Source organism: Candidatus Polarisedimenticolia bacterium (genome assembly GCA_036004685.1).
In the GTDB taxonomy this organism is placed as follows: Bacteria; Acidobacteriota; Polarisedimenticolia; order Gp22-AA2; family AA152; genus DASYRE01.
This window is the reverse complement of sequence record DASYRE010000032.1, coordinates 1-115,343: the sequence shown is the minus strand read 5'-3', so window position 1 is coordinate 115,343 and position 115,343 is coordinate 1. Positions and strand designations below refer to the sequence as shown.

At 65.2% G+C, this 115,343-nt stretch carries 102 protein-coding genes (1 of these 102 running past the window's edge); 44 read left to right on the top strand and 58 right to left on the bottom strand.

The window, feature by feature from the left end:
• On the top strand, positions 1-230 hold the final stretch of the coding sequence (gene dacB / locus VGR67_08685) for a D-alanyl-D-alanine carboxypeptidase/D-alanyl-D-alanine-endopeptidase (protein HEV8336476.1). The gene continues 1,276 nt to the left of window position 1, outside the view; 230 of the gene's 1,506 nt are visible here — the last part of the coding sequence; its start codon lies off the left edge, out of view; the stop codon is at positions 228-230.
• A gap of 3 nt (positions 231-233) precedes the next feature.
• Here the strand turns inward: dacB and mdh are convergent, their stop codons facing one another.
• The 4 genes from mdh to VGR67_08665 all read right to left on the bottom strand — a co-directional run bounded on the left by mdh (position 234) and on the right by VGR67_08665 (position 4,400).
• The gene (gene mdh / locus VGR67_08680) at positions 234-1,160 is read right to left on the bottom strand and encodes a malate dehydrogenase (GenBank protein ID HEV8336475.1); all 927 of its coding nucleotides are present in this window, start codon (positions 1,158-1,160) and stop codon (positions 234-236) included.
• Between the two features lie 29 nt (positions 1,161-1,189).
• Complete coding sequence (gene icd / locus VGR67_08675; GenBank protein HEV8336474.1) at positions 1,190-2,440, bottom strand: isocitrate dehydrogenase (NADP(+)); 1,251 nt, start codon at positions 2,438-2,440, stop codon at positions 1,190-1,192.
• Between the two features lie 167 nt (positions 2,441-2,607).
• Positions 2,608-3,417 carry an ABC transporter permease gene (locus VGR67_08670; GenBank protein ID HEV8336473.1) on the bottom strand — a complete coding sequence of 270 codons (810 nt, stop codon included), beginning with the start codon at positions 3,415-3,417 and terminating at the stop codon, positions 2,608-2,610.
• Positions 3,414-4,400 carry an ABC transporter ATP-binding protein gene (locus tag VGR67_08665; protein HEV8336472.1) on the bottom strand — a complete coding sequence of 329 codons (987 nt, stop codon included), beginning with the start codon at positions 4,398-4,400 and terminating at the stop codon, positions 3,414-3,416. Before VGR67_08665 ends, VGR67_08670 begins: the two co-directional genes overlap by 4 nt.
• Positions 4,401-4,604: 204 nt before the next feature.
• On the opposite strand from VGR67_08665, the gene kdsB reads away from it, so the two are divergent.
• Genes kdsB through VGR67_08635 form a run of 6 tightly spaced genes read left to right on the top strand, consistent with a single transcriptional unit; the run spans position 4,605 to position 9,676 of the window.
• Positions 4,605-5,339, top strand: a complete 735-nt coding sequence (kdsB, locus tag VGR67_08660) for a 3-deoxy-manno-octulosonate cytidylyltransferase (protein ID HEV8336471.1) — start codon at positions 4,605-4,607, stop codon at positions 5,337-5,339.
• A 22-nt stretch (positions 5,340-5,361) separates the two neighbouring features.
• On the top strand, positions 5,362-6,972 hold the full coding sequence (locus tag VGR67_08655; GenBank protein HEV8336470.1) for a CTP synthase: 1,611 nt from the start codon (positions 5,362-5,364) through the stop codon (positions 6,970-6,972).
• 17 nt (positions 6,973-6,989) lie between these two features.
• On the top strand, positions 6,990-7,817 hold the full coding sequence (kdsA, locus tag VGR67_08650) for a 3-deoxy-8-phosphooctulonate synthase (protein HEV8336469.1): 828 nt from the start codon (positions 6,990-6,992) through the stop codon (positions 7,815-7,817).
• Entirely contained in the window at positions 7,814-8,770 is a 957-nt protein-coding gene (locus tag VGR67_08645) for a KpsF/GutQ family sugar-phosphate isomerase (GenBank protein ID HEV8336468.1), read from the top strand. The genes kdsA and VGR67_08645 overlap by 4 nt, the downstream gene beginning before the upstream one ends.
• A 4-nt stretch (positions 8,771-8,774) precedes the next feature.
• A complete protein-coding gene (locus tag VGR67_08640) occupies positions 8,775-9,347 on the top strand; it encodes an HAD hydrolase family protein (GenBank protein HEV8336467.1) in 573 nt (190 codons plus the stop codon).
• Positions 9,344-9,676 carry a LapA family protein gene (locus VGR67_08635; GenBank protein ID HEV8336466.1) on the top strand — a complete coding sequence of 111 codons (333 nt, stop codon included), beginning with the start codon at positions 9,344-9,346 and terminating at the stop codon, positions 9,674-9,676. The genes VGR67_08640 and VGR67_08635 overlap by 4 nt, the downstream gene beginning before the upstream one ends.
• Positions 9,677-9,692: 16 nt before the next feature.
• On the opposite strand, the gene VGR67_08630 is transcribed toward VGR67_08635, so the two are convergent.
• The 4 genes from VGR67_08630 to VGR67_08615 all read right to left on the bottom strand — a co-directional run bounded on the left by VGR67_08630 (position 9,693) and on the right by VGR67_08615 (position 13,070).
• Positions 9,693-10,487 (bottom strand): hypothetical protein, encoded by a 795-nt coding sequence (locus VGR67_08630; protein ID HEV8336465.1) that lies wholly within the window; start codon positions 10,485-10,487, stop codon positions 9,693-9,695.
• Positions 10,462-11,655, bottom strand: a complete 1,194-nt coding sequence (locus VGR67_08625; GenBank protein ID HEV8336464.1) for a helix-turn-helix domain-containing protein — start codon at positions 11,653-11,655, stop codon at positions 10,462-10,464. The genes VGR67_08630 and VGR67_08625 overlap by 26 nt, the downstream gene beginning before the upstream one ends.
• A 240-nt stretch (positions 11,656-11,895) precedes the next feature.
• Positions 11,896-12,837: a D-glycero-beta-D-manno-heptose-7-phosphate kinase gene (rfaE1, locus tag VGR67_08620; GenBank protein HEV8336463.1), complete on the bottom strand. Its 942-nt coding sequence runs from the start codon at positions 12,835-12,837 to the stop codon at positions 11,896-11,898.
• Positions 12,838-12,881: 44 nt separating this feature from the next.
• Positions 12,882-13,070 (bottom strand): Trm112 family protein, encoded by a 189-nt coding sequence (locus tag VGR67_08615; protein ID HEV8336462.1) that lies wholly within the window; start codon positions 13,068-13,070, stop codon positions 12,882-12,884.
• 108 nt (positions 13,071-13,178) lie between these two features.
• Between VGR67_08615 and VGR67_08610 the strand changes: the two genes are divergently transcribed.
• Both VGR67_08610 and waaF read left to right on the top strand, forming a co-directional pair.
• Complete coding sequence (locus VGR67_08610; GenBank protein HEV8336461.1) at positions 13,179-14,270, top strand: glycosyltransferase family 9 protein; 1,092 nt, start codon at positions 13,179-13,181, stop codon at positions 14,268-14,270.
• Positions 14,267-15,379 carry a lipopolysaccharide heptosyltransferase II gene (waaF, locus tag VGR67_08605; GenBank protein ID HEV8336460.1) on the top strand — a complete coding sequence of 371 codons (1,113 nt, stop codon included), beginning with the start codon at positions 14,267-14,269 and terminating at the stop codon, positions 15,377-15,379. The genes VGR67_08610 and waaF overlap by 4 nt, the downstream gene beginning before the upstream one ends.
• Before the next feature lie 808 nt (positions 15,380-16,187).
• Here the strand turns inward: waaF and tatC are convergent.
• Positions 16,188-16,895, bottom strand: coding sequence for a twin-arginine translocase subunit TatC (gene tatC, locus VGR67_08600; GenBank protein ID HEV8336459.1), 708 nt, complete (start codon positions 16,893-16,895; stop codon positions 16,188-16,190).
• A gap of 10 nt (positions 16,896-16,905) precedes the next feature.
• Entirely contained in the window at positions 16,906-17,187 is a 282-nt protein-coding gene (locus VGR67_08595) for a twin-arginine translocase TatA/TatE family subunit (protein ID HEV8336458.1), read from the bottom strand.
• A gap of 238 nt (positions 17,188-17,425) precedes the next feature.
• Here VGR67_08595 and VGR67_08590 point away from each other — a divergent pair, with 238 nt between their 5' ends.
• Positions 17,426-19,012, top strand: a complete 1,587-nt coding sequence (locus VGR67_08590) for a S41 family peptidase (GenBank protein ID HEV8336457.1) — start codon at positions 17,426-17,428, stop codon at positions 19,010-19,012.
• Here the strand turns inward: VGR67_08590 and VGR67_08585 are convergent.
• Together VGR67_08585 and VGR67_08580 are read right to left on the bottom strand one after the other, a co-directional pair.
• On the bottom strand, positions 18,989-19,702 hold the full coding sequence (locus VGR67_08585; GenBank protein HEV8336456.1) for a hypothetical protein: 714 nt from the start codon (positions 19,700-19,702) through the stop codon (positions 18,989-18,991). The two genes, VGR67_08590 and VGR67_08585, sit on opposite strands and share 24 nt — an antisense overlap.
• Before the next feature lie 2 nt (positions 19,703-19,704).
• The gene (locus tag VGR67_08580; GenBank protein ID HEV8336455.1) at positions 19,705-21,537 is read right to left on the bottom strand and encodes an AAA family ATPase; all 1,833 of its coding nucleotides are present in this window, start codon (positions 21,535-21,537) and stop codon (positions 19,705-19,707) included.
• A 276-nt stretch (positions 21,538-21,813) separates the two neighbouring features.
• On the opposite strand from VGR67_08580, the gene VGR67_08575 reads away from it, so the two are divergent.
• Positions 21,814-22,101, top strand: coding sequence for a co-chaperone GroES (locus VGR67_08575; GenBank protein HEV8336454.1), 288 nt, complete (start codon positions 21,814-21,816; stop codon positions 22,099-22,101).
• Positions 22,102-22,180: 79 nt separating this feature from the next.
• Positions 22,181-23,812 (top strand): chaperonin GroEL, encoded by a 1,632-nt coding sequence (gene groL / locus VGR67_08570; protein HEV8336453.1) that lies wholly within the window; start codon positions 22,181-22,183, stop codon positions 23,810-23,812.
• Between the two features lie 115 nt (positions 23,813-23,927).
• Here the strand turns inward: groL and VGR67_08565 are convergent, their stop codons facing one another.
• Positions 23,928-24,623 carry an outer membrane lipoprotein carrier protein LolA gene (locus tag VGR67_08565; GenBank protein ID HEV8336452.1) on the bottom strand — a complete coding sequence of 232 codons (696 nt, stop codon included), beginning with the start codon at positions 24,621-24,623 and terminating at the stop codon, positions 23,928-23,930.
• Between the two features lie 317 nt (positions 24,624-24,940).
• Here VGR67_08565 and VGR67_08560 point away from each other — a divergent pair, with 317 nt between their 5' ends.
• Together VGR67_08560 and VGR67_08555 are read left to right on the top strand one after the other, a co-directional pair.
• Positions 24,941-25,867 (top strand): ABC transporter permease, encoded by a 927-nt coding sequence (locus tag VGR67_08560; GenBank protein ID HEV8336451.1) that lies wholly within the window; start codon positions 24,941-24,943, stop codon positions 25,865-25,867.
• Positions 25,854-26,741 (top strand): ABC transporter permease, encoded by an 888-nt coding sequence (locus tag VGR67_08555; GenBank protein HEV8336450.1) that lies wholly within the window; start codon positions 25,854-25,856, stop codon positions 26,739-26,741. Before VGR67_08560 ends, VGR67_08555 begins: the two co-directional genes overlap by 14 nt.
• Here the strand turns inward: VGR67_08555 and VGR67_08550 are convergent.
• The 3 genes from VGR67_08550 to glyA form a co-directional block, all read right to left on the bottom strand.
• The gene (locus VGR67_08550; GenBank protein HEV8336449.1) at positions 26,738-27,811 is read right to left on the bottom strand and encodes an HD domain-containing phosphohydrolase; all 1,074 of its coding nucleotides are present in this window, start codon (positions 27,809-27,811) and stop codon (positions 26,738-26,740) included. The two genes, VGR67_08555 and VGR67_08550, sit on opposite strands and share 4 nt — an antisense overlap.
• Before the next feature lie 188 nt (positions 27,812-27,999).
• The gene (gene polA, locus VGR67_08545; GenBank protein HEV8336448.1) at positions 28,000-30,705 is read right to left on the bottom strand and encodes a DNA polymerase I; all 2,706 of its coding nucleotides are present in this window, start codon (positions 30,703-30,705) and stop codon (positions 28,000-28,002) included.
• Positions 30,686-31,975, bottom strand: coding sequence for a serine hydroxymethyltransferase (glyA, locus tag VGR67_08540; GenBank protein HEV8336447.1), 1,290 nt, complete (start codon positions 31,973-31,975; stop codon positions 30,686-30,688). The genes polA and glyA overlap by 20 nt, the downstream gene beginning before the upstream one ends.
• A gap of 228 nt (positions 31,976-32,203) precedes the next feature.
• Between glyA and clpB the strand changes: the two genes are divergently transcribed.
• The 4 genes from clpB (at position 32,204) to VGR67_08520 (ending at position 36,900) form a co-directional block, all read left to right on the top strand.
• Positions 32,204-34,786, top strand: a complete 2,583-nt coding sequence (gene clpB / locus VGR67_08535) for an ATP-dependent chaperone ClpB (GenBank protein ID HEV8336446.1) — start codon at positions 32,204-32,206, stop codon at positions 34,784-34,786.
• A gap of 115 nt (positions 34,787-34,901) precedes the next feature.
• Entirely contained in the window at positions 34,902-35,345 is a 444-nt protein-coding gene (locus VGR67_08530; protein ID HEV8336445.1) for an Hsp20/alpha crystallin family protein, read from the top strand.
• Positions 35,346-35,381: 36 nt separating this feature from the next.
• Positions 35,382-36,233 (top strand): zinc metalloprotease HtpX, encoded by an 852-nt coding sequence (gene htpX, locus VGR67_08525; GenBank protein HEV8336444.1) that lies wholly within the window; start codon positions 35,382-35,384, stop codon positions 36,231-36,233.
• 10 nt (positions 36,234-36,243) lie between these two features.
• The gene (locus VGR67_08520) at positions 36,244-36,900 is read left to right on the top strand and encodes a nucleotide exchange factor GrpE (GenBank protein HEV8336443.1); all 657 of its coding nucleotides are present in this window, start codon (positions 36,244-36,246) and stop codon (positions 36,898-36,900) included.
• On the opposite strand, the gene VGR67_08515 is transcribed toward VGR67_08520, so the two are convergent.
• Genes VGR67_08515 through amrB form a run of 7 tightly spaced genes read right to left on the bottom strand, consistent with a single transcriptional unit; the run spans position 36,803 to position 45,767 of the window.
• Complete coding sequence (locus VGR67_08515; protein HEV8336442.1) at positions 36,803-38,137, bottom strand: ectonucleotide pyrophosphatase/phosphodiesterase; 1,335 nt, start codon at positions 38,135-38,137, stop codon at positions 36,803-36,805. The two genes, VGR67_08520 and VGR67_08515, sit on opposite strands and share 98 nt — an antisense overlap.
• A complete protein-coding gene (locus tag VGR67_08510) occupies positions 38,121-39,170 on the bottom strand; it encodes a UbiA family prenyltransferase (protein HEV8336441.1) in 1,050 nt (349 codons plus the stop codon). Before VGR67_08510 ends, VGR67_08515 begins: the two co-directional genes overlap by 17 nt.
• Complete coding sequence (locus tag VGR67_08505; GenBank protein ID HEV8336440.1) at positions 39,167-40,531, bottom strand: DUF92 domain-containing protein; 1,365 nt, start codon at positions 40,529-40,531, stop codon at positions 39,167-39,169. The genes VGR67_08510 and VGR67_08505 overlap by 4 nt, the downstream gene beginning before the upstream one ends.
• Entirely contained in the window at positions 40,528-41,517 is a 990-nt protein-coding gene (locus VGR67_08500) for an NAD-dependent epimerase/dehydratase family protein (GenBank protein ID HEV8336439.1), read from the bottom strand. Before VGR67_08500 ends, VGR67_08505 begins: the two co-directional genes overlap by 4 nt.
• Positions 41,518-42,375, bottom strand: a complete 858-nt coding sequence (locus VGR67_08495; GenBank protein HEV8336438.1) for an NAD(P)-dependent oxidoreductase — start codon at positions 42,373-42,375, stop codon at positions 41,518-41,520. It abuts the gene before it with no gap.
• 45 nt (positions 42,376-42,420) lie between these two features.
• Positions 42,421-44,967, bottom strand: a complete 2,547-nt coding sequence (gene lptD, locus VGR67_08490; protein HEV8336437.1) for an LPS assembly protein LptD — start codon at positions 44,965-44,967, stop codon at positions 42,421-42,423.
• Positions 44,964-45,767, bottom strand: coding sequence for an AmmeMemoRadiSam system protein B (gene amrB, locus VGR67_08485; protein HEV8336436.1), 804 nt, complete (start codon positions 45,765-45,767; stop codon positions 44,964-44,966). The genes lptD and amrB overlap by 4 nt, the downstream gene beginning before the upstream one ends.
• A gap of 171 nt (positions 45,768-45,938) precedes the next feature.
• Between amrB and VGR67_08480 the strand changes: the two genes are divergently transcribed.
• From VGR67_08480 to VGR67_08470, 3 genes are read left to right on the top strand one after another with little or no spacing between them, the layout of a single operon-like run.
• The gene (locus VGR67_08480) at positions 45,939-46,865 is read left to right on the top strand and encodes a nitrilase-related carbon-nitrogen hydrolase (GenBank protein ID HEV8336435.1); all 927 of its coding nucleotides are present in this window, start codon (positions 45,939-45,941) and stop codon (positions 46,863-46,865) included.
• Positions 46,862-48,676, top strand: coding sequence for a radical SAM protein (locus VGR67_08475; protein HEV8336434.1), 1,815 nt, complete (start codon positions 46,862-46,864; stop codon positions 48,674-48,676). The genes VGR67_08480 and VGR67_08475 overlap by 4 nt, the downstream gene beginning before the upstream one ends.
• Before the next feature lie 6 nt (positions 48,677-48,682).
• On the top strand, positions 48,683-49,669 hold the full coding sequence (locus VGR67_08470) for an RluA family pseudouridine synthase (GenBank protein ID HEV8336433.1): 987 nt from the start codon (positions 48,683-48,685) through the stop codon (positions 49,667-49,669).
• Here VGR67_08470 and VGR67_08465 read toward each other — a convergent pair.
• The 3 genes from VGR67_08465 to efp form a co-directional block, all read right to left on the bottom strand.
• Positions 49,643-50,410, bottom strand: a complete 768-nt coding sequence (locus tag VGR67_08465; GenBank protein HEV8336432.1) for a fumarylacetoacetate hydrolase family protein — start codon at positions 50,408-50,410, stop codon at positions 49,643-49,645. The two genes, VGR67_08470 and VGR67_08465, sit on opposite strands and share 27 nt — an antisense overlap.
• A gap of 69 nt (positions 50,411-50,479) precedes the next feature.
• Positions 50,480-51,745, bottom strand: coding sequence for a DUF4388 domain-containing protein (locus VGR67_08460; GenBank protein HEV8336431.1), 1,266 nt, complete (start codon positions 51,743-51,745; stop codon positions 50,480-50,482).
• Positions 51,746-52,031: 286 nt separating this feature from the next.
• Positions 52,032-52,592, bottom strand: coding sequence for an elongation factor P (gene efp / locus VGR67_08455; GenBank protein ID HEV8336430.1), 561 nt, complete (start codon positions 52,590-52,592; stop codon positions 52,032-52,034).
• Positions 52,593-52,711: 119 nt separating this feature from the next.
• Here efp and VGR67_08450 point away from each other — a divergent pair, with 119 nt between their 5' ends.
• Both VGR67_08450 and rsmI read left to right on the top strand, forming a co-directional pair.
• A complete protein-coding gene (locus tag VGR67_08450) occupies positions 52,712-53,560 on the top strand; it encodes an NAD+ synthase (protein ID HEV8336429.1) in 849 nt (282 codons plus the stop codon).
• 16 nt (positions 53,561-53,576) lie between these two features.
• A complete protein-coding gene (gene rsmI, locus VGR67_08445; protein HEV8336428.1) occupies positions 53,577-54,434 on the top strand; it encodes a 16S rRNA (cytidine(1402)-2'-O)-methyltransferase in 858 nt (285 codons plus the stop codon).
• A gap of 22 nt (positions 54,435-54,456) precedes the next feature.
• Here the strand turns inward: rsmI and ricT are convergent, their stop codons facing one another.
• A complete protein-coding gene (ricT, locus tag VGR67_08440; protein ID HEV8336427.1) occupies positions 54,457-55,167 on the bottom strand; it encodes a regulatory iron-sulfur-containing complex subunit RicT in 711 nt (236 codons plus the stop codon).
• Positions 55,168-55,367: 200 nt separating this feature from the next.
• Between ricT and smpB the strand changes: the two genes are divergently transcribed.
• Entirely contained in the window at positions 55,368-55,817 is a 450-nt protein-coding gene (gene smpB, locus VGR67_08435; protein HEV8336426.1) for an SsrA-binding protein SmpB, read from the top strand.
• Here smpB and VGR67_08430 read toward each other — a convergent pair.
• Both VGR67_08430 and VGR67_08425 read right to left on the bottom strand, forming a co-directional pair.
• Complete coding sequence (locus VGR67_08430; GenBank protein HEV8336425.1) at positions 55,777-57,867, bottom strand: ATP-binding protein; 2,091 nt, start codon at positions 57,865-57,867, stop codon at positions 55,777-55,779. The genes smpB and VGR67_08430 overlap by 41 nt on opposite strands.
• Before the next feature lie 38 nt (positions 57,868-57,905).
• Entirely contained in the window at positions 57,906-58,862 is a 957-nt protein-coding gene (locus VGR67_08425; protein HEV8336424.1) for an ABC transporter substrate-binding protein, read from the bottom strand.
• A gap of 257 nt (positions 58,863-59,119) precedes the next feature.
• Here VGR67_08425 and VGR67_08420 point away from each other — a divergent pair, with 257 nt between their 5' ends.
• Positions 59,120-61,780 carry a TonB-dependent receptor gene (locus VGR67_08420; protein HEV8336423.1) on the top strand — a complete coding sequence of 887 codons (2,661 nt, stop codon included), beginning with the start codon at positions 59,120-59,122 and terminating at the stop codon, positions 61,778-61,780.
• Positions 61,781-61,796: 16 nt separating this feature from the next.
• Here the strand turns inward: VGR67_08420 and VGR67_08415 are convergent, their stop codons facing one another.
• The 6 genes from VGR67_08415 to VGR67_08390 form a co-directional block, all read right to left on the bottom strand.
• Positions 61,797-62,603 carry a thiazole synthase gene (locus tag VGR67_08415; GenBank protein HEV8336422.1) on the bottom strand — a complete coding sequence of 269 codons (807 nt, stop codon included), beginning with the start codon at positions 62,601-62,603 and terminating at the stop codon, positions 61,797-61,799.
• Entirely contained in the window at positions 62,604-62,804 is a 201-nt protein-coding gene (gene thiS, locus VGR67_08410) for a sulfur carrier protein ThiS (GenBank protein ID HEV8336421.1), read from the bottom strand.
• Positions 62,801-63,457, bottom strand: coding sequence for a hypothetical protein (locus tag VGR67_08405; protein ID HEV8336420.1), 657 nt, complete (start codon positions 63,455-63,457; stop codon positions 62,801-62,803). Before VGR67_08405 ends, thiS begins: the two co-directional genes overlap by 4 nt.
• A 58-nt stretch (positions 63,458-63,515) precedes the next feature.
• On the bottom strand, positions 63,516-66,002 hold the full coding sequence (locus tag VGR67_08400) for a tetratricopeptide repeat protein (protein HEV8336419.1): 2,487 nt from the start codon (positions 66,000-66,002) through the stop codon (positions 63,516-63,518).
• Between the two features lies 1 nt (position 66,003).
• Entirely contained in the window at positions 66,004-66,885 is an 882-nt protein-coding gene (locus tag VGR67_08395; GenBank protein ID HEV8336418.1) for a hypothetical protein, read from the bottom strand.
• A gap of 144 nt (positions 66,886-67,029) precedes the next feature.
• The gene (locus VGR67_08390; protein HEV8336417.1) at positions 67,030-68,391 is read right to left on the bottom strand and encodes a sigma-54 dependent transcriptional regulator; all 1,362 of its coding nucleotides are present in this window, start codon (positions 68,389-68,391) and stop codon (positions 67,030-67,032) included.
• A 275-nt stretch (positions 68,392-68,666) separates the two neighbouring features.
• On the opposite strand from VGR67_08390, the gene VGR67_08385 reads away from it, so the two are divergent.
• Complete coding sequence (locus VGR67_08385; GenBank protein HEV8336416.1) at positions 68,667-68,855, top strand: hypothetical protein; 189 nt, start codon at positions 68,667-68,669, stop codon at positions 68,853-68,855.
• Between the two features lie 134 nt (positions 68,856-68,989).
• On the opposite strand, the gene VGR67_08380 is transcribed toward VGR67_08385, so the two are convergent.
• Entirely contained in the window at positions 68,990-70,351 is a 1,362-nt protein-coding gene (locus tag VGR67_08380; GenBank protein HEV8336415.1) for a sensor domain-containing diguanylate cyclase, read from the bottom strand.
• A gap of 299 nt (positions 70,352-70,650) precedes the next feature.
• Between VGR67_08380 and VGR67_08375 the strand changes: the two genes are divergently transcribed.
• The 3 genes from VGR67_08375 to VGR67_08365 all read left to right on the top strand — a co-directional run bounded on the left by VGR67_08375 (position 70,651) and on the right by VGR67_08365 (position 74,466).
• Positions 70,651-71,757 carry an aminotransferase class IV gene (locus tag VGR67_08375; protein HEV8336414.1) on the top strand — a complete coding sequence of 369 codons (1,107 nt, stop codon included), beginning with the start codon at positions 70,651-70,653 and terminating at the stop codon, positions 71,755-71,757.
• Between the two features lie 47 nt (positions 71,758-71,804).
• On the top strand, positions 71,805-72,695 hold the full coding sequence (locus VGR67_08370) for a helical backbone metal receptor (protein HEV8336413.1): 891 nt from the start codon (positions 71,805-71,807) through the stop codon (positions 72,693-72,695).
• A 304-nt stretch (positions 72,696-72,999) separates the two neighbouring features.
• Complete coding sequence (locus VGR67_08365) at positions 73,000-74,466, top strand: DEAD/DEAH box helicase (GenBank protein HEV8336412.1); 1,467 nt, start codon at positions 73,000-73,002, stop codon at positions 74,464-74,466.
• On the opposite strand, the gene VGR67_08360 is transcribed toward VGR67_08365, so the two are convergent.
• A complete protein-coding gene (locus VGR67_08360) occupies positions 74,463-75,086 on the bottom strand; it encodes a LysE family transporter (GenBank protein ID HEV8336411.1) in 624 nt (207 codons plus the stop codon). The two genes, VGR67_08365 and VGR67_08360, sit on opposite strands and share 4 nt — an antisense overlap.
• Positions 75,087-75,198: 112 nt before the next feature.
• Positions 75,199-75,645 (bottom strand): DUF2203 domain-containing protein, encoded by a 447-nt coding sequence (locus VGR67_08355; protein ID HEV8336410.1) that lies wholly within the window; start codon positions 75,643-75,645, stop codon positions 75,199-75,201.
• A gap of 154 nt (positions 75,646-75,799) precedes the next feature.
• Between VGR67_08355 and VGR67_08350 the strand changes: the two genes are divergently transcribed.
• Complete coding sequence (locus tag VGR67_08350; GenBank protein HEV8336409.1) at positions 75,800-76,774, top strand: CPBP family intramembrane glutamic endopeptidase; 975 nt, start codon at positions 75,800-75,802, stop codon at positions 76,772-76,774.
• Positions 76,775-76,858: 84 nt separating this feature from the next.
• Positions 76,859-77,686, top strand: a complete 828-nt coding sequence (locus VGR67_08345; protein HEV8336408.1) for a ChbG/HpnK family deacetylase — start codon at positions 76,859-76,861, stop codon at positions 77,684-77,686.
• Between the two features lie 16 nt (positions 77,687-77,702).
• Here VGR67_08345 and VGR67_08340 read toward each other — a convergent pair whose 3' ends face one another.
• The gene (locus VGR67_08340) at positions 77,703-80,072 is read right to left on the bottom strand and encodes a PBP1A family penicillin-binding protein (protein HEV8336407.1); all 2,370 of its coding nucleotides are present in this window, start codon (positions 80,070-80,072) and stop codon (positions 77,703-77,705) included.
• A gap of 193 nt (positions 80,073-80,265) precedes the next feature.
• Here VGR67_08340 and VGR67_08335 point away from each other — a divergent pair, with 193 nt between their 5' ends.
• Entirely contained in the window at positions 80,266-80,670 is a 405-nt protein-coding gene (locus tag VGR67_08335) for a cupredoxin domain-containing protein (GenBank protein ID HEV8336406.1), read from the top strand.
• 67 nt (positions 80,671-80,737) lie between these two features.
• Here VGR67_08335 and VGR67_08330 read toward each other — a convergent pair whose 3' ends face one another.
• Together VGR67_08330 and queF are read right to left on the bottom strand one after the other, a co-directional pair.
• Positions 80,738-82,237 carry an amidohydrolase family protein gene (locus VGR67_08330; GenBank protein ID HEV8336405.1) on the bottom strand — a complete coding sequence of 500 codons (1,500 nt, stop codon included), beginning with the start codon at positions 82,235-82,237 and terminating at the stop codon, positions 80,738-80,740.
• Positions 82,234-82,590, bottom strand: a complete 357-nt coding sequence (gene queF, locus VGR67_08325; protein ID HEV8336404.1) for a preQ(1) synthase — start codon at positions 82,588-82,590, stop codon at positions 82,234-82,236. The genes VGR67_08330 and queF overlap by 4 nt, the downstream gene beginning before the upstream one ends.
• Before the next feature lie 327 nt (positions 82,591-82,917).
• Here queF and VGR67_08320 point away from each other — a divergent pair, with 327 nt between their 5' ends.
• Complete coding sequence (locus VGR67_08320; protein HEV8336403.1) at positions 82,918-83,364, top strand: Hsp20/alpha crystallin family protein; 447 nt, start codon at positions 82,918-82,920, stop codon at positions 83,362-83,364.
• 74 nt (positions 83,365-83,438) lie between these two features.
• Here VGR67_08320 and VGR67_08315 read toward each other — a convergent pair whose 3' ends face one another.
• The 5 genes from VGR67_08315 to VGR67_08295 form a co-directional block, all read right to left on the bottom strand.
• Positions 83,439-84,623 carry an MFS transporter gene (locus VGR67_08315; GenBank protein ID HEV8336402.1) on the bottom strand — a complete coding sequence of 395 codons (1,185 nt, stop codon included), beginning with the start codon at positions 84,621-84,623 and terminating at the stop codon, positions 83,439-83,441.
• Positions 84,623-85,432, bottom strand: a complete 810-nt coding sequence (gene fdhD / locus VGR67_08310; GenBank protein ID HEV8336401.1) for a formate dehydrogenase accessory sulfurtransferase FdhD — start codon at positions 85,430-85,432, stop codon at positions 84,623-84,625. The genes VGR67_08315 and fdhD overlap by 1 nt, the downstream gene beginning before the upstream one ends.
• 109 nt (positions 85,433-85,541) lie before the next feature.
• Entirely contained in the window at positions 85,542-86,441 is a 900-nt protein-coding gene (locus tag VGR67_08305; GenBank protein HEV8336400.1) for a hypothetical protein, read from the bottom strand.
• A 19-nt stretch (positions 86,442-86,460) separates the two neighbouring features.
• The gene (locus VGR67_08300; GenBank protein ID HEV8336399.1) at positions 86,461-87,009 is read right to left on the bottom strand and encodes a class D sortase; all 549 of its coding nucleotides are present in this window, start codon (positions 87,007-87,009) and stop codon (positions 86,461-86,463) included.
• Positions 87,010-87,049: 40 nt separating this feature from the next.
• Complete coding sequence (locus VGR67_08295; protein ID HEV8336398.1) at positions 87,050-87,622, bottom strand: hypothetical protein; 573 nt, start codon at positions 87,620-87,622, stop codon at positions 87,050-87,052.
• A gap of 181 nt (positions 87,623-87,803) precedes the next feature.
• Between VGR67_08295 and VGR67_08290 the strand changes: the two genes are divergently transcribed.
• Positions 87,804-88,124, top strand: coding sequence for a hypothetical protein (locus VGR67_08290; GenBank protein ID HEV8336397.1), 321 nt, complete (start codon positions 87,804-87,806; stop codon positions 88,122-88,124).
• A gap of 58 nt (positions 88,125-88,182) precedes the next feature.
• Here the strand turns inward: VGR67_08290 and VGR67_08285 are convergent, their stop codons facing one another.
• The gene (locus VGR67_08285) at positions 88,183-88,494 is read right to left on the bottom strand and encodes a hypothetical protein (GenBank protein ID HEV8336396.1); all 312 of its coding nucleotides are present in this window, start codon (positions 88,492-88,494) and stop codon (positions 88,183-88,185) included.
• Between the two features lie 56 nt (positions 88,495-88,550).
• A complete protein-coding gene (gene tkt, locus VGR67_08280) occupies positions 88,551-90,578 on the bottom strand; it encodes a transketolase (GenBank protein ID HEV8336395.1) in 2,028 nt (675 codons plus the stop codon).
• A 151-nt stretch (positions 90,579-90,729) separates the two neighbouring features.
• Between tkt and VGR67_08275 the strand changes: the two genes are divergently transcribed.
• Together VGR67_08275 and corA are read left to right on the top strand one after the other, a co-directional pair.
• The gene (locus VGR67_08275) at positions 90,730-91,818 is read left to right on the top strand and encodes a DUF4097 family beta strand repeat-containing protein (protein ID HEV8336394.1); all 1,089 of its coding nucleotides are present in this window, start codon (positions 90,730-90,732) and stop codon (positions 91,816-91,818) included.
• A gap of 154 nt (positions 91,819-91,972) precedes the next feature.
• Positions 91,973-93,043, top strand: a complete 1,071-nt coding sequence (gene corA / locus VGR67_08270) for a magnesium/cobalt transporter CorA (protein ID HEV8336393.1) — start codon at positions 91,973-91,975, stop codon at positions 93,041-93,043.
• 2 nt (positions 93,044-93,045) lie between these two features.
• Here the strand turns inward: corA and VGR67_08265 are convergent, their stop codons facing one another.
• A complete protein-coding gene (locus VGR67_08265) occupies positions 93,046-94,266 on the bottom strand; it encodes a hypothetical protein (GenBank protein ID HEV8336392.1) in 1,221 nt (406 codons plus the stop codon).
• 184 nt (positions 94,267-94,450) lie between these two features.
• On the opposite strand from VGR67_08265, the gene VGR67_08260 reads away from it, so the two are divergent.
• The 3 genes from VGR67_08260 to VGR67_08250 all read left to right on the top strand — a co-directional run bounded on the left by VGR67_08260 (position 94,451) and on the right by VGR67_08250 (position 99,799).
• Positions 94,451-95,374 (top strand): class I fructose-bisphosphate aldolase, encoded by a 924-nt coding sequence (locus VGR67_08260; protein HEV8336391.1) that lies wholly within the window; start codon positions 94,451-94,453, stop codon positions 95,372-95,374.
• 82 nt (positions 95,375-95,456) lie between these two features.
• Entirely contained in the window at positions 95,457-98,246 is a 2,790-nt protein-coding gene (locus VGR67_08255) for an MMPL family transporter (protein ID HEV8336390.1), read from the top strand.
• Entirely contained in the window at positions 98,243-99,799 is a 1,557-nt protein-coding gene (locus tag VGR67_08250) for a radical SAM protein (protein ID HEV8336389.1), read from the top strand. The genes VGR67_08255 and VGR67_08250 overlap by 4 nt, the downstream gene beginning before the upstream one ends.
• A gap of 107 nt (positions 99,800-99,906) precedes the next feature.
• On the opposite strand, the gene VGR67_08245 is transcribed toward VGR67_08250, so the two are convergent.
• From VGR67_08245 to VGR67_08230, 4 genes are read right to left on the bottom strand one after another with little or no spacing between them, the layout of a single operon-like run.
• Positions 99,907-101,145 carry an ABC transporter permease gene (locus tag VGR67_08245; protein HEV8336388.1) on the bottom strand — a complete coding sequence of 413 codons (1,239 nt, stop codon included), beginning with the start codon at positions 101,143-101,145 and terminating at the stop codon, positions 99,907-99,909.
• Positions 101,142-102,374, bottom strand: coding sequence for an ABC transporter permease (locus VGR67_08240; protein HEV8336387.1), 1,233 nt, complete (start codon positions 102,372-102,374; stop codon positions 101,142-101,144). The genes VGR67_08245 and VGR67_08240 overlap by 4 nt, the downstream gene beginning before the upstream one ends.
• Positions 102,371-103,108 carry an ABC transporter ATP-binding protein gene (locus VGR67_08235; protein ID HEV8336386.1) on the bottom strand — a complete coding sequence of 246 codons (738 nt, stop codon included), beginning with the start codon at positions 103,106-103,108 and terminating at the stop codon, positions 102,371-102,373. Before VGR67_08235 ends, VGR67_08240 begins: the two co-directional genes overlap by 4 nt.
• Before the next feature lie 2 nt (positions 103,109-103,110).
• On the bottom strand, positions 103,111-104,355 hold the full coding sequence (locus VGR67_08230; protein HEV8336385.1) for an efflux RND transporter periplasmic adaptor subunit: 1,245 nt from the start codon (positions 104,353-104,355) through the stop codon (positions 103,111-103,113).
• Positions 104,356-104,642: 287 nt separating this feature from the next.
• On the opposite strand from VGR67_08230, the gene VGR67_08225 reads away from it, so the two are divergent.
• A complete protein-coding gene (locus VGR67_08225) occupies positions 104,643-106,031 on the top strand; it encodes a TIGR00366 family protein (protein HEV8336384.1) in 1,389 nt (462 codons plus the stop codon).
• A gap of 75 nt (positions 106,032-106,106) precedes the next feature.
• Here the strand turns inward: VGR67_08225 and VGR67_08220 are convergent, their stop codons facing one another.
• The 4 genes from VGR67_08220 to VGR67_08205 all read right to left on the bottom strand — a co-directional run bounded on the left by VGR67_08220 (position 106,107) and on the right by VGR67_08205 (position 110,567).
• Positions 106,107-106,751, bottom strand: a complete 645-nt coding sequence (locus tag VGR67_08220; GenBank protein HEV8336383.1) for a YceI family protein — start codon at positions 106,749-106,751, stop codon at positions 106,107-106,109.
• A gap of 76 nt (positions 106,752-106,827) precedes the next feature.
• A complete protein-coding gene (locus VGR67_08215) occupies positions 106,828-107,862 on the bottom strand; it encodes a thioredoxin domain-containing protein (protein HEV8336382.1) in 1,035 nt (344 codons plus the stop codon).
• Positions 107,863-108,004: 142 nt separating this feature from the next.
• Positions 108,005-109,174, bottom strand: a complete 1,170-nt coding sequence (locus tag VGR67_08210; protein HEV8336381.1) for a pyridoxal phosphate-dependent aminotransferase — start codon at positions 109,172-109,174, stop codon at positions 108,005-108,007.
• 28 nt (positions 109,175-109,202) lie between these two features.
• The gene (locus VGR67_08205) at positions 109,203-110,567 is read right to left on the bottom strand and encodes a cysteine synthase A (protein HEV8336380.1); all 1,365 of its coding nucleotides are present in this window, start codon (positions 110,565-110,567) and stop codon (positions 109,203-109,205) included.
• 178 nt (positions 110,568-110,745) lie between these two features.
• On the opposite strand from VGR67_08205, the gene VGR67_08200 reads away from it, so the two are divergent.
• Positions 110,746-111,033 carry a NifU family protein gene (locus tag VGR67_08200; protein ID HEV8336379.1) on the top strand — a complete coding sequence of 96 codons (288 nt, stop codon included), beginning with the start codon at positions 110,746-110,748 and terminating at the stop codon, positions 111,031-111,033.
• 28 nt (positions 111,034-111,061) lie between these two features.
• Positions 111,062-112,468 (top strand): CUAEP/CCAEP-tail radical SAM protein, encoded by a 1,407-nt coding sequence (locus tag VGR67_08195; protein ID HEV8336378.1) that lies wholly within the window; start codon positions 111,062-111,064, stop codon positions 112,466-112,468.
• Between the two features lie 114 nt (positions 112,469-112,582).
• On the opposite strand, the gene VGR67_08190 is transcribed toward VGR67_08195, so the two are convergent.
• Positions 112,583-113,824: an ATP-grasp domain-containing protein gene (locus tag VGR67_08190; GenBank protein ID HEV8336377.1), complete on the bottom strand. Its 1,242-nt coding sequence runs from the start codon at positions 113,822-113,824 to the stop codon at positions 112,583-112,585.
• Between the two features lie 20 nt (positions 113,825-113,844).
• Between VGR67_08190 and VGR67_08185 the strand changes: the two genes are divergently transcribed.
• Both VGR67_08185 and VGR67_08180 read left to right on the top strand, forming a co-directional pair.
• Positions 113,845-114,348, top strand: coding sequence for a MaoC family dehydratase (locus tag VGR67_08185; protein ID HEV8336376.1), 504 nt, complete (start codon positions 113,845-113,847; stop codon positions 114,346-114,348).
• Entirely contained in the window at positions 114,345-115,208 is an 864-nt protein-coding gene (locus VGR67_08180) for a CoA ester lyase (protein ID HEV8336375.1), read from the top strand. Before VGR67_08185 ends, VGR67_08180 begins: the two co-directional genes overlap by 4 nt.
• The last annotated feature ends 135 nt before the right edge of the window (positions 115,209-115,343 follow it).

The window sequence follows — 115,343 nt, the reverse complement described above, 5'->3', positions numbered from 1 at the left end:
GGAAGGTCCGCGCGAAGACCGGGAAGATCGCGGGCGTCGCCACGCTTTCCGGTTACGCGGTCAACGAGGCCGGCGAGACGTTCGCGTTCGCGATCCTGATCAACGACTATCGCTGCGGCACCGAGACCATCAAGCGCCTGATGGATCGCGTCTGCTCCACGCTCGTGGAGAGCTCCGTCCGCAGCGGCGGAATCGCGGAGTCGGGAGGCGCGGCCGGATCGGAACCCTGAGGATCAGATCTTCAGCTTCTCGACCAGCTCGCGCACGGAACGGGCCGATTCGTGGAGCGCCTTTCTTTCGGCGTCGGTGAGTGGAATCTCCAGAATCTGCTCCACTCCCTTCCTTCCCAGCTTGACCGGCACCCCGACGAAAAGCCCGCGAAGATCGTATTCCCCCTCGAGGTAGGCGGCGCAAGGAAGAACCTTCATCCGGTCCCGCAGGATGGAATCCACCATCTCCACGATAGCGGCGGAAGGGGCGTAATAGGCGCTGCCGGTCTTCAGGTGCGCGACGATCTCCGCCCCACCGTTGCGCGTTCGGTCGACCAGCCGCTCGATGACGGCGGGCGTCATCAGCTCGGTGATCGGAATTCCGGAGACCGTGGCGAACCGCGGGAGCGGAACCATCGTATCGCCGTGACCGCCGAGCACCATGGCGTGGACGTTCGTGACGGAGACGTTCAGCTCCTCCGCGATGAAGGAACGGAACCGCGCCGAGTCCAGGACTCCCGCCATGCCCACGACGCGCTGCTTCGGCAGCCGCGAGACCCGGAGCGCGGCCTGGGCCATGACGTCGAGCGGATTGGTCACGACGACGAGGATGGCGTCCGGAGAGTGGCGGATCACCTGCTCCGTCGTCCCCTTCACGATCTCGTAGTTCTTCATGAGCAGGTCGTCCCGGCTCATGCCGGGCTTGCGGGCGAGACCCGCCGTGATCACGACCAGGTCCGAGCCGGCGGTGTCGGCGTAGTCCTGGGTGCCCCGCAGGCGGCAGTCATAACCTTCCACGGGCGCCGACTCCCAGAGATCGAGAGCCTTTCCTTCGGGGATGCCCTCGACGACGTCGATGAGCACCACGTCGGCGAGGTGCTTCTCCACGATGCGCTGCGCGGCGGAGGCCCCGACGTTTCCGGCTCCCACCACCGTGACTTTGCTCCTCATGTCGTGTCCTCTCTTCGGAAAGCCTCGCCTCAGAGCGCCTGGATCTCCCGGGTGATGGATGCCGCGAACTCGGAGCACTTGACCTCCACGGCGCCCTCCATCTGGCGCGCCAGGTCGTAGGTCACGCGCTTGCGCTGGATGGCCCGCCGCACGCCCTCCACGATCAGGTCGGTCACCTCGAGCCATCCGAGGTATTCGAACATCATCGCGCCCGAAAGGACGAGAGACCCGGGATTGACCTTGTCCTGTCCGGCGTAGACGGGAGCGCTGCCGTGCGTCGCCTCGAACAGGGCGATCACGTCGCCGATGTTCGCCCCGGGCGCCATTCCCAGGCCTCCCGCCTGGGCCGCGGCCGCGTCCGAGAGGTAGTCGCCGTTCAGGTTCGGGGTCGCCAGGACGCTGTATTCGCGGGGGCGCGTGAGGAGCTGCTGGAACATCGAATCGGCGATCCGGTCCTTGATCACCACCTTGCTTCGGGGCTGCGCGGGCGCCCCGGATTTCTTGAGCTCGTCCTCGGTGACGGTGTAATCGGGGAATTCCTCCTTCGCCACCTGATATCCCCACTCCTTGAAGGCGCCCTCCGTGTACTTCATGATGTTGCCTTTGTGCACGAAGGTCACGCTCTCCTTCTGCTTTTCGATGGCGTAACGGATGGCCTTCCGGATCAGCCGCTTGCTGGCCCCGGCGCTCATGCTCTTGATGCCCAGGGCCGCGTCGTCGGGCAGCTCCGTGCCCATCTCACGATTGAGGAAAGACAGGACCTTCCGGCACTTCTCGGTGCCTTCGCGCCACTCGATTCCGGCGTAGACGTCCTCGGTGTTCTCCCGGAAGATCACGATGTCCAGATCCTGCGGGCGCTTCACGGGCGAAGGCACGCCTTCGAAGTAACGCACCGGCCGGATGCAGGCGTAGAGATTGAGCTGCTGCCTCAGGCTGACGTTCAGGCTGCGGTAGCCACCCCCCACCGGCGTGGTGAGAGGCCCTTTGATCGCCACCGTGTAGGCGCTGATCGCCTCCAGCGTGTCGCTGGGCATCCACTCGCCGTAACGATCGCGAGCTTTCTCGCCGGCGAAGATCTCGAACCAGGCGACCCGTCGCTTGCCGCTGTAAGCCTTCTCCACCGCCGCGTCGAAAACCGGCCGCGAGGCGCGCCAGATCTCCGGACCGGTCCCATCGCCTTCGATGAACGGGATGATCGGATTCGCCGGCACCTTCAGCCGGCCATCCTCGATCGCGATCTTGTGTCCTTCCGAGGGCAGATTGAGCTTTTGGAACTTCAAATTTGGCTTTCCTCCGGAGATTCGCCCAGGCCGGGACCCGGCCTTCCGCCTCGCTTCGATCAAGCCTGGGGTAGGATGTCGATTGGCGACGAAATCTAGCACACCGCCCTTTCCGGTTCAACCCAACGGACGGCGGCGCGCGAAGCGCGGGACGTTTCGGGACTCCCTCAGTACTGAGCGAGGGTCCCCTCCTCGCGGGCTCTCCGGACCGCCAGGGAAAATCCGGCGAGCCCCAGGGGAAGCAGGATGACGACGAACAGGAGCAGCGCTGCGATCTCGGGGAGAAGATCGCCCAACCGCGTCCCCACGAGCAGCGATTTCCGGATCCCGTCCAATGCATAGGTGATCGGCAGGAACTTCCCGAGCGCTCCGAGCCCGTATGGCATCGTCTGGGTGGGGAAAAAGACGCCGCCGAACAATCCGGAGACGCTCGAGATGAGGAAGTTGAGGGGATCGCCGCGCTTGAGGTAGAGGATGAAAGCGGCGGAGAGAATCCCGATCCCCGAAAACGCGAGGATCGTGAGGAAGAGAATCAGGAAGAACGCCAGGAGGCTGTCGTAACGCAGCTGGAGGCCGAAGAAGAGCCCCAGCCCGAGATAGACCATCACGCGCAGGGAAGTCATCAGGAAATCCCACAGGGCGGAGGAGAGGATGATGACGGGAATGGGCGTCGGCGTGATGAGCATCGCCTCGAGCGTTCCGGTGAGCTGCTCGTTGCGCAGCTTGGATGCGAAGCTGCCGAGCGCGGAGGCCAAGTAGTGATAGAAGGCGATGCCGATCAGGAGGTAGTCGAAATAGGCAACACCCGGAAGGCCGGGAAGGGCCGATTCGGCCGGACGAAGATAACGCGCGATCAGGAACCACAGGGTGACCGAAATGAAAATCCCGCCGAATTGCATCAGGAAGGCGGTGCGGTAGCTCGATTCTTCGAGAAGGTCTTTCCGCAGAAAGGCCGCGATCAGCCGCAAGAGCTTCACTCTCTTCCCTCCTCGATGCGGTCGAATACCTCCTGGAGGGTCGGCTCGACTCTCGTGCAGGACATCACGCGGCCCCCGACCTGGAGGACCTCACCGAGAAGCGAGGAAAGCGCCTTGCCATCGCGTGAAAAATCGCCCGCCACCCGGAGCAGCCCGTCGTGCAACGATGTGACCGAGAGTCCCGCGCAGGATTCCGGCAGCTTCGACATCCCTGACAGGACCAGGACGTAGGCGTCCTTGCCGAGCCCCCAAACCGTCAGCTCTTCGACCCGGCCCGCGCCGAGAATCCGTCCCCGCGAGAGCACCGCCACGTTCTGGCACAGCTGCTCCGCTTCCTGAAGATTGTGGGTCGCGAGGAGAAGCGTCTTGCCCTGCCTGCCGTTGAGCTCCTCGGAAAGGAACCGCCGGAGATGCTTTGCGGAAATCGGATCCAGGCTGCGCGTCGGCTCGTCCAGCAGGACGACGGGGGGATCGTGAAGGAGTCCGCGGGCGACGGCAAGCCGCTGTTTCATGCCGGAGGAGTATTCGCGGAACGGCTTGTCGGCCTGGTCCGAGAGATCGAGGTGCTCCAGGAGAAAATCGATCCGCCGGGCGAGCGCCCCGCCGTGCAGCTGATGGAGGTTTCCGAAGAACTGGAGATTTTCCCTTCCCGTCAGGCGCCAGTAGAAGCTGCGCTCGTCGGAAGTGACGAATCCCAGGGTGCGTTTCACCTCCATCTCCGACTTCCGGGTGTCGAACCCCCCCACCCGGACCTGCCCGGACGTCGGCAGAACAAGGCACGAGAGGATCTTGAGGAGCGTCGTCTTGCCGGCGCCGTTCGGGCCCAGCAGTCCGTAGATGGCGCGCTCGGGCACCTGCAGGGAGACGTCCTTCAACGCCCAGGTCTCCTGCGGCTTCGCCGCCGGACCGCCCAGGATCTGGCGGAGCGACTTCTTGCTCCGGAACACCTTGCTCAGGGAAGTGATTTCGATGGGTGAGAGCATGCTTGAGGCTGCCTGGATTCTCTCGCGGTGCCGGCACGTCCCCTCCAAGGCTATCGGCAAGGTCCGGAGGTGTCAAACGCCGGCGCGGCCGGGCGCTCGAAATTGCTTTGACACTGCTCGAATTCTTCGGATATCATGATATCCCGTCACAAAGTTTCGAGATTCCCCGCAAAAGGCCCGGTAGAAGACCTGAAAGAAGACCAGATGCTCGAGGCGATCGGCGTCATTCCCGCGCGCTACCGGTCGACCCGATTCCCCGGCAAGGCGCTCGCCGCCCTGTCGGGTAAGCCCTTGATCCAGCACGTTTACGACCGTAGCGCCGGGGCGCGCAGCCTGAGCCGCGTTCTGGTGGCGACCGACGACGAGCGGATCGCCGCAGCGGTACGGGCCTTCGGCGGCGAGGCGGTCCTCACTTCGGAGGAGCATCGTTCGGGGACGGATCGTCTGGCCGAGGTCGCGCGCCGCGTCGAGTCGCCGATCTACGTGAACATCCAAGGGGACGAACCGCTGGTCGATTCCCGCGACATCGACGCTTTGGTGGAGGATCTGCGGTCCAACCCGAGCGTCGACATGGCCACGCTCCGCAGTCCCGTCTCGCGGCGGGAAGATCGGGAGAATCCCAACGTGATCAAGGTCGTTTGCGGTGCCGACCGGAACGCCCTCTATTTCTCCCGCTCCCCCATTCCGCACCGGAGCGACGGGGAGGCGACGGGAACGTTCCGTCATCACGGGCTCTACGCCTATCGCCGCGAGTTCCTGCTCCGGATCAGCGCCGAGCCGCCGGGGACTCTGGAGACGATGGAACGGCTGGAGCAGCTCCGGGTCCTGGAGTCGGGGGGAAAGATCCGCGTCCTCGACGCCCTGGGGAATTCGATCGGCGTGGACACGCCGGAAGATCTCGAAAAGGTGCGCCGCCTTCTTGGGGAAGGGCCGAGCTGACCGTCTGACGCGAAGGAGGGACATGCCCACCAAATACATTTTCATCACGGGAGGAGTCGTTTCCTCCCTCGGCAAGGGACTCGCCGCCGCCTCCATCGGCCGGCTGATGGAGAGTCGTGGATTCACCGTCACCCTCCAGAAGTTCGACCCCTATCTGAATGTCGATCCGGGCACCATGAGCCCTTACCAGCACGGCGAGGTCTTCGTCACCGAGGACGGCACGGAGGCCGATCTGGATCTGGGACATTACGAGCGCTTCACGTCCACGGTCACGTCACGCGATCACAACTACACCACCGGCAAGATTTACGAGCAGATCATCAACAAGGAGCGGCGCGGAGACTATCTGGGTGCCACCGTGCAAGTGATTCCCCACGTCACCGACGAGATCAAGGCGGCCATCCTGAAGATTTCCAAGGGGGTGGACATCCAGATCGTGGAGATCGGCGGCACCGTGGGCGACATCGAATCGCTCCCGTTCCTGGAGGCCATCCGGCAGTTCCGCCTGGACGTGGGGAGAACCAACGCCATCTTCATCCACCTGACGCTCGTCCCTTACATCGGCGCGGTGGGAGAGCTCAAGACGAAACCGACCCAGCACTCGGTGAGGGAGCTTCGCGCCATCGGAATCCAGCCCGACGTCCTCCTTTGCCGGACCGACAGGATCCTGCCCAAGGAGATGAAGAAGAAAATCGCATTGTTCTGCAACGTCTCGGAGGAGGCGGTCGTCACGGCGAAGGACGTCGAGACCATTTACGAGGTCCCGTTGTTCCTGGCCCGCGAGGGGCTGGACGCCATCATCCTGAAGAATCTTGATCTTCCCTATCGCGACAAGGACATCTCCGATTGGACCCGGATGGTGGAGACGGTCAAGAAGCCGGCCGCGGAAGTGGACATCGCCCTGGTGGGGAAGTACGTGGAATATGAGGACTCCTACAAGAGCCTGAACGAGGCCTTGACTCACGGCGGCATCGCCAACGACACGCGGATGAACATCCACTGGATCGAGGCGGAGGGGATGGAGAACGGCGATCTGCGGCAGCAGCTCACCGCCATGGACGGCATCCTCGTGCCGGGCGGGTTCGGCATCCGCGGGGTGTCGGGGATGATCCACGCGATACGATTCGCGCGCGAGAAGAACGTCCCGTTCTTCGGCATCTGTCTCGGACTTCAATGCGCCATCATCGAGTTCGCCCGCGATGTCTGTGGAATGACGGATGCGGACAGCACCGAGTTCAACCCTCAATCCTCCCAGAAGGTCATCTACAAGCTGAAGGAGCTCGAGGGGGTCGATTCCATGGGGGCCAACATGCGCCTCGGCCGCTACCCCTGCCTGCTCGAGCCCCATTCCTTCGCGCACCAGGCCTACGGCGTCACCGAAATCTCTGAAAGGCACCGCCATCGTTACGAAGTGAACCGCCATCTGGCGGACGAGATGGCGAAGAAGGGCTTGAAGATCTCGGGGCAATCCCCGGACGGCCGGTTCGTCGAGATCATCGAGCTTTCCGACCATCCTTGGTTCCTGGCCTGCCAGTTCCACCCCGAGTTCAAGTCGAAGCCCTTGGCGCCGCACCCGCTGTTCCGGAGCTTCGTCGCCGCCTGTCTTCGCCGCCGGAAGGCGACGAAACGCTAGTCGGAAGAGGAGCTCCCTTGCCGGAGGTTGAAATCGGAGGGCAGGTGGTCATCGGCGGCAATCGCCGGATCGCCGTTATCGCCGGACCTTGCGTCATCGAGAGCGAGCGGCACTGCCTCGCCATGGCCGGGGCTTTGAAGGAGTCGTCGGAGAAGGCGGGACTTCCGCTCGTCTTCAAGGCTTCCTTCGACAAGGCGAACCGATCGTCCCTCCGGTCTTACCGGGGACCGGGGCTCGCGGAAGGACTTCGCATCCTGGGCCGGATCAAGACGGAGACGGGACTCGCCATCCTCTCCGACATCCATGAAGCCTCGCAGGCGGCGCCGGCTTCCCGCGTCCTCGACGTGCTGCAGATCCCGGCTCTCCTGTGCCGTCAGACCGATCTCCTGCTGGCGGCCGCCGCCACCGGACTTCCCGTCAACGTCAAGAAGGGGCAGTTCCTCTCCCCTTGGGAGACCGCGAACATCGTCGAGAAACTCCGGGCGTCGGGGAATGGAAAGATTCTTCTCACCGAGCGCGGCACGACTTTCGGCTATCAGAATCTCGTGGTCGATTTCCGATCCATCCCGATCATGAAATCGTTCGACTGTCCCGTCGTGTTCGATGCCACGCACTCGGTCCAGCGGCCCGGACTGAAGGGCGACTCCTCGGGTGGAGATCGAGCGTTCATCTCGACCCTGGCCCGGGCCGGGGTCGCCTCCGGGGCGGATGCCCTTTTCGTGGAGGTCCACGACCGGCCCGATCAGGCCCTCTCCGACGGATCGAACTCGCTGCCGCTCGGGGAGTTCGAGAGCCTTCTGGACGAGGTCCGGAGAATCGGAGAATCGCTTGGGAGGACTCGATGATTCGCGACGCCGGAAGGCGGGTCCTGGAGGCGGAGGCCCAGGCGATCCGGGATCTCATCCCCCGGCTGGGTCCCTCCTTCGATGCCGCCGTCGAAGCCATGGCGGCATGCACCGGCCGGATCGTCGTCAGCGGGATGGGCAAGTCGGGCCTCATCGGGGCCAAGATATCGGCGACGCTCGCGAGCACGGGCACGCCGTCGTTGTTCCTTCATCCCGCCGAGGCGATTCATGGCGACATCGGAATGGTCGTGGGCGGGGATCTGGTCCTGGGAATCTCGGCGAGCGGAGAAACCGAGGAAATGGTGCGTCTTCTCGAGATTCTCAAGAGAATCGGAGTCCCGCTGCTTTCCCTGACCGGAAGATTGGACTCCACGCTGGCCCGTCACAGCGTCGTCGCCCTGGATGTGAGCGTCTCCCGCGAAGCGGGGGCGATGGGATTGGTGCCCACCTGCAGCACCGCGGCGGCGCTGGCGATGGGGGACGCGCTCGCCGTGGCCCTGCTCGAGAAGAAAGGGTTCACCGCGCGTGATTTCGGGGCCTTCCATCCGGGAGGAAGTCTTGGCAAGGAGCTCCTTCTGGTCGGCCACCTGATGCACACCGGCCCGGCGGTTCCCGCGGTGGCCGCCGACGCTCCGATGTCCGAAGCCGTTCGGGAGATGTCCGGAAAGGGCCTGGGGATGACCTGCGTCGTGAGCGCCTCCTCGCTCCTGGCCGGAATCGTGACGGACGGAGACCTCCGTCGGCTCCTGCAAAAGGGGACCGACCTGCTCTCCTGGAAGGCCTCGGATTGCATGACGCCGAACCCGATGACGATCACCTCGAACGAGCCGGCGGCGAAGGCGCTCCAGGTGATGGAAAGCCGCAAGATCACCTCTCTGGTGGTCGTCGACTCCGAAAAGAAGGTGGAGGGGGTCATTCACATCCACGATCTCTGGCGCACCCAGCTTTTTTGACGCGATGCCTTCCTCGCGATCGGTTTTCCGCCGCGGAACACTTCCCGCCCGCCTCCGGACGAGGGCGGAGCGGATTCGTCTGGTCCTGATGGACGTGGACGGCGTCCTGACGGATGGCGGGATTCTGTTCGTCGACGGCGGAAGCGAAGGCCGGACGTTCGACGCCAAGGACGGCGTCGGCCTTCATCTGCTGCGCGAGGCCGGCCTCTCGACCGGCGTCATCTCCGGGCGGAGTTCTCCGGCGGTCCGGCGCCGGGCGAGGGAGCTTCGTATGAACGAAGTTCACCTTAAAGTCCGGGACAAGCTGGCCGCCTACGAAGACATCCTGAGGAGAAGAGGTCTCGAAGACGAGACGGTCTGCTACCTGGGGGACGACGTCGTGGATCTGCCTGTGATGCGCCGGGTCGGACTTTCGGCCGCGCCGGCCGACGCGCATCCGGCGGTCCTCCGCGAGGCCCAACTGATCACCCGCGCCCCCGGAGGCAAGGGCGCCGTGCGCGAGATCGCCGATCTCATCCTGGAGGTCCAGAGAGGAACCCGGAAGAGCCTTGGGCGGCCGGAGGGGAATCGGGCTTGAACCTCGTCATCGCCCTCCTTTGCATCCTGTTTTTCGGCGCCGTACTGCTCCTCGTCATCCTCAATCCGGGGACGGTCGACGTCAATCTCTTCTTCCGCGCCTATCCCCAGGTCCCGGTCGCCGTGGTCATGGTTTTCTCGCTGCTCACCGGGATTCTTTTCACGTCCCTCATCAGCATCATGGACGGCGTGCGGATTCGCATCCAGAATCGCCAGCTCCGGAGGCGCCTAGCCCGGCTCGAGGATGAGATGGAGGCCTTGCGTCACGCTCCGGAGCCGCCGGAGGCGGGGACAGAGGCCGCCCCTTCTTCCGACTCATCGTTTTCTTGAGTCCGGCGGCGGGTCTTCAGTACTGGGTACGGTTCAGGAACTTCGGCTCGGGAAGGGTCCCCGGGGTGGGCGGAGGGTTGTCCGATTGAGAATATTGGAAATCGGGCGGAGGAACCGGACCGTCGAGCGGTCCGCTGCCGTCGGGGCTCAACGTCAGGGCGGTCAGGCTCTGGAAAATGACCGATTGGCCCGCATGCGTGTAGAAGGAGATGACCGCCTGGCTGCCGGAAATGCGGAGGGACGGGAAACGGCTGGAAGTCGCCGGGTCGGAAACCGCCAGCGGTTTCGTCCAGGAGCCGTTCGTGAAAACGCTCAGATAGACCTGCGGGATCGGCTCGTTTCTCCACCAAACGGCCACCGGACGTCCGGCCGCATCGAAAGCGAGCTGCGGATCCCGATCGTCGAAGGAATTGTCGGCTCGATCGAGGAGCAGGGGCCCATGCCACCGACCGCGATACCAGGTGGCGAAGGCGATTTCCTGGTCGGCTCCGTCGCTGGCGGACCAGACGACCCAGGGCTGACCGCTTCCCCGCCTCTGCGCGACCACCGGAGCCGAGTCGCCCATTCTGTCGCCGTCGGGATTCAAGATTTTTGACGGGTCAGCATCCGGGCTGATCGGACTCCATACCATCCGACGGGGACCCTGCATTTCGCTGACGACCACCGTGCGCACGTACCTGCCGCGAGCATCGGTCACGACCGAGACCTCGGCAAAAAGGGCCGGCGCGGCGAGGGCCCCGAAGACAAAGGCCAGCGCGGCGCCGAGCGCCCGCGAGGAGAGGGAGCTAAGAACGGGCCGCATGCGGCTCATTGCGCCCTCCCTTGTCGATATAGGCGTCGAATTGCGCGACCTCGTCAAAGTGCCGCTCCAGCGAAGATCGCAGGTGCCTGAGGCGGCCGAAGTAGACTTTTTCCTGGACGGCATTGCCTTCCTGCTTGGCGATTTCCCAGAGATAGAAGGCGGCCTGGAAGAGAATGTCCGTGTAGGGGCTGTCGCCGCTGTGCGCCACCGTCTCGGCCTCTTCGAAATACTCGCGGGCGCGCCCGAGCTTCGCATCCTTGAAATAGACCTGACCGAGGATCCGCAGGCAGTACGCCGTCCCGCGGCGCAGCTCATTCTTCCGGCTCAGCGCCAGCGCCTCGCGAATCTCCTTGAGACCCTTTTCGTTGCGATTGAGCATCACGTGGCAGTAGCCGAGGTTGGCCTGGAGCAGGACGATTTCCTGGGAGCTCGCCGTTTCGCGCGCCATCTCGAGAGCCTGGGAATGGAATTCGGCGGCTCGCTCGTACTGGGCCTCCTCGAAGCAAGTTCGGCCAATGGCGTGAAGCGCATAGGCTTGGTCGGCCTTGTCACCCGAGAGCTTCGCGAGGTCGAGGCAACGCTCCGCTTCGAGCATCGAGATGTAACGGTCGCCGCGCTCGTCGTGCACGTTCGCCAGCATGAGAAGGGAAAGGAACCGGGTCCGCGGGGAGATCTTCTGATGATCACGCAGAATCAGGCGCAACTCGCTTTCGGCGAGGTTGATCTTCCCGAGCCGAAAGAGGGAAAACGCCATCTTATAGCGGGCCCGGGCGCGAAGGTCGTCGCGATCGGGTCCGAGAGTCGACTCGGCCTTCTGCAGCGCCGTCTCGAACGCGACGTAGGCACGCCCGAAATTGCCTGCCTCGAGCTCGGTGTTCCCTTTCGCCTGCAAGTCCTCATAGCTGATGCCGGAGGAGGGCTTGTAGGCATCGTACTTCTCCATCTCCAAAACGTCGGAGAAGTTCTGGACCGACACGTTGAAGATGTTCGCGAGGATGCAGAGCTTGTCAAAGGACGGGTAGCAGCGGCCTCTCTCGTAGCGGGAAAGTTGCGAATTGTCGATCTCGCCCCCTTCGGCCCGCGCGCGGATCTCGACGCGCCGCAGAGAGAAACCGTAGCCGGTTCGGAGTCGCTTCAGGTAGGTCCCGAGCCTGGCGCTGCCTCGTTGTTCTTCCATGCCCGACTCCTGCAGATGGAAGATTTCTTCGGATAAATCTCTCAAAAATCGAACGATAGAGAACAATTACTCTTTCTTGATAAGGAAGCTACCACTCTGGGACGAGGGCGTCAAGTTGAAAGTTTTTTTGGATGCTGCGTTCGTGCAGCACCTTCAACTATACCACATTTTGCTGTATTTAAATTGGTTAGCTTCACGGTGGCGAGTTGGAGCGGGGCGAAGTGTCTTCTGAAACTCGGTTCAGACTTGAAACGCTCGCAGGATTTCCTCGGGCTGAACGACTGCGGTACCCAGCTTCCCGACGGCGCAGCCGGCGGCGGCGTTCGCGAGAGCAGCAGCCTCTTCGAGAGAGGCTCCGGCGACCAGGGCCAGAGTCAGGGCGGAGATGACGGTGTCGCCGGCTCCGGTGACATCGAAAACCTCTCGAGCGCTTGCCGGAATCCTCAAAGGGAGGGCGCCCGCCTGAATCAGGGTCATCCCTGCTTCTCCGCGCGTGACCAGAACCGCTTTGCAGTCCAGATGCCTGCGTATCGCTTCTCCCGCCTTTTCGAGCCCCGCATCCTCCCGATCCCGGAGGGCCGCCATGACTCCCGCTTCTTGAGCGTTGGGGGTGATGACGGTCGCGGGCCGATAGTGCTCGTAGTTCGCCGGCTTGGGATCGATGGCCACGACGAGGCCGCCGCCGGTCGCCGCCGGCAGGATGCGCCCCAGAATCCGCGGAGTGACCGCGCCTTTGTCGTAATCGGAGATCAGCAGCGCCCGGGCGTCCGGAAGTCGATTCAGGACCAGCTCGGTCAAACGGTCCTCCACCTCCTCGGGAACGGCCGCCGTCGCTTCCCGGTCGATCCGGACCACCTGTTGATGGTGCGCGATGACTCGCGTCTTGACCGTGCTGGCGCGGTTCGGAACATCCACGATTGCCTTGTCCGAAAGCTCTTCGCGGCGCAAGCCATCGCGAAACTGAGCTCCTGCCGCGTCAGGGCCGAGAACGCCGATCAAGTCGACCCGGCCGCCGAGAGAGCGCAGGTTCCGGGCCACGTTACCCGCCCCCCCGAGACTGGCGCTCTCCGATTGAAGCCTCACGACCGGGACGGGCGCTTCGGGGGAGATTCTCGACACGCTGCCCCAGAGAAAGCGGTCCACCATTAAGTCCCCCACGACCACGACCCGGGAGTCGTGCATCCGGCGAAAAAGCTCTTGAAGGCGAGTTTGCGACAGTGGCGGGGTCAATCGGTTTTCCGGGATGATTCCTCGTTCCGCGCTTCTTCCACAAGCATCACGGGAATGTCGTCCACAACGGGGTACACTCGGCGGCACTGCTCACAGAGAAGCCCGGACCCGTCATTCACCGGCCGGACGGAGACGTGGCATATGGGACAGGCCAATATCTCCAGAAGCTTCGGATCCAAGGACATGCAGGGTTTTTAGCACAGCGATGATCCAGTGTCAACGAGAGCGTTCCGGGCTCCGGCCCGCCTGGCACGGTTGCTATAATGACTTCGGGTGCCGGGAGGAGGAACAGGATGAATTCAATCAACCTGCGCGAGGGAGACGGGATCCTCATGGTCCGTCTCGGGGCCGTGGGCGACGTCGTACGAACCCTCCCCTGCCTGGCTCGGTTGCGCGAGGCGGCTCCGCGGGCTCGCATCGCGTGGGTGGTCGAGCCCCCTTCCTCGCCTCTTCTGCCCGTGCGCCCCTGGCTCGATCAGGTCTTCGTATTTCCTCGGGATCGGCTCAAACCGGCCGACATCGTCCGAAACCCTGGGCGAGCCCTCACCGCACTTCAAGATTTCCGGGCCGGCCTGCGAGCCTTCCGCGCCCGTATTTCCGTCGACTTCCAAGGGACCGCCAAGAGCTCCGCCATCGCGCTCCTCGCGGGGGCTCCGGAGAGACTGGGCTTTGATCGAAGCGGCTCGCGGGAAGGGAGCTTTCTCCTCAGCAATTTGCGGGTGAAACCCTCCTCCCCCCGCCTCAACCGCGTCCACAAGAACCTCGAGCTCATCTCGCTTCTGGCCGCCGAGACGGCCGGTTTGAGGTTTCCCTATCGGGACGGCGGCCCTTCGGAGCGTGTCGAAAAGTTCCTTCGCCCGCTCTCGGGAAGAACCCTCGTCGCGGTCCATCCAGGAACCAGCCGACGGCAGAGACACAAGCAGTGGCCGGCGGAGCGCTATGGGCAGATCGCGGCCTCGCTCGCACACGAGGGGTGCCTCCCCATCCTGACTTGGGGCCCCGGGGAGGAGGATCTCATCGAGATCGTCCAGAGCCGGTCCCGGGCGTCGGCCGTTCCGACGCCTTCCCTGGACGTCGACGAGATGCGTCAGGTCATCGCCCGATGCCGGCTCTTCGTGGGAGGCGACACCGGCCCGATGCACCTGGCATGGAGCCAGGGAGTCCCGGTCGTGGCACTTTTCGGATCGACGGATCCCTCGATCAACGGGCCTCTGGGAGAGGGGCATCAGGTCCTCGCACCTGCCTGGGAGATTTCCTCCACGTCCTTTCCAAGCCGCGGAGACGCGTCGGCCGTGCAGCGCATCTCGGTTGACCGCGTTCGGTCGGCCATCGTCGAAGCTCTGTCCCGCCGCTTCGTTTCGTCCCACGAGATTCCGGGAAGATGACTCCGCCCCCCGTCGTGTCGATCCGCAAGATTCTGGTCCGGGTCAACAACTGGATCGGTGACGTCGTGATGATCACGCCCTCGATGCGCGCTCTCCGGAAGCGCTTTCCGGACGCCGAAATCACCCTGCTCGCCAAGCCCTGGGTCCTGGATGCCCTCAAGGGAAGTCCCTATTGCGACCGGCTGCTGGAATACTCCCGGCCGGGATCTCACGGCGGCCTGCGGGGACGCCTGCACCTGATCCGGGAGCTCAAACGGGAGCGGTTCGATTTGGCCGTCCTCTTCCAGAAGGCGTTCGAGGCCGCGCTGTTTGCCCGTGTCGCCGGCATTCCTCGCCGGATCGGGTTCCGGACGGACCGGCGTGGATGGCTCCTCACCGACCCGCTCGACGAGCCGGACGAAGGGCATCACGTCGAGCATTTTCTTCGCATCGCCGGCGCTTTGGGGTGCGACACGTCCGACCGGCGGCTGAGCTTCCACCTCGATCAGACCTCGCGGGACGCGGCAAGCCGGTTCCTGCGCGCCACCGGCAGCCACGGTCCAGTCCTGCGCGTTGCGTTTCATCCGGGCGCCTCGAAGCCTCCCCGAGCGTGGCATGCCGAGCGCTTCGCCGCCGTCGCCGCGAAAATGGCCCGACGTCACGGCGCGAAAGTGTTTCTTCTCGGAGGGGACGGAGATCGCCCCACGCTCGACTCGATGTCGAGAAGGGTCGGCTCCCATGCGATCCTTCCTCCCCAAGGCCAGACGATCAAGGAGATGGCCGCGGTCCTGGAACGCTGCCACCTTCTCGTCTGCAACGACAGCGGCCCGATGCACGTCGCGGTGGCGTTACGAATTCCTGTCGTCGCCGTGTTCGGTCCCGGGCATCCGTCGAGGACCGGCCCCTACACCGACGATCGGAGCTTCCGGGTGCTCTACGAGAACTATCCTTGCTCTCCTTGCCGCCAGAAGTTCTTCGAGGAGTGCATCCCGGCCTCGTCCGGCAAGCCTTTCTGCCTGGAGGACATTTCCGAGGAGACCGTCGAGCGGGCGTGCGAGGAGATGTTGGCGTGGGCCGGGGCGGAGGGTGTCAGATCCGACGCCTTCTTTTCCGAGAGAACTTCCTCCTGACCGATTCCACCCTCCAGCGTCGCCTAAGCCAGACGGAAAGCTCACTCAGGAGACGCCGGTCCCGCCCGGCGTAATGCCTGAGGAAGCGGACGCGCAGGCGGGAGGAGAGCGGCTCCGCCCGGCCCGACTCCTTGCAGAGGGACCGAAAAAGCCTCATCAGATTGGCCCCTCTTTCAGCGATTCTCAGCCGGGGCTTCAACCGGGCACCGTCCAAATCGATAATCCAAATCCCCGTGGGCGCGCTGAGCAGGTTGCCGAGGTTCAGGTCCCGGTGGCGGCAGCCGGCGCCATGGAGAGCGGAGAGCGCCCGGGCGACCCGATGGATCATGGGCCCCCAGCTCGCCGGGTTCCCTCCCTCTTCCCTCAGCCACTGTCGCAAGTTTTGACTCTCCGGGATCCTCCGAGTGAGAACGCACGATCGAAACAGGCCCGGAAGGACTCTCTTGGAATAAACCGCGACGATTTCGGGAGTCGGCAGCCCGGCCCGGCGGATGAATTCCGAGACCTGCAGCTCCCGGAGAGGCCTACCCATCCCGAAGAACAGTCCCCTGGAGACCCCCGCCAAGAACCCTCCGTGCCGGTAGACGCGCAGCACCACCTCTTCATTCGGCCCCAGTGATAGGACCCGTGCGGCGGACCGTCCGCCTTCCGTGGTGAGGACGGCGCCTCCCCGGCCGCTCAACCAGCTGTCCCACGGGTCGGCGTCCGGGCGGAGAGGAGCGCCCTCACGCAGAATCCACCGCCTTCCCGCCGGTCCCCGGGTGATTCGAAACCGTTCCAGTCCGGCGCTCAAGGACGGCTCCCGAGTCTAGGGCCCGGAACGCGGCCGCACCAGGTACGACGTGGCCAACCCGAGCAGGTAGAGACCGACCATGGGCAGCGCGAAGACGCACTGAGTGACCACGTCCGGGGTCGGCGTGACGATCGCCGCGATGACGAAAATCGCCAGGACCGCGTACTTGAAGTTGCGAAGCAGGAAGGTCGGAGTGACGACGCCCACCTTGGCCAGCAGGAAGATCACGACGGGCATCTCAAAAATAAGCCCCATCCAAAGGATCAGCCTGCTTTCGAACTGGAAAAGGCTGCGGATGGTCAGGGCTGGCTCGAAGTCCCCTGCCACGGAAAGAAGGAACCTGGCCGCATAAGGAAAGGCGACGTAATACCCGAAAAGGCCCCCGGCGATGAAGAACAGGGACGAGAAAATGATGAAGGGCGCGGCGTACCGGCGCTCGCTCGGATAGAGACCCGGGGCGATGAAAGCCCATACCTGATAAAGGACCATCGGCGAGGCGGCGAAAAGGCCCGCCACCAGGGCGACTTTCATATAGAGGATGAAGGGTTCGGTGATTTCGAGGAACACCGGTTTGCGTCCTTGAAGAAAAGGCAGGACCGGTTTCAGGAAGAAACCCAGAATCGGCCGCGAGTAATACCAACCGACGAGGAAGAAAAGCATGATCGACAGGAGCGCGCGGAAAATCCTGACCCGGAGCTCGCCGAGATGCTCCAGGAAAGACATCCGCCCCCCTTCAGGCGGAGCGGTCTGCGCCATCTTCTTGGGTGACGGTTGAAGGCGGGTCCGGGTCGGAGTGGGCGGTCGTATCGCACGGCCGCGCCGGTGGGGCCGGAGAGACGCCTTCCTCGGCGATCTCGCGTTCGAGGGTGGTTTTCAAGTCGGCGGTCGCTTTCCGGAACTCGCCGATCCCTCGCCCCAGCGCCCGTCCCAGCTCCGGTAACTTTCGCGGACCGAAGATGAGCAAGGCGATGACGAAGATCAGGATCAGCTCGGGAGCGCCGATGGAGCCGAACATCTCTTTACAAGTCCTCAGGCGGTGCGATCTTTCCGATGAAACCGGCGGCCCAACGACGCGTACATCTTCTTCGGAGATGCTAGTTTGTCGCGGCCTGCAAGTCAACGATGGCGCGCGGCCCCATGGAGGGCCGTGACGGGCGCCAAGAGAAGTCCAGGAATCGCCGCCGGGAAACCGGCACTTCCTTTACTTCGATGGATGCCGACACTATAATTGCCTGGAAAATTTTGGGGTTCTGATGCTGAAGCGGCGGCAATGGTTGATGGCGGCGGCGATTCTCCTGGCGGGCTCGCTGACGGGAGGTTTGCTCGCCCCGCGGCTGAACGCGGCCGCCGAAACCTCGAACGATCGTCTCAAGACTTTCAGTCAAATCCTCGGAATCGTCCAGGAGCGCTACATCGACGAGGTGGTCCCGGAAGTAGCCATCGAAGGCGCGATTCGCGGCATGCTCAAGACCCTCGATCCCCATACTAATTTCCTCAACTCCACCGACTATCAGGACATGATGGAGGAGCAGCACGGCAGCTTCAGCGGACTGGGGATCGTCATCTCCAAGCCCTCCGTCGATCGGCCTCTCACCGTCATCTCCCCCATCGAAGGCACCCCTGCGTTTCGCGCCGGCATCCGTCCGGGAGACGTCATCTCGCAGATCGAGGGCGTCGACACTCTCGACATGACGGTGGACCAGGCGCTGAAGCGCCTGAGAGGCGCCAAGGGAACCCAGGTCAACATCACCGTCGTCCGTCCCGGTGAAGAGGCGCCGCTCCATTTCACCATCACCCGCGACGACATCCCGACGCGCAGCGTCCAGTACGCTTTCATGATCCGGCCCGAGATCGGCTTCGTGCGGGTGACGAATTTCACCCAGACGACCGATCGGGAGCTCGAAGAGAAGCTCCGAATCCTTAAAAACGCCGGCATGAACCGTCTCATCCTGGATCTGCGCGGCAATCCAGGCGGGCTCCTCGAGCAGGCCGTCCGGGTGGCGGACAAGTTCCTGGCCAAGGGCCAGAAGATCGTCTTCACCCGGGGAAGGACCCGAGGCTCGGATCAGGAATACCTCGCCACGGGGATGGGCACTCACATCGACTTCCCGCTCATCATTCTCGTGAACAAATACAGCGCCAGCGCCTCGGAGATCGTGGCCGGCGCCATCCAGGACCACGACCGCGGTCTCATCGTGGGCAAGACGACGTGGGGAAAGGGACTGGTGCAGACGGTCTACCCGTTGAGCCACCGATCGGCGCTAGCCTTGACCACGGCGCACTACTACACGCCGAGCGGCCGCCTCATCCAGAGGGACTACGACTCCCTGGAGGATTACTACTACCTGTCGCGGGACGAGCAGGATGACGGACAGCCGGCCAAGGACCCGCGCAAGACCGACTCCGGCCGGGTCGTCTATGGCGGGGGCGGCATCGCTCCGGACATCCTGGTGGACAGCTACAAGCTGGAAAAGTTCCTCCGGACGCTCGAGAACGAACAGGTCTTCTTCGGTTTCGCGGTCCAGTACAACGTCTCGCACAAGGACATTCCGCGCGGCTTCGCCCTCGATGAGAGGGCCATGGACGACTTCAGGAAATACCTGGAGCAGCGGAAGATCGTCTTCACCGAGGCGGATCTTCGGGAGAACGGGGAGTACATCCGCACCGCTATCCGGAAGGAGATCGCCGCGGCCCGGTGGGGCGGCGAAGAGGGCTTCCGCGTCTTCGCAGAAATCGATCCGCAGATCCAGAAGGCGCTGGAAAGCTTTCCCCAGGCCCAGCAACTGGCGCGTCTGGCCAGCCAGAATTCCGCCTCTTCAGATTCCCAGCAAAAGCCCTAGCCTGCCTTGAGGCTCCGGCGACTCCAGACAGGCTCTCTGGAGTTCCCAGGGTTTTCTCGCCACGCGGCGGAGGGCGCGCAGCCTGTCGGAGCCGGGCATGAGTTCGAGGTGCGCGAGAAATCGGACCGCGAGCCGCGCGGCGGTGTGATAGCGCTGGCGAAATGGCGCCGGCAGTCCGTCGCCCGCCCCGTGGAACAGGTGGTGCATCACCCACAGGCGCTGCCCCCGGGTCAGGCGCGGGCGGCGGCTCAGTCGGGAGACCAGATGCGCGACGACCATGAACTTGGTGAGGTTCGCGTGGAACTCGAGCTCCATCAGACCGACGCGGCGACGATGCCGGGCGCACCATGCGAGCATCAGGAGATGATCCAGCTCCTCCACCAGCACCGACAGAGGGCCGACGTTCTCCTCATCCAGCCGCCGTAAGGGGTTCTTCCTTTCGAGCCCGGCGATCAAAGCATCCGGGTAATAGACGCTGAGGCGAATCCTCGGGCCCTGCCAGGTCATCAGGGTTCTCGGTCCGGGATCGCTTTCGGGCAGCTCCTCGAAGAATTCCTTTTCCTGAAACAGTCTCCGATATTGCGCGTCGCCCAGCACGAAAGGTCCTACGTCCTCGATTCCGGTGTTCCAGTCGTAGCTTCGCTCGATGAGCCGTTGGAGTCGCGCGAGGAGAGAGGTTCCAAGGGCCACGATCAATCCTCGCCGCGGTAACGGAATTCTCCCCCCGATTCGTCGATGATCAGCCGGCGGTAGGGAAGCCGGACTCTCGCCTGGCGGAGCACTTTCCTTTCCACCGCCTCCGACTCGAAGGCGCGATCGCCGCTGCGGACTTCGCGAAGGTATTGGATCGTCTCGTCGCGACCGGCGCTTCCGGGGATTTCGTCCTGCTTGATCTTGCGGCTCACCTCGATGTTGCAATAGCGGCGGACCGCCGCGGCCAGCTGCCTGGCCCCCTGGCTCTCGCTGAAGCCGATCTCGATCAGGTGCCGGCGCGCCGCCCGGGTGACCCGCAGCTGCAGGCCGTGCAGAGAACGAAAGCGCTCGAATATCTCCTCCAGCTCCAAGTCCAGGATCGACTCCATGGAAGCTCGGGAGAGAGGGGAAAAGCGGATGACGCGAAGGCGCGCGACGAACTCGGGAGAAAGATCCTTTCTCAAAGCCCGCTCTATCCGCTCGTCTCCGCGGCGGGTCCTGTCGGAGCCCCGTCCCCGGTAACCGATGGGTTCCAGGGAGTCTTGAGGCGAATGCCTGAGGTTCGAGGTGAAGGCGACGATGCACCCCTCGAAACTCAGCTCCTGGCCTCGATTGTCGTGGGTGGTTCCACGATCCATGATGGGAAGGAAGAACTTCTGAAGCTGGGAATGCGCCTTCTCCACCTCATCGACGATCAGGATCGAAAGCGGAGCACGGGAGGCCCGCTCGTGAAATTCCGTGAGCAATCCCGGCTCGTCGCTTCGAATGAAGCCCCGGGTCGCTCCCTTCAACTCATTGATGTCCGAGGGATAGGTGTATTGAGGCCCCTCGATGATCAGGAATGGGATCTCGACCCCCCACATCTCCTCGAGGACTTTGGCGAGCGACTCCATGAGGTAGTTCTTGCCGACGCCCGTCGGGCCCACCAGAAAGTAGGATTGGGGGATTCGGCGAAGCTGGGTCCCGGTCGCGTTGATGAGAAAATCGTCACAGAGGGCGTCGACAGCGGCCTCCTGGTCGATGACGCGCCGCTTGAGGTCGCGCCGCACCTCCTCGATGTTCGTCTGGGCAAAGAGCAGGATGCGCTCATACCGCGACAAGAGCCGTTCCCTTGGCTCGCGCAGTCCTTTCGGCGCCGCGTTCTGAAGAGAGGCGGCCCCGGGAAGATCCTCATCGAGCGGCGGGAGCTCCTTCCCGAAGTTGCCTTCCGGGTGCCGCAAGCCCGGAGGCTGGACGGAAACGAACGCCGAGCTGCCGACCGACTCCTCCCGGAGATTGCTGAGAAGATCGGCGTGCAGACCGAACCTCGCCGCACATTGCTTGAGAAACGCGATCTCCTCCTCGATCGGAAGGGTCCTCAGACGGTTTCTCTGGAACAGCTCGCGGAGATCCCTCTCGTCCGCGAGGAAAGAGAGGATCTCGGCGGCCATCCGGTAGGACCGGACCCCCAGGGTGGCGAGACTTAATCCACGATAGTCGCGGACGCCGGCCATGCCGATGTCATAGAGACAGCGGTCGCCGATTCCCTTGAGCTCCCCCGGCACGCGCGTCACCCGGCGCAGAGGCTTTCGGGAGCCCGGGGAAATGACTTTCTGGAGATCCTCGAGGCTCGTCGGCTTGAGGGCCTCCCCCCGGAGAATCTGCTCCAGATTCACCGTCCGATAAATATCCGAGATGGCCTTCGAGCAGTGCTCGATGACCTGAGCCAGATGCCACGTCTCGAGATCGTCGAACGTCTGATCCGAGAAGAGGCGCTTCGCAACCTCCCGGATACGGGCTTCAAGCCGCTCCTGGCTGACATCTTCGATGGTGGGACCCGTCGCTCCGGTCATCTCCACTCCTCAAGCCGGCCTCGAGGAAAATATAGAATCACTTCGGCAATCTTCAAGTTAGGGCTCATCGACATCCTTTCTTTTTCCCCCGGGTCGCCCGCCTCCTCCGAAAACATCCCCGGGTTAATGCATCCTTTATGCCTGGCGATTCCGGCCTGCCGCTGGAGGCTTGACATCGGAGGTGAGTCTCCGGTATATTGGCACTCTCTAGCCTTGAGCGCTAACAATATCAACCTGTTAACTATGGTAAATGAACGAGTTATTGGAGGAGATGCGATGAAGGTAAAGCCACTGTACGATCGAATCCTGGTTCGGCGGCTCAACCCCAAGGAGGAGGTCAAGGGAGGAATCATCATTCCCGACACTGCAAAAGAGAAGCCCATGGAGGGAAAAGTGGTGGCCGTGGGGGCCGGCAAGGTTGACAAGTCCGGCAAGAGGATTCCGCTCGAGGTGAAGGTCGGCGACAAGGTCCTCATCGGAAAGTACTCGGGCCAGGAAGTGAAGATCGAGGATGTCGAGCACGTGATCATCCGCGAAGACGAGGTGCTCGGAATCCTGGCCTGAGCGCCTTTTTCGACAAGACCTAAGAGACTCAAATCATCGAAGGGATCCTCGTCCGAGGGTTCCGATTCAGGAGGAAGAGATGGCAGCGAAGGAAATTGTCTATTCGGAGGATTGCCGGCACGCGATTCTGCGTGGCGTCAACAAGCTCGCGGACGCCGTGAAGGTCACTCTCGGCCCGAAGGGCCGCAACGTCGTCCTGGAGAAGAAGTTCGGATCCCCGACCAGCACCAAGGACGGAGTGACCGTCGCGAAGGAGATCGAACTCGAAGATCCGCGCGAGAACATGGGCGCCCAGATGGTCCGCGAGGTGGCGAGCAAGACGAGCGACGTGGCCGGCGACGGCACGACCACGGCCACCGTCCTGGCGCAATCGATTTATCGGGAGGGTTGCAAGGCGGTCACGGCCGGTGCGAATCCCATGGATTTGAAGCGCGGCATCGAGAAGGCGGTCGAGAAGGTCGTTGAAGAGATCAAGAAAATCTCCAAGGACGTCGCCGGCAAAGCCATCGCCCAGGTCGGCACCATCTCCGCGAACAACGACGAGGCCATCGGACAGACGATCGCCCAGGCCATGGAGAAGGTCGGCAAGGACGGCGTCATCACGGTCGAAGAAGCAAAGGGGATGGAAACCTCGCTGGAGATCGTAGAGGGGATGCAGTTCGACCGCGGGTATCTCTCGCCGTATTTCGTCACGGACCCCGAGAGGATGGAGTGCATCCTGGACAATCCTCTCATCCTCATTCACGAGAAGAAAATCTCGAGCATGAAGGACCTGCTGCCGCTGTTGGAGCAAGTGGCCAAGATGGGACGCCCTCTGCTCATCATCGCCGAGGAGGTCGAAGGGGAAGCCCTGGCGACTCTCGTGGTCAACAAGCTCCGCGGCACCCTTCAGGTGGCCGCCGTCAAGGCCCCCGGGTTCGGTGACCGCCGCAAGGCCATGCTCGAGGACATCGCCATCCTGACGGGCGGCAAGGTCATCACCGAGGATCTCGGAATCAAGCTCGAGAACGTCAAGATCGACGATCTCGGCGAGGCCAAGAAGGTCACTATCGACAAGGACAACACCACGATCGTCGAAGGGGCCGGCAAGTCCTCGGAAATCGAGGGCCGGGTCAAGCAGATTCGCACTCAGATCGAGGAAACGACCTCCGACTACGATCGCGAGACGCTGCAGGAGCGCCTCGCGAAGCTCGTCGGCGGAGTGGCCATCATCAAGGTCGGTGCCGCCACCGAGACGGAGATGAAGGAGAAGAAGGCCCGGGTCGAGGACGCGATGCACGCGACCAAGGCCGCCGTGGAAGAGGGGATCGTTCCCGGAGGCGGCATCGCCTTCCTCCGGGCCATTCCCGTTCTCGAGAAGATCAGGGAAAAGAACGAGGACGTCCAGCTCGGGATCAACATCGTGCGGCGCGCCCTTGAAGAGCCCCTGCGACAGATTGCGAACAATGCGGGCCATGAGGGCTCGATCATCGTGGCGGAAGGCAAGGAGAAGGAGAAGGCCGTCGGCTTCGACGCCTATTCGGGCAAGTGGGTCGACATGTTCGACGCCGGGATCATCGATCCGGCCAAGGTGACCCGCAACGCGCTCCAGAACGCGGCGAGCATCGCGGGACTCATGCTTACCACCGAGGCGCTGATCCACGAGATCCCCGAGAAGGAGAAGGCCCCCGCCATGCCTCACGGCGGCGGCGGTATGGGCGGAATGTACTGATTTCGAGGCAGGATTCAGGCCCCGCCGGACGCTCGCGAAAGGCGTCCGGCGGGGTTTTTTGTTTGAAAGGACACGGGGCGAGAGGGACGGGGGAACCGCAGAGGCCGGCCCGGGCTCAATGGCTCATCGAAGTGCCCGTAAAGCCCGAAAATGAATTGCTGATGCGGACGTCCTTGGGGATCTCCACGTTGAAGCGCGTTTCGGTGATGGCCGGATTGACCCGGATGTTGCTGAACGTCAGAATCGTCGAATCGCCGTCCGCTTCGACGTACTCAAGCTGCCGGGGCAGGTAGCTCTTCGAGTCCACCCAAAAACGAACGATCTGCAGCCGGTCTTTCACCCGGCGGCGCTTGGGGGTCAGCACGAGCAGGAAAGTCCCCTTCTCGGATCCCGGATCGCCGAGGGAGATGTCGAAGAACTTCTCGAGATCCTCGGCCGTTTGGCCGATCCCGAAGACCCTGAACACGCGACGGCCCGCCAGCTTGCTCAGCGGAACCTCTTCGGCCTTCTTTTGAGCCGGATAATAGGCCACGAAATGGTCTTCCGTGATCAGGAAGACGCGCGGCTCGGGATCGGAATACTCCCACTTGATACGGGTCGGTTTGGAGTACAGGAAGGTGCCGTTCGAGACGAGCGGCTTGGCCAGAAGCCCAAGGTTTTTCCGTTCGGTGAAGCTTGCGGTCAGGCTGCGGGTGTCGTCCTGGACCTGATTGAATCGAACCAGAACCTCCTTCAACGGGGTCGAGGAAGAAGCCCCCGGCCGCGCGGCCGCCGACGACGACTGGGAGTTCAGGAAGAGCAGAAAGAGCATGCCAAGGGCAGCAACTCTGTGGGATGAAATCTTCAATGATGGCCTCATGAGACGACCGGTTTCCCCGGTCTCCGATTTGCCGATTCGAAGGTCGTAAACCCCTGCCTGCCAGCAATATATAGAATTGCATCGGTCCAGTCAAGAAATCGATCCGTCGTCCTTCCGGCGGTCCACTTGTGTTATGATTCCGGCCCGTCGCGCGGCCTTGTCAAGCCTTGACCTGGGCTTCGTCCGGGGCTTTGACCGTCCGAAAAAACGGCCCTCCGCCGGGCCCCGCCCCGCGGGAATTGCCTCCCGAGCCGGGGGACAGATCCTCCTTGAGATCCTACCTCTTTCGCCGCTGCCTGCTGTTCCTCCCGGTGCTTCTTGGTGTCTGCACGCTCGTCTTCTCACTGATTCATTTCATCCCGGGCGATCCGGTCCAGGTCATGCTCGGAGAGGGAGCCCGGGCCGTCGACGTCACCGACTTGCGAGCGCGCCTCGGACTGGACAAGCCGCTCCTCGTCCAATACGCCGACTTCCTCCTGGGACTCATGCGCGGCAGCCTCGGTGATTCGATCCGCTACCGGGAGCCGGTCTCGCGGCTCGTGCTGGACCGTTATCCGGCGACGCTCGCGCTGGCGGGAGCGAGCATGCTCCTGGCGGTCCTGATCTCCTTCCCGGCGGGGATCATCGCGGCAACCCATCGCGGACGGCCGCTCGACCGGGCCGCGAGCCTCCTGGCGCTCGTCGGGCTGTCTTTGCCCAACTTCTGGGTCGGGCCCATGCTGATCTTCCTCTTCTCGGTGAGGCTGGACTGGTTCCCCGTATCGGGAATGGAGAGTCCGCTCTCCATCGTCTTGCCCGCCGTCACCATGGGCTCGGCCCTGGCGGCGATTCTCATGAGGATGATCCGATCCAGTCTCCTCGAGGAAATGGCCGAGCCCTACTCGTCGGCGGCGCGCGCGCGCGGACTCGGAGAATGGAAGATCGTGCTGCTTCATGCGTTTAAAAACGCCCTGAATCCTGTCCTCACGGTTTTTGGAATGCAGCTCGGGGTCCTGCTGACGGGAGCAATCATCACCGAGACGGTCTTCGGATGGCCCGGCCTCGGCAGGCTGACGATTCAGGCGATCGAGACGCGGGATTACCCGCTCGTGCAGGGCTGCATCCTGGCGATTTCGCTGACCTATGTGGCGGTCAATCTCCTGACCGACATCGCGTACGTCCTGCTTGATCCGAGGATCCGCTATGGCGAGGCGTGATAGCGGATTCCCCGGCGCCGCCTCCGCGGGCTCCTTCTGGGGCAATCTCCGGCGCGATCCGATGGCCCTCGCCGGCGCCGGCATTCTCGCGGTCTTGACGCTCGTCGCGCTGTCGGCGCCCTTTCTGGCGCCCTACTCCTCGGGGACGCAGGATCTCGCCCTTCGCTTCTCTCCCCCTACACCGCACCATCCTCTCGGTCTCGACGAGCTGGGCCGGGACACGCTCTCGAGGCTGGTGTTGGGGGCGCGAATCTCCCTGATATTGAGCCTGGCTGTGGTCCTGATCTCCGCCGGCTTCGGGACCCTGATCGGATCGTTGGCCGGTCTCTCCGGAGGATGGGTGGACGATCTGGTCATGCGCGTCATCGACATCCTCCTGTCGTTTCCTAGCATCCTTCTGGCCATATCGCTGGTGGCGGTCCTCGGGCCCGGCCTGGGGAACCTCGCCCTCGCGCTCTGCCTGATCGGGTGGGTCGGCTACGCCCGGCTGACCCGAGCCCAGGTCCTCAAGACGCGTGAGATGCAATTCGTCCTGGCGGCCCGGGCCTCGGGGGCCAGGAAGGGCAGGATTCTATGGCTTCATCTCCTGCCCAACATCGCCGGGCCGTTGATCATCCAAGCGACCGTGGGGATGGCCGGGGTCATCCTTTCCGAAGCGGGCCTCAGCTTTCTGGGCCTGGGCCTGCCTCCTCCCAGCCCCAGCTGGGGGAGCATGCTACGCAGCGGCAGCCAGCATCTGCTCGACGCGCCCCACCTTGTCCTCTATCCGGGGCTCGCCATCATGCTCGTCGTGCTGAGCTTCAATTTCGTCGGAGACTTCCTGAGGGACTGGCTCGATCCCCGGACCCGGCTGGGGATCCGGGGAAGACTCTAGGACACCGCGGCCGGACGAAGGAGGCTGGCGGAAATCCGGCGGTGGATGGCTTTCCATTCCTCCGGGGAGATCGTCAGGAACACCTCGACGACCCGCGGATCGAATTGAATGCCCGAATTCCGGACGATTTCCGCGCGCGCGACCTCGTAGGATAGCGCTTTCCGGTAGGGCCGATCCGAGGTCATCGCGTCGAGCGTATCCACGACCGCGAAGATCCGCGCCCCCAGGGGAATCGCCTCCTCCCGGAGTCCGTGCGGGTACCCCGAGCCGTCGAACCTCTCCTGATGCGAGATGACGAGAGGGAGCGACTTCTCGAGGAAATTGATTCCCGAAAGAATCCGGTGTCCGATTTCGGGATGTTTCTTCATCTCGGCCCATTCTTCGACGGTCAGCTTCCCTGGCTTGCGGAGGACGGCGTCCGGAATCCCGATCTTCCCGACGTCGTGCAGCAAGGCGCCGCGCCGGATGTCCGTCAGCTCGGGCTCCTTGACTCCCATTCGACCGGCGATGACGACCGTGTACTCGCTGACCCGGACGGAATGCCCCTGGGTCTCCGTGTCCCGCGTGTCGAGGGCGGCCGCGAGCGCTTCCAGCGTCGTCTCGTAGGACGTCTGCAGCTTCTCGAAGAGGCCCTGGATCTCACGGTGCTTGAGCACCAGCTGGGCCGTCCTTTCCGCGACCTTCTCCTCCAGGTTTCGCTGATATTGCCGGTTCTCGAGAATCAGGCGCCTCTTCTCCAGCGCCTTTTCGATGGTGAATCGCACTTCCTCGAGGTTGAAGGGCTTGGTGAGATAGTCGTTCGCTCCCAGACGAATGGCGCGCAACGCCATCTCGACGTCGACGACGCCCGTGATCATCACGACTTCGATGTCCGGATTCCGATCCTTCACCGCCTGGAGAAGCTGGACGCCGTCCATCTTGGGCATGTCGATATCGCTGAGAACGAGGGAGTACTCGAAGTCCTTCAGCCGCTCCAATGCCTCGTGTCCGTTGGAGGCGAGAGTGCAGACGTACCCGGAATCCGTCAGTCCTTCACGGAGGATATCGCGAATCGCGGGCTCGTCATCCACGACGAGGATCCCAGGGGGGGTATTCCAAGGCCCCGGAACAACACGAGGCGAGGAATGACCCTTTTTGTCAGTGGCCTGGGGCAAACCGACTCTCCTATGCGCCGTCCGAGCAGATCCTGCTCATAATCTAGATCTCGGTGTCGGAGAGTCAATCGCCGGCGGCGAATCGCCGGGCGGAAGGCGGAAACTCAACGCGTCTCGAGCCAGTTTGGCCCGCTTCGAATCTCCGCCAGGAGGGGAACGTCCAGCGGGTGGACACTTTCCATGGCGTTCTTCACCAGAAGGCTGACTTCCTTCAGCTCTTCCTCGGGCACTTCCAGGAGCAGCTCGTCATGCACCTGGATCAGCAACCGGCTTCGGAGATTCCCTTGCTTGAGATCGGAATGGAGGTGGATCATCGCCATCTTCATGAGATCCGCCGCCGTCCCCTGGACCGTGGTGTTGACGGCCACGCGAATTCCCTGCCTGCGCAAGTTGGCGTTACGGCTTCGTATCTCCGGGACCGGCCTCATGCGGCCCAGAAGCGTAAACACCTTCCCTTCCCTCTCGGCCCTCTCCACGACGCCGTCGACGTACTTCCTGACCCCTGCGAACCGCAGAAAGTAATCGTCGATGAAGCGCTGAGCCACGGCGTTGGAGACGACCAGCTCCTTCGCCAGACGAAACGCCCCCATCCCATAAATGATCCCAAAATTGATCGCCTTCGCTTGACGCCGCAGATCGCCCGTCACGAGCTCCGAGGCCACTCCAAAAACCCCCGCGGCGGTCCGGGCATGAATGTCCTCGCCTTCCCGGAAGGCGCGGACGAGCTCCGGATCGCCCGAAAGGTGCGCGAGCACTCGCAGCTCGATTTGCGAATAGTCGGCCGCGAGGATCCGCCATCCCGGCTCGGCGACGAACGCTTTCCGGATCTGGCGCCCCCGGTCGCTTCGAATCGGAATGTTCTGGAGATTCGGATTGCTGCTCGACAGGCGGCCAGTGGCCGCCATGGCCTGATTGAAGGAGGCATGCACGCGTCCGGTTTCAAGATTCACCATCCGGGGCAACGCCTCGACGTAAGTGGACAATAGCTTGGAGAGGCTGCGATAGTCGAGGATGGCGGCGGGAAGCGGATGGGTTCCCGCCAGGTCCTCCAACACGTCCATTCCCGTGGAGTGGAGCTTGCCTTTCTCGGTCTTTCGGCCGGGAGTCAGCCCAAGCTTCTGAAAAAGGACTTCCCTGAGCTGCTGGGGAGAATTGATGTTGAAACGATCCCCCGCGAGGCCGTAGACCTTTTCCTCGATCGTCTCCAGATCCCGCATCCATTGCCGCGCGATGCGATGCAGAAGATCGGCGTCGATCAGAACCCCCGCGTGCTCCATCGCCGCGAGCACCGAGACGAGAGGCATTTCCACGTCCCGGTACAGATTCAAGAGCCGCTCTTCCTCCAGGCGGCGGCAAAGCCGTCCCTCGAGCTCCAGAAGCGTGGATCCCGAGCGGGCCGCCTCACGGGCCGGGTCCGCAGGCTGCCTGTCCCGCGAGCCGGCGGTCGCCTCTTGCCCCCCTAGATAAGCGCTCTCCAGCACCGCCAGGGAGTAGTCCCGGCGCTCCGGATCGAGCAGGTATCCCGCCAGCGTCGTATCGAGGAACTCCCCGACGATGGGGATTCCTTGTCGCGCGAGATAGACCTGCAGCTGCTTGATGTCCTGCGAGACGATCCTCACATTAGGGTCGGCCAGGAAGGGGGCCAGACGGTTCAGAACCTCAGCCTCGGCCGGGCGTCCCGAGGCGGCGAGGTCGTCCGGCCGAAAGGAGACAAAGAACGCCTGTTCCGGAGAGGCCGAAAACCCGAGGCCTGCGAGCTCGGCCCGCATCGGCTCGGCGGTCGAGAAGAAGGGAGTCAGTGCCAGGCGCCCGCACCCGGCCAGCGACGCGATTGCCCTGCGGACGTCCTCCTCGCTTTGCAGCTCCTCCAGGGCGACCTCGGGCCGCGGGACGGCCGCCGCAGTCTCGGGAGCGTCGATCTCCGCCGGAGCGGACGCCGCGAGCTCCTCGAGCAGCCTCGTGAATCCCAGCTCCGCGAACAGCCGGCGCGCCTCCACCCGAGACGTGCCGCCGAGACGAAAGGAATCGGCGCTCCAGTCCACCGGGACGTCGAAGCTGATGCGGACCAGATCCCGGCTGATCCGGGCTTGCTCCTGGTTCTCGAGGAGACTCTCCCGGTAGCTCTTCCGGGGGATTTCGGAGGCGTGCTCCAGGCATCCCTCCAGGCTGCCGTAGCGGGCGATCAGCTCCCGCGCGCCCTTCTCGCCGATGCCGGGAACGCCCGGCACGTTGTCACTGGAATCCCCGAGCAGCGCGAGCACTTCCACGACCTGCGCCGGCATCACGCCGAAGCTCCTCATCACCCCCGCCGCGTCCAGAAGCTCGCCGCGCACCGGATGCAGGATCGAGGTCGTCTCGTCGACGAGCTGGAGCATGTCCTTGTCGCTCGAGACGATGACCACCTGAAACCCCTCGCCCGAGGCCTTTCGCGCCAGCGTTCCGATGAGATCGTCCGCCTCGAACCCGGCCAGCTCCACGATCGGGATTCCCAGCGCGCGACAGACGCGCTTGACGTCGGGAATCTGGCTGACCAGATCTTCCGGCGGAACGAGGCGGTTGGCCTTGTACTTGGGGAAAATCTCGTGGCGGTGGGTCGGCTCCGGCCGATCGAATACGATGGCGAGGTGCTCCGGCTTCTGGTCCTGCAGGAGCTTTCGCACCATCTGGGTGAATCCGTACGTCGCGTTCGTCGGTTGCCGCGCGGGGCCCGTCAGCCGGCGGATGGCGTAGAAGGCGCGATAGATGTGGGAAGTACCGTCCAGGAGGTAGAGCTTCTTGGAGGAGGCGCTTTCAGCCACGAGCCCCGGCACCGGAGGATTTCCCCGCGTAGCGGCCCGAGAGCCCCTCATAGAACGGAAATCTCGCGCAGAGCGCCTGGACCTTGGCGCGCGCTCCGGCCAGGACCTCGGCTCTGGAACCGCCCTCCAGAACGTCGGCCACCAGGGCTCCAATCTCCTTCATCTCGGCCTCGCGCATGCCGCGCGTGGACACCGAAGGGGTTCCAATCCGCAGGCCGCTGGCCTTCATGGGCGGGTTGGTGTCGAAAGGGATGGCGTTTTTGTTGACGGCGACGCCGACCTCACCCAGGACATTCTCGGCCTGCTGCCCGGTCATCCCTTTTTGGAAGACGTCCATCATGAAGAGATGGCAGTCGGTTCCGCCGGAGATGACCCGGTACCCGCGGCCCGCCAGAGCCTCCGCGAGGACGCGGGCATTGCGGCGCGTCGCGGCCTGATCCTCCTTGAAGCCCTTCGAGAAGGCCTCCTGAAAGGCGACCGCCTTGGCGGCGATCATGTGGACGAGCGGCCCTCCCTGTATGCCCGGAAAGAGCGCTCGGTCGACTTCTTTCGCGAAGCGCTGCCGGCAAAGGATGAGACCCCCGCGCGGGCCTCGCAACGTCTTGTGAGTCGTGAGGGTCACGAACTCCGAGAAGGGCACCGGGTTCGGGTATTCGCCGGCGGCGATGAGACCCGCGTAGTGAGCCACATCGGCCATCACCATCGCGCCACAGGCGTCGGCAATGGCCCGAATCCGCGGAAAGTCGATGATCCGCGAATAGGCGCTGGCCCCGACGACGATCAGCTTGGGGCGGTGCTCAAGGGCGAGTTTCTGGATCGCGTCGTAGTCCAACAACTCCGTGGCCCGGTCCACTCCGTAAGGAACTACCTTGAAATAGGCGCCGGAGAAATTCAGCGGATGGCCGTGGGTCAGGTGCCCTCCGTGAGGAAGGCTCATCCCCAGGATGACGTCGCCCGGCTTGAGCACCGCGAAGTAGACGGCCATGTTGGCCTGGGCTCCCGAGTGGGGCTGGACGTTGGCGTGCTCGGCGCCGAAGAGCCTCTTGGCTCTCTCGATCGCCAGGGACTCCACCGTGTCGGTGTGCTGACATCCGCCGTAGTAGCGCTTTCCCGGGTATCCCTCGGCATATTTGTTGGTGAAGACGGATCCCATGGCCTCGAGAACCGCCTCACTGACAAGGTTCTCCGAAGCGATGAGATTGATGTTCCCCGCCTGACGGGCCACTTCCGACTCGATGGCGCTGGCCACCTCCGGATCGGTCTCGAAAAGTCGGGAACTCACGGTTCTCCTTTCCCCCGCCGGGGGACAGCGAGCGCAGTCATGCTGAATGCGGAAAGTTGACCCAAGATCGTAACCCAACCCCGGCGGATCGATCAATGTGAATCCACGGAGCCGGTATCCAAGACTCCTTTGCGATAAAATACGGCGTCGAACCATAATATTGACAATGATTGACTAAATTAATATTATACTATTGCACTAAATACTAACTCCAGGGTGTGACGCTTGATACGCTTTGACAAGTTCACGACGAAAGCTCAAGAGGCGGTCCAATCGGCTCAGGAGATGGCGTCTTCAAGGGGGAACCCGACCCTCGTTGCCGCCCATCTTTTGCAAGCCCTCGTCTCCCAACCGGAAGGAGTGGTTCCGGCTCTCCTCTCCCAAATGGAGGTCGACCGGACGGCCTTGCAGTCGCAGATCGAGCTGGAGCTGCAGAAATCGTCCCGGGTCTCCGGCGGCGAAGGAGAGACCCGACCGTCCCCGGAATTCCAGAAGATTCTCGAGTCCGCGGTGCGCCTGGCGGCCCAGTTCCAAGACGAATACGTGAGCGCGGAACACCTCTTCCTGGCCATCGTCCAGTCTCCCGGGAGCCTCGCCTCGACTCTGCGCGGCTCCGGCATCGATTCCCCCCGCGTCCTCGCGGCCCTCAAGGCGGTCCGAGGATCACAGCGCGTTTCGGATCCCGATCCCGAGGGGAAGTACCAGGCCCTCGCCCGCTACGGCAGGGACCTGACGCTCGCGGCCCGCCAGAGGAAGCTCGATCCGGTCATCGGCCGCGACGACGAAATCCGCCGCGTCATCCAGGTCCTTTCCCGCCGGACCAAGAACAATCCCGTGCTGATCGGCGAGCCCGGCGTGGGGAAGACCGCCATCGTCGAGGGACTCGCCCAAAGGATTGTGGATGGAGACGTCCCCGACTCGCTGAAGGAGAAAAAGCTCATCGCCCTCGACCTGGGCGCCCTCATCGCGGGAGCCAAGTACCGCGGCGAGTTCGAGGACCGGCTCAAGGCGGTCCTGAAGGAGATCCAGGAGGCCGAGGGAGCGGTCGTCCTGTTTATCGACGAGCTTCACACCTTGGTGGGCGCAGGTTCGGCCGAAGGGGCCATCGACGCCTCCAACATGCTCAAGCCCGCGCTGGCGCGCGGCGAGCTGCGATGCGTGGGCGCCACGACCCTGGACGAATATCGCAAACACATCGAGAAAGACGCCGCGCTGGAGCGGAGATTCCAGCCCGTCATGGTCCTCGAGCCCTCGGTGGAGGACACGATCGCCATCCTGCGCGGTCTCAAGGAGCGCTACGAGGTCCACCATGGCGTCCGCATCCAGGATTCCGCGCTCATCGCCGCCGCCACCCTCTCCCATCGGTACATCGCCGAGCGCTTCCTGCCGGACAAGGCGATCGATCTCATCGACGAGGCTTCGTCCCGTCTGAGGATCGAAATCGATTCCGTCCCGACGGAAATCGACGAGATCCAAAGGCGGATCGTCCAGATGGAGATCGAGCGGGAAGCCCTGAAGAAGGAGAAGGACCCGGCCTCCCGGGAAAGGCTCGAGAGGATCTCCCGGGACCTGGCCCAGCTTTCCGAAGAGCGGGACCGCATGCGGGCTCATTGGGAAGCGGAGAAGCGGATCATCAAGGAGATCCGGGCGCTCAAGGAAGAGATGGAGTCGACCCGCATCGCTTCGGAGAAGGCGGAGCGCGAAGGGGACCTGGGGAAGGCGGCGGAGCTGCGTTACGGAGCCCTCCAGGCGCTGCAGAAGCGGACGGAGGAAGCCAACGCGCGTCTCGCCGAGCTCCAGAAGGACCGTAAGATGCTGAAGGAGGAGGTGGACGAGGAGGACGTCGCGGAAATCGTCGCGAAGTGGACCGGAATCCCGGTTTCCCGCCTGTTGGGAGGGGAAGCGCAGCGCCTTCTCGCGCTCGAGGAACGGCTGGCGCAGCGGGTGGTCGGACAGAAAGAGGCGATCGCGGCGGTCTCCAACGCGGTGCGCCGCGCCCGGGCGGGGATCCAGGATCCCAACCGGCCCATCGGGTCCTTCATCTTCATGGGGCCCACCGGGGTCGGGAAGACCGAGCTCGCCAAGGCGCTCGCCGAGACCCTGTTCGACGACGAGCGCGCGATGGTGCGCATCGACATGTCCGAATACTCTGAAAGACACGCGGTGGCGCGTCTGCTCGGCGCCCCCCCAGGGTACGTCGGCTATGAGGAAGGCGGCCAGCTCACCGAGGCGGTGCGCCGGCGGCCCTATTCGGTTCTGCTTTTCGACGAGATCGAAAAGGCGCACCCGGAGGTGTTCAACGTCTTCCTCCAGGTCCTCGACGACGGCCGCCTGACGGATGGACAGGGACGCGTCGTGGACTTCAAGAACACGCTGATCATCATGACGACGAACCTGCCGGTTCCCCGGGAGGTTTCCGGAGGCAAGGACGCGTGGCATCGCGCGGTGCTCTCCGAGCTCCGCAAGTTCTTCCGCCCGGAGTTCCTGAATCGGATCGACGAGATCGTGCGCTTCGATCCCCTCTCCCGCGAGGATCTCGACAAGATTGTGGACATCCAGATCGCCCGCGTCGAGAGGACGCTCACCGATCGGAAGATCACGATCGCCGTCAGCCCCGAGGCGAAGCAGTACCTGGCCCGCGTCGGTTACGACGAGGATTTCGGGGCAAGGCCGCTGAAACGCGCCATCCAGCGCCACATCCTCGATCCGCTGGCGGAGGAAGTCCTCAAAGGATCGCTCAAGCCGGGGGATCGAGTCCAGGTCAACATCGACCCCAAGGGGACGGGAATCGTCTTCGGAAAGGCCGCTTGACCGGCCGGGAGGAAGGTTTGACCCTTCGTAAGCCGGGCTTCTATAATGTCGGCCACAACCATCGGACGGCCTGCTCCGTCGAAGCGCGGGGGCGTCGCACCGGGAGGACCTTTTCGTGAGCGTCACGCGCGGCTCGATCCACGATCTCATGAATCTCCAGGAGCGGATGAACCGCCTCTTCGAGCAAGCTCTCCACCCGGGAGGGTCGGCCCAGGAGGATCCGGGCGCCGGCTGGGCTCCGGCGGTGGACATCGAAGAAACTCCGGAGCGGATCGTGCTGCGCGCCGATCTGCCAGGCGTTTCGCTGGAGAAAATCGAGCTGAAGGTCGCGGACGACCATCTCACCCTGAAAGGAGACCGCCCTTTCCCCGCGGGATCCCGCCGGGAAGACTATCACCGTATCGAGCGGTCCTTTGGGTCGTTCTACCGCTCCTTCATGCTGCCGCGAAACGTCAATCAGACGGCAATCCAGGCCGAGTTGAAGAATGGCATCCTGGAAGTGACGCTGCCGAAGAAGACCGAGAGCAAGCCGAAACAGATTCAAGTCCCGATCCGCTAGCGTCGCGGCGCCGCGCCCGCTGATGATGGAGAAGCAATGACCAACGCCCTCAAGACCGCACTCCTCCTGGGAATCCTGACCGCCCTGATCGTCGGCATCGGCGGATATTTCGGCGGCCGCGGAGGCGCCGTGGTCGCCCTGGTCCTGGCCGCGGTGATGAACTTCTTTTCCTATTGGTTCTCCGACCGGATCGTCCTCGCGGCCACGCGCGCCCGCCCCGTGTCGCGCCAGGAATCGCCCCGTCTGTATTCCATCGTGGAGCGCCTCTGCGGGAAATCGGGCCTTCCGTTTCCCCGCCTCTACCTCCTTCCCGAGGCGGCTCCCAACGCTTTCGCGACCGGACGGAATCCGCAACATGCCGCCGTGGCGGTGACCCAGGGAATCCTCGAGCTCCTGGACGACGAGGAGCTGGAGGGCGTACTCGCCCACGAGCTGGCCCACGTGAAGAACCGGGACATCTTGATCAGTTCCGTCGCGGCCACGCTGGCCGGCGCCGTGATGTTCCTCGCCCATATGGCGCGCTGGGCCGCCTTCTTCGGAGGATACGGGGACCGCCGGGACAGCGAACGCGGAGGCGGAGTGCTTGGCCTTCTGGTGGCCGCCATCGTCGCTCCCCTCGCGGCGATGCTCATCCAGATGGCCGTTTCCCGGGCCCGCGAATACCAGGCGGACGCCTCGGGCGCGCATCTTGCCGGCCATCCCTACGGCCTGGCGCGGGCGCTCGAGAAACTCGAGCAATACTCGAAGCGCATCCCCATGGCGGCCGCCGGCGGTCCCGCCACCAGCCATCTCTTCATCGTCAAGCCCTTTTCCGGCGGGGCACTGACCAGCTTGTTCAGCACTCATCCGCCGATTCCCGAGCGGATCCGGCGGCTGTTGGGCCGTTAGGAAGGGCGCCATGCGAGACCCGGAAAGAGAGCAGGAAAACCGGGCGCCGACAGCCGTTCCCATTCAAGTCCACGATCGCAGGCCACGCTTCGACGCGGAACCCGGCGATGACTCCGCCTCGAAGACCTCGTCCCCTTCCCCTCGCTACCCCACCGTGGTGGCCGGGCTGGAAGAGCGCGCCCGCGCCGCGGAAGGGAAGCTCTCCGAGGCGCTCGATCTGCTGCGGCGGAAGGAAACGGAGGCGGACGAATTCCGCGCACGCCTGCGGCGCGAGATGGAGAAGAGAGCCCAGGTAGAGGTGGAGAAGTACCTGCGGGAGATCCTCGAGGTCGTGGACAGCCTCGACCGAGGCGTCGCTTCCGCAGAGACGGACAGTAATCCTGCCTCGCTGCGCCTGGGGCTCGTCCAGGTCCGTGACCAGTTCCTGTCGGTCCTCGCAAGGCAGGGGATCGCGCCGATGAGCCTGGTGGGTACCGCCTACGATCCGCATCTCGCGGAGGCGGTGGCGGTCGCCTCCGTGGACGATGAAAGCCAGGATGGAATCGTTCTCGACGAGATTCGCCGGGGCTTCACCCTGCGCGGCCAGACCCTCCGGCCGGCTCACGTCCGCATCGCCCGCAAGTCCCCGTCTGATCCCCGCGAGCCCGAGGCTTCCCGGGCGTCCTGAGGATTCCCGGCGGCACTCCGCCTTGTTCGGAGCCCGAAGGGGCGATCCCCAGGATCCGGCACGCCAGGGAATAGACGTCGACGGCGCGAATCCCCTCCACGCGATTCCCCGGCCCGAACGCCGGACCCCAACCGAAGAACACGGCTCCCATCGACGGCTCCGTGCCGCGATATCCGTGGATCCCGCCGAGCTTCTCGGGAAAGGAATCACTCCCCAGCTCCGCCCCGACCGGCGCGATCAGGACGAGATCTCCGGTCCGGCCGGGGAAATCGTAGTGCAGATCTCCGGGAATCGCGCCGCTCCGATACACTTCCAACCCGGGCAGTCCCGCCAGGACTCGCGCCGCGCGGGGGAGATCCTCCTTTCTGCGAAGGTAGACGTTCGCGGATCCGCCGGAGCTCCACGTGCGTCCGGGAATCCCCGCCCGGGCAAGGGCCGTCCCGGGATCGAGCGCCGAATTCCTGACCGCCATCCCATGATCGCTGACGACGATCAGATTCACTCCCGCGCCGCCGGGCAGCGATCCGATGCGAGCGATGAAGGATGCGAGGAGCCGATCTTCTACAACCACCCTTTGTCGGGCGCGCGCCGAATCCGGACCGTCGCGGTGCGCCGTGTGATCCACGCCTTCGAGATAGGCCAGAATCAACCGCGGCCGGAGCGGCGCGGGCAGCCCGAGCCATCGGACCACCCCCTCGATCGTCACCCGATCGGTGCGGGGTGTGAAAGCGGGATCGTGATAGCTTGCCGCCCGTCCGCGCCAGCGTCCGAACGAGCCGACCCAATTGAGGACCCCGGCTCTCACCCCCTGCTTCTCCGCCGTCACCCAGAGAGGCTCGCACGCGATCCACTCGGGATCGTTCGATCGATCGAATTCGCCGCGCCGGGCGTCGCGAAAGCGGCTGTTGAGGATTCCATGACGCTCCGGATAACATCCCGTCGCGAGCGTCGCGTGAGCGGGAAACGTGGAGGCCGGAAAGGGCGGCTCCATCCGCACCGCGCTGGCTCCCTCCCGAGCCAGCCTCGAGAACGCCCCTCCGGCGACGCGCTGGGGGTCATCGTGGCGCAGTCCATCCAGAGAAAGGATGACCAGGCTCGGAGGCGGCGCCTCGCCCGGCCGGGCCGTCGCGGCGACGAGCCCGATCGCGAGGATCCCGATCGCCGCCCCGAGGCGCCGCCACGCGGGCGAAAGGCCGCGGCGGGCAAGGAAGGATTTTGCTTCACACGAGGTAGGCAACTGCGAATCCGACTTGCGCGAACATCATCATCATGTACATGTGGGTCCATGACGGGTGGTTCTCGGTCGTCGCCAGATCCTCGGGATCCTTGGTGATCAGGTACGAGGTCCAGAGCCCCCAGAGGGTCAGCGCCGCTCCGACCCCCGTCAAGATCGCGGCGTTGCCCGATAGGAGGCGACGGGTAGGGTTCCACGGATCCGCCACGTGAGCGCCCAGCGGCATCAGCAGCCATGGAAAAACGAAGAAGGGCGCGATCATCCGGGCCGCCGTCCGCACTCCATAGCGAATCGGCAGCGTCGAGCACCCATGAGCGCGGTCCCCTTCCATGTCGGAAAAGTCCTTGGTCGAGCTGGCGCCGAGCAGGAACAGAAAGAAGATCAGGCCGATGAACCAGGGCTCGGGATGCATGACGCTCGCGACCATCGACCAGCCGGCCACCTTGAGAAGCCCGCCGCGCGGGACGGCGATCGTGAGATTCGCCCAGAATCCACTGCGCTTCGTCCGGCCGAACGCCGGGACGGAATACACGACGGTGAGGACCATCCCCGCGAGATAGATGAAGAAACACTCGTGACGCGCCAGGGGGGCCGCGAGCTTCTCAGCCGCCGAGTTGTAGGGATAGACGACCACCAGCCAGGTGGGAAGGAGCGCCAGCACGTACAGAACCGCCGAGAACCACCATCCCTCCGCGAGAGACAGGGCGCCCGTCACCAGCGGTCTTCCCGGCTTGTTCCGGCGATCGATCTCGAGATCGTAGATCTGGTTGATTCCGTTGGAGGCGGCGTTGAGCATCGCCGCACAAAGCGAGCCGAGCGCGATGGTCGCGATCACGCTGGCGGTCAGCCGGCGCTGAGGGTCGGGGTTGTGCGCCGATCCGAAGGCCGTGATCGCTCCCGACACGACTCCCAGGAGAGGCGGCAGCAGGGTGAAAGGCCGGGCGAATGCCAGGAAGACGCGCCATTTCGACAGCGAGCGGGCGAGCTTCGCCAGGGAATGATGCGGAAGACCCCCGAGGAGGTCGGACGGCCTCACGGGGTACCCCCTCCCGCCCACCGCATCAAGGCCAGGGCCGCGAGACCGCCGGCCGCCGTGTTCACGAAATTGATCGTTTCGCTGTCGACCAGGCCCATCGGCTCGAGCGTCGCTCCCAGCACCGACTCCAGCAGGGCGCCCAAGAGCGCGGCCGCGACGACGACTCCGATCGTCCAGGCCGGGATCGTCCCCAGGGCGGCGGCGAGCATCCCGATCAGCAGCGCGCCGGCCGCGCCTGCCCCCGTCCCCAGCAGCGAGACGGCCCCCGGAGTGCCGGCGGGAACTCTTCTCATCCGGGTGATGAGCAGCGGCTCCCCCTTGCCGAGGGGTCCAGCTTCCGAGCCGAGCGTGTCGCAGGCGGCGGTGGCCACCGAAGCCACGAAGGCGACTCGAAGCATCGCCGCCAGCTCCGGCGAGGTTGACGCGCCGAGAAAGGCGAGATAGGCGGGAACGGAGCCGTTCGCCAGCGCGTGCACCCAGCCGCGGGCGCCGCGGTCCTCCTGGGCGATGCCCCGGCGGGCCTTCCGCGCGTATCCGAGCCGCGTCGCCACCGATCCCAGGATGAAGAAAAGCGCCAGGACGGCGAAGCCGGAAGGGCCCGCGAACGTCGCGATGACCGTTCCCACCAGCATTCCACCCGCCACTCCGGACCAGGAGACCGAGCCCGTGCCCCGCGCCGCCAGAGCGAAGAGGCCGGTGAGGGCCAGACCCAGGAAGAAGTCGTGGCGGAGCAACGCCGCGGAATCGGTCCAGACCCGCGGATCCAGTAGCTGGAGCGAGCGCAGCAAGGCTCCGCAGAACAGCGGCACCGAGAGATTGTCGTCGAGCGCCAGGGGAAGACTCTCCACGATCGCCCCCGCCAGGGCCGCGACGCTCGCCAGGACCCAGATCGGAAGCCCCTGAGCCGGCGCGTCGTAGCGCGCGCCGACCCAGGACATCAGCGCCGCCCCTCCCACCGACCCGAAGAGCAGGAAGGCCGCCGATCCGATCCAGCTCTTCTTCGGGTTCCACGGAAGCCTCGGCCCCGCCAAGGTGCCGCCCAGCAGGGTGGACGCTCCGTCTCCGAAGGCCAGAATTCCCCAAGCCCCTGCCGCGATCTCCAGCCGATGCCGGAAGATCAGAATCAGCACGAGCACGGCGACGGCGTAGAGCACCACTCCCGATCGCAGCACCCGTTCTCGCTCTCCCGGCCGGATCAGTCGGTCTCCGAGGCGGGGGATCAAGGCGATGTTGAAGACGATAGCCGCCGCGGCGAGCCCCGCCGCCGCCTGCCAGGGAATCCATCGGAGGAGAAGAGCGAATCCCGCCATGGAGACGTGGACGAGCTTCCGAAGGGTTTCCGAGTGCGCCCCCGGGCTCAAGCCGCTCCCTCCCGGATCGATCGCACCGTCGCCTCCAGCCCGACCTTGAGGGGGGTAATTCGGTAGCCGAGTCTCGCCGCGGCCCGGCGGCTCGTGTAGGCCCATTCCTGCCTGTAGATCTCTACGACCTCGTCGGTGATTTCGGGCTCGATCCCCGTGAGAGACGCCCTCCATCGCAGAAAGCGCCCGGCGATCTTCGCCGCGGAATGAGGGATGTGCCGCCGCGGAGCGGGAACGCCGGTGATCCTCTCCAGCTCTTCGAAAAGCTCCCGGAGTGTCCGGTTCTCCCCTCCGAGGATGAAGCGCTCGCCGGCCACGTCGGCGCGCAGGGCCGCGAGGTGTCCCTCGACGACGTCGGCCACGTAGGCGTAGCAGATGCGGCGATCCCCCGCCCCGAGAATCCCTGGAATCCGGCGCGCCATGAAATCGGTGATGGTCTTCCCGACCAGGTTGCCCGGCGTGACGCGTCCCGGGCCGTAGAGGACTCCCGGGTAGAGGATGACGAGAGGAAGCCCGCGCCGCGCCTCGCGCCGGGCCGCCTGATCGGCGAGGGCCTTGGTCTTCTCGTAGAGATTGTGATAACGGCGGCCGGGCGGGTCCCAGTCTTCGTCGGCGGTCCCTCCTCCGGAGGGACCGAGCGCCATGAACGAGCTGGTGAACACGATCCGGCTCAGCGCCGCCTCCTCGGCGGCGCGCAGCACGTTCATGAGCCCGCCGACGTTGATCCTCTCGAACCGACCCGGATCCCGATCCCACACGCGGACGTGGGCCGCAGCATGGATCGCCTGCGTGCAGCCCTGCATCGCGCGGCGGATCGATTCGGGGTCGGTGACATCGCCCCTCACCCGACGCGCGCGCCGATCGAGATGCGCCGCCGCGCCGGGATCCCGCACCATGGCCACGACTTCCTCCCCCGCGTCGGCCAGAGCGCTCACGAGGCTGCCTCCGAAATAACCGGTTCCCCCCGTAACGCAGATCGCTCCCACTCAATCCTCCGCCGGACGGTCCAGAGAGGCCGCGAGCGCCGCGCGCCAGTCCCGCAATCTTCTCCCGCTCAAGACGGCGAAGCGCCCCGCGTCGAGGACGGCGTTGGCCCCCCCACCCTCCCGAAAGGAGGCTGGGCCCGGTCCGCCGCACAGCTCCGGAGGGGCAAGGACGTTCAAATGCCGCGCCGTCTCGGCGGCCATTTCCGAGAGAAAGCAGGAACCGCCGTTGGCGAGATGCAGGACGCCTCGCCAGTCGCTCTTGATCAGGGTCGCCGCCGCCGAGGCCAAATCCTCGGCGAAGATGGGGGAGACTCGTCGGTCCTCCCAGGCGAGAGGAACGTCCTCGCGCAGCGCCACCGCGACCGCTCGCAGAGGATCTCCGTCCTCGGCGTCTCCACAGACGAGCGAGAGCCGCACGATCAGGTGATCGGGGTTCCCCTCCGCGACGCCCAGCTCGCCGAGGGTGCGGATGCGGCCGTATTGGCTGGCGGCATCGGGAACGTCCGTTTCGACGTAAGGGGCGAGCTTGCGGCCGTCGAACACGTCGACCGTGGAGAAGTGAATCAGACGGCACGGAATTTCCCGGCAGGCCCGGGCCAGCCCGGCCACGCCCTCCCGGTTGACCGCAAGGACCTCCTCGGGCGAGGAGTCGGCGAGATACGGATCGGTCACCGCGGCGCAATTGACGACGACCGTCGGGGGAGGGTCGAAGCGCTCCAGCTCGAGGACGACCCGGGCCGGGTCGGTGAGGTCCATCTCTTCCCGCGTGGCGGCCACTACTCGATCCGGGAATTTCGCCTGAAGGCGGCGCTCCAGGATCCGGCCGACCCGCCCTCCGGCCCCCGTGATGAGGATCAACAAAGCGATTTCCTCCCCTCCCCCGCGGCCCGACGCCGCGGTTCCCTAGAAGTTGAGCGGAACCGTCGGGATGGCCGCCGTGCCGCTGTTCACGTCCAGCACGTTCCCGATTCCTTTCAGGTTCACCACCAGACGGAACTCCTGCTGGCTCACCCCCAGATAACTCCGATCCAGCAGCTCGATCGTGAAGCCGCAGCACTGGGTGTTGTAGCCGATCTTGTAGCGCTGGTCCTGGAGGCTCTTGCCGATGATGTCGTAGTTGCCTTGGAAGCCCAGAATAAGCTTCCGGTTCATGAGATTCGTCTCGCCCAGAAGGCCGATCTGGCTGCTGTCGCTGCTGAAGGGATCCAGCCCGGCGTTGTAAAACCAGGTCACATCCACGAAGCCGCGGCGGGCGCTGCGAAAATTCGCGCTGAGGCTGGCGCGCCGGAAGGCGTTGTAAAGGATGTCGTATTGCGCTTTGAGATCCAGGCTCGCATTGAGAGTGGGATTGATGCGAAGCTGGGCGTCGACTCCGGAAAGATGACTGGTGCGCGTTTGCGAGCAGACGGGGACGCCCAGGACGTCGGTGCAGTCCATGCGCCGGCTCAGCGGACCGAGCAGGGAATAGATCTGGGAGACCTGGAAGGACGCAATCTCCACCGGACTGAGCGAGGCCGGCTCGGGCGTCTTGGCCTCGGCGGGCGCCGTGAGGTTCTGGCCCTCCTCGGGAGGGGGCGTGTGCCTCTGCGGGAACGTCAATCCGTCGGCGACCTGCGCGACGCGCGGGCTGACGCCCGGACGCTTGGCGAAAAGGCGCGTCACGAGAGCGTACTGGACGGCGTTCTGGCTTCCCGCGACGGCGTCCTTCTCGTCGAACTGGATGACCTGCGCGGGATCCTCCACCTTCGATTGATAGAGATAGGTGACTCGCGGCTCGATCGTGTTCTTGTAGAGTGCGGAGAAATCGCTCTTCGGCCTCTCGAAGATCCGGGAGAACTTCGGTCCGATGATCTCGAGGGAGCCCGTCAGCACCTTCCGCACGAAATCGTCGTCCAGGACCTCCACCTGACGGTCGAGGACTCCGTTTCCCTCGCCGAAGTCCCCTGTCCCCGCGGCGCCGTCCAGGCCGATGTCCTCCCCGGGATCGGGCACTCCGTTGGCGTTGAAATCCTCGGAAAAGGTTCCTCCCAGGCGCTTCGTGTAGTAGGTCGCGCGGATCGAGGCCGAGGGGTTGACGTCGAGCCAGGGAACCAGCCGCAGCGGCGCGGAGAAGGTCGGGAAAAGGTCGAACCGCTGGTAAGTGGTCGAAAAGAGGGTGGTCTCCTTCTCGAAGCTGTCCAGCGAGGTTTGAAACGAGAAGTAGAGGGGAGAAAGACCCAGCCGCTGCTTGTTTCCACGAAACTCGATCCGCGGGACGATCAGATTGGTGAGCTCCTCCTCTTCGGTGGCCGAGGTCGCTACGCCGGTGCCCACGGGAAAGAACTGCCGGGTCACGCTGAAGATCTGCCGTCGGCGCTCCGCCCGAAAGTTGAAGCTGTACGAAGACCAGTTTCGAGTCAGGTAAACGTCGGAGAGAACGACCGGGTTCGTGGAGAGCCGGAGGTCTCTTTGGAAGTCGAGGAAATAGTTGAAGTCGCTCACCTGATTGAGGCTCGCCACCAGCCGAAAATCGCCCGGAAGATCCTGGCGATGGTTGAGGTTGTAGAAGTAGCGGTCCCGGTCCGTCACCTGATCCCGGATGAAAGCGCCGAGGAACTCTCCTTTGCCCTGCGCCGACGGGACGTAACGATACTCGAGCCCCTCTCCGAAGCCCGCCAGGGCGTAATAGTCGACGAAGAATGTCGCGTCCATGTTGCGGCGGATGACCCAGTAGAGGGCGTTCGACAGGACGAATCCGCGGCTCCGGGAGAAGCCGAACTCAGGGAACAGCAGACCGGTCGCCCGGTCCTCCTTGATGGGCCAGACGAGATACGGGGAGTAGAAGGCGGGCACCTTTTCCACGCGGAATGACACGTGGTGCAGATACGCGTAGTTGTCGAGGTGGATGGTCCCGCGGGCGACCTTGAAAGACCAATAAGGGATCGGCTGCGTGCAGGTCGTGAACGTCGCGTCCACGATCACGTAGCGATCAGATTCGGTCTTCTGGACCTGGACCGCCTCGAAATAGAACGACGGCTCGGCGTAGCCCCGGGCGTCGTAGAACGTCCCCTTTTCCGACTCCAGGTTGTACTCCACCCGCCGCGCCGTGATGCGGGTCGGCCCGTTGTCGAGGATCACGTTACCTTCGGCGAAGCAATCCTTGGTGGCAGGGACATAGCGGACGGAATCGGCCTGGAGCCGCAGCTCTCCGTAGCGGATGTCGACGTAGTCCTTGAGGAGCAGCTCGTCCTTGCCGAAGACCGATCCCGCCCCGGCCGTCAGCTCCAGCGTCTTGCTCCCTTCGCCTCCGGGAAGGCTGAAGGCTTTCCGCTCCCCGCTTCCGGCGCCCGCCGCCGCGTCCTCGGCCGAAGCGGCCGCGGTCCCGGCCAGCAGGATTCCCAGGAGGAGCGAGCATCGGAGCCACGCCCGGATCGCCCGGGACCGGGATCGGAATGCGCGGCTCGAAATCACGAAAAGACCATGCCGGCATACCCGACGACCGAATGAAGATCTCCGGTCACGTCCCCCGAATGAGAGTAACGGGCGACCTTCCCCGAGCGCGCGCCGAGATCCCGGGCGGCCACCAGGCCCGCGACCGCCGGCGCGAAACCGCACATGCTGATACGCTCCTCCCGCACTCGGCGGTGCAGGTTCTCGGCATCGAGGCGCTCCATCGCCTCCAGGGCCCTTCGATCCTTGCGAGCGGCGGCGTCCGCCGTCTCGTAGTGGGTCATGTCGCTGCTGATGACGATCAGGATCGGATCCGGCGACCCGGAGACGGCGGCGGCCAATCCGCGGCCCAGCTCGCGCAAATCCTCCAGGGCGGACGTCCCCACGACGATGGCCGCAATCCGGACTCCCGGCCGGCGGGCCCAGAGGAAGGGGAGCTGAACCTCCAGGCAATGCTCGCGCCGATGCGCCTGGCGATCGGAGACGAGACGCGCGCAATGCCGCTTCAAGGAAGCGCACAGATCGGGATCCACCGCCACGCCCCCCCAGGGCATCGCCCAATCCTCGGCATCCCACAGGGAGAGCGGCGGGCCGAGACCGGTGTGATTCGGACCCATCAGGACCACCCGGGCCGGAACCTCGACACGGCGATACGTGTCGCCGGCGACCATCCCCGAGTAGATGAAGCCGGCATGAGGCGCCATCAAGGCGACCGCCGGACGGACCTCCGGCGCGGGCGGAGCCAGGAACCGCTCCACCATGTCCTGCAATTCACCCGGATTTTCGGGATAGAAGCGGCCTGAAACCGCGGGAGTGCGCATTCGGTCGACCTCGGCGCGCGCCAGTTGCATTCTCGACGCGCCGGAATTATAGCGCATTCGATCGCCGCATTCAGGACGGCCGGTACCGGCTATCCTATGGTAGTATGAGGACTTCTCACACATCGGCCGGTCTTTTCCCGGTCCACCTATCCAGTCCCGAGGCACCGTTTCATGCGAATCGCCCTGGCCCAGATCGCCCCCACCCTCGGCAACGTGGAAGCGAACCTCGGTCTGCACCACAAGGCGGCGGCGAAAGCCCGCGCCGGGGGCGCCGAGCTGGTCGTCTTCCCGGAGTTGAGTCTGACCGGTTACGTCCTCAAGGATCTCGTCCCCGAAGTCGCCCTCTCGTTGAAGCACTCGCCGGAGGTGCAAGAGCTTTGCCGGATGAGCCGGAAGATCGCCGTCTCGTTCGGAATGGTGGAGGAGGCGGAAGATCACCGTTTCTACAATTCGGCGGTCTTCGCGGCGGGAGGAAAGATCCTTCATTGCCATCGGAAGGTCTATCTTCCGACCTACGGAATGTTCGAGGAGGGGCGCGACTTCGCGGCCGGGGACAGCTTCGCCGCGTTCGACACTCCCCTGGGCCGGTTCGGGATCCTCATTTGCGAGGATGCCTGGCACCCTTCGGCCTCCTATCTGCTCACGCGGGACGGCGCCGACTATCTGCTGGTGCTCTCGAGCGGGCCGAGTCGGGGAGTCGGATCCGGGAAGGAGCTCGCGAGCATCACGAGCTGGGTAGACCTCTGCCGGGTCACGGCGAAGTTCCAAACCGTTTTCGTCCTCTACGTGAATCGCGTCGGGGTCGAGGACGGCTTGCATTTCAGCGGCGGCTCCTTCGTCGTCGATCCGTTCGGCGAGCTGATCGGGCGCGCTCCGGCCCTGCGGGAGAAGATCGGCTGCTTCACGCTCCCGCGCGGGACACTCCGCCGCGCCCGAACGCTCTATCCCCTTCTCCGTGACGAAAAGCCCGAAGTGGCCCTGCGGGGCCTGCACCGCCTTCTGGCCGCCGACGACCCGTCCGAGACTCCGGAGAGGGACCGGCGCCCCTCCATGCAAGCCGCGTCCTCCCCGGCAGGCCCGCGCCGGAGGCTGGGATGAGCGGCCGCCGCCGGGGCTTCAAAATCCTGCTCGCCTACCGGTGCCAGTACGGCGGGCGCCAGGACTTCTACACGCGGCAGATGCCGGTAGGCCTGGGCACCATCAACGCGCTGCTGCGCTCCCGGGGCTTCGACTCGAGGCTGGCCAACTTCAGCCGTTTCCGCTGGCAGGAAGTCCGCGATTCAATCCGCTCGTTCCGGCCCCGCGTCCTGGGAATCTCGATGTTCACTTTCAACCGGGGAGCCGCGGTCCGGCTTGCCCGGGAGGCGCGGCGAATCGATCCGGCGCTGTTCATCGTGGCGGGCGGACCTCATGCCACCCACCTCGCTGAACGCGTGCTTCTCCGGAACGCATGGATCGACGCGGTGGCGGTCGGGGAGGGGGAGGAAACGATGCTGGAGCTGGCCCGCGCCCTCGCGTCGGGGAAGGACCCCGCCGCCGTGCGCGGCCTCGTCCTCCGCGGCGGACGCGGGATTCTCCGGACTCCTTCCCGTCTGCCGGTGCCGGACCTGGACACCCTTCCCCATCCGGCCGGCGCTTACGAGAGCATCGGCGTGGACCGGTACGCGCAGCTGGAGTTCCTGATCACCTCGCGCGGCTGCCCGGCCCGCTGCACCTTCTGCTCGACTCCGGAGTTCTGGGGAACGCGCTTGAGGTTCCGGAGCGTGGAACACGTGCTGGACGAGCTGCGCACTCTGCAGAACCGCTTCGGCCACGTCACCGTCTCCTTCCGCGACGACACCTTCACGGTGGACAAGGCGCGGACCCTGGAGCTCTGCCGGAGGCTGATCGATTCGGGGTTGAACCTGCTCTGGGACTGCCAGTCCCGCGTCAACGCCGTCGACGAGGAGCGGCTGCTCTGGATGCGGCGCGCCGGCTGCCAGCATATCCAGTACGGAGTCGAGTCGGGCTCGGAAGCCGTCCTCCGGAAGCTGAACAAGGGAATCCAGCTCGATCAGGTCGTCAAGGCCTGCGAGCTGACGCGACGCGTTGGAATGGAACTTTCGATCTACCTCATCACCGGCGTCGCCGGGGAAACGCGCGAGGATTGCGCGGCCACGCTGCGCCTCATCCGCCGGGTCCGGCCTCACGATGGAATCGTCTCCCCTCTGGTCGTCTATCCGGGAACCGCCCTTTACGAGGAGGCCAAACGCCTCAAGGGATACGATGATTCGATCTGGGAGCGCTCGCGCATGGAGGGCCTGCTGGTGCGCGACGATCCGGAGAGCCTCCTCGCCTACCGGCAGGCGGAGGCGACGCTGAGGGAAGTGGCGGCCCTCAGCGCCTACCGTCTCGAGGAGCTGCGGGAGCACAAGAAGGCGGTGGGAGCGTATCCCGCTCCGCTGCTTTCCCTGGGCGAAGCGCTCGAGGAAAACGGAGACCGAGAGGCCGCCGCGGAAGAGTATTGCGAGATTCTCGCCGGCAACCCGCGCAGCCTGTGGGGGCATCTGCGTCTCGGAAACCTCCTGGAGGCCGCCGGCAAGCTCGACGCCGCCGCCGCGCATTACCGGAGCGCGGCGCGAGCCGTCCCCCGGTACCATCTGCCGCATTCCCTGCTGGGCTCCTCGCTCCGGAAGATGGGCCGGCCGGGCGAGGCGCGCTCGGAATACGCGAGGGCCCTGGAGCTTTATCCGCACGACCGCCTCGCCCGCCGGGGCCTGGGCCTGATTCGACGGGGCGGGCCCTCCTCTTCGATCCGGACCTACCGGAGAAAACCCAGCACCGGCCTCACCGCAAGCCCTCACTGGCCGGCGTTCCTGCAGCACCCCATTCCCGATGGCCAACCCCTCCGCCGCGCGAGCGAGCCTTGAGGCTCCATGCACCGCGCCCGTCCCATCGTCCTGCTTGCGGGTCCGGAAGACGAAGGTCGGCGGCTCGATCGCTTCATCCGCGAGCGCAGCCGCGTTTTTTCCAGGATCCGGGCGCGCGACCTCCTGGCGGCGGGGGGCGTGACGCTCAACGGGAAACGGGTGAAGGTTGCTTCGCGGCCGGTCCGGGCGGGCGATCGAGTGGAGGTCTTCCCTCTTCCTGAGGAGCGCCGCTCGGGCGCGCCGGAGGGCATGGCCCCCTTCCGCGTGGTTCACGAGGATCCGGCCGTCATCGTGGTCGACAAAGCTCCAGGAATCCTCGTCCAACCCACCTCTCAGGGAGACCGGGGAACGCTCCTCGATCTGCTCGCCCGGCATCTCAAAAAGCGGAATCCTGACCGGTCTCCGTATCTCGGGCTGCTCCACCGGATCGACCGCGAGACGTCGGGACTTCTTCTCTTTTCCCGCCGCGGATCCGCGAACCGGATCCTCGCGGAGCAGTTCCGAACTCACACGATTGCGCGCGAGTACCTCGCGCTGGTGCGCGGGACGCCGGCGGCCGCGACAGGGACGATTTCGGATCGATTGTCACGATCGGCCGCCGGCTCTCGCCGCGGCGCGGCCGGCGCGGGGGAAGGCGGGAAGGCGGCGGTGACGCACTACGCGACCGTCGAGCCCTTCGCGCGCGCCACGCTTCTTTCCATCACGCTCGAGACCGGACGAACCCATCAGATCCGCATCCATCTGTCCCACCGGGGGCACCCCGTGGTCGGGGACAAAGTCTACGGATCGGCCCACCGCCTCCCGCGCGAGCCTCTGCTGGACAGCTTCCCGCGCCAGGCGCTCCATGCGAGCCGGCTGGGATTCACCCATCCGCTCACCGGCGCATGGCTGCATTTTCACGCGCCCCTGCCCGAAGATTTCGATCGGCTGCTGCGGGCTCTCCGAAAAGAGAGCGGCGGGGTCGAATCAACCCCCGGAAGCGGCGACGACTGAGTTCGAAAGGGTGCCGATTCCCTGGATCGTCACTTCGACGATGTCGCCCGGAAGGAGGGGACCGATTCCCGAGGGCGTTCCGGTGGCGATGAGGTCGCCGGGGAAGAGGGTCATCACCCGGGAGATGAACGCCACCAGGTGCGCCGGGGGGAAGACCATCTCCCGGGTCCTGGACGATTGTCGCACCTGGCCGTTCACGCTGGCGGTGATCGCCAGGTCGAGCGGATCGAGGTCGGTTTCAATCCATGGGCCGAAGGGCGCGAACGTATCGAATCCCTTTGCGCGGGCGAACTGGACGTCACGGTCCTGCAGCTCACGGGCCGTCACGTCGTTGAAGCAAGTGTACCCGAGGATGAAAAGCCCGGACTCGCCTTCGGCGAGATGGCGGGCGGTCCGCCCGATCACCACGGCCATCTCGGCTTCATGATCGACGCGTCCCACCCCGGAGGGGAGGACGATCCGGCCTCGCGGGGCCAGCGCCGCGGAGGGGGGCTTGAGGAAGATGAGAGGCTCCGCCGGAAGCGCTTTGCCGCGTTCCCGCGCGTGCTCCCGATAGTTCACACCGACCGCCACGATCTTTCCGGGCCGGCAGGGCGGCAGCATCTCGGTCCCGATCACCGGGACCGGGGGTGACAACTCGCGACGATCTTCCAGCGCGTCGGCCGGGAAGGGATGCAGCCAGTCCCCCTCAAGCCTGCCGCAGACCGGTTTGCCCTCGACCATGAACCGGGCGATTCGCACTCCCGACCTCCGCCGTCGGACGGATTGTAACCCAGCGGGGAGCGGTTCCCGCCGGCACGGGATGGGAAATCAGTCGCGTTCGAAGATGAAAAACGAGGGGGGCGTGGAATTGAACAGGCCGGAACCCCTGCCCTGGACGACGCCGGCCAGAGAGTATCCCTTGCGGCTCCAGGTCCCGAGAACCTCCTCGATTTGTTGAACTCCTTTTCCGTCGAGCCTGTCCCCCTCCACGCGGACGACCCGGTACTCCCGCTTTCGGGAAGTCGGCGCGGCGGAGGGGCTCTTCTCGGGCGGCGTTGCAGCCGGAGTCTTTTCGAAGGACCCTTGAATCGGCGTCCCTTCGAGAGCAGGCGGAGCCGCTGTCGTTTCCGGCGCGGCTTGCGTCGGACTCTTGTCGGGGGCGAGCGCCGCGGCCGGGATGAGGGGCATTTTCAGGACGACCGTGTTCGCGCCGGGATCGGCATCGGAGCGGGGACCCGGCGCGACGCGCGACCTGAAGTCGGCTCCGGCAACCGAATCCTTGGGGGGATCCGTCGCCGACAAGGCCTCCCGCGTGGTGGCGTTCGAAATGAGGGAGGAGGTCTTCGGTGGCGGCGGTTCTTGCCCCTTGGCCGGGGCCTGGCCCGGCAGGACGACGCCCAGAACTCGAAAAGCGAAGAACAGCTGATAGACGAGCAGCGTCGTGAGGTTGGACTGCCGTGCCGCCTCCTCCATCGTCCGCTCCCCCGAGGCGAGGAGCTCGAGCAGCGACTCCTCTTCCTTGCCCAGATGAGCCTCTTTGAGGAGCTCGCGGAAGTTCGAAGAGAGACGGTAGGGGATCTGCGTCTCTCCCGCGCCTTTCTTGACGACCGACCATTTCTGGACTCGCCGGAGTCCAGAAAGGAAGATCTCGGCGGTCGAAATCCGCAGGGCGATGACCTCGCCGGAAGGGAAAGGGCCTGCCTCGAAACGGTACTTTCCGTCCCCCCAGGAGAAGAGGGAGTAGATGATCTCCTTGACTTGCTCGAGCACCCAGCGGGGAAGCTCCGCGGCGGGCAGGAACCCGAGCTCCACCAGGATCGTCCCGAGTCTCTTTCCGGGACGGACTTTGGCCGAAGCCTCATCCAGCTGCTCCCGCGTCACGGCTCCGCGGGTGAGGAGAAGCTCTCCCAGGCGATCGTCCGGATCCTTCGAGGCGGCGAAGACGATCCTCCCCTTCTCGAGATATACCGATTTCTCTCCGCCCGGCCCCTGGGCGGTCAGAACTCCCGTCTGCGCGCCGCCGCAAAGAGACGCCAGAACCTCACAACAGTTTGTATCTACAAGACTTCCTTGAGGCTGGAGAGGTGTCGTCATGGGTCTCCGGCTCGCGCGGGCGGCCGCCGTCGGATCGACGGGGCCAATATAGGCCCCGCCGAGGGGTTGTCAACGAGGGGCGCGGGCGATCGGCGGAGCGGCGGGGCTGGTGCACGGCGGTTGCCGGCCTCCGGGCGCAGGACGAAGTGGCATGGACTCGATGGGGCGGGCGAAAACAGCGGGAGCGCTGGAGGAGGACAAGGTCTTCCGAAGGCTTCGAGATTTCACGGCGGGTGCAGGAGCTGACGCCGCAGTGGGAACCGAGGCGCCGACTCTTTATTATTAATTACTTGGCTCGTTCGAGATACTTCCCCTCGGTGGTGTCCACCCGGATGACTTCTCCTTCGGCGATGAACTGGGGCACCTGAACGACGAGGCCCGTCTCAAGCGTCGCCGGCTTGCCCGAATTCGTTGCGGTGGCGCTCTTCAGGCCGGGCTCGGTCGTGACGACGCGCAGGTCGACCGTGAGGGGCATCTCGGTCCCGACGGGATTCCCGTCGTAGAACTCCATCTTCAGCTTGATGTTTGGAATCAGGTAATAGACGTTGTCGCCCAAGGCCTCGTCACTGAGCGTGAACTGCTCGTACGATTCGGTATTCATGAAATGGTAGTCACGTCCCTCCTTGTAGAGGAACTCGACCTCGTGCTGCTCGAGACTCGCTCTTTCCACCCGATCCTCAGAGCGGAAGCGATACTCGAGACTGTTCCCGGTCTTGAGGTTTCGGAGCTTGACCTGCACCATCCCCCGCCAGTTCCCCGGGGTGATGTGCTGCACCTTCATGACCCGGCAGAGGTTCCCCTCGTGCATGATGGCCATGCCGGTGCGCAGCTGTGTTGCGGGGATCATCCGGTCCCACCTCCCATGTTCGGTGAACGTTTGAGGAGCCGCAATTATAGCAATGACGGGTTTTCCGGCGCAATGGGTTTGTTGACAGTGCGCCGGGCCGACGCCTAGACTCTTCACCCGTGAGCCGCCCGTCGATCCTCAGAAAACCGCTCCGTCTTTCGATCAACCCGGAGCTCACGGAGGCGCTCCTCGTGGACTTCATCCGCCGCGAGACGCTTCGGACGGGGCTCCGCCGCGCCGTAGTGGGCGCCTCCGGCGGGATCGATTCCGCCGTCGTGCTCGCCCTGGCGGTGAGGGCTCTCGGCCCGCGATCGGTCCTGGCGGCTCTTCTCCCTTATCGGACCAGCTCTCCGTCCAGCCTGAGGGACGCTCGCGCCTTCATCCGCCGGCTCCGCTGCCCCTCGGTGGAATCGGCGATCACGCCGCTGGTCGACGCCTACTTCGATTCCCGCCCGGACGCCGGCCGTCTCCGCCGAGGGAACATGATGGCCCGCCAGCGAATGGCCGTCCTATACGATCTTTCGGCCGATCGGCGCGCCCTGGTCCTGGGAACCAGCAACAAGACGGAGCTTCTTCTCGGATACGGCACCATCCATGGCGACCTCGCCAGCGCCCTCAACCCGGTGGGCGACCTCTACAAGACACAGCTGCGCCAGCTGGCCCGGCACCTGCGAATCCCTTCCCGCATCCTGTCCAAGCACCCCAGCGCCGACCTGTACCCAGGCCAGACCGACGAAAAGGAGCTCGGGTTCACCTACGCGCGCCTGGACCGGCTCCTCTATCTCCTCGTCGACCTCCGAGGCGGCCGTGAGGAAGCCGTGCGATGCGGTTTTCCTCGCCCGATGGTGGACGACGTCCTGCGCCGAATCCGGACTTCGCAATACAAGCGGGTCATGCCGTTGATCGCCAAGGTCTCGGATCGCACCGTCGGAGTCGATTTCCGCTATCCCAGAGACTGGGGAATCTGAGCCTTGGAGGATCCCGGTGCCTTTAGGAACGCTCTACCTCGTCGCCACCCCGATCGGGAATCTCGAGGACATCACGCTGCGCGCCCTGAGAATCCTCCGGGACGTGCCCCTGATCGCCTGCGAGGACACGCGCCAGACGCGGAAGCTGCTGAACCATCATTCCCTCCGCACCCGCACCGTCCCCTTCCATCGGTTCAACGAGGCCCGGACGGTTCCCGCGTTGCTCCAGAAACTGCGATCGGGACAGGACGTGGCCCTGGTCACCGACGGCGGCACCCCGTCGGTGTCGGATCCCGGCGTCAGCCTGGCGCGCGCCGCCCGTGAAGCCGGGATACGTGTCGTTCCGGTTCCGGGTCCTTCGGCCCCCCTCGCCGCTCTCGTGGCGTCGGGGCTGCCGGCGGAGCGCTTTTCCTTCTTCGGATTCCTGCCGCATCGAAGCGGCGAGCGACGGCGCCTGCTGGAGTCTCTCCGGGGTCGCCAAGAGACCCTGATCTTCTTCGATTCGCCGCGCCGGGTGGGGTCGAGCTTGAAGGAGATGACCGAGATCTTCGGAGATCGCCCGGCGTCGATCGGCCGGGAGATGACCAAGATCCACGAGGAGTTCCTCGCGGGGAGCCTGGGCGATCTGGCGGAGCGGCTAAGGCAATCCGCCGTCCGCGGGGAAGTCACCGTCGTGGTTGGAGGCGCTCCCTCCCCGCGGCCGCGTCACGCGCCGGTCGAGGTCCTCCGCGGCGAGGTCTCCCGGGAAATGAAGAAGGAAGGCTCCAGCCGGCGTGATGCGATCCGAGCGGTGGCCCTGCGGCTCGGCGTTCCCCGGCGCGAGGTCTACCGGGCGTTTCGGGAAGGGGCCTGTCAGGACGACGAATCGGAGTAGGGGGGCGAAGGATAGGGGAAATCTATCCCGCGGCTTCCTTCGCGGTGTGCTCGTACCGGAGGCAGCACATCAGTCGCCCGCACATCCCCGAGATCTTCGAAGGATTCAGGCTCAGGTTCTGATCCTTGGCCATCCGGATCGAGACGGGCGCGAACTCCTTGAGAAAGCTCGAGCAGCACAGGTTCCGCCCGCAGGGACCGTAGCCGCCCTTCACTCCGGCTTCGTCGCGCACGCCGATCTGCCGCATCTCGATGCGCGTGTGGAAGCGCTGCGCGAGATCCTTCACGAGCTCTCGGAAATCGACGCGTCCCTCGGCGGTGAAATGGAAAGTGACCTTGCGCCCGTCGAGGCTCTGATCCGCGACCACCAGCTTCATGGCGAGGCTCCGTTCCGCCACGCGCTCCCGGCAATAAGCCAGCGCTTCTTTTTCGCGCAGCGAGTTCCTCCGGAACAAGTCGGCATCCTGCGTGGTCGCCCGGCGGCGCACGCGCTTCATGCATCCCACCCCGCAGCCGCCGCGGATTCGGCTCGTGGCCTCCGCCACCGTGCCGTATTTCTCGCCGTCGTCGCTCTCGACCACCACGGCCTCGTCGAGCTCCAGCTCGAATCCGTCGGAATTGAAATGCTCGACCTTGCCAAGATTATGGAATTTCACGCCGGCGACGCTGACTTCGCGCGCCTGGCCGACCGTGCATCCGCCGCACCCACCGGCCGTCTCGTGATCATTTTGCATCGCCGCTGCCTCCTGGTGGACCGGGGATTGCGCCCCCGCGGCCGTCTCCGCCCGTTCGGTGGCCCGCCCGACGGCTTTCATTCTTGTCCACCGCACCGGGGGTGTCAAGGCAGGCGTGGCGGGCGGAATCCTTTTGGGCTAGGCTAGATTCCCCGACACGGCGCTTCCGCGAGCGACGCAGACGGGCCGGAAAGGACGTCATGGCCGACAAGGAAGACGTGAAGGTTCTGTCCACCAACCGCCAAGCCTTCCACGAATATTTCATCGAGGACAAAGTGGAGGCCGGGATCGTTCTGGTCGGAACGGAGGTCAAGTCGCTTCGCCAGGGACGCGCCAACCTCAAGGAAAGCTACGCGCTGGTTCGTCACAACGAGATCTGGCTCCTGAACTGCCACATCTCCCCCTACAGCCACGGGAACCTGAACAATCACGACCCGCTTCGGGAGCGCAAGCTGCTTCTGCACCGGGAAGAGATCCGGAGGCTGGACCGCCGGCGAAAGCACGCCACGCTGACGCTCGTGCCGCTTCGCCTTTACCTCAGGAAAGGAAAGGTCAAGGTGGAGCTGGCCCTGGCGCGCGGCAAGAAGCTCTACGACAAGCGCGAGGCGATCAAGCGGAGGGATCTGGATCGCGAGAGTCGACGGGAGTGAGGGACGGAAGGTCGGGCCGGCTCCCGCGGATCGAGACCAGCATCTCCTGCACGAGCCGGCGGACCTCGTTGAGATCGAAAGGCTTCTGGAGGTAGGGGCTGCCGGATTTCTCCAGGAAGCCCTGCGTGTCCTGGCTCGCTACGTCTCCCGTCGTGAAGATGATGCGGCTCAGGAGCGCCGAATTCATCTCTTTCATCTGCTCGAACAGCTCCTGTCCGCTCATTCCCGGCATCCTCAAGTCCGAGATGATCACGTCGAACGGCTGTTGCTGGAGCTTTCTCAACGCCAACCGGCCGTTCAGGGCGGTTTCGATCTGGTGACCGTCGAGCCGGAGCACGTCATAGAGGATATCGACGATGGACGCCTCGTCGTCCACGACCAGGATCCGGGCCGTCGCGCCGGAACTCGTCGCCGCGTTTCCGGGGGGGGCCGGGGCCGACGGCTCGAGAGGCCGGATCGGGGCTCCGTCGCCTTGCACGGGGAGCACGATGTGGAAGATCGTTCCGGATCCCGTGCGGCTCTCCGCCCAGATCCGGCCCCGGTGCTCCTGGATGACCCCGTAGCAGATCGAAAGACCCAGCCCGGTCCCCTGCCCGACCTCCTTCGTGGTGAAGAAGGGATCGAAGATCCGGTTGAGATGATGGGGGGGGATGCCCAGGCCGGTGTCCGCGATCTCCAGATGGATGGAGGCGGGATCCGCCCAGGTCCGGACCGTGAGGACGGCTTCGCGCTCGGTCTCGTTCATGGCTTGCTGGGCGTTGTGAACGATGTTCATGATCACCTGCTGAAGCTGGCCCGAGTCGGCCATCGTCATGGGGAGCCGGGCGTTCAGCTCTCTCACGACGCGGACGTTGTCGACGCGGAACTGGTAGTCCTTGAGCTCCAGGACGCTCTCGACGATCCCGTTGAGATCGATGAGCCGCTTCTGCGGCTTGTTCTTCCGGGCGAAGATGAGGAGGTTCTGGACGATGCGCTTGCAGCGATCCGCTTCGGACTCGATCTTCTCGAGACCCCTCTTCACGTCGTCCGGGACCTCCATGCGAAGAAGCAGCTGGGAATAGCCGAGGACCCCGGCGAGCGGGTTGTTGAGCTCGTGGGCGACGCCCGAGACCAGCTGCCCCACCACCGACATCTTCTCGGCCTGCACCAGCTGGCCCTGCGCCTCCTCCAGCTCCTGAGTCCTCTCTCTTACCTTTTCCTCGAGCATCTGGTTCGTCCGCTCGAGTTCCTGGCGTGAGTTCTGGAGCTTCAACGTCATCTGGTTGAAGCTCCTCGCCAGCTCCCCGATCTCGTCGTGGGAGTTCACATGAAGCATCGTGTCGAGGTCTCCCTGAGCGATGCGACGCGTCGCCGCGACCAGCTGCTTCACCGGCTCCACGATGATCCTCACGAGCAGGACGGTGAGGGTGATCCCGATGGCGATGACCACCAGCGTGGCGAGGCCCAGAGCCTTCTCCAGCTTGCCGATCTCATAGCTTCTCAGCCGCGTGCTCAGGCCGACGAGCACCCGTCCGATCTTCTCGCGGCGTTTCCCGGGGCCGGAGGCCGTTTCGGGCAGGAATCCGATCTCCTCCCCGACGGAGCCGCCCTTGCGGGTCAGCACGGGGAACGAAGCAAGGTACACCTCTTCGTCGTCGTGCAGTGGGTCACGGAAGCGGTGGACTTCCAGGGTCGCCTCTTTCGGGGTCGCCGGAGCCTCGGAGGGCATTTCCTCCAGCAGGCTCGGAAGATCGGGAGCCCGAAAACCTTCCGCCGCGTCCGCATACAGAGGCTTGTCCGACTCGTCCAGGATCACCACGAACGCCACGTCGCTCTCCTGAAGCACCGCCGCGGCGAGGTTCGCGAGAGTCTCGTGATTCCGGGTGTAGACGCCGAGCTCCACGTTGGCCGCCAGATTGCGCGCCAGGATGATTCCCTTCTGAGAGAGCTTCTCCTGGCTGTCCCGCACCTCGCGGACGAGGAAGATCCAACCGAGCGCCATCGAGGTGGTGATCAGGAGGGCCGAGACGAGGAAGATGAACTTTCCCTTCAATCCCCGGTTGAACTTCATCAGATTCTCGAGCGCCGGCATCGACAAGGCTCGACCCCTTACTCCGTGAACGTGACTTCGGATTCCGAGCGGACTTGCGAAGAGATGTCCAGATGGATGGCGCGTGCCGTGTTGAGGTTCAGGTACAGCGATACGTGGCGCGGATACACCACCGGAATCTCGGCCGGAGATTTTCCTTTCAGGACCTCGATCGCGACCTCTCCCGACTGCGTCCCCACGTCGGTGTAATCGCAGGAAAATGAGATCAGCGCCCCCGCCTTCACGAAGGAAGGCGAGAGCCCGACGAACGGAATCCCGTCCCGGATGGTGAGCAGCAGGATGGCGTCGACGCTGCGGGGGGTGAAGACCGTGCTGTCGGCCACCGACCAGAGCGCGTCGACCCGTCCTTTGAGCCCCTCGACTTCCCTCACGACCTGGGCCTCGGAAGTGACCGGGATCTCGACGAGGGTCAACCCTCCCGCGGACGCCGCGCTCCTGGCGGCCTGGATCGTTGCGCCGGTGACCCTCGGGTTGTAAATCACGCCGACCCGTCTCAGCTCCGGGATGACCTGCTTCATCCTCGCGAATTGCGTTCCGATCGGAACGTCCATGGCGGCTCCGGTGACGTTCGACGGACGCTGCCGGAACAGGATCTCGGAGTCGCCGGTCATCAAAACGAGGGAGAAGACGACGGGAATGTTCGCGATCCGCCGGCTGACCGACCGGGTCGCCTGGGTTCCGATCGTCACGATGAGGTCGGGCGGAGATTTCTGGAGCGCCTGGAGGAAGGCCGTCTCGCCCGGCTCATCCTGCGGGAAATCGATTTCCTGGAGGCTGATGCTTGGATTCCAGGCGAGGAGAGCTTTCCGGAGTCCCGACAGGGCTTGGTTGTACGGAGCGAGATCCCGGCTCTTGATGATCGCGACGCGATATGTCTGGCCGACCGCCATCGGGGGCTGGAGCAGGGGGGCGAGCAGAAGCGTCGCCAGCAGGCCTGTCAAGACTCTTCGATGCAAGCTGCCATTCATATTTTACCTATACAAATTCCCAGACTAAATATATGCATGATTTTGGCTTGTTCAACCTAGGATCTGCCGTCTTATTCGGCCCCCCGCCAGCCTTGGAGAAATGACCAAGCTTGGACGAATCGAATTATTAAATATTCATATTTGTCTTGACGCTACTTTATTCAGGACTATGTATATATGCGTATTGTTGCGGGAGCGGCAAAGAGGTTGCCGAGCAGAACAGTTTCTTAGGGGTGGAAGAAGCGATGATTCCAAACGGCCGAACAGCGCGAATCCTCCTGATCGCCTTTCTCCTTGGGGGACTCTGGTCGGGCGAATCCCTGCTCAGATCCCAGGCCAACGTCACGGCCTCGATCGGGGGCTACGTTCTCGACGATTCGGGGAACTTCATCCCGGGGGCAAGCATCATCCTCCTGAGTCCCGCCCTGAACACGCGCCGGGAGATGATCAGCAGCAGCGAGGGACGCTTCCTGTTTGCCGCGCTTCCGGTGGGGACCTACACGCTCCGGGTCCACATCATCGGCTACCCCCCGTACGAGATGCAGGAGATCAAGCTGAACCCGGCGGAGAATCGCGTCTTCGACGTGACCCTGCAGCACGGTCTCCAGGAGAAGGTGATCGTGGTCGCGGAGAAGAGCCTCCTCGACACCGCCGTGACTTCGGACAAGAACGTGCTGGACGCCGGCTACATCAACAATCTTCCGCTCATCGCGCGGCGATACCAACAGATCCTGACGCTCTTTCCGGGCGTGGGGAACGACGAGGGCTTCACCCTCGCCCAGTATCACATCCGCGGCAGCCGCGTCACCCAGAACGGCTTCCGGCTGGACGGCGCCAGCATCAACGATCAGGTCACCGGAACGTTCGGCCTCAACGTCAACCAGAATTCGATCGAGCGCTTCGAGCTGGATCGAGGCGGCTTCCAGGCGGAGTATGGCGAACAGACCGGGGGCATCGCCAACATCATCACGAAGTCGGGCACCAACGACTTCCAGTTCTTCTATTCGGGCTTCGTTCGGATGGACGACTTCGGGAGCGACATTCCCAACTACGACCAGGTGGTGGCCGCCGGGGATTCGGACGGCATCACGTCCAACAACAACAATCCGCGGCCCGAGACCCAGCAATGGCAGGAGTTTTCAGCGGGGGGGCCGATCGTCAAGGACAAGGCCTGGTACTTCACTTCGTTCCAGTACTGGCAGGAGGACATCGGATCGATCTTCAACGACAGCGTCCGTCAGGGGGATCGGTTCAATTTCCAATTCAAGACGACCTGGCAGATCAATCCCGACAACACGCTGATCTTCAACCTGGCCACCGATCCCGCGCGGTTCAAGAACTCGATCACCGATGCGCGGTATGCGGACGGCACGAACTACAATCAGACCCAGGGGGGATTTTTCTTCCAGGCGCGCGACACCCACATCTTCAGCGCCAAGGCCTTCCTCGAGAGCCAGCTTTACTTCCATCACCAGTACCTAACGGCCCGCCCCGTCGATCCTTCCCTGGGGGCGTTCGTCATCGGTCTGTCGGACGGCGACGCTTCCGACGGCATCGGCGGGACGAGCACGGCTCAGTCTTTCTCCGGGGCCTATCCCAACGACCAGGACCGGAGCACGCTGCGCAGCCGTGTGAGCGAGGCGGTGACCTTCAAGGCGGCGAAGAGCCACACGATCAAGACGGGCCTCGACTACAGCTTCCTGGATTTCACGGGAATCAACCGCAGCCGTCCGACCTACCTGGACATCACCGATTACGACCCGAACTTCGAGACGGGCGGCCCGTACTACGGGTACCGGGAATTCATCAAATACGACTACCTGGCGCCGGAAAAGACCAACCGGAAGGATCGTGAGGCCGCCGTCTTCGCCCAGGACACCTGGACACCCGACGGCCGCTGGACGGTGGACACGGGCCTGCGCATGGACTACCAGTCCTTCGTGGGAGACAAGAACCTGGCGCCCCGAGTCGGCGTTTCCTGGGATCCGAAGGGCAAGGGGCGGACCAAGATCTACGGCAACTGGGGCAGGTTCTACGATAACGTCTTCACCGATTTCGTGGACTTCGCCCGCTCGGATGGCTACCAGACGACGTACGTGATCGCCGACGACGTCAACAATCCCGGCTACTACTACCAGTCGGCGCCGGTTTACGTCTACGACTACGTCATCGACGGCCCCCTGAAGTCCCCGCACCGCGACTCCTACACCCTGGGAGTGGAACAGGCCTTGCCGTGGGATCTTTCGATCGGGCTGTCCCACACGCGCTGGCGCGGCAAGGATCAGCTGCGCACGACGCTCACGACCGACCTCACCGGCCTGAACGTCGACCCCGCCGCGACCGGGGCCGTGGTGTTCGACAGCAAAGGGTCCTCGCGTTACCGGGGGACCGAGCTGGTCGTCCGGAAAGCCTTCAGTCACAACTTCGAGATGCTCGCTTCCTACACCCGCTCGCGGGTGGAGGGGGACACCGCCGAAGACTTCGGGTTCGAGAAGCGCCAGGACGCCCGCTCGCTGGACTTCACCCGGCTGCGCTACGATCGCCCCGACATCTTGAATCTCTCCGCCTTCTGGCGGCTTCCCGCCAGCCTCGATCTGACGGTCATCAACCGCTATCAATCCGGGGCTCTCTTCAGCCCCACGGTCTTCGTTTCCGGCACCGGCATCGTCATCGATTCCGCGCAGGGCAAGAACTCCCGCCGGCAGCCTCCGCTGAGAAGCCTCGACCTCTCGTTGAGCCGGAGCTTCACGGCCGGTCGCGGCCAAATCCGGATCACCGGCCAGGTCTTCAACCTCCTGAACAACCTCAACGTCACCACCGTGGACACTTTCGGCTCGTCGGCGGGCCGGCCCGTGGACGTCGATTTTGGGAGGATCTTCCAGGCTGGAGTGGAAGTCCGCTTCTAGCGCGGACCTTCAAAAGCTACTCGATGGCGAACTCGGCAGGGCTGCTGGCCGAGGCGTGGAGCTTGCGGGGGATCCGCCCGGCCTCGAACGCGAGACGGCCCGCCTCCACCGCCCGGCGCATCGCGGCGGCCATCTTGACCGGATCCCGGGCTCCCGCAATCCCCGTGTTCATCAGCACTCCGTCGCATCCGAGCTCCATCGCCACGGCCGCGTCCGATGCGGTGCCGACGCCCGCGTCCACGATCACCGGGATGTCGCGAATCTCCTCCCGCAGAAGGCGCAAGTTGTTCGGGTTTTGAATCCCGAGGCCCGAGCCGATGGGAGCGCCGAGCGGCATGATGGCCGAGGCGCCCGCGTCGCGCAGCTTCCGCGCCGTCACCAGATCGTCCGTGGTGTAGGGAAGAACGGTGAATCCCTCGTTCACCAGGGTTCGCGTGGCGTCGAGAAGCTCTTCGAGGTCCGGAAACAGCGTCTTCGGGTCTCCGATGACCTCCAGCTTCACGAGGGACGACATCCCCGCCTCCCGGGCGAGTCGCGCCGTCCGCACCGCCTCCAGGGCGGTCCGGCAACCCGCGGTGTTGGGGAGCAGCGTGTGGCGGTCGGGATCGATGAAATCCAGGAGCGAGCCTTTCCCGCGCCCCTGGAGGTCGACGCGCCGGACGGCCACGGTGACGATTTGGGCGCCGGAGGCTTCCAGCGCGTCACGCATCACCGCGGGGCTCGCGTACTTGCCCGTCCCGATGATCAGCCGCGATCGGTAGGAAACTCCCGCGATGGTCAGCGGACCGGGCCGATGAGGGTCCGCCCCCTCGGGTGCCGTCATTCAACCTCCGCCCACGAAACGCACGATCTCCACCCGGTCCCCCTCCTCGAGCTTGACCTGCGGGTAGCGATGGCGAGGCACAACTTCCCGGTTGCGCTCGACGGCAACCCGTAACGGGGGCAGCTCGAGGCTGCCCAGAAGCGCCGCGATCGTCGCCCCTTCGGACACCGCGGTCTCGCGGCCGTTCAGGACGATCTTCATCGCGAATCGGAACCCGGCTTGCGCACGAGGAACTTCAACTCCACCAGCTCGCCGTCGCGCAAAGCCTGAAGCACCAGCGCCGCGTTTCCCTCCTCCATCCTCGGGACGGTCACGTCCATGCGCAGAATTCCCTTCTCGTCCGTCGCCCCTTCCGCCAGGACGGAGGGCTTGTCCAGGGTGGTGATCATCCGGAGGACCACCCGCGTCCCCTTCACGGGCATCGACGAGAGCTCGCCCCGCGCCCTCACCACCACTTCGTGCGCCTTCCCCTCGGTGAAATCGGCGGGAGATTCCAGGACTACCTGCAAGGCTTCGGTGGCCAGCTCCGAGCCCAGATACTCCAGGACCACCTCCTCGAATCCTCGATCCGAGATGATGCCGGCGCCGAACGGCTTCACACCTTCGGGATCCAGCCTCCCCTGCCGCACGTTCATGATCATCCGGTGATGCTGGGACTCGAGTTTCTCCGCGATGCGGCTCGCGTCCGTTCCGTCCCGCAGGAGGTCCGAATAAGGAGTCCTGTGCGAGGCGAGGATTTCACCCCCCACATAGATCAAGGATTCGATGACGGGATTCGACGCACCCTTGTCCTCGGTCTGGATGTGGTAGATCCGGCCGTTGTATTCGACGTCGGTGTTGAAGCCGGTAATCATGGCGCGAGCTTCCCGGGGCGCGATAGAATATCACACCGCTCCGCCCCCCTCCAAGGCCTCAGGGCCGTCCCGGCGCGTCCGCCAGCGCCAACCCCTTCTTCGCGGCGGCGGTCACGCGTCCTCCTAGTCTCATCCGCCGGGCCGCCTCGAAATAGGCCTTCGCCGTGCTCCTTCGTCCTTCGAGAAGCTCGATGAACCCTAGATAGACGTAGCTCCAGCCCGCGAACCGCGGGTCATAGGCATCCTGCCCGAGGGATCGGCCGATCTCCTGCCGGGCCCGCGGGAGGTCTCCCGCGAGGAAGTAGGTGCGGCCGAGGAAGAAGCGGGAATGCCGCTCCTCCGGCGAATCGGAGCGCGCCTTCAGCGAGGGATCGTATAGGTCGAGATCGTCCAGCGGACCGCCTCGGCCCCTTTCCCCGGGCGGCCGCTCTCCTCCCGGACGGAACATCCCCGGCGTCGACAGCACGACCCCTTTCTCGAGCTCGCGCTCCGCGCGATCGGCGAGCGTCTTGTAGAGCGCGGGATCGAGCGGCGTCGTCGCGGGATGGAGCTCGTTGGACAGGTTGGCCCTTTCGACCCAGTAATCGTGGTGCTTGAGATAGACGTCCGACAGGGCGAAATGGGCCGCGGCGTCGTCCGGATTGGCCGCCAGGACGGCCTTCAGCTTCTTCTCGGCCGCATCCCAGTCGAAATTCTGGAGATCGGCCTTCGCTTCGAAGCGCAGCTGTTCCTCCACCGCCTTCCGGTTCGGAGAGAGACTGAGATTCTCGAGCCAGAGATCGGCCACCAGCCTCGGTGCCTCCGGCCCGCCCGCGACCGCGGGATCGCGCAGCTCGAGAGCCGCCGCCGAGCGCCGGCCGCGCAGCGCTTCGGCGCGGCCCAAGGTCACGTGGGCCCATGCGAGGATTTCCGGATCCCGGCTGGACTCGAGCGCGGCCTTCGCCTCCCGGATGGCGGTCTCGGTATCGCCCGCGCGGAACGCGATGCGCGCCAGGAGGAGCCGCGCCGCGCTCAGATGGGGAGCGATGCGCAGGGCGCTCTCGAGCTCGGCCTGCGCCTCGCGGTCCCGCCGGTCCCGGAACAGCACCGTGCCGAGTTCCAGGAGCTTTCCCGCCTCCGAGGGAAATTCCCCGGGCGATCGCGGCGACCTTGCGACGCCGCTCCCCGGCGCCGGCTCCCCCGGCGAGGCGTTCCACGAACGCGCCCACCTCCTCTGCGCTTTTTCAAGGGACTCGCCGAGAAGAGAATGAAACTGGCCCACCGGGTCCCGGGCGGAGGAATTGAGATAGAGCTGTTTGAGATCTCCGATTCTTCCTTCCGAAATCAGGAAATGCAGGAAGGATGCCGCCGGAAGAGTCTGCTGAGAATCAGGGTCGAGTGAGTTCCCGTCCATCGCCGCGAGCCGGTCCAAATCGGGGAATCGTCCGGTCGAGGCGAGCCGCGCGCCGTATTCCTCGAGCGGTCGACCCTCGAATTCCGGAGACGCCGCCAGGGCGAGCGCCAGCCGCAACCCCGGGGAGCCCCGGCCGCCGAGGTCCTGCCGGAGCTTGAGGGTCACGATTTGATAGGGGGCGGTCTCTTCCTTCACGAACACCCGATGGACCGACCCCGTCTCCTCATTGAGATGCACGGGGCTTCCGAGCCCCGTTTCCCGCGCCTTGTCGTCGGCGGACGCGTAGAGATAGATCTCGATTCTGCGGGTGCCGCGAGGCAGGCGAAGGGTCCGGCTCATTTCTTCCACTTGACGGCTCTCCCGCAATGCGAGAGCCTCGACTTCCGATCGTGGCGTTCGCGACGGATCGTAGCGATACCTCAGCGTGCCGATCTCAAAATCCTCCCAGCCGCGATACTCGGCGGTCACGGTGGGCCGCCGCCCCGGAGCCCAGGAATCACATCGGGGCTTTTCGAAAAAGCCGCTCTCCAGCGGCTTGCGACCTCGGAAGAGCGCGTAATCCGACTCGCCGAAGGGCAGATGGGTAACCCGCCGAAGAGACTCCTCGCTGAACCCCAGCACGCACAGAACGTATTTCCCGGGGAAGTAGGGGCTGGGAAGGATCGCGATCAGCAGGAGATCGGATCCGGTGTACAGGCGATCGCCGATTCCGACCGATTCGGGCTCGACCCTGATCTTGACCCGGCGAAGGACTTCCCCGATGAGGGGATTCGAGGAAGGAGTTCCGACCAGGATCAGGTTCTGCTTGAGGGCGAGGCGGCCCCCGACCGCCCCCGCGAGACGGGAGTAGGGCCTTTTCCAGATTTCGGATCGCACCCAATTCCATTCCTGAACCCCCGCCCACCGGCGGATGAACTTCTCGAAGTCGGCGGAACCCTGCTGGGCATCGCCGTAGATCAGGGAGACCCAGGCGGGAGTCTGGCTCGGACCGGCGTTCAGACTCGGAAGGCGGCGCGACCAATCCCGGACCACCTTCGGCCAGAAATCGCCCGCCGGCCCGGTCAGATCGCAAGCGGCCGGCTCGCCCCCTCGCGCGCGAGCCGCCGCCGGGGCGGCGGCCAGAAGAGCGAGCACGACGACGGTGATTCTCACGTCACCGCTCCAGGAGAATGACCAGCCCCCGGCCATCCTCGACCTTGAGAACCCCGCCATTGGAGCTCACCCAGAGCCGGAGTCCGAGATCCGGGATCGAGCAGCGGAAGGAGGAGATGGGAACGGAGAACACCTCAATCGTCTCCCGGGCCTCGACCGTCAGGCTGGCGGCGACCCGCCGTGGGACGGGTGGGGACGGCCGGAACGGTTCCAGGTGATAGTCGAAGCGGGGGGAGCCGGCCGGGAGCAGAACGTCGATGCTTCGCGTATCGCCTACTCTCCAGGTGTTGCCCACGAACAGCCGCTCCCAATGGACCATGGAGAGCGGATCGACCAGCATCACCCCCGCCGTCGGCGGCAGGGGGATTTCCCGGCTCTCCCCGCCGGCATCCCAGGTCATGCGCCGTCGCGTTCCCGCGAGCTCGAGATTCAAGACCGTCCTTCGCGCCGGATCCGCAGTCCGCGAATAGGTCGAATAGCCGGCCCGGTCCTGGAGCACCCCCTCGACTCGATAGCTTTCCGGAACGTTCCCCTTGGCATACCGAATGGTCGAGAAAAAAGTGAGGAAGCCTCGCTGCCCCAGCGCTCGCAGGTCCAGAGCGAGGGTCTGGCTGAACTTCAGCCTCCGGCCGGCTCGATCCCCCTGCAGCTCCAGTAGGCGGATGGTCTCCCGCCCGAAAGGGACGCGGTCGAAGAGAAGCGTGTAGGAGCGGACCTCTCCGATTCTCCAAGACTGCTCCTCGACGAAGATGAAGTCGCTTCCTTCGAGCCGCTCCTGAGCCCGGGGGACGGAGCCGGCCGGAGGAAGAAGGAGGATCAGCGCGAAAAAGAGGGTGCGGCGGTGGGCTCGCCGGGCGCCGGGGAACGGTGGGAAGATGCCCATATGCCTGTCCGGTCGAAGTGACGGGCGAACGCCTGAACCTGAGAGGATGCTAGCACGGGGCCGGAGACGATCGAGCGGGATTCGCAGAAGGCTGCTGATTTCGAGCCGCGCCGAGGGGGAGGCCGGCCCGGGCGGAGGGAAGCGTCAGCTCAGACCATACTCCTTGATCTTGCGCTGCAGGGTCCGAACTCCGATCTGCAGCGTTCTCGCCGTCCGGGTGCGGTTGCCGTCCATTCGTCCGAGCGTCTTCCGGATCAGCTCCTTCTCCATTTGCCGCAAGGTCACCCCCGCCTCGATCCGGGGAACCGTTTCCTCCGCTCCCCGATCGGTCCGGAAGGCCGAGGACAGATCCTCCGCGTCGATGCGGGATCCGGGCACCGTGACGACGAGGCTCTCCAGAAAGTTCTTGAGCTCACGCACGTTTCCCGGCCAGGAATGATCCTGCAAGGCGAGGATCACCTCCGGAGAAAGCGCCTTGGTGGCGACGTCGTTGGATCGGCAGAGCGATTCCATGAACATCCGCGCCAAGTCCGGTATGTCCATGCGCCGATCCCTCAAGGGCGGCACGCTCAGCGTGATGACCTTCAGCCGGAAATAAAGATCCTCGCGGAACAATCCCCTCTCCAGCTTCTCTTGAAGATCGGCGTTCGTCGCGGCCAGCACCCGGACATCGACCCGGATGTTGCGTCCCCCGCCCAACCGCATGAACTCGCGCTCTTCCAGAATGCGGAGAAGCTTGACCTGGGTCTTGAGGTTCATTTCGCCGATCTCGTCCAGGAGAATGGTCCCGCCGTCCGCGATCTCGAATTTCCCCTTCGCCCGGCCGACGGCGCCGGTGAAGGCGCCCCGCTCGTGTCCGAACAGCTCGCTTTCGATCAGCTCCTCCGGAATGGCGGCGCAGTTGATGGCCAGGAAAGGGCGCGAGCGTCTCGGGCTGTTGAAGTGGATCGCCTTGGCCACCAGCTCCTTGCCGACTCCGCTCTCGCCCAGGATCAGGACGTTGCTCGCGGCGGGAGCGACCTGCGCGATTCTCTGCACCAGCGCCTTCATGGCCGGCGACTCGGCGACGAAGCTTTGGAGTCCGTATCTCTGAGTCAGCGCCTTTTGGAGTTGGGCCAGTCGATCGTCCAGCTCCCGACGCTCCAGGATCCGCCCGACGCGACTCCGGAGCTCGTAGGGATCGAGGGGCTTCGTCAAATAGTCTTCCGCCCCGTCTTTGAGAGCTTTGACCGCGGAGTCGACTTGAGAGAGGGGCGCCAGGACGAGGACGGCGGCCGTGGGATTGGCGGCGCGCATCCGAACGAGGCTGTCCTTCGCTGCGCGGCCGGCGGTTCCCAGCGCGGCGATGACCATGTCGAAGTCTCGCCGGGCCATCAAAGCGAGAGCTCGCCCGAGCGTCAGCACCGCCGTGACTTGATACCCCGCTTTCCCGAGGCTGCGCGAAATCGAAGCGCCGGATTCTTCATCCGGATCCATCACGAGGATGCGCAGATTCTCGGTGTTCATGCGGACTCGATTATAGCTTTCCGGACCTTTCCGGCGCAATCCGACTCGGCTATTTTGGCCGACTCGCCCGACAGGCAAGTCGGCCATTCTGACCGAGTGACGCTTTTTCCAAGGTGAGGCTTCCGGGGGGCATCTCCGCCCGGCTGAACGTTTATTCTCTTTTGAAACAATCGCTTACAACCATAAAACGGACGCTCTTCGCGGGCCGGATGACGCCGGCCGCGGGGTGGCAGGTGAATTGCTGCAAGATATCTTAATGACCGCAGGGAGGTGCGATGAAAAAGAGAGGCTCGAAGCGCAGCGCGGGAACGCCGTCCGTCGTTGAATTCGCGTACGACAACACCGATTATCAGATCGACACGCTGAGGCGGAAGGTCTATCGGCGCTGGGTCGAGGTCGAAAGCGCGAGGACTTACCTAATCATGAGCGCTTGGTCGTCGCAAAACGCGAAGAAGGCGATCTAACAGAACCGGTTCCGCTTGCCTGTCAGCCTCCGGGCTGTTCCCCGAGCGGCCATCTCCGTCGCGGCCGGAACCGGTCGGCGTCGAGATGCCTACGTTCGAGCGAGGCGGCGCTTCTTCCTGTGAAGCGATCCGCTTCACGCCACGGCGCCTCCTCCGATCTCCGGCTCGTCGCTGTGATCAGATAGGAACTTTGGCTCCGAGCGGACCACCCGGTTCCGGCCCATCTCCTTGGCCCGGTAAAGCGCTTCATCGGCCGCCCCCACCAGCTCCATCTGCTGCCGGCCATCTTCCGGAAAGGTGGCGATTCCCCCGCTCAGAGTGACCTTCCGGATCGGGTTTCCTTCGTCATCCTGAAAGACCTGGCTCTCGAGAGCTTCGCGCACTTTCTCGGCGGCTTTCAGCGCGCCATCCTTCGGCGTGTCGGGGAGGATGACGAGAAACTCCTCTCCACCCCACCGGGCGGCGAAATCGGTGTCCCGGACGGTCTTGCGGAGTACGTCGGCGGTCCCTTGGAGGACCCGATCGCCGGTCAGATGACCGTAGTTGTCGTTGAGCTTCTTGAAGTGATCGAGATCGAAGATGAAGAGCGACACGGGACGATGCTGCGTCTCCGCCTTGTGAATCTCCCCGCCGAGGAGCTCCTTGAGATAGCGCTTGTTGATCAACCCCGTGAGCCCGTCGGAATTGGCCTTTTTCTTCTGATCCTCCATCAGGGCATGGTTCAGGAGCGCGATGCCGCCGAGATCGCCGATCGTGACCAGGAGGCGTTTCTCGAATTTAGGATGGCGCGTGATCCCGCCGACCGAGATCACTCCCTGGACCGCCCCGTTGTAGGCCAGCATCGGCGCGCAGAGATCCACCTTGAACCGGAAATGGGCCGGGGCGTCCAGGACGGCCCCTCCTCCCGTCCTCATCTCCCGGACGAAGTCCTCCTGATCCATCACCATGCGTTGCTGGGCGACCCAGCCGACCTTTCCCTCGCCGACGCGAATCTCCCTCGATTGATTCGGGCTCTTCGTGATGCCCTTCGTCTCCTTGAGGATCAGGCTGCCCGGGTTCTTGCGATCGGTGAGAAAGATCAGGATCTGGTTCGGCAGGAAAATCTTGTCGACAATCTCCAGAAGCCGGCGCGGCAGCAGGGAACGGTCGAGGCGCCCGTCCATCTCCTTGGTGAAATCGGTCAGGATCTGGAAGAACTCCGAGAAGACCTGATTCTCCTGCTCCAGTCTCGCGTTCGTCTTTTGCGATTCCCGATAGACGTCAAGATCCACGAAAGTGCCGGCTTCCGTGGTGATCGACCGCCGGTTCGCCGGACTCGTCTTGCCGATCCTTCCGACGAGGAGTCCGAGAAAAAAGGCGACGCCGCCCAGCAGCGCGAGCGGCCACACGGAGACTTCCTGCAAGATGGAGAGCACGTCCGACATCGTCCCCGCCTGAATGGTGTTCCGGCCGGGCGCGGGCCCGACGCCGGCAGCGTCCAGGACTCCGACACCCATCGAGCAAGAACCGGGCCACGACACCGGGTCGAGCCCTCGACCTCTCGCGGCGCTTTCCCTCGACGAGAGTGAATCGCTATTCCCCCCCAACTGAATGACTTCGCAGAGACTTCGCTTGCTGGAGAGACGAGGGCCGCCCTTGCCGCTCGCCGAATCTCCCCACGGGAGGAGCTCCCCGGCCATTTTTTGACACCGGCCGGCTGACCATTTTTGACGCGCCCCCTCTTCTTGACCCTTCCGTCTCGAATCGTCTATAAAGGCGGTGAAACTCCATTCCATGCATGCCCGCGGAGGCTCCGATGCCGGTCGACGATATCGAGAGAGCTCTGGCCGCTCTTTTGGAGGTCGGCCGCAAAGCGCGGGCCTTTGTCTCGATGCCCGTCGTCAAGGGGATAACGCCGAGAGTCCTTCTCGATCCGGCGCGCTCCCACCCGAAGGAGACTCGAGGCGCATGGGAGCGCCGGCACGGTATCTTCAGCCTGGACGAGATTGGCCTGCCGCTGCTGGATCACGCGGTGCTGTATGGAGACGCGTGCTTCGAGGGAATCCTGATCAGGAACCGGCAGGTATTCCTTCTGCGGGAGCATTTTGACCGCTTCTGGCGCTCCGCCGGAGAGCTCGGCATTCACGTCCCCTACGATCGGACCGAGCTCGCGACGCATCTCCTGCAGACGGCTCGCGAAGTCGCCTTTCAGCCGACCGACAACTCCTACATTCGGCTGGTCGTCACGCGCGGACTGGGTGATCTCGGAATCAACCCGAGAAAATGCGTCGCGCCGACGCTTTTCGCCCTGGTCAGCACGATTCGCCTTTATCCGCGAGACGCTTACGAAAAAGGCATCTCCCTCGGCATCTCCCGCGTCATCCGCAGACCGGACTCGACGATTCTGGATCCGCGAATCAAGAGCAACAACTACCTGAACAACGTGCTGGCCTTGCGCGAAGGCTGCGCGGCAAGCGGCGATCCCGAATGCATCATGCTGACTCAGGATGGATTCGTGGCCGAAGCGACCGTGGACAACCTCTTCCTTGTCGTTAAGAGCGAGGGCTGGAAGTCGGATCCCTCCCGCGTGAACGTGCTGACGCCGAAGAGCGATTTCTGCTTGAACGGGATCACGCGGCTGGTCACCCTGGAAATCGCGCGGGCGAAGGGATACACGGTTGAGGAATCGGGCACGATCCTGCCACTGGATCTGATCGGCGAGGATCGGGAAGTCTTCATGACCGGCACCGGCGCGTTCGTGATGCCCATCATCAGCGTGGCCGGACACCGCGTCGGCGACGGCAAGCCCGGCGAGATCACCCGGGTTCTTCTCGGCGGAATCGAAGCGGCGATGGCCGACCCGATTCGCGGGCTTCCGCTCGACGCCGAGCTCCCCGATATCCGGCGCTACCTCCGTTGTTGAGGGTCCTTCCACCGCGCTGCGCCCGGCCCCATCCGCGCTCCGCCCGGTTGCCGCTTTTCGCCCTCTCCCTGATGCTCTTTCTGGCCCCCGCTTCCGGCCAGGCCGGCGATCTTCCGGCCCCACGCCCGGAGAAGCTGGTGCGCGACGGAATCGGCCGCCCGGTCAGGATTCCCTCTCCCGTATCTCGGATCGTCTCGATGGCTCCCAGCGTGACCGAGACTTTGTTCGCGCTGGGCCGCGGCGATCGGGTCGTCGGCGTCACCGACTTCTGCAATCAGCCTCCCGCGGCCCTCCGTAAGGCCCGCATCGGGGGGATGGTAAACCCGAGCTGGGAGACGATCATGAGCCTCGATCCCGATCTCCTAATCGCCACCACGTCGGGAAACGACGCCTCGACGATTGCCCGGGCCGACTCTCTTCACCTTCCGGTCTATTTCCTGGACACGCCGGACCTCGACAGCATGCTCGCCTCGCTGATTCCCCTGGGGTGGATCCTCGATGCGCCCGACCGGGCGCGAACCCTGCACGCCGAGCTCGTTCGCCGCCTCGCCCGCCTTGAGGCGCGCGCCCGCCAAAGGCCGAGAACCAGAGTGCTCTTCTTGGTTTGGAACGATCCCATCGTCGTGCCCGGTCACGGGACCTTTCTCGACGACGCTCTGCGACGGTGCGGATGCGATTCGATCACTTCCGACGCTCCGACGGAATGGCCCACCTTCGATCTCGAGACGCTGATGATTCGCAATCCCCGCTGGATTCTCGCCTCTTCGCAAAACGCAGCGTTCCTTCAAAGCTTGAGGGAAAAACCGGGCTGGCGCGAGATGGAGGCGGTCCGCTACGGAAGAGTCGCGACGGTGAGCGAGGCCATGGAGCGCCCCGCTCCGCGTGTCGTGGAGGCGATGGAGGAATTGACGGACTTGCTCGAAAAAGGGGCCCAATAAGCGACCGCGCGGGAAATCCCGCGCGGCCTTAGGGGGGGATCGCCCGCCTCCCCTCCCATCCGTCTTTTAGGGGGGGCGGTGGAGAGGGATTTCCTTCCCCCCTCCTGTGTCAAGTATTCGACGCATACGCCGTCGGGTCAACAAGGCAAAATCTTTGCTGCTTCTTGAATGCAGCAGCCGCATGCGAGCCTGATGGCTTCGCCTCCGCTACGTCAACTCTCTATTTTGCTATCATATATCCTTGGCTTGCTGGTTCCGGCCCCGCCCTGCCGGAAAAGCGTGAACGCAGTTCATGGAAGGATCGATGGATAGCACGCCCACCCGATCACCCGCCCAGGAAGTCGGTCCCTCCTCCGGCTTCAAGAATTTCGGTCTGCGTCCCGAGGTGCTCGCCGCGCTGGCGGAGATAGGCTACACGGAGCCCACGGAGGTCCAGTCCTTGACGATCCCTCGCGCCATGGCGGGAAAGGACCTCATCGTTCAGTCCAGGACGGGAACCGGCAAGACCGCCGCCTTCGGAATCCGCATCGCCGAGGTGGTGGACCCCACGGACGTCTCGGTTCAAGCGCTGATTTTGACGCCGGCCCGGGAGCTCACGCTCCAGGTTGCCGATGAAGTAGGACGCATTGGCGCCGGGCGGGGGATTCGCTGCGTCCGAATCTACGGCGGCAAGCCGATCGAGCAGCAACTCGAGGAGATGCGGCGGGGCGTGCACGCCGTGGTCGGCACCCCGGGACGCATTCTCGATCATCTCCGGCGGGGAACGCTGAACTTCGATCGCCTGAGAGTTCTGGTGCTCGACGAGGCCGATCTCATGCTCGACATGGGGTTCGAGAAGGAGATGAGGCAGATCTTGGATCACCTTCCGCCGAAACGCCAGACCCTCCTGTTTTCAGCGACCATTCCCCGCAGCATCGAAGTGATTGCCTACCGCTATCTCGTCGAACCGGAGAAGGTGCTTCTGAGCGAGGACTATGTCTACGTGCGCGAGGTCTCGCACGAGTACTACATCACCAACCGGATGAACAAGGAGCGGAACCTCTACAAGCTGATCGAATACGAGGACCCCGCCTCTTCCATGATTTTCTGCAATACGCGGGAGGAAACTCGGGTCGTGGCGAATTTCCTGGGCCACAAGGGACTGCCCGTCGCGATGCTCTCCAGCGACCTTTCCCAGAGCCGCCGGGAGAAGGTGATGGCCGGCTTCCGGCGCGGCGAGCTTCGCCACCTCGTGGCGACGGATGTCGCCGCGCGAGGCATCGACATCGAGAATCTCTCCCACGTCTTCATCTTTTCGTCCCCCAGCTCGCCCGACCAGTACGTGCATCGGGCCGGGCGGACGGGACGGATCGGGAAATCGGGCAAGGCCATCTCCCTCGTTTCGGCCCACGATCTCGTCAACTTCAACAAGCTCGTGAAGGTGAACGACCTCGATGCCATCGAGCGCGATTTTCCGTCCGACGCGGAGGTCACCATGAAGAAGGTTGAGCACCTGCTCGCGCGGCTGAAGGAGGAATCTTCCCGAGTCCCCCCCGAGGAGCTGCTGGAATACGAGCCAGTCGCCGCCCAGATTCTCAATCGCGAAGACGCCCGCACCATGATGGCGGTTCTTCTCCAGGCGCACCTGGACCGCCCGCCGGTCGACTTGGACTCTCTTCCCGAAGGTCCGGGAGCTGCAAAGCATCGGGAAACGCCTTCCGAAGCCCCGGCCGGGCCCGGGCGCGAACGCCAGCCCCGGCGCCGCCGGCATCGGAGCCGAGCCCGCCGTTAAGCGGCGCGGCCAGCTCCGCTCAGAAGAGCGCGGATCTCGAGGAGTCCGTCGAACAGGAAATGCGCCGCGAAGTAGACGAGCGCCAGCGTCGAGACAACGCCCACGGCCCTGACGGCTCGCGGACTGAGCCTTCCCTTCCCCCATCCCAGCGCGATCGCGAGGAAAGCGGACCAGAGCACGCACCCCGTCATCACGAAGATCACGTACAAGAAATGGACGCTGCGCGGGGCCTCGTGGAGCCTCGCCACCGCTCCCCCGAAAAGCGAGAAATAGAAGACGATAGTCATCGGATTGGAAAGAGTGATCAAGAAACCCGATGCCAGGGCTCCGCGGCGCGCCGAGACCGGCGGCGCGCCACCGCCCGACAGGCCGGAGGCCGGCCGGCGCGCTTCCTGCAGGCCGCCCCACGCCAGCATCCCGAGCACGACGGCGGCGGCGCCGTCCAGCGGAATCCGGAAGAGAGGGTGCTGGATGAGAGGGGCCACGCCCACGTAGACGAGGAGCACGTAGAAGAGATCGGCGGCGGTCGATCCGAGGCCGACCAGGAAGGCCGGCAACGACCCGCCGCGAAGGCCCCTCCGGATGATCTCCAGATTGACCGGTCCTATCGGAGCGGCGATGGCGAGTCCGAGCCCAATCCCGTCGCCGGCGAGACCGGAAATGTCGATGGGTTCCTCCAGGTTCGGCCTGAGAGCTCAACGATCCGTGGCGGGCGCGAAGGCTACGGGCGGCTCAGTGAACCGGGGCGTTGCCGTCCGGACGGGTCTCGTCGTCCAGCAAGGACCGGCGTCCCGCGAAACCGTCCGGAATGCGATGCCAGTGGGCGATCCTCGGCTCTCCATATTTCCAGCAGAGGAAGACGATCTCGCTTCCCATCAGGCACGGGAAATCGATCAGGCCGGCCTCGGGGCCGTTGACCACGCAGCCGTGGGCCTGGATGTCCTGAATCATCCGGTTGATCTCCTTGAGGAGGCGCGGAGCAATTCCCCGAATCTCCAGGTGGCGGGCCAGCTCCGGATCGCCGGGCTTGAGTCCGACCGAGCGGGAGGCCGTCTCGATCTCCTCGCGGATCTCGGCGAAGGCGCGGAGCATCCTCCCCACCAGCGGGCGGACTTCGTCGAGGGCATGCTGCGCCTCCTGGACCGTGAAGAGCTTGGGTTCGGCCGTTTCAGGACTCATGAAGAATCTCCCGAGAAAAAGTCTAACCGATGCGTCCCGCTCCGTTCAAGCCGCGCAAGACCCTGACGAAAACATTATCCTCCGGGTGCCGGCGTTGACCCGCCGATCCGTCTCGCGTATGAAAGCTCCGCCTTTTACGCTCGGGAGACCCGCCATGAAAAGTCTCGCCGCCGTCCTTGTGCCGTCGCTCCTGATCCTCCTCGCGACGGCCTATGCCGGTCACCTCCGGAGCCTGGGCGCTCGGGAGATGGCCCTGGGACTTCCCGCAATCTTCCTCCTTCTCGGCGCCTACTTCGCGTTCGCGCGCGCCGATTTCGTCCGCCTGGTTTCGGGCTTCGTCGCCGACTCCCGCACACGCCTGCTCCTGACCGCGCAAGCCTTCCTGCTCCCCTACCTTGTCTATGCCTTTCCGCTGGGTTGCTTCTCGCTCGCCGGCTTCCTGAAGCTGGCCCTCTACGTCAACCTTCCCCTTCTCGTCCTGATCGGAGCCGGGGCGCGGGGTCAGGTCTCCTGGCGGGAGGGAGCGGCGCTGCTGCTGATCTGGCTTCCCCTCGAGCTCCGGTGGCTCGGCCCCCTATGGCCGTGGCCTCCGGGACAGCCCGGCTACTTCCTGTTCGGGATCCTGGGCGTTTCCCTGGCGGTGTTCCTGTTCGTCGTCCAGCGCGGCATGGGGGACGTCGGATACACGTTCGTCGTCCGGCGCCGGGACGCGGCGCTGGCGACCCTCGCCTTCCTGATCTTCGCGCCGATCGCCCTCGCGTTCGGCCTCGCGACGGGATTTCTGCATCCGATCCACCGGCTTCCCGCCGCCCTCCCTTGCGCGGGGAAAGTGCTCGCGATATTCCTGGCCACGGGGGTTCCCGAGGAGCTTCTGTTCCGGGGCCTTCTGCAGAACCTCCTGGGGCGATGGACCGGAAGGCCCTGGCTCTCCGTCGGGCTCGCGGCGATCCTCTTCGGCGGAGCCCATCTGAATAACGGCGGCTCTCCGGACTGGCGCTATCTGCTGCTGGCCACGGCGGCGGGGACCGTCTATGGCACGGTCTACCGCCTCGGAGGAACCCTGATGGCTCCCGCCCTCGCGCACACCCTGGTGGATTCCACCTGGGCTCTCTTCTTTCGGGGGCGCTAGCGCGCCCGGGCGCTTGCGAGGGATGGGCGTGCGGGTATAATCCGGCAAGAAATCGACCGATTCGCGACGGAGAACCGCGAGCGGATGAAACGACGGGTCATCATCAACGCTGATGCGATGGGCATCGACGAGCCGCGGAGCCGCGGGATTCTCGAGGCCCACCGCAAGGGGATCGTCACCAGCACGTCGGTTCTCGCCAACAGTCTGCTGCTCGAGACGATCGCCGCCTGGGCGCGGGAGTCGCCGCGCCTCGGGATGGGCGTCCACCTGAATCTCACCGAAGGCTCCGCCATCCTCTCGCACCCCAGGACGCTGTCTGCCCGCCACGGACAATTCTTCGGTAAGGAGGAAGCCCGCCGCCGCCTGATGGAGGGGAGAATCGATCCGGAGGAGATCCAGACCGAGTTCGACCTGCAAATCCGCCGGGTGCGCGACGCCGGAATCGAGCCCACCCATCTCGACTCGCACGATCATGTCCATCTCTATCCTCGCGTCATGGCCGCGCTTTGCTGGGCGGGGCGCCGTCACGGCCTCACCCGGGTCAGGCTCCCGCGGGAGCCGGTCCCCGCCCCCGGGGTGCTCTCTTCCCAGGTCTACTGGGAGATGGTCCGATGTCAGGGCCTGGTGCCTCGGGCCGCCGAGATCCTCGCGGCCGAAGGGTATTCCACGACGGAGCACTTCCGGGGAACTTCCCTGACGGGGGGGATCCACTTCGATCGGTTCGCGGACATGCTGGCGAAACTGCCCGAGGGCGCCACGGAGGTCATGGTGCAGCCGGGGCTGCGGGGGGCCGGCAGCAAGGGGTTCGCCGGCGAGGACCGCCAGCGGGAGCTCAATCTTCTCACCGATCCCGAAACCCGGAAAGCCGTCGAAAGCTACGGCATCGAGCTGATCACCTTCCGCGATCTCTGAAACTGCGCCGGATCCCTTACTCGCCGTCGTCCGGTTTCTCAGGCTCCGAGCTCCACCACCATCGCCAATGGCTGTGCGTCTCGCACCGCGTGGTCGGCTCCGTTCCCGCGATGAACAATTCCTCGATCTTTTCCGGACACCGCCAGGTGGCCAGCTGGCCGGTGGTCGGATCGACCTTCTCGCGGATCATCCCTTCGGGCTCCGGAAACTCCTGGGTGGCGACGCGTCCGGTTCCCATCATGAAATCGACCCAGATCGGGAGCGCCGCCTGGGCTCCCGTGAGCCCAAGCGCCCGATTGTCGTCGTACCCCACCCACACCAGCACGAGCAGATCGTCGCTGAAACCGACGAACCACGCGTCGCGAAGATCGTCGGTGGTGCCGGTCTTGCCGGCGGCGACTCCCGACAGCCCCAGGTCCGCGGCGGAGGCGGCGGTTCCGCGCAGCACGACTCCCCGGAGAATGTCCGTCAGCAGGTACGCGGCTTGAGGCGACAGGATCCGCGTCGCCGGAGGGGTCTCGGGCTCGACCGCTCGGCCCCGGCGATCGGTGACGCTGCGGATGGCGCGCACGGAATTCCGTATCCCTCCGGAGGCGATGGTGGCATAAGCGGCGGCAATCTCGAGAGGAGTGACTTCGGCGGCCCCCAGCGCCAGGGAAGGGACCTTGGGAAGGGGGCTTTCGATCCCGCAGCGGCGCGCGACCGTGATCACGTGCTCCAGGCCGACGAAGGTCGCCGCGCGAATCGTGGCCACGTTGAGCGAGTTCTCGAGAGCCTGCCGGACGGTGACCACGCCCCGAAATTCGCGGTCGTAATTCTGCGGCGAGTACGGCTTTCCGCCCGAGACGAGGGTAAGCGGAGTGTCTTCGAGCGGCGTCGCGGCGGTGAAGCTGAACCCCGGATCGTATTGCGCGCGGTCGAAGCCAGCGAGATACACGAACGGCTTGAACAGCGATCCCGGCTGCCGCCGGGCCTGATAGGTTCGATTGAACTGACTCTTCCGGTAGTCGCGTCCTCCGACCAGGGCGAGAATCGAGCCGTCCGAAGGACGAAGGGCGACGAGTGAGCCTTGCAAGGTCCCCTTGGGGTTCTTTTGCAGGACGGGGTAGCCGCGCTCCAGACGGTCCAGCCCCGCGCCCAGCGTCTCCTCCGCCCGCTCCTGGAGGTCGGGATCGACGGTCGAGAAGATCCGCAGGCCGGCCCCGGAAGGCGGGGAATCGGGAAATCCCTTCCGAGCTTCCTCTTCGAGGAAATCGACGAGATAAGGCGCGCGATAGTTCCCCGGCCGCTGGCGCGTCACGCCAAGATCCGTCGTCTTGACGACGGCGGCGACCTTCCGGGAGAGGTCCCCCGTCTCCACCATGGAATTGAGAACCCGGTTTCTCCGGGAAAGCGCCGCCTGAGGATGGCGATACGGATTGTAAAGACCGGGACTGCTGATGATCCCGGCGAGCAGGGCCGACTCATGCAGGACGAGCTCCGACGGCCTCTTCCGGAAATAGAACCGGGAGGCCTCCCCCATCCCGCTGATTGCGACCGGCCCTCGCTGTCCCATGTAGACCTCGTTCAAATAGGCTTCCAGGATCTGATTCTTCGTGTAGCGCGCCTCCAGCATCACCGCGGCCACGCTCTCCAGCAGCTTGCGCGTCAGATCCCGCTTCCGGTTCGCGTACAGGTTCTTCGCGAGCTGCTGCGTGACGGTGCTCCCCCCTTGCACGGCGGCGCGGCGCCCGAGGTCGATCCACAGCGCGCGCGCCGTCCCCCGCGGATCGATGCCGGGATGGTGGTAGAAGTTCCGGTCTTCGACCGACAGGACGGCTCGCCGCAGCTCGTCCGGAAACTGATTCAAGGAGTACCAGGTCCTCTCCTCCTGAACGTCGCTGTAGAAGGTGGCGATCAGCTCCGGCTCGATGCGGGCCGTGTCCAGGCGCCGCCCGGTGTTGAGACTGGTGACTCTCCGGATCCGGTTCCCGCGAAATTGAATCCGCACCCGATCGCCCGCGAATCTACCCTCCGGATACTCGAACTCCCGCAGGAAGATGCGCAGCTCCTTGTCGGCCCAGAGGAATTCGCCGGGTTTCGACGGCTGGCCGGCCACTTTTCTGTATCCGAGACGGGTCAGGCGGGAGAGCAGCGAGTACGCGGGCACCTCCGAGTCGACCGTCAGCTTGAGACTGTCCGAATAGAGGCGGGAGGGGAACTGGGCCTGTCGCGCCTCGAATCGTCGCGTCACGTCCAGGAAGATCAGCGCCAGGGTAACGCCGGCGGTCCCGAGCATCACGAAGAGAAGCCTCAGCAGAAGCCTCTTCCCCGCCCCCCGCCGTGGTCTGGGCGAAGGAGCCCCCTTCCCGTTCGATCGCTGCGCCGATTTGGAAGCCGCGGTCATATCGCTCCGCGAGGACGCGTCAAGGCAACGTGGGATTATACTCGCCGGACGTCCAGCCCGCGGACGGGCGAACCGGCCCGCCCGGGGCGTTCCTCCCTCCGGAATATCGATTTCGTAAACTCCTTGCATACCCGGGTCCCGGCCTCATATTCGCCCGAGACTGCCCGGCGCAAGTCCGCCGGAAGGAGACCGCATGAAGCCCACTCTTCGTTCCGTGCTCGCCCTCCTTTGCGTCAGCTTCGGCCTCGGCGGGGCCGCGGCAACTCCCAGCCCCGGCAGGAGTCCCCAGGCGAAGCCCGCCTCCGTGACGCGCCCCGCGAGCAAGGTCAAGAACATCACCATCGTGGCCATCGAGGGGAAGCTCTCGCCCGACGTCATCCGCGTCCGGCGCGGCGATCTCGTCCGCCTGACGTTCAAGGTGAAGGACGGGACGTACGGGGTGAAAATCCCGGCGCTCAACGTGAAAGGGAAAGCCACCCCGGAGCGTCCCGTCTACGTGGAATTCGCCGCCACCAGCGAAGGGGAGTACGAGATCCGGTGCACCAAGTTCTGGGGGATCAAGCACTGGTCGGAGAACGGCAAGATCGTGGTGGAGTAAGCCGCGATCGGCCGCTTCCGCGCCGGCCCGAGTCATCCGCCGATCCGCGAGGACCGGGCGCGACGGCTCAAGGCGGTGACGGCGCTGCCCGCTTTTTCTTTCGCTCATTCCTGACCGCGCCCTTCAAAAGGCCGCGGACGTCCACGATCCGGCCGGCGATGATCACCTTCTCGACGCGGCGCAGCGCGGCGAGATCCCGGAGCGGATCACCGCGGACGAGCAGAAGGTCGGCGCGCTTGCCGGGCTCCACCGTTCCCTGAAGTCTCGACACGCGGAGCAGGTCGGCGTTGCCCCGGGTCGCCGCCTGGATCGCCTCCAGCGGCGTCAGCCCCCCCTCATGCAAGTACTGAATCTCCGTGAAAAGGTTCCCGTGGAAGGTCATTCCGCTCCCGGCGTCCGAGCCCGCCCCCAGCCGGACGCCGGCTTGGTGCAACCGGCGGACCTCCTCGAGGTAGAGGGCCATCCTCTGCTTGCCGGCGGAGGCGATCGCCTGGCGATCGGGACTCCGCGCGAAATCGCCGCGATTCTCCCGCAGGATCTCGCGCTGGTCCGGACTCAGCTTCAGGAGCAGCGCCGGATCGTCCAGCAAATCGGGAAGTGTCGGGCCGAAGTCCTCCCCGGCCACCACGGACAGGGTGGGCACGATGGTGATCCCCTTTCGAAGGATGTCCGGCAGGAGGCCTGAGGTGCTATAGAAAAGATCGGGCGGGTCGAGCGGGCCGGACTCGCCGGGCATGTGCTCGAGGCTGTCCACTCCGGCTTCCACTGCTTCGCGAAGGTCGGCGGCCGTGGCTCCGGCGACGTGGGCCGCCACCGGAAGGCCCCTCCGGTGCGCTTCGTCGACGATCGCCTGAAGGATGTCGGCATCGATCGGAACGAACGAAACCCCCACCCTTCCCAACCCCCGGCTGGTCACCGCCACCTTGATGACCCCCGCCCCCTCGCGCGCCAGCTGCTCGACCCATTGACGTCCTTCCTCGGCGCTGGCGATCGGGGCATCGAAGCTGGTTCGATACCCTCCCGGGACCGTCAGGACAGGCCCGGCGTAGATGAACCTCGCTCCAGACGCTGGATCCTCACGGAGCGCGTCCTCCAGCCGATGGGCGATCGACACGCTCATGTGAAGGTCCCGGACCAGCGTGACCCCGCCCAGAAGCTCGGCTCTCAGGTTGCGGAGGAAGACTTCATGGCCGCGGGGCTGGGGTCGGAGGAAGGTGTACCCGACGATCCCGCTCGCGACCAGGTGGACGTGGGCGTCGATCAAGCCCGGGAGCAGGGTGCATCCAGGAGCTCGAAGCACGGCAACTTGAGAGGGAACGGGGAAGCTTCCCGGCTTGCCGACGGACACGATCGAGCCGCCTTGAATCAGCACCCAGGCGTTTCGCAGGGGAGGCCGATCCGTCCCATCGATCACGGCCCCCGCCTTGACGAGGAGAGGCTCTTCCGTCGGGGACGCCGGCATCGCCGGCGCGGCGCAGGGAAGGCAGAGGAGGAGACCCAGAGCGAGGCGCCTCCATCGATCGCCGGGCCGGCGCGCGTGACGGATCGGCGGTGGCGTGGAGCTCACCGATCGGGATAGGAAGCGGCGACGATGGTGTGGATCCCGCCCCTCACGAGGAAGTCGCCGACCACCTTCATTCGGCGCGGGCGGCACGCCGCGACCAGATCGTCGAGGATGCGGTTCACGACGTCCTCGTGGAAAGCGCCCTCGCCGCGGTAGGACCAAAGGTAGAGCTTGAGGGACTTGAGCTCGATGCAATGCATTTCAGGAACGTAGAGGATGCGGATGGTGGCGAAATCGGGCTGGCCCGTCCGAGGACACAGACAGGTGAACTCCGGGCAGTCAAAGCTGATCTCGTACTCCCTTCCGGCCCGGGGATTCGGGAAGATCTCGATCGATCGATTTGCGGGAACGGACACGGCATTTCCTTTCTGGGGCGCTGTTCAGCCCTGATTATACGGCCTTCGACCCCTCGAGCAGCCCAAGGCTTCCGCTCCTTCTTCCCTGGTTCACCCCGGACTGTATGAGACTCCTGGTCGATTTAAAGGCGCAGAAACGGCCATCCAAACCCATTCGATGCGGCTAAAAACTCGCTCTGTACGATTCCGATCTATGGCCTAACGAATGTAAAATAAGCAAGTTATATATATTTAATAAAATCATGCATAATACTTGACAATAGTACGCTCATATACTATATTAGGCGACGAAATTGGGGTATCAACAGACAACTTAGGAGGCCGACGATGACTCTTGTGAGGTTCCAGCCCTTCGCCGACGATTTTCAAGCGCTCCAGGAAAGAATCAACCGAATCTTCACCGACACCACCCACTCTCGCTTCGGAGGCGAGGAGACGATGCAAGCATGGGCTCCCCTGTGCGACATCTACGAGGAGGGGGACAACATCGTGGTGAAGGCGGAGCTGCCGGGCATCGATCGCAACGACATCGACATCCAGGTCGAGAACAATGTTCTCAGCCTGCGAGGGGAGAGAAAGCGCGAGAAGGAGATGAAGTCGGACAATTCCTACCGCTCCGAGCGCTACTACGGCACGTTCTCGAGGTCCTTCACCCTCCCCATGTCGGTGGACACCGGGCGCATCAAGGCGGAGTACCTTGACGGCGTGCTCCAGATCACGCTACCCAAAGTCGAGGAGGCGAAACCGCGGAAGATCAAGGTGCTGACGAGCTAATTCCTCCGGCCGGCTCCGGCTCTTGTGACGCGAAGCCCCTTCCCCGCTCCGGCGGTTGAAGGGGCTTCGCCGTTTCAGCCGAGTCTGGCGTCCGTCAAGGCTCCGGTCGGGCAGCTCGGCCGCTCCTCCGGCCGGTTGCGCCGCAAGACCAGAGGAAGACCCAGGAGCGCCACACCCGCGCAAATCAGGAAAAGGACCCTGCCTCCCCACGCATCGTAGAGATGTCCCGCCGCCAGCAAGCCGACGGCTCCTCCGACTCCGTAGGTCAGGCCGATGTAAAGGCTCTGGGCGCTGGCTTGAAGATGAGCCGGAAAGAAGCCGCGGGCCGCGTGCACGGCCGTCACGTGAAAGAAGCCATACGTCAGGGCGTGCAAAGTCTGGGAGAGCGCGATCGGAACCCAGGCGGTGGTCAGGGCGAGCACGCTCCACCGGATGACCGCCGCGCCGAAGGCCAAGCTCATCATCCAGCGGCTGCCCCACCGCCGCATCCACCCGTCGGCCACCATCATGGCCGCGATCTCGCAGAAGACGGGAAGCGCCACCAGGGGGCCGATGGCGCTCTTGCTGTAGCCGTTCTCCGAGAGGTGAATCGAAAAAAAGCCGTTGTACCCGCTGTGGCTGACTTCCATCAGGGTGCACGCGACAAGGAATGCCACGACATCCTTTCGCCGCAGCTGCTCCAGAATCCCGCGCGCCGTCCGCTGCGCCCGGGGCGCCGCAGCCGCCGGGAGACCCAGCGCCGCGCCGAGCTGGAGCAAGCTGACCGCCACGAAGGCCGTCACGAAGGTCTCGAGGGAAGTGAGATCGAGCACCTTGCCGAGTATCAGAGCCGCCAGGAGGTACCCCAGCGAGCCCCAGACCCGAATCCGCCCGTACAGGAAGCCGCTTCGAGCCGACTCCTCGAGGACCAGCGTTTCGCTCAACGCGAGGATGGGGGCATGGAAGAAAGCGTAGGCCAGGAAGGCCAGGGAGACGGCCGCGAACCCGTGGGCGACGAAGAGGAGCGAGAACGCCGCCACCGACAGCGCGGTGGTCAGCAGGATCAAGCTTTTCCGGCTACCCGTGCGGTCGGCGATCGCTCCCCAGACCGGAGGAAAGAGGATCTTGCTGAGCGGAGTCAGCGCGGCGATGAATCCGATCTGCAGCGAAGCGAATCCCAGCCCGCGAGTGTACAGTCCCAGGTAAGGAACGTAGATCCCCGCTGCGGCGAAGAACGAAAAGTAATAAAGGCCGAGCAACGCCGCGCTCCGGTTCGCCATCAAGACTCCCGAATCCGATCTCCCCCCGCGTAGACCTGCATGGACCGGCCGCGCAGAAAACCGATCAAGGCCATCCCGGAATCGGCAGCCAGCTCGGCGGCCAGGCTCGAGACCCCCGAAACCGCCGCGACCGCGGGGATGCGCGCCATGAGCGCTTTCTGGACGATTTCAAACGAGGCCCGGCCGCTCACGAAGAGGATCTGTCCTCGCAGCGGAAGCTTTCCCGCGAGGAACAGTGAGCCGATCACCTTGTCCACGGCGTTGTGCCTGCCGATGTCTTCCCGCAGGAGCACCGGCGACCCGTCGGGCGAGCACAGCGCCGCGGCGTGCAGCGCCCCGGTCTCCGCGAACAAGGTCTGGTCCGCCCGGAGCCGCTCGGGGAGATCCTGGATCGCTTCGGCGAGAAACGTGGCGGGATCGTCCAGTGGGCCGGCGACGCGTCGCACCGCCTCGATGCTCGACTTTCCGCAGAGCCCGCAGGAGGAGGTCGCGGGGAAGGATCGTTGCCATCCCTGCTCCGGCAGCTTCGCTCCCTCGGCCGGAAGGACGTCGACGATGTTCCGCTCCGGCTGGCGGCGGTCCGAGCAATAGGCGATCGAGCCGATCTGCTCCGGTCCGGAGAGGATGCCTTCCGTGAAGAGGAACCCGGCCGCCAGCTCGAAGTCGTGGCCCGGGGTGCGCATCGTCACCGCCACCGGCGATCCGCCGAGGCGGACTTCCATCGGCTCCTCCACCACGATGGTGTCCGGAGCGCTCCGGCGGGCGGAGCCTTGCCATCGATCGGCGGGGATTCTACGGATCGCATCCATGAGGCATTGACGATTGAATCAACCGCGGGCCTCCTGCCGGTGGAGGAAACGCGGGAATCTTAGCACGGACCCCGGCCGGGGCTGCGGAAACCCCGTCGCCGGAGAGAGGTCAACCCGGGGGCAGCACGCTCCAGAAATCTCCCTGAAGCGTGAAGTGAAGGTACGCGAGGGGGTGGGAAGCCTGGAACGCGCCGAGCCGGTCGAGGATCTCCGGGCGGGTGGCGAGATGATCGACGACGAACGGGCAACTCGCCAGGAGAATCGCCAGCGCTTCCCTTGCCGGGCACTCATCGACCCGCTCGCGCTCCGCCTTGAGAATACGGTAGACGCCCGCGATGGGAAAGAGTCCCTTGACCGGCAAGCCGCCCGCGTAGGTGCCGCGGAACGGCGTGCCGGCGACCCGATAACCCTCCGGCATCTTCCTTACCAAAGTCAGATCGTCGCTGACCACCCGGCCTTCCCTGGCGATCGACGCCAGGGTCGACTTGCCGCTGCCCGAAGCGCCCAAAAACAGAAATGCGAGGTCCCGGCGGATCAGGGAAGCCGCGTGAAAGAGCATCCCGCCTTCCTCGAGCGCGCGCCACGCGAGGCCGGCGCGAAGGAAATTCTCGACGCACCAGACGGGCTTCTCGAACCCGCCCCGGGCCAGGGCGATCTGGCCCCGGCCCTCACCCGGCGAAATCCATCCGGTGAAGCCGTAGGACCTCAGCAGCAAGTCCGGGCCCTCCCAGAACAGGCTCAGGGGGTGTGCGGTGCGCGCGGCGGACTCCGGGACCGGAATGAACTGCTCGGCTTTTCCGTCGAGCACGTCCACCTCGAACGCTTCGGGCTGGTCCGGAGCCAGGAACGCCTCGTACCGGGTTTCGAGATCCCGGCGCAAGATCGCGTCCATCCCGCGAAACCGATAGCTCCAGCCGCCGAGATCCAGGATCAACGGGGCGGCGTCGCCGCGCTCGGCCAGGCTTCGATGGGAATCACGAGAAGGGGGGGGAAAGCGGTTCAGGCTCACCGGGGCGACCCTGAGGAAATCAGAGCGCCGCCACCGGAGCGTCGGTCCTCACGGCGCGGACGACGTACCGCCGGGGAGCGGAGCCGACGTAGCGGAATGGGTAGCAGGTGATCAAGGTCAGGATCGGCTCCTTCGTGGCGGCCAGGACGCTGGTGTCGCCGGATCGAACGACACGCACCGTCTGGACGCGGTACTTCACCTTCTTGTTCCCCGCCTCCAGCTCGATGAGATCTCCGACCACGACGCGTCCCAGCCGCCGAAAATGGATGTCCCGGTGGCCGGCGATGATGCAATTGTCGGGATCGCCGGGGGCGGCCGAACCGACCAGATGCCCAGGGGCGCGGAGCAGGTCCCTTTTCCGCGTTCCCTCGATCACCGTCACGTTCAGGCCGATGCGCGGGATGGACAGCCGGGCGAAAGCGTCGCCCGCATGGGGCGCGGCCCGGCCCGCCGCTTCGGACGGCAGGAGGGGATCCTGCGAGTCCTGGGAAAGCTGCCAGGCTCTTTCGGTTCCATAGCCCGCGAGTGCCGCCGCGAAAGCGGCGGCACCCGCAAGCACCAGGATCACGCCCGTCCAACGGCGGGCATCGTGTCGAGCCGTCACGCCATCACGCGCTGCGGCGGCGAAGGATCAGGAGACCGCTTCCGACGAGCCCCGCGCCTCCCAGGAGCAGCAACGGGAGAGGGCTTGCCGTGGCCGGCATCGTCCGATCCGCATCGTACGAGGGCTCGGGTTCCGCGGGGGCCTCCCGCTCTTCGGCGGTCGAGGGAGTCGGCTCGGGCTCCGGCGGGGCCTTGGCGTATTGAACCGGCGGCTCGGGCTCCGGCTGGTAGGCGGTCTCCGCCGGCTCCAGAGGCACCGCGACGGTATCCGGATTCAATTCCTCTTCGTGGGCGAGCAGCGTCTGGAAGGTCTCGTCGTCGAGGGTCCTCGTCATGTTCAAGGCATGCTCGCTCTGGTAGTTGGAAAGGGCTTGACGGGTCTCGTCGTCAAGCTCCCCGACGGTGTAGCTGTCGGGCGCCAGAAGACCCTCGGTCACGAGGATCCGCTGCGCCCGGCTGATGTCCCGGGAGTTCTTGAACACGCCGGTGTCTTCGGCGCTCGCGGGAATCGCGGCGAACGTCACGGCCATCGCGATCGCGACGCCGAGGGCCAGGGAAACGGACTTCCAGGATCTCATGATTCCTCCTCTGTGAGAGATGACCGACCTCTTCGAAAGACTCCTTCGCGCCGCGGCCATGCTTCGGCTCGAAAGAGCGCCTGCACCATTTTCGCCTCACTCTAACATGACCCCGTGAGGCGGCCAACCCGGAGTCGTGGATTCCGGGCCCATGCTATGATGCCCGCACGGCGAGGGATGGATGTCACACTCCGGATTGGATGATCCCGAATCGAACGAACCGGCTTTGGAAGGAAAGGCTTGGTGCCTGCGGTGCGGCGACGAGCGGGGCTACGTCCTGAGCAAGATCGAATTCCTCGGCAATCCCGTCAGGGCCTCTTTCTTCTGCACCGAGTGCGGCGCGCGGGTGAGCCCGGACGCCTCGGACAGGTCGGCGGCTCTGAAAATGCGCTCGGAAGGGAGGTGGCTCCGGTTCGGGGCGGTGGGATCCTTGCTCGGGATCCTTCTCCTTCCCCCGCTGTTCGTCGTCCTGGCGCTTTATCTTCTTTGGAAGATGCTCTGAAACGGCCCCGGGGCGCCCCGGGCGCGCGCGGAATCGAAGCGCCGGGAGCGCAAGGAGCTCAACGCGCCGGATGAAGAGGCGCCCGCGACGGCCTGAGAAGCAGGTAGATCCCGATTCCGAGCAGAAGCAAGGGAACCAAGGGGATCAGTCCGATGGCGACGAGGATCGCCAGGAGGATCCCGGCGATCAGAAAGCATCCCTTCACGAGAGCGCCGGCCAGCCCCAGGCCCGCCTTCACTCCCAGACCGAGGATCTTGAACGGCAGCAGCAGGAGATGCACCGCCAGGACAATCGCCGCCGTGGCGAGAAGCAGCGGGAAGGCCAAAAGCGCCAGGAGCCCCAGGATCAGCAATCCAATCAAAACCGTCATTTCAGTCGCCCCCCTTTCCCTTCAAGAACGGAGGTTGGGCGCCAAAGGTTCCGGATTCATCCCCTTTCGGGCGCCTTCTTGAAGACGATCTCCCGGGCGCGCCGCGCGACGTTTTCCGGCGTGAACCCGAACTGTTTCATCAGCTCCTCCGCCGGCGCCGAGGCTCCGAACCCGGTCATCCCGAGAAAGCCTCCGTCCAGGCCCACGTAGCGCTCCCAGCCCATTCCCACGGCGGCCTCCACCGCGAGCCTCGCTTTGAGCAAGGGGGGAAGGACGCTTTCCCGGTAAGCTCGCGGTTGCTCCTCGAAGAGCTGCCAGCTCGGAAAGCTCACCACCCGGGTGGGAATCGAATGCGGCTCGGCCTGGAGGATCTTCTGGGATTCGAGGATCAGCGGAACTTCCGAGCCCGAGGCCATCAGGATCAGCCGGGGGTCCCCGCCTTGCGCTTCGGAGAGGACGTAGGCTCCCCGCTCCACCGTGCCCGGTGAGACGGCCGGGCGGTCGAGGACGGGAAGCTTCTGCCGGGAAAAAAGCAGCGCCACGGGGCCGTTCTTGCGTGTCACGGCTACTCTCCAGGCCGCCACCGACTCCGTCGCGTCGGCGGGGCGGATGACGACCAGGTTCGGGATGGCGCGAAGCGCCGGCAGGACCTCCACCGGCTGATGCGTGGGGCCATCCTCTCCGAGACCGATGCTGTCGTGGGTGAGCACGTAGATCGTGCGGATTCCCATCAGCGCGGCCAGCCGGATCGACGGCCTCATGTAATCGGAGAAGATGAGGAAGGTGCCCCCGTAGGGGATGAGCCCCGAGAGCGCCATGCCGTTCAGGAGGGTGCCCATGGCATGCTCGCGGACTCCGAACCAGAGGCTGCGGCCCGAATAATCGGTTGCGGAGAATTCGGGGCTTCCCTTCAAATAGGTGAGGGTCGATCCCCCCAGATCGGCCGATCCTCCCAGGAGCTCGGGGATCCTCCCGGAGAGCGCCGTAATCACCTGTCCCGAAGCTTCCCGCGTGGCCATCGGTTTCGACCCCGCGGCGAACCGGGGAAGGTCGGAGTCCCAGCCCGGGGGAAGCTCCCCGGAACGAATCCTCGCCAGCTCCGCCGCTTCGGCCGGGAAGGCCTTCTCGTATCCGCGGCGCGCCGCCTCCCATTCCTCTTCGAGAGCGGCGCCGCGCGCCACCGCCTCGCGAAACTTGGCAAGGGCCGGCGGGGGGACGAGGAAGCTGGCGTCCTCGGGCCAGCCCAGCGCTTTTTTCGTCAGGCGGACCTCCTCCTCGCCCAGGGGCGACCCGTGGGCCTCCGCCGTGTCCTGCTTGTGCGGGCTGCCATGGCCGATGTGGGTGCGGGCGAGGATCAGCGAGGGGCGCGTTTTCTCCGCCGCCGCCTCCGCCAGCGCCGCGTCGACCGCCGCCAGATCGTCGCCGTCCATCGAGCGAGTCTGCCAGCCGTAGGCCTCGAAGCGCTTCTGGGCGTCTTCGGTGAACGACTTGGAGGTCGGACCGTCCAGGGAGATGTGGTTCTGGTCGTAGAGATAGATCATGTTCCCGAGCTTGAGATGTCCCGCCAGCGAGGCCGCTTCGGAGGCGACTCCCTCCATCAAGTCTCCGTCGCTGACCAGCGCGTAGATCCGGTAATCGACCACCGGGTGTCCCGGGCGATTGAAGCGGGCCGCGAGGTAGCGCTGCGCCAGCGCCATTCCCACGCCGACTCCGAATCCCTGCCCCAAGGGACCGGTCGTGGTCTCCACTCCGGGAGTCATTCCGTACTCGGGATGGCCCGGCGTTCGACTCTCCCACTGCCGGAAACGCATTATCTCCGTCATCGGGAGGTCGAACCCGGTCAGGTGCAGCAGCGAATAAAGGAGCATCGAGCCATGCCCGGCGGACAGGACGAAGCGGTCGCGTCCGGGCCAGGAGGGATTCACCGGGTTGTAGCGCAGGTGGCGCGTCCAGAGGACGTAGGCCATGGCCGCCGCGCCCATGGGAAGGCCGGGATGCCCCGACTTGGCCTTCTCGACGGCGTCCATGCTCAGAGTCCGAATCGTGTTGATGCAGAGAAGATCGAGTTCTCGAGCGGATTCCACGGCGGCCTCCGTTGCGTTCAGGTCTCGGCTCGCTGCCCATGTTAGCACATCGAATCCGCCTCCCTTTTCTCCCCGACCCGGCGACCCTCCGGGAACCTTCGACGCCCGGCTCACGTACTCATGAGTGCGGCATTCATCCAAGGAGGAGCCCATGCGCAGCCCGTCCCTCGCCCTTGCTTTCTTGTCGGTTCTGGCCCTCGCCTCGCCCGCTCGGGCGGCCGAGGCCACGCGGATCCTCAAGGCGGAGCTTCCGGCGTCCGTCACCGGCCGTTTCCGGGTCGAGAACCTCGCCGGCGCGATGCGGATCGTCCCCGGGGCAGGCGACCAGGTGACGGCGGTCGCCTCCGTCCACGCTGAAAGCGACACGCTCGCGGCCATGATCCGTTTCGAGCGGGTCTCCGAGGCCGGAACCCCCACGCTCCGAGTGATCTATCCGCTCGACGAGCACGGCACCCTCCGCTACGACCCCAAGAAGACGGACCGCTCCTTCCTCGGCCTGTTCGGCGGCGGAAGCACGACCACGAAATACGACGGGCGGAAAGTCCGCATCTCGGGGAGCGAAGGGGTCGTGATGTACGCGGACGTTGAAATCCGAGTTCCCTCGGCACCCTCCCTGGAGGCCGTCTTTCGCAACGACGTGGGACGCCTCCACGCGAGCGGCATCGCGGGGAAGATCCGCTTCGACAGCTCGGGGGGCGACATCGACCTGGATCATCTGAAAGGCGAGATCTCGGCCGACACCGGATCGGGCGACGTGAAGGCGGCCGATCTCTCCGGCTCCTTCTCCTGTGACACCGGCAGCGGAAATTGCACCCTCACGAGCTTCCAGGGCGATCGGCTCAAGTTCGACGTCGGCTCCGGCGACGTCCGGGTCGGCTCGTCGCAGGTGCGGCAGATTTCGGCCGACACCGGATCGGGCGACATCCGGATTTCAGCGAGCGACCTCGAGAGCTTCGCGGCCGACACCGGCTCCGGCGATGTCGTCCTGGAGGGCGAAGGCGGGCGCCTGGCCAAGGTGACGGCCGACACCGGAAGCGGCGACGTGACGCTCCGGCTTGCCGCGGACGCGACGTTCGAGGCCCGCGCCGACCAGGGCAGCGGCGACATCCGGATGGAATACCGCGACGCGGAAGCGATCGTCGAGCGCAAGCAGGTCGTCGGCTACCGCCGAGGCGACTCGCGCATCCGGATCGACGTCAGCACGGGGAGCGGCGATTTGACCATCGGGCCGATGCGGTAGATCGACGCGGTCGGCGGCGCTCCGCCCGCTCCCGCGCGCCCCCATGAGGGCCTTCGGCGCGGAGCGATTTGAAAACCCCGGCGCTTTGTGGTCTGCTTCATCCCGGAATCGGCAAGGCCGACCCTGCATCGCGCCGGCGCCCGGGATTGTCGCCATGACCCGACCCCACAAGCGCTACCAAAAGCCCGGGACTTCTCCGGGAACGCTTCGGCCTCCCGACGTGGCCCCGGCGGAAAAACCGCAGATCACCGTGATCGAATACACCCCCGACGAGGTGAAGGAACGCAGCCTCGAGTCGGTGGAGGGGCCGCTCCCGGCGCCGGAAAGCGGAGCGGTCGCCTGGATCAACGTCACCGGCCTCCACGACGTGGATCTCCTCCAGCGATTGGGCACCCGCTTCGGATTGCACCCGCTCGCCTTGGAGGACGTCCTGAATACGGGGCAGCGCCCGAAGCTCGAGGAGTTCGAGGACCATTGTTTCATCGTCATGAAGGACGTGAGCCTGAAGGAAGGCCTCCGGTCGGAGCAAGTCACGCTCTTCTTAGGGAAAGGATGGGTCCTGACGCTTCAGGAGTGGCCCGGCGATCCTTTCGAGCCGGTCCGGGAGAGGATTCGCAAAGGGAAAGGGCGGATCCGGAAGATGGGGGCCGATTACCTCGCCTATGCCCTGGTCGACGCCCTGGTGGACGGGGCGTTTCCGGTCCTCGAGATGCTCGGAGAGCGGGTCGAGGAGCTGGAGCTGGAACTGGTGTCGAATCCCAACCGGCGGACGCTGCAGGAAATCCACCGCGTCAAGCGCGATCTTCTCTACTTGCGGCGCTCGGTGTGGCCGCAGCGTGAGGTGATCAACGCGCTGATGCGGGAGGACTCGCCGCTCGTGCGGCGCGAGACGCGGATCTACCTGCGGGACTGTTACGACCACACCATCCAGATCATGGACATGCTCGAGACCTACCGGGATCTCGCGGGAGGGATGCTGGAAGTCTACCTCTCCAGCGTCAGCAACCGGCTGAACGAGATCATGAAGATCCTGACGATGCTGGCCTCGATCTTCATCCCCCTCACGTTCATCGTCGGCGTCTACGGCATGAACTTCAACACCGCGGTGAGCCCCTGGAACATGCCGGAGCTGAACTGGTACTGGGGCTATCCCGCCGTCCTGCTGGTCATGATCGCCGTCGTGGCCGTCATGCTCCTGCTGTTTCGCAGGAGAGGCTGGATCTGAGATCAGCGGTCCGAGCGCCGGCCCGGCGCCGGCCCCGGCCTGCCGAGCTCGATTCGATCGAAATCGTCCCACCCGACGGTGATCTTGCGCCCGCGCTCCGTCACGTGGATCCCCTTGTTCTCCCAGCTGACGTCGTTGGATCCCTCGAGAACGAGAACCTCGCCGCCGAACAGGGTCACTTCGGCGGAGCGCTCCGAGACCTTCTGGATCGATCGGATGTTCTCGAACGGAATCGAATACTCCACGCCGTCTTCCTCCCCGTCCAGGGTTTCCCAGCTGCGCTCCTCGTCGTCGTCCCAGACGATGTCCCCCCGGTGCGACTCCCCTCCCAGCGTGACGACCGTTCCCTGGATCGGTTGCCCCCCGCTGAAGCTCTCGTAGCGCGGCGCGGCCGGAGCCTCGGCGAAAAGGACCCGCTTGAGCTGGCCCCAGCCCACTTCGACAGTGCCCAGGCCGGCGACCGCGATCTCGATCCCGCGGTTTTCGGAGTTGACGTCGTTGGTGCCGCTCAGCGTGACGGTCTCTCCGCGCGTCAGGACGACGTCGCAGCTTCGCGAGCTGCGGCGCCGTATCTCGCGAATCTCCCGGAAGGGTATGGAGCGCCGATCGCCGCCGGCATCCCCGTCGAGAAGGTCCGAGCGCAGTGCCTCGTCACGATCCCAGACGATGAATCCGGTGTACTCTCCGCGACGCGTCTCCACGGTCCCGTAGAGCATGTCGGCGTCGCCGCCCGACCGCGGGTCCGGCTCGAATTCGACCCGATCGACCTGGTCCCATTTCAGCTTCACGCTGCCCGCCTTCCCGTCCCGGATCTCGATGCCCCGCATCTCGTCGCCCAGATCGCTGCCGCTCTCCCGAACCTTGAATTCCTCGCCGTTCTTGAGGCGGAGCAGCGCACGCCCGGAGCCCAGCGGCTCGATGGCGCGGAGATGGCCGAAGGGGATGGAGAAGCGGCTGTGCGTCCAGGAGCCGACGCGGATCAGCTCGGCGATCTCCCGGCCGATGGGAGGAAGATCATGGTGGCGCGACGGGGATCTGACCTTCTTCTCTTTTTGCGCGTCCAGGGCGTTCTGCCAGGAAACTTCGTTGCGGTCCCAGCGGATGGGGCCCCGGTAGGTGCGGCCTGCCGTGGTCGTGACCTTTCCGAAGATCTCCCCGCCGGCCGTGAGCCGGCTCGAGCCGAGGAGAAGGATCGACAGCGCCAGAAGCCCGAACCTTTTCATGGCGAACCTCTTTGACGTGGCGTGGTTTTGTCCATCCCACGCGCGCACGGGCGCGCGCAGCCTCTCCGTCCTCTAGATACGGACCCGGAGGGCGCCAGGTTCCCGTTTCGACCCGGCGTTGACCTGAAAGTCCCCTCCCGTTATGATGACGGGCATTCCGTCCGGAGGCATCCCGGAGGCACCGATGACCGACCGCATCTCCCAGATCCTGAGCTTTTACGAGAGCGACAATCCGGGCACCCGGGCCAACCTGGCCCGCATCCTCAATCACGGACGCCTGGGCGGCACCGGCCGGCTCGTGATCCTGCCGGTCGACCAGGGCTTCGAGCACGGTCCGGCGCGCAGCTTCGCCCCGAATCCCCCCGGCTACAACCCTCTCTATCACTTCCAGCTGGCGCTGGAGGCGGGCTGCAACGCCTACGCCGCGCCGCTCGGGGCGCTGGAAGCGGGCGCCGCCCGCTACGCCGGCGAGATTCCGCTCATTCTCAAGGCCAACAACCACGACGTCCTCCACAGCGACAAGGATCCTCTCTCCGCCGTCACGGGCAGCGTGAGGCAGGCCCTGCGCCTGGGATGCGCGGCGATCGGCTTCACCATTTATCCCGGCTCGTCACAGAGCCGCACGATGTACGAGCAGCTGAGGTCGCTCGCCGAGGAGGCGAAGGAGTCCGGCCTGGCGGTCGTCGTCTGGTCCTACCCGCGGGGCTCGGAGCTCAGCAAGGAGGGGGAAACCGGGATCGACGTGGTGGCTTACGCCGCCCAGATCGCGGCCCAGCTCGGGGCCCACGTCATCAAGGTCAAGCTGCCCTCCGAGCACCTCGAGCAGGCGGAGGCCAAGAAGGTGTATGAAAAACACCGGGTCCCCATCGGATCGCTCGCCGAGCGCGTCCGGCACGTCGTCCAGAGCGCGTTCGACGGGCGGCGGATCGTGATCTTTTCCGGCGGCGCGCGGGCCGACGACGAGCGCGTCTTCGAAGAGGTCCGCGCCGTCCGCGACGGCGGAGGGTTCGGATCGATCATCGGCAGGAATTCCTTCCAGCGCGGCCGCGCCGACGCCTTGAAGTTCCTCGATACGGTGATTCGGATCTACGCGGGAGAGATCCCGTAGACCGGGATCGATCCTTCTCCACCGCGAATCTTTCCACCGCCACGCGTTCCGGGGCGTTCGAGACGCTGCCGGAGCCCGGATCATGATCGCCACCCTCGTCGCCCACCGCACCGCCGCCGGCCTCACCCTGCTGCTCGCCACCGTCCTGCTGTCCTTCGGCGCCGTTTCGTTGCGCGTCGACCCGGGGGCCGAGTCGATCCTTCCCTCCAAGGGGGACGACCTCCGGAATCTCCGCGATTTCAATGCCGCGTTCGGAGCGGACGAGGTCATCGTTCTGGCCCTTCACTCTCCCGGGCTTTTCACCCAGGAGGGGCTGCAGATCGTCGATCGCCTCACCCGGGAGGCGTCCAAGCTCCCGCACGTCCGCCGCGTGGTCTCCCCCACCAACGTCCAGGACCTGGACGGAGATGAGCTGGGGCCCGTCGCGTTCGCGCCCTACGCCCGCGTGCTTTCAGGGGCGATGTCCGCGGAAGAAATGGGAAAGAATCTCGGCTCCCATCCCCTCTACGGCAATCTGCTCGTCTCCCACGACGCCCGCACCGCCGCCCTCCTGCTCGAGGTGGAGAGAAGTGAAGCCGATTCCGACTACCGCAGCCGGCTCGTCGGCCAGGTCCGCGCGCTGGCTTCCAGCGCGCCGCGCCGGATGACCGTCCACGTGGCCGGAATTCCCGTCGAGAAGGCCGACGTGGCCGAGTCGATACGGCACGATCAGAGAGTCTTCGCTCCTCTGATCCTCGGAATCCTGGCCGCGGCGACCTTCGCGCTGTACCGCCACCCCGTGGGCGTCCTCGTTCCGCTCGGCGTCGTGGCGGTTTCGCTTCTCTGGACGCTGGGACTCTACTCCGCTGTAGGCCTTCCTCTGAACCCCGTCACCTCGCTGATCACTCCGGTCGTCCTGGTCGTCTCCGTGGAAGGGGCCATCCATCTGATCAATCACCACCTCAAGGCGAGGGCCGCGGGGCTTTCCCAGGAGGCGTCCCTGGCCCGGGCTTTCGGACTGTCGAAGGTTCCTTGTTTCAACGCCGCCTTCACGACCGCCGCCGGCTTCGGCTCCCTCGCCTTCTTTCCGGTCCCGGCGCTGCGCGAGTTCGGCGTGTTCACCGCCGCCGGCGTGATGATTTCCTATTTTCTGACGATGACGCTGGCCCCGCTTCTTCTTGCGATCCTCCCCGACTTCTCGCCGAGGCTGGTCCCGGCGCTGCGCCGCCGGAGGCTTGAACGAGCCCTGGCGAGGATCGCCACCGGGGTCGCGCGCCACCCGCTTCCCTTCGCTGTCGTCAGTCTGCTGGTCCTGGGCGCCTCGTCGGTCGGAGTCGGCCGGATCAAAGTGGAAACCGATCTCATCGGCTCGCTGCGGCCGGCCAGCCCCCTGGCTCGCGCGACCCGGTTCATCGACGAGCGGCTCACCGGCGTCAATTCGCTGGAGATCCTGATCCACGGCATCACCGCCGGGGACGCCGCGGGGCTCGAGAAGGTCTCCCGTTTTGAATCGGAGATTCGCGGCTTTGCCGGGATCCGCCAGGTCACCGGCTATCCCGATCTGGCGCGACGCGTGTGGCGCGCCTTCCATGAAGGGAAGGACGCCTACGCGCGCCTTCCGGAGGGCCCCACGGCGCGGGAGGACCTGGCCGACATCCATGATTTCCTGAAAGAGCAGGCGCCTTCCGAGCTGTCACGCTTCCTGTCCGAGCGGGCGCCGGTCCTGCGGCTCTCCGCCCGGGCTCAGGCGCTGGATACCGGGGCCTCCCAGAAGCTGTTCGATCGGATCCGCCGCGCCGCCAAGCGGCAAGGTCTGGGAGAGGTGATCCTGACCGGAAACTTCGCCGTCCTCTCCAACATGTCGACGTCGCTGGTGGCCAATCAAGTGCGCGGCTTGGTGCCCGCGGTCCTGGTGATCCTCTCCTGCATGGCGATCCAGTTCCGGTCGTTGCGGCTGGGACTGCTGAGCGCCGTTCCGACCGGCGCGCCCGTCTTGATCGTCTACGGGCTGATGGGGTGGATCGGCATTCCACTCTCGGTAGCCACCGCCGTCATCGCCAGCATCACGATCGGAATGACCGATGACAACACCATCCACCTGCTCTCCGGGTTCCGGGAGGAGATGGCGCGCAGCGGCGACCACGAAACGGCTTTGGAGGTTATGATGGATCGCTGCGGGCGCGCCGTGGTTTTTTCGACGCTGATCCTGGCCGTCGGCTTCTGGGTGGGCACCTTGAGCTCCTTCCTCCCATCGGTGCATTTCGCCTTCCTCACCGGCTTGACCTTGCTCGTCGGCCTGGCGTGCGAGCTGGTCCTCCTCCCTCTCTGCCTGATCCTGTTCCGGCCGCTCGGCCGCCCCGCGCCTTCAAGACCCAGGCAAGGACTCGGCGGACCGCGCGCCGTGATGGCGGCTGCGCTGATGCTCGCGGGCGCCGGCATCTCGCAGGCCGCTCCGGCCGGAGTCGTCCTGAAGGATCAATTCGGTCGCGCCGACGGCCCGGGCCTGCATCGAGGCGAGCCGGTCCTGCTTCTCTACGGCCGGGCGCCCGAGATGCGGCGGATGAAGAGCTGGGAGACGAAGATCGTCAAAGAGAACATCGGGCCTCTGCGAATCCTCCGGGCCGTGGACGCCCGCAACGTCCGCGGCCGGAAGACGGAAACCGAAGTGAACGAGCGCCTGCAGAAGAGCGTCCCGAAGGAGATCTCCCTCCTCGTCGATTGGGAGGGCCGCCTCGCCCGAGACTATTCGCTCTCCGGGCCGGGCGCCGCCGTCGTCCTCCTGGATGTCCGAGGAAAGGCCTGCGGAACGGAGCGCGGCCCGGTCACCGACGAGGGCGTCCGCCGGGTCCTCGGCCTCCTGTCACGAATCCGGAAGAAAGGAACGTGCCCATGAAAATCCTCCTCGTCGCCATGCCCGATTCCGCCTCCTGCTTCGATCACATGATGGAGCTTCCCAATCTCGGCCTCTGCTGCCTGGCCGGAAACCTGGAGGAGCGTCACGAGGTGCGAATCCTCGATCTGGTGAAGCACCGCCGCCGCGCCGCGCAGGCCCTGGAGCGCCAATTGCGGGAGTTCTCGCCCGACCTCGTCGGGATATCGGCCATGTCCTTCCAAATCGGGTCGGCGCGCAAGACGGCCGCCCTCAGCAAGGCGCTGAGGCCGGGCGTCGCCACCGTCCTGGGCGGCTACCATGCGACCATCATGTGGAAGGAGATCGGCGACGGACCCGATCGCGACCTGTTCGATTTCGTCGTCCGCGGGGAGGGCGAGGCGATCTTCAACGCGCTGGTCGAGACGCTGGACTCCCGGGGCGATCTCGACGCCATCGCCGGTCTTTCGTACCGGAAGAGCGGCGAGTACCACCACAACCCGCCGGCGCCGCTGCTGGAGCTGGACGACATCCGCCGGCCCGATCGCAGCCGCCGGGTCAGCGGCGATTTCCTGTGGATGGGACGGCCTTTCGACGTGGCCGAGACGAGCCGGGGCTGCACGATGCCGTGCGGGTTCTGCAGCATCCGGCGAATGTACGGCAAGACCTTCCGTCTCTACCCGGAGGACTGGATTGTCGCCGACCTGCACGACGCGCGGAGCCGCGGCGCCCGCGGGGTCCTTTTCGTGGACGACAACGTCACGCTCGACGGGCCGCGCCTCAAGGAGCTTTGCCTGCGGTTCGAACGGGAGAGGCTCAACGACCTGTTCCTGGTGATGCAGGCCAGCGTCTTCCCGATCGCGGCGGATCTCTCGCTCGCCGAGATGCTGGCCCGAGGCGGCGTGAAGATGGTCTTCCTGGGGATCGAAAGCGGCGACGAGAGGAATCTGAAGGTGCTCGGGAAGAGCAAGCAATCGAGCCGCACCGGCAAGGTGGTGAAGGCCCTCCGGGAGGCCGGGATCATCGTCATCGGCGGTTTCATCGTCGGGAATCCCGACGATCGGGAGGAGGACGTCCGCGCCACCTACCGCTACGTGCGCGACATCGGCGTCGACCACGGCATCGTGCAATGCCTCACGCCTTATCCCAAGACGGAGCTGCGCCGGCAGCTCCTGGAGCGGGATCTCGTCACCAACCCGGACGACCTGGATCGCTACAACGGCTTCATCCCGAACGTCCGGACCGAGCATCTCAGCGACAAGGATCTGGCCCGGATCATGACGAGCGCCGGAATCGGCCTCTACTGGGATCCGTTCTACATCCTCCAGAACGGTCTGTGGAAAGCCTGCCCCGACCAGACCTTCTGGATGCTCTGGAACAACGTCAAGTTCGTGTTCACCGGCTACGCGGGACGGATGTTCCTATCCCGCCACCGGTTCGAGCCGAGCGTCCCGCTGGAACTTCCGGAAGGGCTGAAGTCGCCGTCGTATCCGGAGATCCTTACCCCGGGAAAGGACCCCGTCTACGGCAGGGATCCGGGCACCGGGCGCGCCGCCGCCGCCGAGCCCTCTCCCTGAGCCGCCCAGCGCCGCAGCGCGGCCGCGAACACGACGTTCAGGACCAGCCCGAGGACTCCGCCGCGAGCACGCCGAGGACCGGCCGCTTGAGAGTTTGGTTCATCGCATCACGCCGAGGATCGGAGGGCCTCCACCGGCTCGAGCCGTGACGCTTTCAGAGCGGGGTAGATCCCGGAGAGGACCCCGAGGACCAGGGCGGTCCCCAGGGCGATCGCCAGCCCGTCGAGATGGATCGGCAATCCCGAGCGGAAGAAGCTTCCCGCCCATTTCGTGATCGCGATGCCGCCGCCGATCCCGAGCAGCCCCCCGAGCGAGGAGAGGATCACCGACTCGGAGAGGAACTGGAGAAAGATCTCGAAGTCGGTGGCGCCGATCGCTTTCCGCAGCCCGATCTCGTAGAGGCGCTCCCCGATGGAGATGAGCATCACCGAGAGAAGGCCAATCCCCCCCACGACCAGCGAGACTCCCGCGATGGCGCTCAGGACGACCGTCCACGACCGGATCTCCTCGGTGACCTCCTGGCGGGCGCGCAGCAGCTCCTCGGCGATGTTCTGGACCCGGAAGTCTTCGGCCCCGCGATGGGCGATCTTCAAGGAGGCCTGGACCTCCGCCTTCACGTCTCCCAGCCGCTCCACCTCGCCGGTCTTGATCGCCAGGGCGTCCAGGGGCTCGGCCTCCCCTTTGTAGAACTTCCTCAGCGTGCCGAGCGGCACGTAGAGTCCCTCCATCTCCTCGATGAAGTCGTCGTCGTTCACGAACTGGTTGCCCAGCTTCTTGCCGACGCCCACCACGGTGAAGACCCGCTCGCCGACCTTCACCGTCTTGCCGAGCGGGTCCTCGCTGCCGAACAAGCGGTTCTTCAGGCGGTACCCGAGGACGCAGACCCGGGTGAAGGAGTTCTCGTCCACCTCGTTGAAGAAGCGTCCCGATTCCACCTCCCGGTTGCGCACCGTGGCGTAGGAGGGGGTCACGCCGCTGATCCTGGCCTTGCGCTGGACGCTCCCGTTCCGGACGATCTCCTCCCAGAAGGTGACCGGCGCGACCGCGGTGACCAGCTTGCGGCGCGCCAGGACGATTTCCGCGTCGCGGGGGCGCAGGCCTTCGGAGCGGGCGAACACGGCGGACTCCCGCAGGTCCCTCGCCCCTCGATTCAGGACCAGGACCACCCCGTCGTAGCCGATGTCGGCGAAGCCGGCCCAGACCGTGGTGATGATCCCCTCGAGCAAGGAGGTCATCACCGTGATCGAGAGCGTCCCCAGGATGATCCCGAGAAGCGTGAGCATGGAGCGCATCTTGTGGTGGCGGATCTCGCCGAGAACGGTCCGCAGGATCTCCCAGAGCTTCATTCGTACCTCAGCGCCTCCACCGGGTTCAGGCGCGAGGCCTTGACCGCCGGATAGAGGCCGAAGAACAGGCCGACCGTCACCGACGCGATGACTCCCACGAGCGCCATCTTCATCGTGATGATCGCCGGCTGCCCGATCAGCGCGGAGATCGCCTGGGCGAAGCCGACGCCCAGGGCCAGCCCCAGGGTGCCGCCGATGGAGGTCACCAGGATCGACTCGACCAGGAACTGGGCCGCGATGTCGGTGCCCAGCGCCCCCATCGCCTTCCGGATCCCCACCTCCCGAATCCTCTCCTGGAAGGAGGCGAGCATGATGTTCATGATGACGATCCCGCCGACGACGAGCGAAACAATTCCGCTCACGAGAAAGACGACGTCGAAAGCCTGGTTCTGCTCGGCGCGCTGCCGCATCCTCTCCGCGCGGTTGATTACCTCGAAATCGGGGACGCCGGCGTGGCGCCGCAGCAGAATGGCCTTGATCGCCTCCGCGGCTTTCGGGTTGTTCTCGACCTTGTCCACCATGACGTTGATGTACTGGACGCGCTTGCGCGTGTCGCCGCTGAACCGGGCGATCATCGCGGAGAGCGGGACGAACGTCTGGCGGTTCATCCACTCCAGGGCGTTGTGGTCTCCCTTGCCGAAATAGAATTCCTTGCGCCTCATCACCCCGACGACCTTGAAGCCGACGTCGGAGATCGTCAGGATCTTGCCCACCGGATCCTCGTTGCCGAAGTAGAATCGGGCCGCCGTGTCCCCGAGGACGCAGACCCTCGACTGCGACTCGATGTCGTCGGGAATCAGGAACCGGCCGCGGGCCGGGTAGAACTTGTAGACGCTCGTATAGTCCGGCGTCGCGCCGGTCACGTCGTTGGTCCGCTCGTAGTCGCCGTAGCGTATCGGCAGCTCCGCCTGGGCGATCGGGTCGACCTGCGTGGCGAACGGGACCTCCTGCCTGATCGCCAGGGCGTCGCTCCAGGTCAGCCCGTCGCTGGCCAGCTGCCGCGCCGTCACGACCGTCGCCTTGACGGGACGGTTCACGACCAGGATCTTCGTCAGCCCGCCGAACTCGGAGAAGAACTTCGTCGCCTGGCGGCGCCCCGAATCGACCAGGCCCTGCACCGCCACCAAGGAGGCGACGCCGAGAATGACTCCCAGCGTCTGAAGGAACGTCCGCATCTTGTGCGTCCGGACGTCCACCAGGCCGTCGACGATCGACTCACGCAGGTTCAATGGCCGGCGCCTCCGGCGTCGTCTTCCTCGGGAGAGGCGACGAGACCATCGACGATGCGGACGACGCGGCTGGCGCGCGCCGCCACGTTCGGATCGTGGGTGACCAGGATGACGGTGTGGCCCTGACGATGGAGATCTCCGAAGAGCTCGAGGATGTCCTGGCCCGTTTTCGTGTCCAGGTTCCCGGTGGGCTCGTCGGCGAGGATGATGGAAGGATCGTTCACCAGCGCCCGGGCAATCGCCACCCTCTGCCGCTGCCCTCCCGAAAGCTGGGAGGGAACCGCGCGGGCGCGCTCGGCGAGACCGACTTTCCCGAGCGCCTCCAGCGCCCGCCGGCGGCGCTCGGCCCGTCCGGTGCCCCCGTAGAGCATGGGCAGCTCGACGTTCCGCAGGATGCTGGAGCGCGGCAGGAGGTTGAAGGTCTGGAAGACGAACCCGACCCGCCGGTTCCGGATCCGGGCGAGCTGCCGCGACGACATCTTCGAGACCGGGGTCCCCGCCAGGAGGTACTCCCCGTCCGTCGGGATGTCGAGACATCCGAGGATATGCATCAAGGTCGACTTGCCGGATCCGGAAGGCCCCATGATGGCGGCGTAGTCGCCCGAGGCCAGCTCCAGCGATATGCCGCGCAGGGCCTGGACCTGGTCGTCGCCGTCCCCGTAAACCTTCCGAACCCCTTCGAGACGGATGATGGGGCCGGTGGAATCCTCAGCGAGGGGCGTCGTGCTCGTCACGGTCAGTTCTCTTCCTCGATCTGGCGCGGCCGGGTCGGATCCTCCAGCGCCAGCTCGGCTCCTTCCTTGAGTCCCTCGAGAATCTGGGCCCGCTCGAGGCTCACCAGCCCGACCTTGACCTCCTTCTCCTCGAAGAAGCGCTCCCAGACATCCGAGACGTCGAGCTTCCCCGACTTCGTCTTGCGGGGCTGCTTCTGGCCTGCCTTCGCCTCGTCGAACGTCTTCTTCAACACGTACACCAGCTCACGGTCCTTCTTCTTGAATATCGCCTCGACCGGAACGCCCAGCACTTTGGAGACCTTGTCGCCGCGAACCTCGATGTTGGCCGTCATGCCGGCGCGGAAGTCGGGGATTTGCTCCCTCAGCGTCACCTCGACGTCGAAGACCTTCACTTTCTCCTTGAGGCGCGCGGCCGGGGAGATGTGCGTGACGCTTCCGTCGAAGCGCTTGTAGGGAAACGCGTCGACCGTGATCATGACCGGCATGCGGTCGCGGACCCGGCCGATGTCCACCTCGTTGATCGAGGCCTTGATCAGCATCGAGCCGACGTCGGCCACCGTGTACAGGGCCGTGCCTTCGTTGAACGAGGAGAGGCCCGAGCTGACCGTCTGTCCCACCTCGACGTTCCGCTTGATGACGGTGCCGTCCATGGGAGAGACGATGTTCACCCGCTGGGACGTGGAGATCTTCCCCTCGATCGGGATGCCACTCTCCTTCACGATGAGGTTCTTCGTCCGGGCCGATTCCAGCGTCTCGGAGGCCGCCTCGAAGCGCACGCTGAAATCCTTGAGCTGCACGTCGGAGAGGAGCCCCTCTTCGTGCAGCCGGGTGTTGGTCTCCAGGTCCTTCTGGGCGTCCCGGGCCCGGATCTCCGCCATGTTGAGGTTCGAGCGCACCTCGGACAGGGTCTGCGCCTGATTGACGTCGGGCTCGACGCGGGCCAGGATCTGCCCGCGCACCACCCGGTCCCCTTCGCGGACGAGCAGCTCGGTGACCTTTCCGGAAAGGGTCGATTTCACGTCCACCTTCACGACCGGCTCGATCGTCCCGACTTCGTTGACGGTGACCTGAATCTCGGAAATCTCCGACTTCCCCAGGCGGATGTCGAGGTCCTCGGGAGAAACCCCCCGGTTGTTCCGGGCGAAGCTTCCTTTGGCATAGAAGGCGGCCCCACCCCCAAGCACGAGGATCAGAATCAGTCCGACCCAGATCCACCGGCGTCTCCCCTTCCTCGACATGCCTGCCATGCAAGTTCCTCCCTGTTCGAGACTCGAGATATGTTTTCGGGCCTGGGGGATCGGCCTCCCGCAGAGCCGGCTGAGTTTTGCGCCGCTGCCCTCTGTTACGAAAGTTCGGACTGGATTGTTCGCCAAGTTTAGCACGAGGCTCCCCGGGCGAAGGCCGCCGGGCGAAAATGACTTCGGGGGGATTTCCCATCTGGACTAGAATGCCCCCCGCGCCCGGCTCGCCGCCGCCGGCGCGAGCGATCCGAAATGCCGTCCCACGAGGGGAATGCCGTTTCTTGGAGGGCTCGATGAGCGCCAAGCCACCGCCCCTGGCCCGAGCCGGACAGCGGCTCGCCGAGGCTTGCGAGCGCTACTTCCCGGACGCCTTCGTTTTCGCCCTGGCCGCCGTCCTGCTCACCTTCGGCGCCGGCCTGCTGCTGGGGGAGAGCCCGCAGCGCCTGGTGACCGAGTTCGGCGAAGGATTCTGGGTCCTGGTCCCCTTCACCATGCAGATGGTGATGGTGATCCTGGGTGGCTTCGTGGTCGCCTGCTCACCGCCCGCGGCGCGGCTCATCCGCGCCCTCGCCTCCCTGCCCGTCCAGCCGAGGAGCGCCGTCGCCTTCGTGGCCTTCTTCGCCATGGCCACCTCGATGATCTCCTGGGGCCTTTCACTGGTCTTCACGGGGCTCCTCGTCCGGGAAGTGGTGTCCCGGGTCGAAGGGGTCGACTATCGCGCCATCGGGGCGGCGGCCTACCTTGGATTGGGCAGCGTCTGGGCCCTCGGCTTCTCCTCCTCGGCCGCCCTGATGCAGGCGACCCGCTCGGCGATCCCCGCCGCCCTGCTTCCGGTCACCGGAGTCATCCCCTTGAGCGATACGATCCTGCTCTGGCAGAACCTGGCCTCCGCCGCGGTGCTGGTCGCCGTCTCGGTCGCCGTGGCCTACTTCTCCTGCCCCTCGGCCAAGAACGCCCGGACGGCCCGGCAGATGGGGATCCGGTTCGAGCCGCTGACGGTGGAGCGCGCTCCGGCCAGGACGCCCGCCGAGAAGGTCGAGGACAGTGTCGTGCTGGGGGTGGCGGTGGCGGGGCTGATGGCCGTCTACCTGGGACTCCAGCTCTATCGGAAGGGCCTCGTCGCGGCGCTGGATCTGAACCACTTCAACATGGCCTTTCTGGCGCTTGGGCTCCTCCTGCACGGACGGCCGAAATCGTTTCTCTCGGCGGTGGCGAAATCGGTTCCCGCCACCGCCGGGGTGTTGATCCAGTTCCCGTTCTATGCGGGGATCTTCGGCATGATCTCGCGGACCCATCTTGCCGGCTTCCTCGCCGACTGGTTCGTGCGCCTTTCGACGAAGGCGACTTTTCCCCTGATGGTCGCCGTCTACTCCGCGGTCCTGGGGCTGTTCGTCCCTTCCGGCGGAGGGAAGTGGGTGATCGAAGCCCCTTACGTGATGGCGGGGGCCAACGCCTGGAAGGTGCATCTCGGCTGGACGGTGCAGATCTACAACGCCGCGGAGGCGCTCCCGAATCTCATCAATCCTTTCTGGATGCTTCCTTTGATGGGAATCCTCAACGTCCGGGCTCGCGACTTGGCGGGCTATTCGATCCTGCAGCTCGCGTTCCATGCGCCGATCGTCCTCTTCCTCTGCTGGCTGTTCGCGCAGACGCTTCCCTACGTTCCCCCCGTCTTGAATTGACGAGGCTCGGAGCATGAAAAAAGGGGCGCCGCAGCGCCCCTTCCCGTTTCCCGGACTTCCGGACCGGCCGAAAAGTCAGTTCTTCTTCGGGGCCGGTTCGGCCGCCTTGGGGGTTTCCCGAACGGCCTCGATGTTCAGGGTGACTTCGACGTCGTCGCCGAGAAGCAACCCTCCCCCTTCCACCGCCTTGTTCCAGGAGATTCCAAAATCGCTCCGCTTGAGGGTGGTCTTCGCTTCAAAGCCGCCGCGGTATCCTCCCCACGGGTCCGGGCTGAAGCCGAGGACGTCCGCCTCCAGCGTGACCGGCTTGGTGACTCCGTGCAAGGTGAGGTTGCCTTTCACCGCGGCGTGATTCGGCCCTTTCTGGATCACTTCGGTCGAGACGAAGGTCATCTTGGGGTACTTGGCGGCGTCGAAGAAGTCGGGACTCTTCAGGTGCTTATCCCGATCCTCCACACCCGTGTCGATGCTGCCGGTGTCGATCGAGACGTCGACCTTCGCCTTCGAGAGATCCTTGGGATCGAGGGCAATCGTTCCTTCGTAGTTCTTGAAGTGGCCCGGGACCTTGCTGAAGAAGTGGCGAATCGAGAATCCCACGTTGGAGTGGTCCGGATCGATCTTGTAGGCTTCGTTCTTGGCGCTTTCGGTGACGGCGAAGACGAACGCGGCGGGCAGCATCAGGCTCAGCACCAGGACGGGAAGAGCTCGGTTGACCTTCACGACACCTCCAGTTGAGTAGAGAAGCGACGTTTCCTGAGATGCTGCGCGACAGCGGGGCGATTCCGAAAGGCCGGCTCTACTTTCCGGGTTTTGCCAGCTCCCGATCGATCACCTCTGAGAAGGCTTCGTAGCCCTGTGCGCCCACGACCGGAATCCCGTTGATGAAGAACGAGGGCGTGCTGCTCACTCCCGCCTTCGTCCCGTCTTGCATGTCCTTGCTCACTTCCGCGGCGAACTTGCCCGATTCGAGACAGGTCTTGAAAGCGTCGCCCTTCAGCCCCAGCCGTTCCGCGGTGGCCTGAAGATCGGCCACGGCAAGCTTGCTCTGGTCGGCGTAGAGGGCGTCGTGATACTCCCAAAACTTCCCCTGCTCGTTGGCGCATTGGGCCGCCTCGGACGCCTTCGGGGCCAGGGGGTGCATGGAGAGCGGGAAATCACGATAGACGAACCGCACCTTGTCCTTGTAGTTCTCGAGGACCTGCTTCACGGTCCCCTCCACACGGCTGCAGAAGGGGCACTGGAAATCGGAAAACTCGACGATCGTCACTTTCGCGGCCGCGGGCCCCCGGGACGGATCGTCGTCGACGCCGACGGCGACGCGGGCCGGCTCCATCAAGACCTGAACCTTGTACTTGCTGCGCAGCGATTTCAGGAAGCTCTGCTGGATGGGAGGCTTCTTCTGCTCCTTGAGGAACTTGACGATTTCGGGCTGCACCTGCTCCTTGGTCTTCCCCGGCAGCCGCGCCTTGTTGGCTTCCCAGACCTGATCGATCTCGGCCTGCGTCGGCTCCGTCACCTTCGCATTGATCTCCTTCTCCAGCAGGGCTTCCCGGGTGACTCCCTGCACCTTGGCTTCCTTGTCCAGGAGCCTCTCCGCGAGCATCTGCTCGAGGGCCTGCTGCCGGACCTCGTAGAGCTGTTGGCTGACCTTCTCGTCGAGCTCGCTCTGGGTGATCGGCTGCCCGTCGATCATCGCGACGGCGGGATTCAAGGCCGTTGTGTCTTTCTTGGAGGAGGCCCCGACGGAGGTCGCCGAGGAGCAGGCGGCGACCACGAAACAAAGCGCCACGAACGCGATCAGGGGAAACCATCGGAAACGGGGGAACATCATGACCTCCTGGGTTGGAAAATTCGGCGACGTCCCCGGAGCCCTTCCCGGAGCCTCGCCGATCGAACGATGACGTGGGGAGCGAAATTCCCGGAGCCCATTGTAAGGCCTGCCCTCCCCGAATTCCAACCGGCATCCGCCGGAGTCAGGACTCTCGCACGCGCGCCGCGATGCGCTCGACGCCTTCCCGAAAGACCCCCTCCGCCGGGAGGAGGCTCAGGACGAGGTAGGCGGGCGAGGGAAAATCGAAGAAATAGCCGGGATGAACCAGGACATGATCCCGTTCCAGCAGGCAGAGAACCCAATCCTCCTCGGACATCAGGGCCGGGATCCTGAGGACCGCCGACCAGCCCCCTTCCCCCGGAAGCGCCTGGCAGGCCGAGCCGGCCGCCTTTTCTTGAAGAAAGGCGCGGTTCCGCCGCACCCGCCGCTGGATCTCCCCGCGGAGCCCCCGGGAAAGCTCCAGCAGGTCCGGGGCGGCCTGTTGGACGGGAATGTTCACCGGGAGATAGGTGTCGGCGATCAACTCCAAGCGCTCGCAGGCCTCCCGGCGCAGGTTGGCGGGGCCCCCGACGGCGATCCAGCCCAGCTTCAGCTGCGGCAACCCGGCCAGCTTGGAAAGTCCCCCCAGGCTGAAGGAGAGGACCGACTCCGCTTCCAGCACGCTGGCCGCGCGGCGGGGATCGGGACCTTCCGGGTATTCGGCGAAGACTTCGTCCCCGACGAGGGCCGCCCCGCGCTCATGGCAAGCCGGCGCGAGGCCTTCGAGCTCGTCGCGCTTCAGATAGGTCCCCGTGGGATTGTTGGGGCTGACGATCACCACCGCCCGGGTCCTCGGGCCGAGCCGCGACGTCACCGCGGACGGCTCGAGGGCCCAACCCCCTTCGGGGGAGAGGGGGTAGGGAACGGAGCGGACGGAATCGAGGCGGGCAAGGAAGTCGAAAAGGGGGTAGCTCGGCTGCGGCACCAGCACCTCGTCCCCGGGATCGGCGAGAAGCTTGAAAACCCAGGCATAGGAGTCGCTCGAGCTCGCCGTGAGAAACAGATCCTCCGCGCTCACTCCGACGCCCCGCTCCGCGAAGACGCGCGCGATCGCCTCTCGCGCCGGGCGCAGGCCGCGCGGATTCGGCTCGTAGGCGAGGGACGCCGGCCGGGCGAGCGCCCTGAGGATCTCCGGCCCAGGGTAGGCAAAACCCGCGCGGGTGGGATTGGTCTCGGTCAAGTCGAGAATCGGCTCCGCGCCGGACCGCCTTTCCTCCAGCAGGCGGGCGAGGCGGTTCGAGGATCGATCCCAGCCGGTTCGGGAGGAGAACATCACGCGGTGGGTCCTTGCTGCGGGCCGGTCAGCGGGTGGCGGCCAGATACTCGATGAGATCGAATTTCGTGATCACGCCCCGCAGCCGCCCCTTCTCGACGACCAGGGCGACCTTGCCGCGCGAGATGATGTCGGAGAGCCGGGAGATCGGCGCGGCCGGCTCAGTGACCTCGTAATTGGGCTCGGCCAGGCCGCCGACGGGACGGTGCGCGGCGGCCGGATCGCCCAGGAGGGCCCCCAGCAATCCCCCCTCCGAGATCATCCCGGTCAGCTGCTCGCCGTCGAGGACCGGAAGCTGGGAGATGCCGTGCTTCTTCATGAGGCCGATGACGGAGCGGACCGGATCGGAGGCCTGCGCCGAGATCACCTGCTGCCGGCGCTTGTCCATGAGATCGGCGACCTTCCCTTCGAGATCCTCATCGAGGAAATCGTTCTGCCGAAGCCACCGGTCGTCGTACACCTTGCTCAGGTAACGGGAACCCGAATCGGGCAGGATCAGGACGATCGTCTTCGCCTCGGGGCGCTCGCGGGCGAACTTGATCGCGCCGGCCATGGCGCCGCCGCAGGAGCCGCCCCCGAACAGCCCTTCCTTGCGCGTCAGCTCCCGGGCCATCTGGAAGCATTCCTTGTCCGAGACCTGCACCACGTCGTCCACCACCTCGAGATCGATGCTGCCGGGGATGAAGTCCTCCCCGAATCCCTCCACCTTGTAGGTCTTGAGGACCTTCGGCGCGGTCCCCGTCCGGACGTAGTCGTAATAGATCGAGCCGACCGGATCGACGAGGACCATCCTGACCGATTGCTTGCGAGGCTTGATGTAGCGGGCGATTCCGGTGATCGTCCCCCCGGTTCCGGTGGCCACCACGACGGCGTCCAGGCGGTCCCCGAGCTGCTCCCAGATTTCGGGGCCGGTCGTCCGGAAATGGGCCTCAGCGTTGCTGGGATTGTCGTACTGGTTGGCGAAGAAGGCATTGGGGGTGGTTTCGGCGATTCGCCGGGCCACCTGATAGTAGCTTCGGGGATCCTCCGGAGAGACCGCCGTCGGGGTGGAAACGACCTTGGCGCCGAACGCCTGCAGCGCCTTGATCTTCTCGTCGCTCACCTTGTCGGGCATCACCAGGATGGTGTGGTAGCCGCGCGCCGCGCAGACCATGGCGAGGCCCATGCCGGTGTTGCCCGAGGTGCACTCGACGATCGTGCCCCCCGGCTTGAGGCGGCCCGTCTTCTCCGCGTCGTCGACGATCTGGATGGCGATGCGATCCTTGACGCTGGCGCCGGGATTGAGGTACTCCAGCTTGGCGTAGAAGGTCGCGCCCGTCTCCTGGCCCAGCCGGTTGATCCGGACCAGCGGAGTCTTCCCCACCGCGTCGATGACGTTGTCGAAGACGTTCATGGCGGGGATCTTGATGCCAAGCGGGGGAAAGAGTCAAGGCCGCCCGAAGGCCGGGGCGCGCCCCGGGGCGCGCCTCCCGCCGGCCGAAAAGTGCTAGAATGCAGGTGGCGGCGCTTGGCGAGTCGGCCGAGTCGGCGACGACGGCGCAAAAGACGACGGCGCAAAGACGGAGTGGAACATGGAAGAGAGCGGCGGCGACCTCAAGTCGAAGATCCAGGAAATGATCGATTACCAGATCAATCCGGCCGTCGCGGGACACGGGGGCTTCATCGAGCTTCTCGATTTCAAGGACGGCGTCGTCTACCTGCGGATGGGAGGGGGCTGCCAAGGGTGCGGCATGGCCAACGTGACCCTCAAGCAGGGAATCGAGCGGATGATTCGCGAGGAGATCCCGGAAGTCCAGCAAATCGTCGATACGACCGACCACGCGGGCGGCACCAACCCTTACTACCAGCCCTCCAAGTAGACCGGGCCGCCGCTTTCGAGCTTCGCCGATGAGGCAGCCCGGTTCGATCCTCCTAATCTCCTGCTACGAGCTGGGCCACCAGCCCCACGGAATCGCTTCGCCTCTCGGCTTCCTCCAGCGGGCCGGCTTCGCCCCCGACGCGCTCGACGTGGCGCGCGGGCCGCTGCTTCCCTCCAGAATCCTCCGGGCGCGCCTGATCGGCATCTCGGTCCCGATGCACACCGCGCTCCGCCTGGGAATGCGCGTCGCCGAGAGGATTCGCCGGCTGAACCCGGCGTGTCACGTTTGCTTCTACGGTCTCTATGCGCACTTGAACGCCGCCTGCCTGCTCGGGACCCTCGCCGATTCCGTCATCGGCGGCGAATATGAGGAAGCGCTGGTCGCCCTGGCGGAGGCGCTGGAACGCGGCGCGGACCCGCGCAGCGTGCCGGGGCTGGGAGTTCCGGGTCGTCCCGAGCCTCCGATCCTGGCGCGGCTCCGGTTCGCGCCCCCGGAGAGAAGGCTGCTGGCGCCGCTCGCCTCTTATGCGTCGCTGGTCACCGGCGAGGAGACCCGTCTCGCCGGCTACACCGAGGCGAGCCGCGGCTGCCTGCACCGCTGCCGCCACTGCCCGATCCCCCCCGTCTATGACGGCCGCTTCTTCGTCGTTCCGCGAGACGTCGTCCTCGCGGACGTCCGCTCGCAAGTAGAAGCGGGCGCCCGGCACGTCACCTTCGGCGATCCCGACTTCCTGAACGGCCCGGCCCACTCGCTGGCCATCCTGCGGGAGATGCGGCGGGAGTTCCCTTTCGTGAGCTACGATTTCACCGCCAAGATCGAGCATCTCCTGAAGCACCGCGGGCTCCTTCCGGAGATGGCGTCGCTCGGCTGCTCGTTCATCGTCTCGGCGGTCGAGTCGCTGAGCGACCGGGTGCTCGGGATTCTCGACAAGGGGCACTCGCGCGCCGACGCGCTGGAGGCTTTCCGGATCGTGCGCGACGCCGGCATCACGCTGCGCCCTTCCCTCCTCCCGTTCACTCCCTGGTCGACGCTCGAGGAGTACGGCGAGCTTGTCGATTTCATCGAGGAGGAGGATCTCATCGAGGCGGTCGACCCGGTGCAGCTCGCCGTCCGGCTCCTGATCCCGGCGGGCTCGCTGCTTCTCTCGCATCCGGCGATGCTCCCCTACCTCAAGGAATCGGGCGAAAGCGCCTCGATCAGTCATGCCTGGTCGCACCCCGACCCCCGAATGGACGCCCTGCACCGCAGGATCACCGCCCTGATCGAGAGGGCGGCCCACGATCAGGAGGATCCCCGGCTGACGTTCCGGCGGATCGGGCGGTGCATCCGCGCCGCGGCGGGCGCGCCGTCCGCCGAGGATTCCGTCGGCCTGCTCCCGTCCGACTCCTTTCCCAGGCGGCATCTTCCGCGGCTCACCGAATCGTGGTTCTGCTGAGCCGAGCCCACCGAGGGTCAGTTGGACCCTCTGCGCCACGTCAATCGCCTCGTTTGAAAGGAAGGACCGGCCGGCCGCCGGGCGCTCGCGGGGCGCACCCCGGAGGCGGCTTGATCAGGCGGGTGAGACCACGATCGAAAGACGCCGGTGGGCGCGCCGGAGAGCTTCTTCGACTTCCTCGGGGGTCTCGCCGCGGGCGACGATGAAGCCGAGGTAGCGCGCTCCCTCGGGAAGCGGCCAGATTTCCTGGCCGAGCGGAATCGACTGGGTCACCGATTCGATCCCCCGGACCCGCCGCGCCTCGTCCGCGCCGCCGAACTCCCGCAGCACTCCGCCGCCTGGAATCGGGATCATCATCACGCCCGCGGCCGAGCGCTCCCGCACGAGGCTTCCGACTTCCAGGCCGAGGGCGTGGCGCAGGATCAGCTCTTCGAGGGAGAGGCCCGCCCCGAAGCGCAGCGCCCGCGAACAGAGCCCGCCGATCGAGCGCGGCGCCAGCTCGAGCGGCCACACCCCTTCGTCGTTGACTCTCAGCTCCGCGTGCAACGGCCCCTCCCTCAGATGGAGGGCCGACGCGGCCCGCCCGACGGTGGCCGCGATCTCCTCCTGGGTCTCCCGCGGCAGGCGCGAGGGAGTTACGTAAAGTGTTTCCTCGAAATAGGGGCCTTCGAGTGGATCGGGTTTGTCGAACAACGCAAGCACTCTCGACGATCCGCCCGACAGGAGGCCTTCGACGGCGACCTCCTTGCCGGGAATGTAACGCTCCGCCAGGATGAAGCGGGCGGCGTCCCCGCCCTTGCCCGCGACTTCCGGCCGGAGGAGGATCTCCCGGACGCGTTGAAAGGCGCGGAGGAAGCCGGCCGGATCGTCGGCGCGAACGACGCCGCGGCTGGCCGACAGGAACAGCGGCTTGAGGACGCAGGGGTAGGAAACCTGGCGCGCCGCCGCGCGCGGCTCCTCCTCGAGGGAGAATCTCCAGAACTCCGGCCCTTGCAGGCCGGCCGCCCTGAGGAGAAAGCGCATCCGGTGTTTGTCCCGGCCGGCGCGCGCCGCTTCCGCCGGATTGTGCGGAAGGCCCAGCGCCTCGGCGGCCGTCGCCGCGACCAGAGTGGTCTCGTCTTCGACGCCGATCACTGCCGCCAGCGGGAAGCGGCGGGAGAATTCGACGATGCGCCGCGTGGCCGCGGCCGGATCCAGGAAGTCGAGCTGGATCGAGCTCCCGGGGGCCGCCTCCTCCAGCGTCTGGCGCTGATCGGTGCCCACCGTGACGTCCACCTCCAGTGCCGCGGCCGCCGACAGAAAATCGGCCGCCCGGTAGGTGGTCGCGGGCATCAGCAGCAGCACTCTGCGTCCCATGCCGGGCATTCTAACAGCCTCTGTTATACTGCGTCCGCACGGCGTCCCGCCTCCGTGACGCGGAGGATCGCATGCCTGGAAAGTACTTCGAAGACCTCGAAGTGGGAGCGCGGTTCCGGCACGGCGCCGCGCGCACCGTGACCGAGACCGACAACGTCCTCTTCTGCTCGCTGACGGCCAACACCCAGCCTCTCCACCTCGACGAGGAGTTCGCCTCCCGGACTCCCTTCGGGCGGCGGATCGTCAACGGCATCTACACGCTCGGGCTCGTGGTGGGGCTCACCGTCCCCGAGCTGACGGAGGGGACGATCGTGGCGAACCTCTCCTACGAGCGGGTGACGCACCCGAGGCCGGTCTTCCCCGGAGACACCCTCTCGGTCGAGACCGAGGTGCTCGAGAAGCGGCCTTCGAAATCGAAGCCCCAACAGGGAATCGTCCGGCTCCGCCACCGGGGGAGCAACCAGAAGGGAGAAGTCGTCGTGGAAGTCGAGCGGACCGTGCTCTTCCTGAGGAGGCCTTCGTGACGGGCTCCCCGGCGCCCCGCGTTCGCCGGACCTTGCTGTTCGTGCCGGGCGACGACGCCCGCAAGGCGGCCAAGGCCGCCGCCGCCGGCGCCGACGCGGTCGTCCTGGACCTGGAGGACGCGGTCGCCGCGGACCGGAAGATCGCCGCCCGCGAGATCGCCGCCGCTTCGCTGGCGAATCTCGATTTCGGTGCCAGCGAGCGGCTCGTCCGGATCAACCCGGTCGGCTCGGGGCTCGATGCCGGAGATCTGGAGGCGACCCTCTCGGCGCGGCCGGACGGCTACGTCATCCCCAAGGTGGAGTCGCAGGACCAGATCCGGGAGATGGTGCGGCGGACCTCCCTGGGGCCGGTGCCGCTGCTCGCGCTGATCGAGACGGCGCGCGGCGTCGTCAATTTGAAGGAGATCGCCGGAGCCGATCCCCGGCTCCAAGGCCTCATCTTCGGCGCCGAGGATCTGGCGGGCGACATGGGGGCGGTGCGGACGCGTGAAGGATGGGAATCGTTCTGGGCGCGCGGCGCGGTCGTCACGGTGGCCGCCGCCTTCTCGCTTCAGGCGATCGACACCGTTTTCATCGATCTCGACGACGAGGAGGGGCTCCGGAAGGACGCGGCGCTCGCCTGCCAGATGGGCTATTCAGGGAAGCTGGCGATCCATCCCAAGCAGGTCCCCGTCATCGCGGCGGCGTTCACCCCCTCGGACGAGGAGATCGCCCGGGCGCGGCGCCTGATGGAGCTGCATGCCCGGCATCAGGCTTCCGGGACGGGAGCGTTCGCGCTGGACGGCAAGATGGTCGACTGGCCGATGGTGCGAGCCGCCGAGCGGCTGCTCGCCCGCGCCCGCGACGCCGGGAAAGCCTAGTGTTGCGTTTCGGAAATCATGTTAACACCGAGGTCGCCGAGGCGCCCGGATCGCAAGGCGCGCCAGAGCGTCGCGTACCCAAGGCGGTACGCAAGCGAGGCGCAACGCGGCGAGCCGGGATGGATCGGGGGCCGA

Excerpts from the sequence above, each read along its gene's own strand:
- mdh (HEV8336475.1), bottom strand. The coding sequence starts at position 1,160 with ATGAGGAGCAAAGTCACGGTGGTGGGAGCCGGAAACGTCGGGGCCTCC.
- VGR67_08665 (HEV8336472.1), bottom strand. The coding sequence starts at position 4,400 with ATGCTCTCACCCATCGAAATCACTTCCCTGAGCAAGGTGTTCCGGAGC.
- kdsB (HEV8336471.1), top strand. The coding sequence starts at position 4,605 with ATGCTCGAGGCGATCGGCGTCATTCCCGCGCGCTACCGGTCGACCCGA.
- VGR67_08655 (HEV8336470.1), top strand. The coding sequence starts at position 5,362 with ATGCCCACCAAATACATTTTCATCACGGGAGGAGTCGTTTCCTCCCTC.
- VGR67_08645 (HEV8336468.1), top strand. The coding sequence starts at position 7,814 with ATGATTCGCGACGCCGGAAGGCGGGTCCTGGAGGCGGAGGCCCAGGCG.
- VGR67_08640 (HEV8336467.1), top strand. The coding sequence starts at position 8,775 with ATGCCTTCCTCGCGATCGGTTTTCCGCCGCGGAACACTTCCCGCCCGC.
- VGR67_08630 (HEV8336465.1), bottom strand. The coding sequence starts at position 10,487 with ATGAGCCGCATGCGGCCCGTTCTTAGCTCCCTCTCCTCGCGGGCGCTC.
- VGR67_08625 (HEV8336464.1), bottom strand. The coding sequence starts at position 11,655 with ATGGAAGAACAACGAGGCAGCGCCAGGCTCGGGACCTACCTGAAGCGA.
- rfaE1 (HEV8336463.1), bottom strand. The coding sequence starts at position 12,837 with ATGCACGACTCCCGGGTCGTGGTCGTGGGGGACTTAATGGTGGACCGC.
- VGR67_08615 (HEV8336462.1), bottom strand. The coding sequence starts at position 13,070 with ATGTCCTTGGATCCGAAGCTTCTGGAGATATTGGCCTGTCCCATATGC.
- VGR67_08610 (HEV8336461.1), top strand. The coding sequence starts at position 13,179 with ATGAATTCAATCAACCTGCGCGAGGGAGACGGGATCCTCATGGTCCGT.
- waaF (HEV8336460.1), top strand. The coding sequence starts at position 14,267 with ATGACTCCGCCCCCCGTCGTGTCGATCCGCAAGATTCTGGTCCGGGTC.
- tatC (HEV8336459.1), bottom strand. The coding sequence starts at position 16,895 with ATGTCTTTCCTGGAGCATCTCGGCGAGCTCCGGGTCAGGATTTTCCGC.
- VGR67_08595 (HEV8336458.1), bottom strand. The coding sequence starts at position 17,187 with ATGTTCGGCTCCATCGGCGCTCCCGAGCTGATCCTGATCTTCGTCATC.
- VGR67_08590 (HEV8336457.1), top strand. The coding sequence starts at position 17,426 with ATGCTGAAGCGGCGGCAATGGTTGATGGCGGCGGCGATTCTCCTGGCG.
- VGR67_08580 (HEV8336455.1), bottom strand. The coding sequence starts at position 21,537 with ATGACCGGAGCGACGGGTCCCACCATCGAAGATGTCAGCCAGGAGCGG.
- VGR67_08575 (HEV8336454.1), top strand. The coding sequence starts at position 21,814 with ATGAAGGTAAAGCCACTGTACGATCGAATCCTGGTTCGGCGGCTCAAC.
- groL (HEV8336453.1), top strand. The coding sequence starts at position 22,181 with ATGGCAGCGAAGGAAATTGTCTATTCGGAGGATTGCCGGCACGCGATT.
- VGR67_08565 (HEV8336452.1), bottom strand. The coding sequence starts at position 24,623 with ATGCTCTTTCTGCTCTTCCTGAACTCCCAGTCGTCGTCGGCGGCCGCG.
- VGR67_08555 (HEV8336450.1), top strand. The coding sequence starts at position 25,854 with ATGGCGAGGCGTGATAGCGGATTCCCCGGCGCCGCCTCCGCGGGCTCC.
- htpX (HEV8336444.1), top strand. The coding sequence starts at position 35,382 with ATGACCAACGCCCTCAAGACCGCACTCCTCCTGGGAATCCTGACCGCC.
- VGR67_08520 (HEV8336443.1), top strand. The coding sequence starts at position 36,244 with ATGCGAGACCCGGAAAGAGAGCAGGAAAACCGGGCGCCGACAGCCGTT.
- amrB (HEV8336436.1), bottom strand. The coding sequence starts at position 45,767 with ATGCGCACTCCCGCGGTTTCAGGCCGCTTCTATCCCGAAAATCCGGGT.
- VGR67_08480 (HEV8336435.1), top strand. The coding sequence starts at position 45,939 with ATGCGAATCGCCCTGGCCCAGATCGCCCCCACCCTCGGCAACGTGGAA.
- VGR67_08475 (HEV8336434.1), top strand. The coding sequence starts at position 46,862 with ATGAGCGGCCGCCGCCGGGGCTTCAAAATCCTGCTCGCCTACCGGTGC.
- VGR67_08470 (HEV8336433.1), top strand. The coding sequence starts at position 48,683 with ATGCACCGCGCCCGTCCCATCGTCCTGCTTGCGGGTCCGGAAGACGAA.
- VGR67_08460 (HEV8336431.1), bottom strand. The coding sequence starts at position 51,745 with ATGACGACACCTCTCCAGCCTCAAGGAAGTCTTGTAGATACAAACTGT.
- efp (HEV8336430.1), bottom strand. The coding sequence starts at position 52,592 with ATGATCCCCGCAACACAGCTGCGCACCGGCATGGCCATCATGCACGAG.
- ricT (HEV8336427.1), bottom strand. The coding sequence starts at position 55,167 with ATGCAAAATGATCACGAGACGGCCGGTGGGTGCGGCGGATGCACGGTC.
- smpB (HEV8336426.1), top strand. The coding sequence starts at position 55,368 with ATGGCCGACAAGGAAGACGTGAAGGTTCTGTCCACCAACCGCCAAGCC.
- VGR67_08430 (HEV8336425.1), bottom strand. The coding sequence starts at position 57,867 with ATGAAGTTCAACCGGGGATTGAAGGGAAAGTTCATCTTCCTCGTCTCG.
- VGR67_08420 (HEV8336423.1), top strand. The coding sequence starts at position 59,120 with ATGATTCCAAACGGCCGAACAGCGCGAATCCTCCTGATCGCCTTTCTC.
- VGR67_08415 (HEV8336422.1), bottom strand. The coding sequence starts at position 62,603 with ATGACGGCACCCGAGGGGGCGGACCCTCATCGGCCCGGTCCGCTGACC.
- thiS (HEV8336421.1), bottom strand. The coding sequence starts at position 62,804 with ATGAAGATCGTCCTGAACGGCCGCGAGACCGCGGTGTCCGAAGGGGCG.
- VGR67_08405 (HEV8336420.1), bottom strand. The coding sequence starts at position 63,457 with ATGATTACCGGCTTCAACACCGACGTCGAATACAACGGCCGGATCTAC.
- VGR67_08395 (HEV8336418.1), bottom strand. The coding sequence starts at position 66,885 with ATGGGCATCTTCCCACCGTTCCCCGGCGCCCGGCGAGCCCACCGCCGC.
- VGR67_08390 (HEV8336417.1), bottom strand. The coding sequence starts at position 68,391 with ATGAACACCGAGAATCTGCGCATCCTCGTGATGGATCCGGATGAAGAA.
- VGR67_08385 (HEV8336416.1), top strand. The coding sequence starts at position 68,667 with ATGAAAAAGAGAGGCTCGAAGCGCAGCGCGGGAACGCCGTCCGTCGTT.
- VGR67_08380 (HEV8336415.1), bottom strand. The coding sequence starts at position 70,351 with ATGGGTGTCGGAGTCCTGGACGCTGCCGGCGTCGGGCCCGCGCCCGGC.
- VGR67_08375 (HEV8336414.1), top strand. The coding sequence starts at position 70,651 with ATGCCGGTCGACGATATCGAGAGAGCTCTGGCCGCTCTTTTGGAGGTC.
- VGR67_08365 (HEV8336412.1), top strand. The coding sequence starts at position 73,000 with ATGGATAGCACGCCCACCCGATCACCCGCCCAGGAAGTCGGTCCCTCC.
- VGR67_08355 (HEV8336410.1), bottom strand. The coding sequence starts at position 75,645 with ATGAGTCCTGAAACGGCCGAACCCAAGCTCTTCACGGTCCAGGAGGCG.
- VGR67_08350 (HEV8336409.1), top strand. The coding sequence starts at position 75,800 with ATGAAAAGTCTCGCCGCCGTCCTTGTGCCGTCGCTCCTGATCCTCCTC.
- VGR67_08345 (HEV8336408.1), top strand. The coding sequence starts at position 76,859 with ATGAAACGACGGGTCATCATCAACGCTGATGCGATGGGCATCGACGAG.
- VGR67_08340 (HEV8336407.1), bottom strand. The coding sequence starts at position 80,072 with ATGACCGCGGCTTCCAAATCGGCGCAGCGATCGAACGGGAAGGGGGCT.
- VGR67_08335 (HEV8336406.1), top strand. The coding sequence starts at position 80,266 with ATGAAGCCCACTCTTCGTTCCGTGCTCGCCCTCCTTTGCGTCAGCTTC.
- VGR67_08320 (HEV8336403.1), top strand. The coding sequence starts at position 82,918 with ATGACTCTTGTGAGGTTCCAGCCCTTCGCCGACGATTTTCAAGCGCTC.
- VGR67_08315 (HEV8336402.1), bottom strand. The coding sequence starts at position 84,623 with ATGGCGAACCGGAGCGCGGCGTTGCTCGGCCTTTATTACTTTTCGTTC.
- fdhD (HEV8336401.1), bottom strand. The coding sequence starts at position 85,432 with ATGGATGCGATCCGTAGAATCCCCGCCGATCGATGGCAAGGCTCCGCC.
- VGR67_08295 (HEV8336398.1), bottom strand. The coding sequence starts at position 87,622 with ATGAGATCCTGGAAGTCCGTTTCCCTGGCCCTCGGCGTCGCGATCGCG.
- VGR67_08290 (HEV8336397.1), top strand. The coding sequence starts at position 87,804 with ATGTCACACTCCGGATTGGATGATCCCGAATCGAACGAACCGGCTTTG.
- VGR67_08285 (HEV8336396.1), bottom strand. The coding sequence starts at position 88,494 with ATGACGGTTTTGATTGGATTGCTGATCCTGGGGCTCCTGGCGCTTTTG.
- VGR67_08275 (HEV8336394.1), top strand. The coding sequence starts at position 90,730 with ATGCGCAGCCCGTCCCTCGCCCTTGCTTTCTTGTCGGTTCTGGCCCTC.
- corA (HEV8336393.1), top strand. The coding sequence starts at position 91,973 with ATGACCCGACCCCACAAGCGCTACCAAAAGCCCGGGACTTCTCCGGGA.
- VGR67_08265 (HEV8336392.1), bottom strand. The coding sequence starts at position 94,266 with ATGAAAAGGTTCGGGCTTCTGGCGCTGTCGATCCTTCTCCTCGGCTCG.
- VGR67_08260 (HEV8336391.1), top strand. The coding sequence starts at position 94,451 with ATGACCGACCGCATCTCCCAGATCCTGAGCTTTTACGAGAGCGACAAT.
- VGR67_08255 (HEV8336390.1), top strand. The coding sequence starts at position 95,457 with ATGATCGCCACCCTCGTCGCCCACCGCACCGCCGCCGGCCTCACCCTG.
- VGR67_08250 (HEV8336389.1), top strand. The coding sequence starts at position 98,243 with ATGAAAATCCTCCTCGTCGCCATGCCCGATTCCGCCTCCTGCTTCGAT.
- VGR67_08245 (HEV8336388.1), bottom strand. The coding sequence starts at position 101,145 with ATGAAGCTCTGGGAGATCCTGCGGACCGTTCTCGGCGAGATCCGCCAC.
- VGR67_08230 (HEV8336385.1), bottom strand. The coding sequence starts at position 104,355 with ATGGCAGGCATGTCGAGGAAGGGGAGACGCCGGTGGATCTGGGTCGGA.
- VGR67_08225 (HEV8336384.1), top strand. The coding sequence starts at position 104,643 with ATGAGCGCCAAGCCACCGCCCCTGGCCCGAGCCGGACAGCGGCTCGCC.
- VGR67_08215 (HEV8336382.1), bottom strand. The coding sequence starts at position 107,862 with ATGATGTTCCCCCGTTTCCGATGGTTTCCCCTGATCGCGTTCGTGGCG.
- VGR67_08210 (HEV8336381.1), bottom strand. The coding sequence starts at position 109,174 with ATGTTCTCCTCCCGAACCGGCTGGGATCGATCCTCGAACCGCCTCGCC.
- VGR67_08205 (HEV8336380.1), bottom strand. The coding sequence starts at position 110,567 with ATGAACGTCTTCGACAACGTCATCGACGCGGTGGGGAAGACTCCGCTG.
- VGR67_08200 (HEV8336379.1), top strand. The coding sequence starts at position 110,746 with ATGGAAGAGAGCGGCGGCGACCTCAAGTCGAAGATCCAGGAAATGATC.
- VGR67_08195 (HEV8336378.1), top strand. The coding sequence starts at position 111,062 with ATGAGGCAGCCCGGTTCGATCCTCCTAATCTCCTGCTACGAGCTGGGC.
- VGR67_08190 (HEV8336377.1), bottom strand. The coding sequence starts at position 113,824 with ATGGGACGCAGAGTGCTGCTGCTGATGCCCGCGACCACCTACCGGGCG.